This is a genomic window from Amycolatopsis sp. NPDC003731 (genome assembly GCF_053586895.1).
The window spans coordinates 1-89,724 of record NZ_JBSFNC010000019.1 but is presented as its reverse complement, the minus strand read 5'-3'; the positions used below and the strand labels follow the sequence as shown (position 1 = coordinate 89,724).

At 71.9% G+C, this 89,724-nt stretch carries 92 protein-coding genes and 1 pseudogene; 49 read left to right on the top strand and 44 right to left on the bottom strand.

The genetic code is table 11. The annotated features are described in order from the left end of the window. From ACWDN5_RS11165 to ACWDN5_RS11150, 4 genes are all read left to right on the top strand, one after another. A partial coding sequence (locus tag ACWDN5_RS11165) for an ANTAR domain-containing protein (protein WP_449676071.1) occupies positions 1-104 on the top strand: 104 nt, incomplete at its 5' end. 100 nt (positions 105-204) lie between these two features. Next, complete coding sequence (locus ACWDN5_RS11160) at positions 205-792, top strand: TetR/AcrR family transcriptional regulator (protein WP_449676067.1); 588 nt, start codon at positions 205-207, stop codon at positions 790-792. A 138-nt stretch (positions 793-930) separates the two neighbouring features. Beyond that, positions 931-1,698, top strand: a complete 768-nt coding sequence (locus ACWDN5_RS11155) for an SDR family NAD(P)-dependent oxidoreductase (RefSeq protein ID WP_449676066.1) — start codon at positions 931-933, stop codon at positions 1,696-1,698. A gap of 83 nt (positions 1,699-1,781) precedes the next feature. Beyond that, positions 1,782-3,152, top strand: a complete 1,371-nt coding sequence (locus tag ACWDN5_RS11150) for an MFS transporter (RefSeq protein WP_449676065.1) — start codon at positions 1,782-1,784, stop codon at positions 3,150-3,152. A 7-nt stretch (positions 3,153-3,159) separates the two neighbouring features. On the opposite strand, the gene ACWDN5_RS11145 is transcribed toward ACWDN5_RS11150, so the two are convergent. The 3 genes from ACWDN5_RS11145 to ACWDN5_RS11135 are packed head-to-tail and all read right to left on the bottom strand — an operon-like array spanning position 3,160 to position 6,853. Further along, positions 3,160-5,379 (bottom strand): xanthine dehydrogenase family protein molybdopterin-binding subunit, encoded by a 2,220-nt coding sequence (locus tag ACWDN5_RS11145; protein WP_449676064.1) that lies wholly within the window; start codon positions 5,377-5,379, stop codon positions 3,160-3,162. Next, positions 5,376-6,371: an FAD binding domain-containing protein gene (locus ACWDN5_RS11140; protein ID WP_310971845.1), complete on the bottom strand. Its 996-nt coding sequence runs from the start codon at positions 6,369-6,371 to the stop codon at positions 5,376-5,378. The genes ACWDN5_RS11145 and ACWDN5_RS11140 overlap by 4 nt, the downstream gene beginning before the upstream one ends. Then, positions 6,368-6,853: a 2Fe-2S iron-sulfur cluster-binding protein gene (locus ACWDN5_RS11135; RefSeq protein WP_310971846.1), complete on the bottom strand. Its 486-nt coding sequence runs from the start codon at positions 6,851-6,853 to the stop codon at positions 6,368-6,370. Before ACWDN5_RS11135 ends, ACWDN5_RS11140 begins: the two co-directional genes overlap by 4 nt. Positions 6,854-6,955: 102 nt before the next feature. On the opposite strand from ACWDN5_RS11135, the gene ACWDN5_RS11130 reads away from it, so the two are divergent. The 5 genes from ACWDN5_RS11130 to ACWDN5_RS11110 all read left to right on the top strand — a co-directional run bounded on the left by ACWDN5_RS11130 (position 6,956) and on the right by ACWDN5_RS11110 (position 10,078). After that, positions 6,956-7,600, top strand: coding sequence for a TetR family transcriptional regulator (locus ACWDN5_RS11130; RefSeq protein ID WP_449676063.1), 645 nt, complete (start codon positions 6,956-6,958; stop codon positions 7,598-7,600). A gap of 88 nt (positions 7,601-7,688) precedes the next feature. After that, positions 7,689-8,408 (top strand): transglycosylase SLT domain-containing protein, encoded by a 720-nt coding sequence (locus ACWDN5_RS11125; protein WP_449676061.1) that lies wholly within the window; start codon positions 7,689-7,691, stop codon positions 8,406-8,408. Position 8,409: 1 nt separating this feature from the next. After that, entirely contained in the window at positions 8,410-9,417 is a 1,008-nt protein-coding gene (locus ACWDN5_RS11120; RefSeq protein ID WP_449676059.1) for a CHAP domain-containing protein, read from the top strand. Continuing rightward, on the top strand, positions 9,414-9,677 hold the full coding sequence (locus ACWDN5_RS11115) for a YbaB/EbfC family DNA-binding protein (RefSeq protein WP_310971850.1): 264 nt from the start codon (positions 9,414-9,416) through the stop codon (positions 9,675-9,677). Before ACWDN5_RS11120 ends, ACWDN5_RS11115 begins: the two co-directional genes overlap by 4 nt. Then, positions 9,674-10,078, top strand: a complete 405-nt coding sequence (locus tag ACWDN5_RS11110) for a hypothetical protein (protein ID WP_449676058.1) — start codon at positions 9,674-9,676, stop codon at positions 10,076-10,078. The genes ACWDN5_RS11115 and ACWDN5_RS11110 overlap by 4 nt, the downstream gene beginning before the upstream one ends. A gap of 4 nt (positions 10,079-10,082) precedes the next feature. Here ACWDN5_RS11110 and ACWDN5_RS11105 read toward each other — a convergent pair whose 3' ends face one another. Continuing rightward, complete coding sequence (locus ACWDN5_RS11105) at positions 10,083-10,856, bottom strand: ESX secretion-associated protein EspG (protein ID WP_449676057.1); 774 nt, start codon at positions 10,854-10,856, stop codon at positions 10,083-10,085. A gap of 48 nt (positions 10,857-10,904) precedes the next feature. On the opposite strand from ACWDN5_RS11105, the gene ACWDN5_RS11100 reads away from it, so the two are divergent. Beyond that, a complete protein-coding gene (locus tag ACWDN5_RS11100; RefSeq protein ID WP_449676056.1) occupies positions 10,905-11,690 on the top strand; it encodes a helix-turn-helix transcriptional regulator in 786 nt (261 codons plus the stop codon). On the opposite strand, the gene ACWDN5_RS11095 is transcribed toward ACWDN5_RS11100, so the two are convergent. The 8 genes from ACWDN5_RS11095 to ACWDN5_RS11060 all read right to left on the bottom strand — a co-directional run bounded on the left by ACWDN5_RS11095 (position 11,602) and on the right by ACWDN5_RS11060 (position 21,185). Then, positions 11,602-12,195, bottom strand: a complete 594-nt coding sequence (locus ACWDN5_RS11095; protein ID WP_449676055.1) for a hypothetical protein — start codon at positions 12,193-12,195, stop codon at positions 11,602-11,604. The genes ACWDN5_RS11100 and ACWDN5_RS11095 overlap by 89 nt on opposite strands. Further along, positions 12,192-12,884 (bottom strand): hypothetical protein, encoded by a 693-nt coding sequence (locus ACWDN5_RS11090; RefSeq protein ID WP_449676053.1) that lies wholly within the window; start codon positions 12,882-12,884, stop codon positions 12,192-12,194. The genes ACWDN5_RS11095 and ACWDN5_RS11090 overlap by 4 nt, the downstream gene beginning before the upstream one ends. A 689-nt stretch (positions 12,885-13,573) precedes the next feature. Next, entirely contained in the window at positions 13,574-13,861 is a 288-nt protein-coding gene (locus ACWDN5_RS11085) for a type VII secretion target (RefSeq protein ID WP_310971856.1), read from the bottom strand. Continuing rightward, a complete protein-coding gene (locus tag ACWDN5_RS11080) occupies positions 13,858-15,027 on the bottom strand; it encodes a PPE domain-containing protein (protein ID WP_449676052.1) in 1,170 nt (389 codons plus the stop codon). Before ACWDN5_RS11080 ends, ACWDN5_RS11085 begins: the two co-directional genes overlap by 4 nt. Next, complete coding sequence (locus ACWDN5_RS11075; protein WP_310971858.1) at positions 15,020-15,442, bottom strand: hypothetical protein; 423 nt, start codon at positions 15,440-15,442, stop codon at positions 15,020-15,022. Before ACWDN5_RS11075 ends, ACWDN5_RS11080 begins: the two co-directional genes overlap by 8 nt. 464 nt (positions 15,443-15,906) lie before the next feature. After that, a complete protein-coding gene (locus ACWDN5_RS11070; protein WP_449676050.1) occupies positions 15,907-19,008 on the bottom strand; it encodes a tetratricopeptide repeat protein in 3,102 nt (1,033 codons plus the stop codon). Positions 19,009-19,333: 325 nt separating this feature from the next. After that, a complete protein-coding gene (locus ACWDN5_RS11065; RefSeq protein WP_449676048.1) occupies positions 19,334-19,663 on the bottom strand; it encodes a trypco2 family protein in 330 nt (109 codons plus the stop codon). A gap of 541 nt (positions 19,664-20,204) precedes the next feature. After that, positions 20,205-21,185, bottom strand: coding sequence for a LysR family transcriptional regulator (locus tag ACWDN5_RS11060; protein ID WP_449676047.1), 981 nt, complete (start codon positions 21,183-21,185; stop codon positions 20,205-20,207). Between the two features lie 102 nt (positions 21,186-21,287). Here ACWDN5_RS11060 and ACWDN5_RS11055 point away from each other — a divergent pair, with 102 nt between their 5' ends. Further along, positions 21,288-23,057: an FAD-dependent monooxygenase gene (locus ACWDN5_RS11055; protein WP_449676046.1), complete on the top strand. Its 1,770-nt coding sequence runs from the start codon at positions 21,288-21,290 to the stop codon at positions 23,055-23,057. A 13-nt stretch (positions 23,058-23,070) separates the two neighbouring features. Beyond that, entirely contained in the window at positions 23,071-24,975 is a 1,905-nt protein-coding gene (locus ACWDN5_RS11050) for a maleylacetate reductase and hydroxyquinol 1,2-dioxygenase domain-containing protein (RefSeq protein WP_449676044.1), read from the top strand. 3 nt (positions 24,976-24,978) lie between these two features. On the opposite strand, the gene ACWDN5_RS11045 is transcribed toward ACWDN5_RS11050, so the two are convergent. Beyond that, positions 24,979-25,770, bottom strand: coding sequence for an SGNH/GDSL hydrolase family protein (locus ACWDN5_RS11045; RefSeq protein ID WP_449676043.1), 792 nt, complete (start codon positions 25,768-25,770; stop codon positions 24,979-24,981). An 84-nt stretch (positions 25,771-25,854) separates the two neighbouring features. Here ACWDN5_RS11045 and ACWDN5_RS11040 point away from each other — a divergent pair, with 84 nt between their 5' ends. Then, entirely contained in the window at positions 25,855-26,448 is a 594-nt protein-coding gene (locus ACWDN5_RS11040) for a PadR family transcriptional regulator (protein WP_310971863.1), read from the top strand. Between the two features lie 110 nt (positions 26,449-26,558). Then, positions 26,559-27,350: a hypothetical protein gene (locus ACWDN5_RS11035; protein WP_449676042.1), complete on the top strand. Its 792-nt coding sequence runs from the start codon at positions 26,559-26,561 to the stop codon at positions 27,348-27,350. A gap of 15 nt (positions 27,351-27,365) precedes the next feature. Here ACWDN5_RS11035 and ACWDN5_RS11030 read toward each other — a convergent pair whose 3' ends face one another. From ACWDN5_RS11030 to ACWDN5_RS10995, 8 genes are all read right to left on the bottom strand, one after another. Then, complete coding sequence (locus ACWDN5_RS11030) at positions 27,366-30,659, bottom strand: hypothetical protein (protein ID WP_449676040.1); 3,294 nt, start codon at positions 30,657-30,659, stop codon at positions 27,366-27,368. A 51-nt stretch (positions 30,660-30,710) separates the two neighbouring features. Beyond that, positions 30,711-31,043: a cytochrome P450 gene (locus ACWDN5_RS11025; protein WP_449676039.1), complete on the bottom strand. Its 333-nt coding sequence runs from the start codon at positions 31,041-31,043 to the stop codon at positions 30,711-30,713. Further along, positions 30,974-31,912: a cytochrome P450 gene (locus ACWDN5_RS11020; RefSeq protein WP_449676038.1), complete on the bottom strand. Its 939-nt coding sequence runs from the start codon at positions 31,910-31,912 to the stop codon at positions 30,974-30,976. The genes ACWDN5_RS11025 and ACWDN5_RS11020 overlap by 70 nt, the downstream gene beginning before the upstream one ends. Positions 31,913-32,026: 114 nt before the next feature. Further along, the gene (locus tag ACWDN5_RS11015; protein WP_449676069.1) at positions 32,027-32,644 is read right to left on the bottom strand and encodes a serine hydrolase domain-containing protein; all 618 of its coding nucleotides are present in this window, start codon (positions 32,642-32,644) and stop codon (positions 32,027-32,029) included. Continuing rightward, a complete protein-coding gene (locus ACWDN5_RS11010) occupies positions 32,554-33,180 on the bottom strand; it encodes a serine hydrolase domain-containing protein (protein WP_449676037.1) in 627 nt (208 codons plus the stop codon). Before ACWDN5_RS11010 ends, ACWDN5_RS11015 begins: the two co-directional genes overlap by 91 nt. A gap of 66 nt (positions 33,181-33,246) precedes the next feature. Next, on the bottom strand, positions 33,247-33,708 hold the full coding sequence (locus ACWDN5_RS11005; protein ID WP_310971867.1) for a VOC family protein: 462 nt from the start codon (positions 33,706-33,708) through the stop codon (positions 33,247-33,249). Between the two features lie 79 nt (positions 33,709-33,787). Next, positions 33,788-35,455 (bottom strand): MOSC domain-containing protein, encoded by a 1,668-nt coding sequence (locus ACWDN5_RS11000; protein WP_449676036.1) that lies wholly within the window; start codon positions 35,453-35,455, stop codon positions 33,788-33,790. A 24-nt stretch (positions 35,456-35,479) separates the two neighbouring features. Beyond that, positions 35,480-36,004, bottom strand: coding sequence for a CGNR zinc finger domain-containing protein (locus ACWDN5_RS10995; RefSeq protein ID WP_449676035.1), 525 nt, complete (start codon positions 36,002-36,004; stop codon positions 35,480-35,482). A 73-nt stretch (positions 36,005-36,077) separates the two neighbouring features. Between ACWDN5_RS10995 and ACWDN5_RS10990 the strand changes: the two genes are divergently transcribed. The 10 genes from ACWDN5_RS10990 to ACWDN5_RS10945 all read left to right on the top strand — a co-directional run bounded on the left by ACWDN5_RS10990 (position 36,078) and on the right by ACWDN5_RS10945 (position 45,646). Then, entirely contained in the window at positions 36,078-36,953 is an 876-nt protein-coding gene (locus tag ACWDN5_RS10990; protein WP_310971870.1) for a DUF427 domain-containing protein, read from the top strand. A gap of 1 nt (position 36,954) precedes the next feature. Then, positions 36,955-37,668 carry an SDR family oxidoreductase gene (locus ACWDN5_RS10985; protein WP_449676033.1) on the top strand — a complete coding sequence of 238 codons (714 nt, stop codon included), beginning with the start codon at positions 36,955-36,957 and terminating at the stop codon, positions 37,666-37,668. Between the two features lie 147 nt (positions 37,669-37,815). Continuing rightward, on the top strand, positions 37,816-39,135 hold the full coding sequence (locus ACWDN5_RS10980) for an MSMEG_0569 family flavin-dependent oxidoreductase (RefSeq protein WP_449676032.1): 1,320 nt from the start codon (positions 37,816-37,818) through the stop codon (positions 39,133-39,135). Continuing rightward, complete coding sequence (locus tag ACWDN5_RS10975) at positions 39,135-39,971, top strand: amidohydrolase family protein (RefSeq protein ID WP_449676030.1); 837 nt, start codon at positions 39,135-39,137, stop codon at positions 39,969-39,971. The genes ACWDN5_RS10980 and ACWDN5_RS10975 overlap by 1 nt, the downstream gene beginning before the upstream one ends. A 4-nt stretch (positions 39,972-39,975) precedes the next feature. Next, on the top strand, positions 39,976-40,488 hold the full coding sequence (locus tag ACWDN5_RS10970; protein WP_086864132.1) for an MSMEG_0572/Sll0783 family nitrogen starvation response protein: 513 nt from the start codon (positions 39,976-39,978) through the stop codon (positions 40,486-40,488). 9 nt (positions 40,489-40,497) lie between these two features. Further along, the gene (locus ACWDN5_RS10965; protein ID WP_449676029.1) at positions 40,498-41,568 is read left to right on the top strand and encodes an MSMEG_0568 family radical SAM protein; all 1,071 of its coding nucleotides are present in this window, start codon (positions 40,498-40,500) and stop codon (positions 41,566-41,568) included. Position 41,569: 1 nt separating this feature from the next. After that, positions 41,570-42,940, top strand: coding sequence for an MSMEG_0567/sll0787 family protein (locus ACWDN5_RS10960; RefSeq protein ID WP_449676028.1), 1,371 nt, complete (start codon positions 41,570-41,572; stop codon positions 42,938-42,940). After that, positions 42,937-43,785, top strand: coding sequence for a carbon-nitrogen hydrolase family protein (locus ACWDN5_RS10955; RefSeq protein WP_310971876.1), 849 nt, complete (start codon positions 42,937-42,939; stop codon positions 43,783-43,785). Before ACWDN5_RS10960 ends, ACWDN5_RS10955 begins: the two co-directional genes overlap by 4 nt. Then, positions 43,767-44,597 (top strand): carbon-nitrogen hydrolase family protein, encoded by an 831-nt coding sequence (locus ACWDN5_RS10950; RefSeq protein ID WP_449676027.1) that lies wholly within the window; start codon positions 43,767-43,769, stop codon positions 44,595-44,597. The genes ACWDN5_RS10955 and ACWDN5_RS10950 overlap by 19 nt, the downstream gene beginning before the upstream one ends. Further along, on the top strand, positions 44,597-45,646 hold the full coding sequence (locus ACWDN5_RS10945; protein WP_310971878.1) for an MSMEG_0565 family glycosyltransferase: 1,050 nt from the start codon (positions 44,597-44,599) through the stop codon (positions 45,644-45,646). Before ACWDN5_RS10950 ends, ACWDN5_RS10945 begins: the two co-directional genes overlap by 1 nt. 10 nt (positions 45,647-45,656) lie before the next feature. Here the strand turns inward: ACWDN5_RS10945 and ACWDN5_RS10940 are convergent, their stop codons facing one another. After that, complete coding sequence (locus ACWDN5_RS10940) at positions 45,657-46,529, bottom strand: LysR family transcriptional regulator (RefSeq protein ID WP_449676025.1); 873 nt, start codon at positions 46,527-46,529, stop codon at positions 45,657-45,659. 74 nt (positions 46,530-46,603) lie between these two features. On the opposite strand from ACWDN5_RS10940, the gene ACWDN5_RS10935 reads away from it, so the two are divergent. Further along, complete coding sequence (locus tag ACWDN5_RS10935; protein WP_449676024.1) at positions 46,604-47,485, top strand: TIGR03620 family F420-dependent LLM class oxidoreductase; 882 nt, start codon at positions 46,604-46,606, stop codon at positions 47,483-47,485. Positions 47,486-47,661: 176 nt separating this feature from the next. After that, on the top strand, positions 47,662-48,183 hold the full coding sequence (locus ACWDN5_RS10930; RefSeq protein WP_449676023.1) for a zinc-binding dehydrogenase: 522 nt from the start codon (positions 47,662-47,664) through the stop codon (positions 48,181-48,183). Positions 48,184-48,206: 23 nt separating this feature from the next. Here the strand turns inward: ACWDN5_RS10930 and ACWDN5_RS10925 are convergent, their stop codons facing one another. Then, positions 48,207-49,229 carry an SDR family oxidoreductase gene (locus ACWDN5_RS10925; protein ID WP_449676022.1) on the bottom strand — a complete coding sequence of 341 codons (1,023 nt, stop codon included), beginning with the start codon at positions 49,227-49,229 and terminating at the stop codon, positions 48,207-48,209. A 170-nt stretch (positions 49,230-49,399) separates the two neighbouring features. Here ACWDN5_RS10925 and ACWDN5_RS10920 point away from each other — a divergent pair, with 170 nt between their 5' ends. From ACWDN5_RS10920 to ACWDN5_RS10910, 3 genes are all read left to right on the top strand, one after another. Then, positions 49,400-49,942, top strand: coding sequence for a TetR/AcrR family transcriptional regulator (locus tag ACWDN5_RS10920; protein ID WP_449676021.1), 543 nt, complete (start codon positions 49,400-49,402; stop codon positions 49,940-49,942). Between the two features lie 167 nt (positions 49,943-50,109). Then, positions 50,110-51,159, top strand: a complete 1,050-nt coding sequence (locus ACWDN5_RS10915) for an aldo/keto reductase (RefSeq protein ID WP_449676020.1) — start codon at positions 50,110-50,112, stop codon at positions 51,157-51,159. Continuing rightward, complete coding sequence (locus ACWDN5_RS10910; RefSeq protein WP_310971885.1) at positions 51,156-51,875, top strand: DUF998 domain-containing protein; 720 nt, start codon at positions 51,156-51,158, stop codon at positions 51,873-51,875. The genes ACWDN5_RS10915 and ACWDN5_RS10910 overlap by 4 nt, the downstream gene beginning before the upstream one ends. A gap of 60 nt (positions 51,876-51,935) precedes the next feature. Here ACWDN5_RS10910 and ACWDN5_RS10905 read toward each other — a convergent pair whose 3' ends face one another. The 3 genes from ACWDN5_RS10905 to ACWDN5_RS10895 are packed head-to-tail and all read right to left on the bottom strand — an operon-like array spanning position 51,936 to position 54,240. Then, complete coding sequence (locus ACWDN5_RS10905; RefSeq protein ID WP_449676019.1) at positions 51,936-52,412, bottom strand: MarR family winged helix-turn-helix transcriptional regulator; 477 nt, start codon at positions 52,410-52,412, stop codon at positions 51,936-51,938. Positions 52,413-52,453: 41 nt separating this feature from the next. Beyond that, a complete protein-coding gene (locus ACWDN5_RS10900) occupies positions 52,454-53,068 on the bottom strand; it encodes a hypothetical protein (RefSeq protein WP_449676018.1) in 615 nt (204 codons plus the stop codon). Beyond that, the gene (locus tag ACWDN5_RS10895; protein ID WP_449676016.1) at positions 53,065-54,240 is read right to left on the bottom strand and encodes an alpha/beta hydrolase; all 1,176 of its coding nucleotides are present in this window, start codon (positions 54,238-54,240) and stop codon (positions 53,065-53,067) included. The genes ACWDN5_RS10900 and ACWDN5_RS10895 overlap by 4 nt, the downstream gene beginning before the upstream one ends. Before the next feature lie 337 nt (positions 54,241-54,577). Between ACWDN5_RS10895 and ACWDN5_RS10890 the strand changes: the two genes are divergently transcribed. Then, positions 54,578-55,168, top strand: coding sequence for a hypothetical protein (locus ACWDN5_RS10890; protein WP_449676014.1), 591 nt, complete (start codon positions 54,578-54,580; stop codon positions 55,166-55,168). A gap of 30 nt (positions 55,169-55,198) precedes the next feature. Here ACWDN5_RS10890 and ACWDN5_RS10885 read toward each other — a convergent pair whose 3' ends face one another. Next, positions 55,199-56,239: an NAD(P)-dependent alcohol dehydrogenase gene (locus ACWDN5_RS10885; RefSeq protein ID WP_449676013.1), complete on the bottom strand. Its 1,041-nt coding sequence runs from the start codon at positions 56,237-56,239 to the stop codon at positions 55,199-55,201. Between the two features lie 103 nt (positions 56,240-56,342). Between ACWDN5_RS10885 and ACWDN5_RS10880 the strand changes: the two genes are divergently transcribed. Beyond that, positions 56,343-56,930, top strand: coding sequence for a TetR family transcriptional regulator (locus ACWDN5_RS10880; RefSeq protein ID WP_449676011.1), 588 nt, complete (start codon positions 56,343-56,345; stop codon positions 56,928-56,930). A gap of 59 nt (positions 56,931-56,989) precedes the next feature. Here the strand turns inward: ACWDN5_RS10880 and ACWDN5_RS10875 are convergent, their stop codons facing one another. After that, positions 56,990-57,544 (bottom strand): MOSC domain-containing protein, encoded by a 555-nt coding sequence (locus ACWDN5_RS10875; protein ID WP_449676010.1) that lies wholly within the window; start codon positions 57,542-57,544, stop codon positions 56,990-56,992. Beyond that, entirely contained in the window at positions 57,541-58,008 is a 468-nt protein-coding gene (msrB, locus tag ACWDN5_RS10870; protein WP_449676008.1) for a peptide-methionine (R)-S-oxide reductase MsrB, read from the bottom strand. Before msrB ends, ACWDN5_RS10875 begins: the two co-directional genes overlap by 4 nt. Before the next feature lie 229 nt (positions 58,009-58,237). Between msrB and ACWDN5_RS10865 the strand changes: the two are divergent. Further along, positions 58,238-58,351 (top strand): annotated as a pseudogene (locus tag ACWDN5_RS10865) (TetR/AcrR family transcriptional regulator); the annotation flags it as partial. A 23-nt stretch (positions 58,352-58,374) separates the two neighbouring features. On the opposite strand, the gene ACWDN5_RS10860 reads toward ACWDN5_RS10865, so the two are convergent. Next, positions 58,375-58,545, bottom strand: coding sequence for a hypothetical protein (locus tag ACWDN5_RS10860; RefSeq protein ID WP_449676074.1), 171 nt, complete (start codon positions 58,543-58,545; stop codon positions 58,375-58,377). A 92-nt stretch (positions 58,546-58,637) separates the two neighbouring features. Between ACWDN5_RS10860 and ACWDN5_RS10855 the strand changes: the two genes are divergently transcribed. After that, positions 58,638-58,811, top strand: coding sequence for a hypothetical protein (locus ACWDN5_RS10855; RefSeq protein ID WP_449676073.1), 174 nt, complete (start codon positions 58,638-58,640; stop codon positions 58,809-58,811). Between the two features lie 138 nt (positions 58,812-58,949). On the opposite strand, the gene ACWDN5_RS10850 is transcribed toward ACWDN5_RS10855, so the two are convergent. Both ACWDN5_RS10850 and ACWDN5_RS10845 read right to left on the bottom strand, forming a co-directional pair. Beyond that, on the bottom strand, positions 58,950-59,261 hold the full coding sequence (locus ACWDN5_RS10850; protein WP_449676072.1) for a hypothetical protein: 312 nt from the start codon (positions 59,259-59,261) through the stop codon (positions 58,950-58,952). A 21-nt stretch (positions 59,262-59,282) separates the two neighbouring features. After that, positions 59,283-59,975, bottom strand: a complete 693-nt coding sequence (locus ACWDN5_RS10845; RefSeq protein WP_449676007.1) for a class I SAM-dependent methyltransferase — start codon at positions 59,973-59,975, stop codon at positions 59,283-59,285. Between the two features lie 46 nt (positions 59,976-60,021). On the opposite strand from ACWDN5_RS10845, the gene ACWDN5_RS10840 reads away from it, so the two are divergent. From ACWDN5_RS10840 to ACWDN5_RS10825, 4 genes are all read left to right on the top strand, one after another. Further along, the gene (locus ACWDN5_RS10840) at positions 60,022-60,453 is read left to right on the top strand and encodes a MarR family winged helix-turn-helix transcriptional regulator (RefSeq protein WP_310971901.1); all 432 of its coding nucleotides are present in this window, start codon (positions 60,022-60,024) and stop codon (positions 60,451-60,453) included. Positions 60,454-60,682: 229 nt separating this feature from the next. Further along, entirely contained in the window at positions 60,683-62,038 is a 1,356-nt protein-coding gene (locus ACWDN5_RS10835) for a beta-1,3-glucanase family protein (protein WP_449676006.1), read from the top strand. 284 nt (positions 62,039-62,322) lie between these two features. Next, positions 62,323-63,675 (top strand): extracellular catalytic domain type 1 short-chain-length polyhydroxyalkanoate depolymerase, encoded by a 1,353-nt coding sequence (locus tag ACWDN5_RS10830; RefSeq protein WP_449676005.1) that lies wholly within the window; start codon positions 62,323-62,325, stop codon positions 63,673-63,675. 31 nt (positions 63,676-63,706) lie between these two features. After that, positions 63,707-65,077 carry a poly(ethylene terephthalate) hydrolase family protein gene (locus ACWDN5_RS10825; RefSeq protein WP_449676003.1) on the top strand — a complete coding sequence of 457 codons (1,371 nt, stop codon included), beginning with the start codon at positions 63,707-63,709 and terminating at the stop codon, positions 65,075-65,077. Here the strand turns inward: ACWDN5_RS10825 and ACWDN5_RS10820 are convergent. From ACWDN5_RS10820 to ACWDN5_RS10800, 5 genes are all read right to left on the bottom strand, one after another. Further along, a complete protein-coding gene (locus ACWDN5_RS10820) occupies positions 65,011-65,622 on the bottom strand; it encodes a M15 family peptidase (protein WP_310971904.1) in 612 nt (203 codons plus the stop codon). The genes ACWDN5_RS10825 and ACWDN5_RS10820 overlap by 67 nt on opposite strands. Positions 65,623-65,638: 16 nt before the next feature. Further along, positions 65,639-67,879, bottom strand: coding sequence for a glycoside hydrolase domain-containing protein (locus ACWDN5_RS10815; protein ID WP_449676001.1), 2,241 nt, complete (start codon positions 67,877-67,879; stop codon positions 65,639-65,641). 2 nt (positions 67,880-67,881) lie between these two features. Next, on the bottom strand, positions 67,882-68,403 hold the full coding sequence (locus ACWDN5_RS10810; protein WP_310971906.1) for a peptidase inhibitor family I36 protein: 522 nt from the start codon (positions 68,401-68,403) through the stop codon (positions 67,882-67,884). A 62-nt stretch (positions 68,404-68,465) separates the two neighbouring features. Continuing rightward, a complete protein-coding gene (locus tag ACWDN5_RS10805) occupies positions 68,466-68,858 on the bottom strand; it encodes a hypothetical protein (RefSeq protein ID WP_449676000.1) in 393 nt (130 codons plus the stop codon). A gap of 342 nt (positions 68,859-69,200) precedes the next feature. Further along, the gene (locus ACWDN5_RS10800) at positions 69,201-70,190 is read right to left on the bottom strand and encodes a PaaX family transcriptional regulator (RefSeq protein ID WP_449675999.1); all 990 of its coding nucleotides are present in this window, start codon (positions 70,188-70,190) and stop codon (positions 69,201-69,203) included. Positions 70,191-70,433: 243 nt separating this feature from the next. Between ACWDN5_RS10800 and ACWDN5_RS10795 the strand changes: the two genes are divergently transcribed. The 11 genes from ACWDN5_RS10795 (at position 70,434) to ACWDN5_RS10745 (ending at position 82,322) form a co-directional block, all read left to right on the top strand. Next, positions 70,434-71,309, top strand: a complete 876-nt coding sequence (locus ACWDN5_RS10795) for a transporter substrate-binding domain-containing protein (protein ID WP_449675998.1) — start codon at positions 70,434-70,436, stop codon at positions 71,307-71,309. A 5-nt stretch (positions 71,310-71,314) separates the two neighbouring features. Beyond that, entirely contained in the window at positions 71,315-72,181 is an 867-nt protein-coding gene (locus ACWDN5_RS10790) for an amino acid ABC transporter permease (protein WP_310971910.1), read from the top strand. Beyond that, the gene (locus ACWDN5_RS10785) at positions 72,178-72,963 is read left to right on the top strand and encodes an amino acid ABC transporter ATP-binding protein (protein WP_310971911.1); all 786 of its coding nucleotides are present in this window, start codon (positions 72,178-72,180) and stop codon (positions 72,961-72,963) included. The genes ACWDN5_RS10790 and ACWDN5_RS10785 overlap by 4 nt, the downstream gene beginning before the upstream one ends. After that, on the top strand, positions 72,960-74,099 hold the full coding sequence (locus ACWDN5_RS10780; protein WP_449675996.1) for a CapA family protein: 1,140 nt from the start codon (positions 72,960-72,962) through the stop codon (positions 74,097-74,099). The genes ACWDN5_RS10785 and ACWDN5_RS10780 overlap by 4 nt, the downstream gene beginning before the upstream one ends. Further along, positions 74,096-75,334, top strand: a complete 1,239-nt coding sequence (locus tag ACWDN5_RS10775; RefSeq protein ID WP_310971913.1) for a CaiB/BaiF CoA transferase family protein — start codon at positions 74,096-74,098, stop codon at positions 75,332-75,334. Before ACWDN5_RS10780 ends, ACWDN5_RS10775 begins: the two co-directional genes overlap by 4 nt. 5 nt (positions 75,335-75,339) lie before the next feature. Continuing rightward, complete coding sequence (locus ACWDN5_RS10770) at positions 75,340-76,341, top strand: 2-hydroxyacyl-CoA dehydratase (protein WP_449676068.1); 1,002 nt, start codon at positions 75,340-75,342, stop codon at positions 76,339-76,341. Next, on the top strand, positions 76,338-77,561 hold the full coding sequence (locus ACWDN5_RS10765) for a 2-hydroxyacyl-CoA dehydratase (protein WP_449675995.1): 1,224 nt from the start codon (positions 76,338-76,340) through the stop codon (positions 77,559-77,561). Before ACWDN5_RS10770 ends, ACWDN5_RS10765 begins: the two co-directional genes overlap by 4 nt. 60 nt (positions 77,562-77,621) lie before the next feature. Beyond that, positions 77,622-78,494 carry a transporter substrate-binding domain-containing protein gene (locus ACWDN5_RS10760; RefSeq protein ID WP_310971915.1) on the top strand — a complete coding sequence of 291 codons (873 nt, stop codon included), beginning with the start codon at positions 77,622-77,624 and terminating at the stop codon, positions 78,492-78,494. 11 nt (positions 78,495-78,505) lie between these two features. Then, positions 78,506-79,429 (top strand): poly(ethylene terephthalate) hydrolase family protein, encoded by a 924-nt coding sequence (locus tag ACWDN5_RS10755; RefSeq protein ID WP_310971916.1) that lies wholly within the window; start codon positions 78,506-78,508, stop codon positions 79,427-79,429. A gap of 14 nt (positions 79,430-79,443) precedes the next feature. Further along, complete coding sequence (locus ACWDN5_RS10750) at positions 79,444-80,796, top strand: DUF6351 family protein (RefSeq protein WP_449675993.1); 1,353 nt, start codon at positions 79,444-79,446, stop codon at positions 80,794-80,796. Positions 80,797-81,068: 272 nt separating this feature from the next. Beyond that, on the top strand, positions 81,069-82,322 hold the full coding sequence (locus tag ACWDN5_RS10745) for an FAD-dependent oxidoreductase (protein ID WP_449675991.1): 1,254 nt from the start codon (positions 81,069-81,071) through the stop codon (positions 82,320-82,322). Here ACWDN5_RS10745 and ACWDN5_RS10740 read toward each other — a convergent pair. Genes ACWDN5_RS10740 through ACWDN5_RS10715 form a run of 6 tightly spaced genes read right to left on the bottom strand, consistent with a single transcriptional unit; the run spans position 82,312 to position 87,344 of the window. After that, complete coding sequence (locus ACWDN5_RS10740) at positions 82,312-83,058, bottom strand: SDR family NAD(P)-dependent oxidoreductase (RefSeq protein ID WP_310971919.1); 747 nt, start codon at positions 83,056-83,058, stop codon at positions 82,312-82,314. The two genes, ACWDN5_RS10745 and ACWDN5_RS10740, sit on opposite strands and share 11 nt — an antisense overlap. Beyond that, positions 83,055-83,975, bottom strand: a complete 921-nt coding sequence (locus ACWDN5_RS10735; RefSeq protein WP_449675989.1) for a 3-keto-5-aminohexanoate cleavage protein — start codon at positions 83,973-83,975, stop codon at positions 83,055-83,057. Before ACWDN5_RS10735 ends, ACWDN5_RS10740 begins: the two co-directional genes overlap by 4 nt. Then, a complete protein-coding gene (locus ACWDN5_RS10730; protein WP_449675988.1) occupies positions 83,975-84,814 on the bottom strand; it encodes an LLM class flavin-dependent oxidoreductase in 840 nt (279 codons plus the stop codon). Before ACWDN5_RS10730 ends, ACWDN5_RS10735 begins: the two co-directional genes overlap by 1 nt. Beyond that, complete coding sequence (locus ACWDN5_RS10725) at positions 84,811-85,581, bottom strand: HpcH/HpaI aldolase family protein (RefSeq protein ID WP_310971922.1); 771 nt, start codon at positions 85,579-85,581, stop codon at positions 84,811-84,813. The genes ACWDN5_RS10730 and ACWDN5_RS10725 overlap by 4 nt, the downstream gene beginning before the upstream one ends. Then, positions 85,578-86,441, bottom strand: a complete 864-nt coding sequence (locus ACWDN5_RS10720; protein ID WP_449675987.1) for a hypothetical protein — start codon at positions 86,439-86,441, stop codon at positions 85,578-85,580. The genes ACWDN5_RS10725 and ACWDN5_RS10720 overlap by 4 nt, the downstream gene beginning before the upstream one ends. Positions 86,442-86,453: 12 nt before the next feature. After that, the gene (locus ACWDN5_RS10715) at positions 86,454-87,344 is read right to left on the bottom strand and encodes a DUF6282 family protein (protein WP_310971924.1); all 891 of its coding nucleotides are present in this window, start codon (positions 87,342-87,344) and stop codon (positions 86,454-86,456) included. Between the two features lie 149 nt (positions 87,345-87,493). On the opposite strand from ACWDN5_RS10715, the gene ACWDN5_RS10710 reads away from it, so the two are divergent. Next, positions 87,494-88,855 (top strand): MFS transporter, encoded by a 1,362-nt coding sequence (locus ACWDN5_RS10710; protein ID WP_310971925.1) that lies wholly within the window; start codon positions 87,494-87,496, stop codon positions 88,853-88,855. A gap of 107 nt (positions 88,856-88,962) precedes the next feature. Here the strand turns inward: ACWDN5_RS10710 and ACWDN5_RS10705 are convergent. Further along, on the bottom strand, positions 88,963-89,724 hold a 762-nt coding region (locus ACWDN5_RS10705; protein ID WP_449675986.1), incomplete at its 5' end, for an IclR family transcriptional regulator.

The window sequence follows — 89,724 nt, the reverse complement described above, 5'->3', positions numbered from 1 at the left end:
GCCCGGCCGACGCGTTCCGGATGCTCGTCGAGTCCTCCCAGCAAACCAACCTGAAACTCCACCAGGTCGCCGCCTGGCTCGTCGAACACCGTCGCCAGGCATAGGCAGCGGACCCGGCGCTCGAGGATCTAGGCGCCGCGGACGACTTTCCGCGGGGGTGCACTATCTATGTCGTCACACATAACAAGCGGTAGGCTTCGACGTATGGCTCGACGTTCGGACACCAAGCAGCGCATGGTCGCGGCCGCCCGCCAGCTCATCCGCGAACACGGCTACCACTCCATGGCGCTGTCCGACGTGGTCGAGCGCAGTGCCTCGCCGCGTGGGTCGCTTTACTACCACTTCCCCCAGGGAAAAGTGCAGATGGTCGCCGAGGCGGCCGAGGTGCACACCCGCGAGCAGGTCGACCTGATCAACCAGCTCGCCAGGGAAGCCGTCACGGTCGAAGGTCTGGTCCGGGCCTACGTCGATTTGGCCCGCGAAGGCATGTTGGCCGGCGGTTATGGCCGTGGTTGTGCCATCGCCCCGCTGGTGCTCGAGGTCGGAGAAGCGTCCGAAGAATTGGGTGCCGCCGGCCGGCGGGCCTTCTTCCTCATGGTCGAGACGCTGACACTCCAGTGTGTCGTGCTCGGGGCGGACAACGCCGGCGCCCGCGAGCTGGCGCACGCGACCATCGCCGGTGTCCAGGGGGCGATGGTGACCTCGCGCGCGTTGCGCAGCACCGAGCCGTTCGACGCGATCCGAGACGCCCTCGTCGCCCGCGCCCGCAGTCTGGTCGCCGACCGCAGCTGACCTCCAGGTCGGATCCACCAGGTTCCGCGGGCGCCAAATTATGTCGGTCGACATAGATAATGTTAGCCTCCCGGGACGGCATCGGCGCGCTCTCACCGCCTCTGCCGCAGATCACTCAGCGAACCGGGAGATTCCGACATGTCGTCCATCCTCATCACCGGCGCCTCGCAGGGGATCGGCCGTGCCGTGGCACTGGAGCTGGCGAGCCGTGGCCACCGTGTGGTCGGCACCGCGCGCAATCCGGACAGCCTGGCCGACCTGCCCATCGCCGCGCGGCTCCCTCTCGACGTCACTGACGCGGCCGGTGTCGACGCCGCGATCAAGGCCGCGGGCGTGATCGACGTCGTGGTCAACAACGCCGGCGAGACCATGCGCGCCCCGCTGGAGACCGTCCCGGTAGCCGAAGTCGCCAGGCTGTTCGACCTCAACACGCTCGGCGCGCTGCGCGTCGTCCAGGCCGCTCTGCCCGGCATGCGCGAACGGGGCTCCGGCCACCTGGTGTTCATGTCCAGCATCCAGGGCCGGATGGTGCTGCCGGTCATCGGCGCGTACGGCATGAGCAAATGGGCGATGGAGGCCATGGCCGAGGCGCTGGCCATCGAGGCCGGCCACTTCGGCGTGAAGGTCAGCGTGATCCAGCCGGGCGTGGTGACCACCGGCGGCGGCGCGAAGGCCAAGGTCTACCGCACCGACGACGACCCGTACGGTCCGCTGTTCGATCAGCTGGGCACGATCCGGGGCGAGGTCGTGACACCGGAGGAGGTCGCCACGGTGGTGGCCGACACGATCGAGCAGGAGAACCCACCGCTGCGCGTCGCGGCCGGCCCGTCGGCGACCAAGGTCCTGGCCGCCCGCAAGAGCTCGCCGGAAGACGAGATCTTCTTTCCCTACGAGATCAACTGGTGACGGGGACCGGGGAGACCATCGTGGCTGTCGAAGATCACCGGTCATCGCCCGGCGCGCGAGCGCAGGCGGCTGAGGAACGACCGGTGCCGGAAGGCCCGACGTTGGCCCTCACCTGCCTCGCCACGGCGCTGGCCATGGTCATGTTCACCATGCCGATGAGCACCCTGGTCGAGCTGGCGAGCACGCTGGACGCGAACGTCACCGAGCGGACCTGGATACTCGCGGCGGCCAGCGTCGGGCTGGGCGCCGGGTTGCTGGTCGGCGGCGCGCTCGCGGACAGGGTGGGCCGCCGCACCGTGTTCACGACCGGCGCCGCCGTCCAGGCGGTGTTCCTGGCCCTGGGCGCCTCGTGGCCGAGCCCGATCCTGTTCACCGTGGCGCGGGTCGGCCAGGGGCTGGGCGCGGCTGCCCTGATCGCGACCAGCCTGGGGTTGATCGCCCAGGTCACCCCGCAAGCCGGACATCGCCGCACCCGCGCCACCGGGATCTGGGGCGCGAGCCTGGGCTGCGGGATCCTGATCGGACCGTTGCTCACCGCCCTCCTCGGGCCCGCGACCGGCTGGCGCGTCCCGTATGTGGTCGTGGCGGTGCTCAGCCTGGCGCTGATCGCCTTCGCGCGGGTTCTGCCCGCGAACCCGCCGCACTCCTCGGCCTTCCACGGCCGGATCGACTACCTCGCCGCGGCCTGCTTGGTCCTGGGGCCGAGCCTGCTGCTGGCCGGGCTGACCCTCGGCCGGGGCGGCTGGACCCGGCCCGCCGTGCTGGTCCTGCTGGCCGCCGGCCTGCTCGTGCTGGCCGTGTTCGCGATCCACGAGAGGCGAACCGCGTCACCGCTGGTCGACATCCGGCTGTTCGCCAACCCGCGTTTCGTCATCGTCACCGTGGTCGCGTTCGCCACCGGACTCGGCATCATCGCGGTCACCTCCTACACCCCCATCCTCGTCGGCCAGGGCATGCACGGCTCCGCACTGGCCGGCGCCGTCCCGATTCTGGTGTGGTCCGGTGTCAGCGTCATCGTCGCCGTCCTCGCTCGGCACCTGCGCCGGTGGATCAGCGCGGACGCGCAATTGGCGATCGGCTTGGTCGTCACCGGCGCCGGTCTGGCCACCCTCGGGCCCTTGCACGATGGCGACACGGTGGTCCGGCTGCTTCCGGGCTTCGCCATCGCCGGACTCGGCACCGGACTGCTCAACGCCGCCCTGGGCGGGCAAGCGGTGGCCACTGTCCCGGCACACCACGCCGGCATGGGCAGCGGCACCAACAACACCGCGCGCTACCTCGGCTCCGGCCTCGGGGTCGCCATCGTCACCTCCACCGTCGACCCCACCTCCGCGGCCACGCTGCTGAAAACCTGGGAGGTGCCGATCCTCTTCGGCAGCGCGGTTTCCCTGCTGATCGGCATCGCCATCCCGATTTACCTCGTACGGCGGGCGGCAGCACCACCGGGCCACTGAGGGTGCGTCACAGCAGTTTGTCGAGGGTGATGGGGAGGTCGTAGATCCGCTTGCCGGTGGCGTGGTGGACCGCGTTCGCGATGGCGCCCGCGACGCCGGTGATGCCCACCTCGCCCACGCCGATCAGGCCGAGCGGCATCGTCGGGTCCGGGTCGTCGAGGTAGCCGACGTCGATCGGCGGGATGTCGGCGTGCACCGGGACGTGGTACTCGGCGAGGCTGGGGTTCATGATCCGGCCCGTGCGCGGGTCGACCAGGGTCTCCTCGGCCAACGCCATGCCGATGCCCATCACGATCCCGCCGCGCAGCTGGCTGGAGGCGGTCTTCGCGTTGATCACCCGGCCGACGTCGAACACCCCGACCCACCGCGACACCCGCACCTCGCCGGTGTCCGGATCGACGCGCACCTCGCAGAACTGGGCGCCGCAGGCGGCCTTCATCCAGCGCCGCTGGTCGCGCACGAACTTCGCCATGAACTTCAACTGGCCGGCCATCCGGCCGAACCGGGTGTCCGAGCCGACGGCCGCCTCGACCGACGGCACGCCGGCCTCGGCCAGGATCGCCGCCGGGCTCAGCCCGGCCGATCCCGAGCGTTTCGCCAGTGCGGCCAGCTCTCGCTTCAGCTTCTCGCACGCGGCCAGGAGGCTGTTGGCGATGCTCGCCGTCTGCATGGACCCCCCGGCCCCGGGGCTCACCGGCAGCGTGGAATCGCCGTACTCGACCCGGACCGCTTCGAACGGCACCCCGAGTGCGTCGGCGGCGATCTGCGCCTGCGCCGTCGCGCCGCCCATGCCCATTTCCTGGAAGCCGCACCGCACCAGGACGGTGCCGTCGACCGAAAGCCGGACCGTGACGCTCGCGGTGAACTGCCAGGACGGGTGGTACGCCGACGCGACGCCCATGCCGACCAGCCACCGCCCGTCGCGCATCGAGCCCGGTTCGGGTGTCCGGTCGGCCCAGCCGAACCGCTCGGCACCCTGGGCGTAGGCCTCGCGCAGCATCCGGTGCGCGAACTTCTTGCCGTCGATGGGGTTGACCGCCGGTTCGTTGCGCATGCGCAGCTCGATCGGGTCGACGCCGACCCGGTAGGCGAGCTCGTCGATCGACGCCTCCAGGGCGTAGGTGCCGATCGACTCGCCGGGCGCGCGCATCGAGGTGTTCGGGATCAGGTCCAGTTCGACCAGGTTCTGCTGCACCAGGATGTTCTCGGCGGCGTAGAGGTGCTTCGATTGCGACGTCACCTGCTCGGGTCCGCCGCCGACCCGCCCGGTGCGCGTCACACTGGTGTGGATGAGCGCGGTCAGCCTGCCGTCGGTGCCGGCGCCGAGCGCGACCCGCTGCGTGGACGGGGTGCGCCCGCCGACCGTGCGGTAGACGCCTTCCCGGGTGAGCATCAGCCGGACCGGCCGTCCGGTCGCGCGGGCGGCCAGCGCGGCGAGGATCGTGCCGGGCCAGACCATGCCTTTGCCGCCGAAGCCGCCGCCGACGAAGGGGGCGATCACCCGCACGTTCGCGGCCGGGACACCGAACCGCAGGGCCAGGTGCGTGCGGACCCAGTCGATGCTCTGCGTGCCGTCGTGGACGGTCAGCCGGTCGCCGTCCCAGGCCGCGGTGGTCGCGTGCGGCTCGATCGCGTTGTGGTGGTGCGTCGGCGTGGTGAACCGCAGGTCGAGCGACACCGGTGCCGCGGCGAGTGCGGCCTCGGCATCCCCCTTCTTCGCCGCGCCGGACATGATCAGGGTGCTCTTCTGGGGTTTGGCGTTCTTCTCCTCGGCAGCGAAGTCCACAGTGGACGGACGGGTTTCGTAGGTCACGGTGACCAGCCCGGCGGCTTCGCGAGCGGCGTCGAGGGTGTCGGCGACGACGACCGCCACCGGCTGGCCGTCCCAGTGCACCTCGTCGGTGTTGAGGTAGTCGACCGAGGTGCCGGAGGCCAGGGTGCTGAGGTCGAGCGGGCTGACCTTCGGGGCCGGTTTCAGCGGGGGAGCGTTCAGGTGGGTGAGCACGGCGACGACGCCGGGGACGGCCGCCGCGGCCTCGGTCCCGATCGCGGTGATCCGGCCACGGCTGATCGTCGAGTGCACCAGCGCCGCGTGCGCCAGGTCGGGGAGGGGGTATTCGGCCGAAAAGCGGGCGGCGCCGGTGGTCTTGGCCGTGCCGTCGACCCGGTCGATCGGACGGCCGACGACCGGGCCGGCGGTCTCCGTCGCGGGCAGGGTGGTGGTCATGCCGCACTCCCGTCGGTGCGCAGGCGGCGCAGCGTCGCGACGATCGTGCGCTGCGCCAGCTCGATCTTGAAGGTGTTGTCCGGCCGGGCCGCCGCGGGCGCGAGTTCGGCCGCGGCCGCCCGGAGGAAGGACTCTTCGGTCGCCGGTGCGCCGAGGAGGATCCGCTCGGCCTCGTGGGCTCGCCACGGTTTCGCGGAGACGCCGCCCAGGGCCACCCGGACGTCGGTCACGACGCCGTCTTCGACCTCCATCGCCGCCGCGACGGAGACGAGCGCGAAGGCGTAGGACGCGCGGTCGCGCACCTTGCGGTAGCGGGAGTTCGCGGCCACCGGGAGGGCCGGCAGCTCGACGGCGGTGATCAGCTCGTCCGCGGCCAGCGCGGTCTCGACCTGCGGCGTGCTGCCCGGCAGGAGGTGCAGCTCGGTCAGCGGGAGCCGGCGGACACCGCGCGTGCTCTCCACCTCGACCACCGCGTCGAGCGCGGCCAGCGCGACGGCCATGTCGGAGGGGTGGGTGGCGATGCAGTGGTCGCTGACCCCGAGGACGCCGGCGTTGCGGGCGAAGCCGTCGATCGCGGCGCAGCCGCTGCCCGGTGCACGCTTGTTGCACGCGGCCGCGCCGTCGTAGAAGTACAGGCACCGGGTGCGCTGCAGGAGGTTGCCGCCCACGGTCGCCATGTTCCGCAGCTGCGCCGAAGCTCCGTTGAGGACGGCTTGGGCGAGCACCGGGTAGCGGGTCCGGACACTCGCGTGGGCCGCCAGCCTGCTGTTGCGCACGAGCGCGCCGATCCGCAGGCCGCCGCCGGGCAGGTCCTCGATCCCGGTCAGCGGCAACCGGGTGATGTCGACGACCACGTCGGGCTGCTCGATGTCCTCCCGCATCAGGTCGACCAGGTTCGTCCCGCCGCCGAGGAACTTCGCGTTCGGCTCGGTGGCGATCGTGCGGACCGCCGTCTCGACGTCGGGGGCGCTCAGGTAGGTGAACGACCTCATCGCGCGACCTCCTGGATGGCGTCGACGATCCCGTTGTAGGCGCCGCAGCGGCACAGGTTGCCGCTCATGCGCTCCCGGATCTCCGCGCCGGTCAGTTCGGCGGGACCGGCGAGGTGCTCGGTGACCGCGCTCGGCGCGCCCTGCGCGTGCTCGGCCAGCATCCCGATGGCCGAGCAGATCTGGCCGGAGGTGCAGTACCCGCACTGGAAGCCGTCGTTGCGGACGAAGGCTCGCTGCAGCGGGTCGTCGACGCCTTCGATGGTGGTGATTTCGCGGCCGGTGTACTGCACGGCGAGCGCGAGGCAGGAGTTGATCCGCTCGCCGTCGGCGAGCACCGTGCACGCACCGCAGGCGCCCTGGTCGCAGCCCTTCTTCGTGCCGGTCAGCCCCAGCCGCTCGCGCAGTGCGTCGAGCAGGCTGACCTGTGGTGGGAGATCGAGCAGCTCGTCGACCCCGTTGACCCGCAACCGCACCTCGACCACGTGGATCCCCTTCGCTCGTGCCGGTGCCGCCAAGTTAACAGAACGACGTTCTTCTAACAAGAGGACGTCGTTCTGTTAAGTGGACCGTATGATGGCTGAGAAATGTCTCAGTCGATGTTCATGCGGGCCAGGCGGCCGGAGCAGAAGGAGCAGCGGCGCGTGGCCATCCTCGCGGCGGCCCGTGAGCTGGCCCTGGAATCCGGCGTGCGCAACGTGACCCTGGGCAGCGTGGCCACGGCCGTGGGGCTCGCCAAGTCCAACGTCACCCGCTACTTCGGTACCCGCGAGGAGATCTACCTCGAGCTGGCGTCCGCGTGCTGGCGCGACTGGGTGGACGAGGCCGCTCGCCGGCTCGCGGCCGGGGAAGACGTCGTCGACGTGCTGGCCGAGACGCTCGCCGACCGGACGCTGTTCTGCGACCTGTTGGGCCACACCGCGACGTCGCTGGAGCACAACGTCTCGGTGCCGGCCGCCCGCGACTTCAAGCGAGGGGTGCTCGCCGCCGTCGCCGAACTCGGCGCGGCGGTCGCCCAGGCGAGCCCGGACCTGACCGAGGGCGAAGGGTTCGAGCTGGTCGCGGCGGCCAGCGGCTTGGCCGGGATGCTCTACCCGGCCGCGAACCCGCCGCCGACGCTGCTCGAGGTCTACGCCCAGAACCCGGAACTGGCCGTGGCGTGCCTGCCGCTCGCCCCGACGCTGAAGCGTGCCCTCGCCGCCTTGGCCGCCGGATTGCCGTCCTTGCGCTGAAGACCGGGTGAGCCGGGCGTGCACCGGGGTTGTCCCTGCGTGCAGCACGCCTACCGGGACCGTCCGCCGGGCGGGCAAGGTCGGACCCATGACGAAGCTGAGCGCCGAGCAGATCGCCCGGCACGCCTACGCGGCCGGGTTCCGCGGCCAGGGCCTGACCACCGCGGTCGCGGTCGCGCTGGCCGAGTCCGGCGGCCGGACGACCGCGCACAACGCCACCCCGCCGGACGACTCCTACGGCCTCTGGCAGATCAACATGCTGGGCGCGCTCGGTCCCGAACGGCGCCGGCAGTACCACCTGAAGTCCGACGACCAGCTCTTCGACCCGGACACCAACGCGCGGGTCGCGAACCGCATTTCGGGCGACGGCCACGACTTCACGCCCTGGTCGACGTACACGAACGGCGCGTACCGGCACCATCTGACGGCCGCGCGCGAGGCTGCCCGGGACGTCACGAAGCACCACCGGAAAGCCGGCGGTGGCGCGCACCCGGGTGGCGGACCGCTGCGGGTGGACGACGCGGTGCTGCACTCCTACGTCCACCGGACCCGGCACGTCGCCGACGCGCTGGGCACCGCGACCGGGCAGCTGCGCGACGTCCGCGAGATCGCCCGGGACAGCTTCGGGAAGATCGGCGAGGAGTCGGGGTTCGCCGACGCGCTGGCCGGGTTCGGCCTGGCGCTGCAGCGCCAGGTCAAGGGCGTCGGCGCACACGCCGACGGGCTCGCGTCGGCGGCCGGGAAAGCCGCGAAGTCCTACCGCGACCACGAGACGGCGACCGCCGCCGCGCTGACCGGAAAGGACTGACATGGACACCGCCGCGCTCGCGCGGTCCTTCGCGCAGGACCTCATCGCGCACCGCAACAAGCTCGCCGGGAAGGCCGAAGACGCCGTCCGCGCCGAATACGCCCTGCACCAGGTGGCCGCGGTGCTGGACGCCCAGCACGACGCCTACCACAAGGAAAGCACGACGGTCCTCGGCCACTGGCAGGGCCACGGCGCCGATGGCTTCCGGCACAACAGCGCGAAGCTGACGAAAGAACTGAGGGTCACCGGCGCGGCCGGCGCGGCGGCGGAGAAGGTCGTCGCGCACGTGGCGTCCACAGTGGACAGCGCGCACACGGCCGTGCAACGCCTGGTCGACGAGTACACCGCCCGGGCCAAGCAGGTTCTCGACGCCGGTGTCGCGGCCGGGACGCAGGCGGCGCTGATGCGGGCCGTCGGGCACGCCGCCGACCTGGCACCGCGGTACACCCGGCAGTCGGCGTCGACCCTGCGGCACGTCGACGCGGAACTCGAGGCGGCGGCGAAGAAACTGCACGAGCTGCGCACGGACCTGAGCCACGACGGGGTCGTGGACAAGACGGCGAAGGCGACGCACCCGAGCAAGGCCTCCGGGCGGGGCAAGGACATCGTCGACGCCGCCCGGAAAGAGCTCGGCACGCGCGAGAACCCGCCGGGCAGCAACCGGAACCCGTACGGGCCGACCGCCGCGTGGTGCTCGTCGTTCGCGACGGCGATGTGGCGCAAGGCCGGGGTGAAGATCCCGGTCCTGCCCTTCAGCGGCGACGTCTACCACTGGGGCGAACGCAACGGGCACGCCTACGGCAAGCACGCGCTGCACGAAGCGAGGCCGGGGGACGTGCTGATCTTCGGCACCGGCCCGCAGAACACGTCGACGAGCACGCACATCGGCATCGTCGAGAAGGTCGAAGGGAACCAGGTCACGATGATCGAGGGCAACTCCGGGGACGCCGTCCGCCGGAACACGCACCCGCTCTCGGCGTCGACGTTCTACGGAGGGGTCCACCCGTGATCACCGGAAAAGCCGCCGACCGGACGGTCGCCGTGGAGGTCGCGCCCGGTGGGGCGCTGCAGGAGCTGACCCTGGAAGCCGCGGCGCTGCGGCTGGAGCCGGACGAGCTGGCGCGCCGGATCCTGCTGCTGACGGCGGCCGCCTCGGCGCGGGCCACGGCTTCCCTGTGGCACACCCACGACGGTGCCGGGGCCCTCGGCCTGCCCGAGCCGGGGGAAGCCGCGGAAGAGACCACTCCGGACAGCTGGCGGGCCCAGTGACCAGGACGGCGGTGGAGCTGGCCGATGAGGCCTTCGCGGCCCCGGAGCCGGGCTACGGGGCCCGGCTGGCCGCGATCCGCGCTTCGGCGGCGGACGACGGCGTGTCGGTGGTGGTCGACCTGCACGGAGGCCTGGTCGACCTGCGGTTCGACCGGTGGGCCCTGAGCAAGCCCCCGGGGGAGCTGGCCCGGCTGATCCGGTGGCTGGCCGCGGAGGCGGGCGCGGATGCCCTGCGGCAGGGTCGCGAACTGCTCGGCGACCTGGTGCCGGACGGCCCGGACGACACGGACGGCCCGAAGATCGCGGAGCGGCCGGCGAGCGTGACCGACGCCGGGCCGCGGATCCGGCCCCGGCAGGACCCCGAACCCGCCGGCTTCCTGCCCGCGACCTGGGCGACGTGACGGCTCAGCGGACGTCGTCGACCATCCGGGCCAGGCGGTCGGCGAGCCAGGGGCCGTCGGCGGGGGTGAGCGTCACCCACGGCTCGCCGCCCACGTCCTCCGCGGTCACCGCGTACCGGCCGGCCGCCGTGTCGAACCACGCCAGCACCGGGCTGCGGCCCGCGGGGCCGGTCGCCGCCAGCTGGCCGGCCGTGTCCCGCTGCGCCGTCACCAGCGTCGCCAGCGGCCGGACCGCGCGGCCGGTGATCCCGGCCGTGCTCAGCGCCCGCTCGAACGCGTCGTACCCGCTGCGCGCGTAGGCGTCCATCGCCGCCGAGTAAGCGGCCCGGGGGAGGCGCAGCTGGTCGCCGGGGCCCGGCTCGGCGTCGCCGAGCATCCGGGCCACCGCCGGGACCAGGCCGTCCGGGCGCACCGGCTCCAGCACCAGGTCGCGGTCGTCGAGCACGGCGACCACGCCGGCGCCGGTCCGCGCCGCCGCGAGCAGCCGCCACGGCGCTTCCCCCAGCACCAGCCCGTCGATGCTCAGTGACGGCGAACCCAGCAGCACGATCAGGTCCGCCAGGTCGGGGTCGACGTCGTCGCCGTCGGTGAGGCCCGCCTCGGCGAGGCCGGCGAAGACTTCGACGCCCAGGTCGTCGCGCTCGGCGTGCGTCGCGCCGTGCGACGGCACGTCGAACGGGTACGGCGGCGGCCCGCCCGGCCCCAGGTCCTCCCAGAGGAGATCGAATTCCAGATGCGACAGGATCACTCCCGCCGCCGTCGCGGTGCGCCGCGCCATGGTCCCCCTTCCCGTGCCGAGCGGCCCGTGTCGGGCACGATGGTGCCGATGGCCGAGCCGCAGTCGATGGACGTCCCCGCGAGCGGGTACCTCGTCGTCCGCGCGTCCGGGGCGGCGGTCGCGCGCGCCGCGATCCTCGGCGGCCGCGGCGACCCCGAGGACGTCCAGCTGCTGCTGCGCTGTCCCGTCCCGCGGACGGTCGCCGAGTCCTGCGCGAAGCTGACGTTCGCCGACGCGACGCTGCACCTGCAGCCCTCGGGCGTCGTGATGCTGACCGTCGCCGCGGCGAAGCTGTCGATCTCCTTCGCCGAGCTGCGGCCGCTGATGTTCCGGCCGGTCGAGGTGGACGCGCCGCTGCGGTCGCTGTTCGCGAGCGCGGTCGCGCACGTCGTGGCGGCCGGTCCGCGGCTCGACCCGCACGGGCTCGCGCACCACCTGCTCGGGCTGGCCGAACTGGTGCTGCGGAGTGCGCTGCGGGTCGAGCTCGACCGCGTCGACGCGTTGGCGGCCCGGCGGCGCGAAGCCCTGGAGTACATGCGCGCCCACCTCGGCGACCAGTCGCTCAGCGCGGACCGGATCGCCGAAGCGCTGTACATCTCGCGCCGGCGCCTGTACCAGCTGTTCGACGACGGCCAAGGCGTCTCGGAACGGCTCAAGGGCCTGCGGGTCGAGCGCGCGAAGGCGCTGCTGGCCGACCCGGCGAAGGCGGGGCGCGGGATCGCCGAGATCGCGCGGGACTGCGGGTTCACCAGCGCCCCGCACTTCTCGCGGACGTTCCGCCAGTCGACCGGCCGGACCCCGCGCGAGTTCCGGGAGCGGGCGCTGCGGGGGTGAGGTCGACGCCCGCGACGAGCGTCCCGGCCAGACCGGCCACCTCCAGCCAGCCGCGGCCACCGGGGGACTGCAGGGTGAACACGGCCGCGCGCGGCCGGTCCGGGTCGAGCACGACGGCCTGCAGCTGCGCCCCGGCCAGGCCGATCCGCTCGACGATCACCACCGGGTAGCCGCGGCCGGTCCGCGCGGTGCTGACTTCGCGGATGCCGGGGGTGGTGTCCGCGACGAAGTACCCGAGGTCGGCGGCCTCACCGGGGTCGTCGACGGGGACGACGCCGGCGATGAGCAGGGCGGGATCGGCATCGCGGTGTTCGACCAGCGCCAGCAGACCGGCCCCCTGCTCGTGGGCGATCTCGGCGCACTGGACGGCGGCGGCTTCCAGGCCGAGGTCGCGGGCGGCGTCGGGACCGCGCAGCCGGGCCATCAGCGTGTGCAGCTCGGCGGTGGTGCGCTCGACGGAGTCCAGGGTGACCGGGGTGATCCCCGGAACGGCGGGCAGTTTCACCGGCCACCCAGCGCCGCGGCGAACGCGCTGACGGCCCCCGGCGGCGGCGTGACCGGTGCGGCGGGGGTCTTCGCGACGGTGCCGCCGAGCTCGCGCCCGACGGCCGAGAAGGTCTCGAGGTGAGCGGCGATCCCGGCGAAACCGGGAGCTTGCGGCAAGGCGGCGCCGTCGCCGAGGGCCGTCAGCCGCCCGGCGACGCGGGTCGCTTCGGTGTGGTGGGCGCGTTCCAGGTCGCGGGCTTCGGCGAGGACGCGGTCCAGGTCGTCCTGGTGGGCGGCCAGCCGGGCGCGGGCCGCGGCGAGGTCCGGCTGGGCGGCGGGGGAGAACTGCGCTTCGGTTTCGGCTTGTTCGACGTCGTCGCGCGCGGCGGTGACGGCCCGGCGCGCGGCGGTGGCGCGCCGGTCGAGGTCCTCGGCCCGGCGGTGGTTCGCGAGGAGGGTGCCGGCCCAGCCTTCGAGAACCCCGGCGGCGGCCCGGAGGGCCTCGCAAGTGGCGGACAGACCGCCGGCGGCGCGTCCGGCCCGGTCCGCGAGCGCTTGCGCGGACCGCCCGGCCCACTCGGGGATCGTCCCGGGCGAAGGGATTTCCTCGAGCCGGGCCGCAGTGGCGGCGCACCGGCGGGCGGCTTCGGCCACGGCGCCGGGGCTGCCGGGGACCGGGTCGAAGCCGAGGCCGCGGAACTCAGCCATGGGCGCGGGCCGGTTTGCCGGGGGTGGGGTGGTGGGGCTTGGGTGCCGGGCGGGCGGTGGTGGCGGTCGGTTGGCTGGGCTGGGGTGTGGTGGGGGTGCGTTTCGGCTTGCCGGGGGCGGGGTGGTGGGGCTTGGGTGCCGAATGGGTGATGGCGGTGCTCGGTCGGCCGGGCTCGGGGGCGGATGTGGCGGGGGTCCGTTTCGGCTTGCCGGGGGCGAGGTGATGGGGCTTGGGTGCCGGGCGGGCGATGGCGCCGCTCGGTCGGCTGGGCGCGGGTGTGATGGGGGTGCGCTTCGGTTCGCCGGGCGCGGGGTGGTCGGGGTGGTCGGGGTTGGGTGCCGGGCGGGCGATGGTGCCCCTCGGTTGGCTGGGCTCGGGAGTGGGTGCGGGGGTGCGCTGCGATTCGCCGGGCGCGGGGTGGTGGGGCTTGGGTGCCGGGCGGGCGATGGCGCCGCTCGGTTGGCTGGGCCCGGGAGTGGGTGCGGGGGTGCGGGGGTGCGATTCGCCGGGCGCGAGGTGGTGGGGCTTGGGTGCCGGGTGGGTGATGGTGGCGCTCGGTTGGCCGGGCGCGGGTGTGGCGAGGGTGCGCTTCGGTTCGCCGGGGGCCGAGCGGCGACGCTCGGGCGTTGGGGTGGCGAGGGCGCGCTCCCACTCGCCGGAGGCAGGGCGGTCCGGCCCGCGATTCCGGTCAGCCATCGGCCCTGCCCAGCTCGTCGGCCGCGGCGGCGTCCGTCGCGCGGTAGGCGTTCGCGGCCGTCCGGACACCCGCCGCCGCGTCGGCGAAGTCCCTTTCCACCGCCCGTATCCTGCCGGACCACTCGCCCGTCAGCGCGGTGAGTGCCGCCGAGACCGGGGCCGGGCCGAGGTCGTCCGGCACCTCCAGCGAGTGCGCGGCCGAGCGGTACTCGTCCGCCGTGTCCTCCAGGCGCAGCGCCAAGGCGTCGAGGGCGGCCGGGTCGGCGTGGAAGCCGGTCATTCGCCGAATACCGGGGGATACGCCGGCGGGAGGTCGTCGAGCAGGTCGTAGCCCTTCGCGTACTTGTCGCGGTGCTCGGTGTCCTCCTCGCGCCGCGTGCCCTGGCCCGGTGGGTACATCCCGTACCCACCCGCCGTGCCGCGGCCGCTCGTCCCGCCCGGCCCGAAGCCCGGTGTCCCGGCGCCGAACCGTCCCGCGCCGGCTCGGCCGCCTTCGCCGAGCGGCACGGAGCCCGGCGTTCCGGCCACGGGAACGCCCGCGAAGCCGGGACCGTAGCCGGCTGCAGCCGGCGAACCCGGCCCAGCGGCGCCGATGACCCCGTCGAGCGCGCCCGGCAGCCCGGCGCCGGTGAACGTGGGCGGCAGCGCGGAGGCCGTCGACGTCGAGTCGTCCGGTCCGGCGCCCGGCTCGCCGGGGAAGTCCTCGTGCGGCGGGGCCGGATCGCGGGGGACCGGAGGTGCGGGCGGGGTCCGGACCACCGGCGGCCGTGGTCCGGTCCCGGGCCCGGTGGTCACCGGCGGGGCCGTGTCGAACTCCGGGGGCAGGCGGTGGCGGACGTCGTGGCTCGCGCTCTCGTACTGTTCCATCACGCGGACGGCCGCGGCCTTGGCGTCGTCGGCCTCTTTCTTCGTCGGCAGCTTGTCGTCGAGCAGCTGCTCCAGCATGTACGTGCCTTCGGGGCCGTCGAGCCGCTTCACCGCGTACCCCTGCCGGAACCACCGCTCGGCCCAGTAGTGCACCGGCTCGGGCATCCGCTGCCGGGCTTCGCTGACCACCGACGTGTACGTGTCGAGGCCGGACCCGACGCGCTGGGCGTTCTCGCCCACGGTCCTCGCCCAGCCGGTCAGCCGGTTGACCGATTCCGCGGCCGAGTCGGCGGCAGGCCCGCTCCACGACTCCTGCAGCTTCCGGACCAGCACCGACACCTCTTCGGTCGCATTGCGGACGCCGGCGGCCACCTCCTGCCACCAGGCCGCGTGCTGGCCGAGCTTCGCCGGGACGGCCGACTGCACCATGTCCCACAGCTCGCGGTGCTCGTAGCTGTCCCAGTTGATCCGGCCGAACGTGGCTTCGCGGTTGTTGACGGCTTTTTCCCGGCGGACTCGCCGCGCCTTCGCCCGCTGCCGGGCGGTCGGAGCGTGGTGCGTCGAGTGGAACTCAGGCATCGGCGTCCCCCGTCGGCAGGGCCGCGGCGGCCGCTTCGTCGTTGCCCTGGTGCATCGCCACGACCGTGTCGAGCGTCTGCCGCAGCGTCGCGAGCTCGGCCAGGTACGACTGCAGTGCGGCCTGCACCCCGCCGGCCTCGGCCCCGCCGCGCGCCGCGAACGAGCGGCGCATCCAGTGGGCGACCGGTCCCTTGCCGTCGGCCAGGCCGGTGTCGAGGGCACGGGCCGTCTCGAGGTGACGGCTCAACTCGTCGTAGCGCTCGTCGATGGCCCGCTTGACGTCCTCGACCCCGTCGTAGTGGAGTTCGATGCCCGCGGTGGTCACCGGCTCCGCCACGACCAGCTCGTTCGTCTCGTGCCGCTGCTCGGCGCGGAGCTGCCGCCGCGCGTCGGCCTCGTCCCGAACAGTCGCCATGGAGGTCCTCCCTCGCCACCCAGGCGTCCATCCTGGCCAATGGCCGCCGCGTTGAGAAGAGCGACCCACCCGGGTGCACGGGTGGACATGAACACTGCACGGGCGGATACGGAGTCCGGCCAGCCGGAGCGTTCTCGGTTCGGGCCAAGCGGGGGCGCAAAGCCCATGTCGCAGACCTGGGCTTTGCTACCCAGAGTAAGAGCGTTTTGGTGTCCGTCTTGTACGACGGGCCAGTCAGTCACGGATCCGTAACGGTGCGTCACATTGGTGCGCTTGGTACCTTCGGTGGCTGTCGTCGATGCCGCCGCCCCGAACCGCTCCCGAATGCGTCAACTTCACGTGTCACGCCGTAGACCATCTCGCGTCCCGGATTGTCGACGTCGGCGCAGTGTCGCGCACACTCGTCGAGGATCGCCCGGTTCGCGCGGATGTCCGGGGAGGTCCGGCTGCTCGTGGAGCGCCGACTATTCGAGGACTTCCTGCAGCCAGGTCTGTACACGAAGCGACTGTTGGAGGTCTTCCGCATAGTCTGCCGCGGATTGATCGGTGAGCTGCCGGCGAATTTCGATGGCTTCGGTGATTGCGGCCATTGCCTCCTCCTTCCGATTCATTTCTGCCAGTCGCACCGCGAGGCTGTTCAGAGTCCAGGCAAGGTTGGGAAGGTGCATATCGGGCTGCTTCTCAGCCAGCTGTCGGCCGATGTCGACGGTTTCTGTGGTCGCCGCGAGTGCCTTTTGCTTCAAGTCCAGTTCATCTAGCAGGATCGTGAGGTTTCCTAGGTTCACCACAAATTGATGCAGGTATGCATCGGGCTCCTGCTCGGCAAGTTTTCGACTGATTTCGACAGCTTCGGTAAGTGCAACAAGCGCCTCATCTTGGCGCCTCAATCTACCTAGTTGGAATCCGAGGTTGTTGAGGCTCGCAGAGAGAATGGGAAGGTATACTTCGGGCTGTTTTTCGGCCAGACTGCGAAAAGCTTCGACGGCCTCGTCGATCAACGGAAGCGCCTCCTTCCTCTGTCCGAGCTCACTTAACCGGACTGCGAGATTGTTCAGATTCTCGGCGAGATCGGGCAGGTATACATCGGGTCGCCGCTCGGCCAATCGTCGGCGGATGTCGACGGTTTCGACGAGCGCGTCGAGTGCCTCCTTCTCGTATCCTAGTTCATCCAGTTGTCTCGAAAAGTTGTCCAGGCTTACCGCGAGGTCGGGCAGGTACGCATCGGGCCGCTGCTCGGCCAGCTTCCGGCCGAGGTCGACCGACTCGGCGACGGCGCCGAATGCCTCCATCCATCGACCCTGTTCGCGCAAAAAAACCGCGAGATTGTTCAGGCTGCCGACCAGATCGGGGAGGTATCTGTCGGGCTGCCGTTCGGACAGTCGTCGACGGATGTCGACGGTTTCGGTGATCGCAGCAAGTGCCTCCTCCTCGTGATCCAGTCTGGCCAAGCATGTCGCGAGATTACTCAGGCCGCCTGCGAGGTTGCGCAAGTCGGCGGTGTGCCGCCGCTTGGCCAAGCGGCGGTAGATTTTGACAGTTTCGATGATCGCAGTCAGTGCTTCCTCTCGGCGCCCCCTTTCATTCAACTGGACCGCGAGATTGTTCAGGCTCACGGCGAGGGTGGGAAGGTGTGCAGTGCGTCGCCACTTGGTCAACCGTAGGCCAATTTCAACAGCCTCGGTGATCGCAGCCAGTGCCTCCTCTTGGCGTCCGACTTCACCCAGCCAAAAACCTAAGTTGTTCAAATGGTTGGCCAAGGCGGAGTCGGTGGCCGCGCGTCCCCGTAATGTCGTCGATCGGGACCGTGCCAGGATCTCTTGTCCAAGGGTAACTGCTGAATCCCCAAGGACCAGGCTGTGCTCGGGGAAGGCGTCCAACAGACGTTCGAGGTCTGCGAGGCTCGTGTTCGGATTGGCCGCGGTCTGCTCGAGCGCCCGGATCAGTGGAACCGGTTTCTCGACTCGTGTCGCGGTGTCGACGGCCGGTATCAGCAGCGTATTCGGGTGACGGAGGCACAGTTCGGTAACGGCATCACTCACGGTGGTGCGGAACACCGCGTGGGCAGCGGCCCTGGCGCACACGGTCAGCAGCCACTCCGCCTGTGCTTTGTCGACGTGCGAAGCCAGGGCATCGACGACCGATGGTCGAGTACGGTCCAGCAGCAGCCGCCCGATCAGTCGTTCGGCAAGCCGATCGGGGGTCAACCCCCCGAAACCGCTGTCGGCGCTGTCGGGGTAAAGATGGATCAACCACGCCCGTGCGGCTTCGCGTCGCTCCCGTGTCTGGTCGACAAGCGCCGGTACGAGTGCGAGCACACCGCCGATGTCCTCGATATCGCTCGGGTTCAGCAGGACGGTCGCGGCAACCAAGTCACCCAATGTCGCAAGTCCCAGCCCAGGCAGGAGCCCGTAGGCCCTGGCGGTGGTGAGCCAGTAGCCGCGTTCGTGATCGAGCAGCCGATCCTCCGGCCCCCGCGGTGAGCCGGCGTCGTTGGTGGCCTGTTGCGGAGTGTGCGCCGCGTCGAGGAGATCGGCCAATGCGGTCATTTGCACCGCCAGCACGGTGTGGTTCCTGTCTGGCTCCGGAAGCGCGCCGTCGGCAAGCTTTGCTGCCGCTTCCGCCCACAACGTGCGGTCCAGACCGGTGATCATGCTTCCCGCTGCAACGAACGCGGCCACCGCCGCCTGATAGGTTGCGGTCCGCCCTTGCACGTCGTCGTCCAGCGCATCGAGCGATCTGACCCGAGTGAGTTCGGCGAGATCACGCATCGCCTCGCCCAAGGCGGGCAGATTCTGCCACCAGGCGCCGGCAGCCCGGGCCAGCAGCAGGATCTTCACCGGAACCGAACCTTCCCGGCCCGTCACAATCGTCGCCAACGTGGCCAACTGCTCGGTGCGGCTCTCTGCATAGTCGACTACCACCAGCACCGGCACCTGGGTGTCCGCAAACACGCGTAATCGGTCGGCCTCGACGGCACGGTTCAGCCACACCACCGCCCAGCCTTCTGTGGTGAGCTGCTCACCGAAGCGGCGCGCAAGCCGGGTTTTGCCCTGGCCGCCCGGCCCATGCAGCAACCACGCTCCTATCCCGGGGGAATACGCCCACGTGGCCAGGTCCGCCAGAACCGCTCCGCGGCCGCGGAATGGAACCACCGCCCGATGCGGCGAAAGCAGGCCCGCCGGAGACTGCACCGATTCGGCACCAGCCGTGGACAGTGCCTCGGCCAACGGCTGCAATTCGATCGCGTCACACCAGGTCTCAGCCACCTCGTTGTGCGCGTTCACCACCGCTGCAAACTCGGGATCGGACAACAGCAGCGACACCGGCACCGCCGTCAGCGCCGCATGGGCTCGCCCCGCCGGATCGAGCGTGATCACACCAGCCAGCAAGCCGCCACAGAACAGGGCCGCGCCGGACATCCCGCCCCAGGGTGACCGGCCCACCGGGGGGTAGCTGTCCACGTTCATGACGTACTGGCCGCTCACCAAGTGATCGCCCGGATTCAGCGTGCCGGACAACTGCGCCACCTCGATCGCGCGCCCGGCCCGCTGCACCAGATTCGGCACACCCCAACACTCACACGGAAGACCAGGCCGGTGCGTCACCGTCCGGCCCCAGCCCACCCGCGCCGTCTCGACCGGCACCCATTCGGAATCATTCACCACGACCAACGCCGCGTCGTCATCTCCGCCGGGGCGACCGCACCAAGCCACGGTCGCCGTGAAAACACCCGCGCGGCCCGGCCGAAACACGGTCACCGCTGAGTCCGCCGCGGCCACCACGTGCGCCGAGGTCAGCACCAATCGGGGCCCGACCACGTACCCCGACCCCGGGCCGCCTGGTCCGGTAACGGCCGCGACTCGATTCCACTCCACCGCCATCCTCCACCGCTCAACGTCCTCGAGTGCCCGACACATCACCCGGCCCCGCGGCTCGCTCAGAGTCGCCCGCCACCAACAGATCACCACCGCCCGACGATCGTGGCGTCAGCGTCAGCTTCACCTTGTGTATCCGGCCACGGGCGATTCCCGCCTCGAAATCCCCTGATACAACCCATGCCTTGAAGCCTGTCTTCACCTTGGCGTCTTGGCGCAGCTCCACCCCGAACTCCAGCTCGATCGGCCCCACCGCGAACTCCACATCCGCACCCGCTCCTCGCGCCGCGGCCTCCAGCAACTCGTCCCGCACCGATGCCACCGCGTCCGCCAACTCGATATCCATACCTCGCAGTCGCCCGGCATGCGCCGTCCGCTACAACCTGCAGCTCACAGCTCAGGATGCGTGCTATGTGGCCATCAGCTCCACCGCCGGGTCGCGGCCGCGACGAGGGAGTGCACCACGGCCACCGGGTCGTCGCCGGTTTCGGGTGACCGGCGGCCAAGACGGCGTCCACGCCGACGTCAGCGAGGACAAGATGTCGTCCGGCCCGCCGATCCCGGACACAGCGACCTTGACGACGTTCATCGGCATCATGGGCCCCAGCCGGGGAACGTGTCCTTCTCGTGCCCGCCGCTTTTCGGGGTTCTTCGTGGTGATACCGACGACCATGGCTTCCGCTTCGAGCGCTCCGGCGGTTGCGTAGGAGCGAGCCAGCGTCGGGAGGTCGCGGTTCCACGTGCCCGCGGTGACTTTGCGGAGCACCGCCGGCGTGGCCTTCCTCTGACCCGAAAGCGCGGCCGCCGCAGGTTGCCGGCCGGGATGCGATCGACGACCCGGCTCTGTTGGCACACTTCGAATAGATCGACGTGCCCACGACCTCCGGCTAGAGCGCGTCCTGCGGATCGCCGGTGGGCGGCGCCCAGCCGTGCCTGGCGTGCTCCGGGCCCAGCATGTCGGGTTCGGGGGTGGACAGGGCCGTCCGGAGGAAGCGGCGCAGGACCGGCGAGTCCTCGTCGGGGCGCCAGCAGACGGCGGTTTCGACGACGGCGGTGTGCCGGCGCAACGGTCGCGCGATCAAACCCGGCCAGAGCATCGAGCTGTACTGGGCGGGCAGCAGGGTCACGCCGGCGCCGGCCTCCACGAGGGCGAGCGCGTGCATGACCGAGGTCGCATCGCGGCGGGCGTCGGACGAATGCCCGGTGCCGGCCCAGGCGGCGCGGATGTGGGCGGCGAGCCCCGCTGCGGCCTCGGCCGTGACCACCACCCGTTCGCCGCCCAGCTCGGCCAGGTCGATGCGTTCCTGGCCGGCGGCGGGATGCGTCCGGGCCAGTACCGCGACGAGTGGCTCGCGGGCCACCACCGCGACTTCCAGCGCCCGGGCCCGGCTCGCCGCGTGGCGGGTCCGGCCGGGGCCGCCGGGTTCGAGGTGGAGCAGGCCGGCGTGCGCGTCGCGGCGGTGGACCCGCTCGACCACGTCGGAATCGGAGTCTTCGGTGAGGACGAGGTCGACGCCGGGTCCGAGCACGGTGCCGCCGATCAGGTGGGGCAGCAGCCGGGGCGAGACGGTGTGGCCGACGGCGACGGTCAGCCGACCCCGGGTGCCGAGGCCGATGGTGCGCACCATTTCGGTCGTGGTGTGGAGCTCGGAAAGCAGGCGGCGAGCGCGTTCCGCCAGCGCCCGGCCCGCGGCCGTCAGCTCGACTCCGCGGCCGTGGCGGATCAGCAGGGGCACCCCGAGTTCGCGTTCCAGCGTCTGGAGCCGCACGCTCAGCGGAGGCTGGGTCATGTGCAGTGCTGCGGCCGCACGACTGACCGAGCCTTCCTCGGCGACGGCCACGAAGCACTCCAGCGCGCGCAGATCCATATTCTGAGGCTATATCAGCGACGGTGACTTCGTATTGGACGTATGGCCGGCCGGTTCGCATACTCGTTCCACCGGTCGATGCGGACCCAGAGGTGAGGCAGCGTGAGCGACAACCCTGACAACCCCGGCGAAGTCACCACGGACGTCCTGGTCATCGGCAGCGGGCCGGCGGGCGCCTCGGCCGCGCTGTTCCTCGCCACCTACGGCGTGGACCACCTGGTGATCACCAAGTACCGGTGGACGGCCAACACCCCGCGCGCGCACATCACCAACCAGCGCACCGTGGAAATCCTGCGCGACATGGGCATCGAAGCCGACGTCAAGGCGCAGGGCACGCCCGCCGGGCTGATGGGCGACACGGTCTTCTGCACCAGCCTCGCCGGCGACGAGATCGGCCGGGTCCGGACCTGGGGGACGCACCCGGCCCGCAAGGCCGACTACACGCTGGCCAGCCCGTCCGAGAACTGCGACCTCCCGCAGACCCTGCTCGAGCCGATCCTGATCGGGCACGCCGCGGAGCGCGGCAGCCGGATCCGGTTCGACACCGAGTACCTGTCGCTGGAGCAGGACGACGACGGCGTCACCGTCACCGTGCGGGACAGGCTGTCCGGTCAGACCTACCCGATCCGCGCCAAGTACGTGATCGGCGCCGACGGCGGCCGCAGCCAGGTCGCCCGCGACATCGGGCTCCCCTTCGAAGGACAGATGGATCTCGCGGGGAGCATGAACATCGTCTTCCACGCCGACCTGACGAAGTACGTCGAGCACCGGCCGAGCGTGCTGTACTGGGTGCTGCAGCCGGGGTCGGACATCGGCGGCATCGGGATGGGCCTGGTGCGCATGGTCCGGCCGTGGGACGAGTGGCTCGTCGTCTGGGGCTACGACATCAGCCGGCCGCCCCCGCGGGTCGACGACGCCATGGCCACCAAGATCGTGCACGACCTGGTCGGCGACGACACCATCCCGGTCACCATCCGCTCCACCTCGTTGTGGGGCAACAACAAGATGTACGCCACCAGGTACCGGACGGGGCGCGTGTTCTGCGCGGGTGACGCCGTGCACCGGCACCCGCCGTCGAACGGCCTGGGCTCCAACACGTCCATCCAGGACTCCTACAACCTCGCCTGGAAGCTCGCCGCGGTGCTGTCCGGCAAGGCGGGGGAGGGGCTGCTCGACAGCTACGACGCCGAGCGCGCCCCGGTCGGCAAGCAGATCGTGGTGCGGGCCAACAAGTCCATCGAGGAGTTCGGCCCGATCTTCGACGCCCTCGGGTTCACCGCGACCGACGACCCGGCCGAGCAGATCGCGAACATGCGGGCCCGGACCGAGGACACCCCGGAGGCGGCCGCGCAGCGGGCCGCGCTGCGGGAGGCCTTGGAGCTGAAGGACTACGAGTTCAACGCCCACGGTGTCGAACTCGGCCAGCGGTACGTCTCCCGCGCGGTGGTGGGCGACGACACGCCCGAGCCGGAGTTCACCCGCGATCCCGAGCTGTACTACCACCCGACCACCTGGCCGGGGGCGCGCCTGCCGCACTGCTGGCTCGGCCACGGCGGGCACCGGGTCAGCACCCACGACATCGCCGGCAAGGGCCGGTTCGCCGTGCTCACCGGCATCTCCGGGCAGGCCTGGGCGGAGGCCGCCACCGGCGCCGCCCGGTCGCTCGGTGTCGACATCGAGGCGCACGTGATCGGCCCCGGCCGCGAGTACACCGACGTCTACGACGACTGGTCGCGGCTGCGCGAGGTCACCGAATCCGGGTGCGTGCTCGTCCGGCCGGACGCCCACGTCGGCTGGCGGGCCCACGAACTGCCCGCCGATCCGGAAAAAGCGCTCACCGAGGCACTCGCCCGCCTGCTCGACCGCGCCTGAGGAGGCCCGGAGAATGTTCACCTACACGGCTCGGCCCGCACGCATCGTCTTCGGGCCCGGCACCCTCGAGCAGGTCCGTGCCGAGGTCGAACGGCTCGGCCGGTCCCGGGCGATCGTCCTGGCCGGCCCGGACCTGGCGGAACCGGGCGACCGGGTCGAGAAGGTCCTCGGCCCACTCGCCGCGGGCCGCTTCGACGGCGCCGCCATGCACACCCCGGTGGCGGTCACCGAGCAGGCCCTCGCGCTGCTCCGGGAGGCCGGAGCGGACTGCGTGGTGGCGGTCGGCGGCGGTTCGACGACCGGGCTGGCCAAGGCCCTCGCCGTCCGCACCGGGGTCGACCAGGTGATCCTGCCGACCACCTACGCCGGATCGGAGGTCACCCCGGTCCTGGGCGAGACGGCGGACGGGGTCAAAACGACGCGCTCATCGCCGGACATCCTGCCCGAGACCGTGATCTACGATGTCGAGCTTTCCCGGGGACTGCCCGTCCCGATCGCGGTGACCAGTGGCGTGAACGCGCTCGCGCACGCCGTGGAGGCGCTCTACTCGCCCGACGCCAACCCCGTCATCGACGGAATGGCGCTCGACGCCATCGGGCGGCTGGCACGCGGACTCCGCGGGCTCGCCGAAGACAGCGTCGAAGCGCGGACCGAACTGTTGCAGGGCGCCTGGCTCGCCGGAACCTGCCTCGGCGCGGTCGGCATGGGCCTGCACCACAAGCTCTGCCACACCCTCGGCGGCAGCTTCGGCCTTCCCCACGCTCCGACGCACGCCGTCGTGCTCCCGCACGTCATGGCCTACAACGCCGCCGCGGCACCCGAGGCGATGCGCCGCATCGCCGACGCGCTCGGCGCCACCGACGCCCCGGCGGCCGTGTACGACCTGGTCGTCGAGGCCGGCGGGCCGACGTCACTGCGGGACCTCGGCTTGGCCGAGTCGGACCTCGACCGCGCGGCCGGACTCGCCACCGCCGCCCCGTACCCGAATCCCGCCGAGCCGACCCGGGACGGCGTCGCGCGGTTGCTGCGCCGGGCCTGGGCCGGTGAGCGTCCCGAGCCCACCGGCACGTCGGTGCTGGACCGGCTCACCGCCCAGGTCGTGTCGACCTTCGCCGGCACCCCCGATCCGCGGCTGCGCGCGCTGCTGCAGGACCTGGTTCCGCGGTTGCACGCCTTCGCGATCGACAACGACCTGACCCAGGACGAATGGCAGTACGGCATCGAGTTCCTGACCCGCACCGGGCAGCTCTGCGATGCCACCCGGCAGGAGTTCGTGCTGCTGTCGGACACGCTCGGCCTGTCCAGCGTCGTCGACGTCCTCACCAACTCCCGCACCCCCGACACCACCCCGTCCGCGGTGCTCGGTCCCTTCTACGTCGACGGCCCACCCGAACTGGAACAGGGCGCCGACATCGCCGCGGGGATGCCCGGCACCCCGCTGTGGGTGGACGTGCTGATCACCGACACGGACGACGAGCCCGTGGCGGAAGCGGTCGTGGACGTCTGGCAGTCCAATGAGGACGGATTCTACGACGTGCAACTGCCCGACCTCGACGGGCCGGTCCTCCGCGGACGGCTCCGCACCGACCGGGCCGGCCGCCTGCGGTTCTGGTCGATCCTGCCTTCGGACTACCCCATCCCGGCCGACGGCCCGGTCGGCGCGATGCTGGCCGCGACCGAACGGCACCCCTACCGCGCCCCGCACCTGCACTTCATGATCGCGGCCGAGGGCTGCCGGCGCCTGATCACCCAGCTCTTCGTCGCGGGCGGCAAGTACCTCGATTCCGACGCCGTATTCGGCGTCAAGGACGACCTCGTCGTGAACTTCGAACCCCGAACCGGCCCGACGCCCGATGGCCGGGCCGTCGACGGCGAATGGCGCCGGCTCGATTTCACCTTCCAGATCGCTCGCCGGTAAGACTCAACTCCGCGGTGCCTCGATGCGGTGCAGTTGAGGGTGTTTCGCCGTGCGCTGGTCCCCGGAAGACTGGCCGCGCAGACGCCTGCCGAGCCAGGGGCCGAGAAAGGTGGCTGCCCAACGCAGTTCGGCGGTGGCGCGCCCCGGGGTTGACGGTGGGGTGGGCAACGATGGCGCCGGTTCGTTCCAGGAATCGTCGCTGCCCGGCACCCGCAGGGCGTGCGCGACCGCGTCGGCGATCAGCTGGTGCCCCAGGGGACTGCAGTGCAACCGGTCCTCGCTCCAGAACCGGCGGTCGGCGACGGAGGGGTGCCGGGCGATCTCCGCGACGGCGACTCCGTGCCGGGCGGCCGCGGCGCGGATCCGGTCGTTGATGTCGAGGATGCGGGAGCGAACCGGTCGGGCGAGGGGGATGACCCTGGTGATGTCGGGAAAGGTCAGCGTCGCCACGCGGGCTCCGGCGTCGGTGAGCGCGGCGAACATCGCTTCCAGGTGAGCGGCCACCGTGGCGGTCTCGACCCGGAGCCGCAGCAGGTCGTTGACGCCGGCGACGACGGTGGCCAGGTCGGGGCGCAGGGCCAGAGCCGGCTCCAGTTGCTCGGACCGGACTTCGTCCGCGCGGCGGCCACGGACGGCGAGGTTGGCGTACTGGAGATCGGGGTTGTCGGCGGTGAGGCGTTCGGCGAGCCGGTCGGCCCATCCTCGAAGGCCCGCGGTGTCGTCACCGTCGCCGACGCCCTCGGTTTGGCTGTCACCCAAGGCGACGTAGCGCAGGTACGGGCCGCTGACTGTCACACGTCCTCCTAGTCATAATAATGACTAATCATAACCATGGCTATGATGGGCTCGCCCCCATGTCGACGAGGAAGAGAGGCGCCGGTGAGTCTGCGGCATGCTGTGCTCGCGGCGTTGCTGTCCGGCGAGTACAGCGGCTACGAGCTGGCCAAGGCGTTCGACGTGGGCGTCGCCAACTTCTGGTACGCCCGGCCGCAGCAGCTCTACCTGGAGCTGGCCAAGCTCGAGAAGGACGGGTTGATCAGCGGCCGGGAAGTGGTCCAGCGAACCCGGCCCACCAAGCGGCTGTTCCTGGTCACCGACGCCGGCCTCGCCGAGCTGGCGGACTTCGCCGCCGCCGTGGGCAAGCCGTCGTTCATCCGCGACGACCTGCTGGTCAAGGTCCAGGCCGTCGACCACGTCGACGCGGCACCGGTGATCGCGCAACTGGAGCACCGCGCCGCGGCAGCCGCGGCCAAAGTGGAGCTCCTCGACAAGATCCTGCGGCGGTTGCGCGGGGATCTCGACGAGGAAACCTACCTGCGCCACGGATCTCCGATCGGGCCCTACCTGACGTGCTTGCGCGGCCGGCGGTTCGAGCAGGAACACCACGAATGGTCGGCGCGGGCCGCCGCGCTCCTGCGTGATCGGGCGACTCGGAACGACCAACCGGCGCCTGTTTCGGATCCATCCCGGTAGGGCTGTCGACCGGAAGCGCACCGTTGCTCTGGAGCGGGCAGGATGTGGTGCAGGGGAGTCGTGCCTGCCGGACGCGCGATCCCGTTCCCGGCCCGAGGATTGGACGTGAAATGGGACGCTCGTCGGTGTTCACCTTCCAGTACATCGCCATCGACACCGAGGCGGGGGTGACGCCGGAGGAGTTCGAGACCTTCGTGCGCGGCGAAGGCGTTCACCTGCCCTTGTACCCGGGGTGGCGGTGGACTCTGCTGCGCGGGTTGCGCGGAGAGCGGACCGGGCAGTACCTGATGTTGTACGAGATCGACAGCGCCGAGCAGCGCGACCGCTACGTCACGGCCCGGGGCGAGCAGACCGACTCGGCGCGGCAGTTCTGGGCGCGGCACCCGGAGGCGGAGGCGGTGCTGGCGCGGTGGCGGCGGCTGGGCACGTTCGCTGAGCTGCCGACCTTGTTCACCGACTACCGGCTGCTGGCCGACAATCCGCGGAGCACGGTCACGCCCGGCCCCCGCTACCGCGACCGCCCGGGGGAGGAGCCCGTCGCCCGGGTCATCGGGATCCACAACCTGGCGTTGCGCGCCGGGGTGACCGAGGAGGTGTTCGACCGCTTCATCGCCGAGAACCACCACCGGATCGACGACTACCCGGACTGGCGGTTCCACGTGCTCAAGGGCGAGCGGGGCAACCGCCTCGACCAGTACGTGATGATGATGGAGATCGCGAGCCTGGAGGCGCTGGACGTCTTCTACCCCGAGCCCGACATCGCCACCGGCGAGGCCGCGGAGTTCGCGGCCGCCCACCGCGACACCAAGCAGATGTACGAGGAGTGGAAGCAGCTGGCCTCGTTCTCCGGCTCACCGCAGATCTACACGGACTACCTCGCCGTCGCGGAGAACCCGGCGTAATCCCGCACGGGCTCGTCACTCGGGAGCGAGCACGATGTGCGACGCGCGTTCGCGGACGTCGGCGTCAGGGTGATCACGCAGTGCCGATACCCGCTCGCGCCACGGACGTGGCCAGCCGGCGTGCGGGCCGGCTTGGCTCGCGACACTCGCTGCCAGCAACGCCTCCGCCGGGCTCGCCGTCAGGGCTTGCGCGGCGTCGAACAGCTCGGAGCGGCCGGGATCGTGGCCGGCCAGCCAGGCCGCGAGCCGGTCCGCCACTTGCCACGCCGCTGTGGGACGGTCGGCGAGGGCAGCGATCCGGCGGAGGGCCGGCAGCAGGTCGCCGCGGCGGGGTAGGGCGCTGACGGCGAGCAGGAGCGCGTCCGTCCGGTACTCCGCCCGTTCCGCCAGCGTCATCGACAGCTGCTCCGCCGCCGCGCGCATCGCGTCGCCACCGGCGTCCAGGCGGGCGGCGAAACGGACGAGGAACAGGCGAAGCCGTTGCCGCGCCGGCTGGTCCCGCCCGGCGACGGCCACGCCGGCCTGTTCGACGAGTGTCGTGACCACGTCGTGCACCGGTGCCGGGTCACCGGTGACCGCGCACGCGGTGAGCAGCGCGTCGAGCGCGTATCGCCACGTCGCGGTGCTCGTCAGGTCGCCGATCAGGGTGACCACCGCAGCGGGTCCTGCGCGGTCCCAGACGCTCCACGCGGGCCACGCCGCCAAGCCGATCCGCGCGGTGTCCGAGTCGGCGCTTGCCGTCACGGTCCGCACCAGCGCGCCGTACGGCGCGCGGTGGTGCTCGGCGATGGTCAGCGGGTCGGCTTCGGTCACCGCCGTGGCCACCGCGGCCATCGCGGTCGCTTCGGTGAGCCATTGCCACGCGCGTTCGTCGTCGAGCAGCCGGCGCGCGGCCGACACGATGGCGCGGCGGAGATCGCGGTGCAGGTCCGGGTCCGCCCACAGCGCGGCCAGTTCGCCGGCCGCGCCCGGCACGCGGTGCTCGGCGAGCAGCCGGATCGCCTCCTTGCGCGAGGTCACCTTCTTGCCGGCCAGCACCGGCCGGAGCGCGGCCCCCAATTCGGCGGGCGGGACGGTCCGGGCGGCCCGGCCGGCCGCGTACACCGCGACCCGGGCGCGGTCGGTGTCGGCGTGGCCGAGCAACGTGCCCAGTGCCTCGCCGGGCCGATCGACCCAGGCCAGCCCGGCCAGCGCGGCCTCGACCACGGCGACTTCGTCGTCCTGCAGGAACGGCTCCACGTCTTCGATGCGGGCGCCGGGCAGACCGGCCAGCCGCTGCACGGCGGAGACCCGCTCCCAGACCGGCTTGCGGGGCGCGGTGGCGAGGTCGGCCAGCAGTTCGGCGTAGCGGGCGACCTGACGCGGCAGCCAGTGCCACGCCGACCCGCCGAAGGCCGGCACCAGCCGGCCACCGCGGGTGGCGAACCGTCCCCGCGGTGGCCGGTCCAGGACGCGGTCGAGCAGGTCGGTCCGGCGTCCGCCGACCGCGTTCGCCACGGCGGTCACCGTGATCGTGGAGGAGTCGCGCCGCAGCACGGCCTCGACGCGTTCGTCGCGGGTCGCGGGCGGGGCCAGCCACAGCTCGAGGGCCCGGTGGACCGTGTGGTCCTCGGCCGCGCGGGTCGCTTCGCCGAGGACCGCCTGCAGGTCGGCCATCGGCCAGGCCCGCCGGTGCAGTCCCGCGGCCAGCGACAGGACCAGGTCGTAGCGGCCGGCGCGGGCGTCGGCGGCGATGCGCGGCCGCAGCGCCGCCCACACGACGTGCTCGGCGCCGCGGGGCAGGGACTGGTCGAGCCGGTGCAGGGTGAGGGTGTGCGCGTGGCCGCCGGACAGCTCCAAGATCCGCAGGCCGCTTTCGACCAAGCCGGGTTGCCCCGTGAGCGTGCCTTGGCGGACGAGGGTGACGGCTGTGGTGCCGACCGCTTGCCGGGTACCCCACGACGCGTCCCTGGCCTGAACGGCGTCGGTGGCCGGCTTCACCAGGGCGGACGGGTCGGCCGACCGCAGCAGCCAGCCCGGGATGGCGGCGACGGCGGCGAGCGCGGCGTGGCGGACCGGGTCCTGTTCGTTGGGCAGCCGGGGCAACGACGCCAGCAGGCCGGCGACGACGTCCGGGTCCCGGGTCGCGGCCGCCGCGCCGATCAGAAGCGGGTAGCCGAGAGCTCGCTCGGCGGCGGACGGCCGGGCGGTCGCGGCGCGCAGGAGCGGTTCGGCTTCCGGCCACGGCAGCCGGGCGGTCGCCTGCCGGCGCAGGTCGGGGTCGTCGGCCACCGGGCGGGTGGCGAGCAACCGGCGGGCGTGCTCGTGCCGGGACCGCCACGGCAGGACGTCGAGCACCGTCATCGGCAGGCCGGCCTCCTGCAGGTTGCGGTCGCCCAACGCGCCACTCAGGACGGTGGCGCGCCGGCCGGGCGGAAGCGCGCGCACCAACGCCGCCAACCGTGTCGCATCGGTGAGCCAGGTGCGCGCGAGCGAAGTCAGTGATTCGTCCGATGCCCGCCGCAGTGCCCGTTCCGTGCTTCGGCCCGGCTGGAACCCGATGCGCCGCGTGGGATCGGCGAGGATCGCGACGACCCGGTCCGGATCGGCGGCGATCGCCGTGGCCAGCCAGCGGTTCGCGCCGGCCGGGAGCCCGGTCGGCGGTCCCGAGTGCGCGAGCAGGTCGACGAGCTGGGCGGGGTCGTGCCGGACCAGCTGCTTCAGCGCGGGTCCGAAGCGCGCCCAGGTGGCGTTGCGGCCGGCGGCACCGGCCACGGCCAGCCGGCGCCGCAGGTGCGCGAGCACGACGGCGGGGTGCCGGCGGGCCAGCGCGGCGAGGTTGGGCACGGCGAAGTCCAGTTCCGGCAGCAAGGCCGTCACCGTGCCGGCTTCGCAAGCGGGGAGCACGGCGGCCGCCTCGTGGTCACCGAAGCGGGCGCGCACCGAGGGCAGGAGAGCTTCGGCCCAGGTGGTGGCGCCGGTGGCGCGCACGGCGCGGTAGAGGGTGTGCCGCCACGCGAGGGGCGCGGTCGGGAGTGCCGCGGTCAGGACGTCGAGATGGCGGCCGCGGTGGGCGCAGTGGGTCATCGCCAGACCGGCGACCCGGGTGTCGGCCGAGACGAGGATGCGGCGCAGGTGCGTGTCGTCGTCCGCGACGACGGCCATCGTGGCGGCCCAGACCCGGGGAATGCCGGGGACGGCGGCCAGCTCCGCGAGCAGGGCGGCGAGCTCCGGGGTACCGGCCAGCGCGCGTGCGGTGTCGGCGAGGACCCGCCGGCGCGCCGGCGCGGCCAGCGGATCGATCCGGGCGAGAAGGGCGCGCATGTCCATTCCGGCGATTGTTCCCGATCATGAGGCGCGCACCAACGCAATTCCACCCGGTCACCACGTGATCAGCAGCCGCCGGAGTCCCCGGGTCAGGCTCTCGGGCTGCCAGGCCAGCTCGTCGTCCCCCTCGGCCACCCGCAGCCCGGGCATCCTCGTCACCAGGCCGCGCAACGCCACCTGCAGTTCCATCCGGGCCAACGGCGCGCCGAGGCAGAAATGCGGGCCGCGGCCGAAGGACAGGTGGTGAGCCGCTTCGCCGCGAGCCACATCGAACCGGTCCGGGTCCGCGAACACGGCCGGGTCCCGGTTGGCCGCGTTCACGACCGGGAAAACCGTGGTGCCGGCTTCGACGGTCCGGCCGGAGAAGTCCACGGCCTCCCGCGCCATGCGTGGCTGCCCGGCGTGGCCCAGGGCGACCACCCGCAGCATTCCTCCACCGCGTTCGGCACCAGATCCGGCTCCGCCACCAGCCGTTCCCACTGGTCCGGGTGCCGGGACAGCAACAGCACCGACTTGGCCAGCTGCGCCATGGTCGTCTCGTGGCCGGCGCCGATCAGCAGCATCACGGTGATCAGCAGCTCGGCTTCGCTGAGCCGATCGCCGTCCTCGTCGTGCACCTGGGTCAGGCCGGAAAGCAGGTCGTCGCCCGGGTGGTGACGTTTCTGCTCGATCAGCCCGAGCAAGTGCGACGCGGCGACCGCTCCGGTCGCCGCGAATTCCTCCTGGTCGAACGTGGTCGTGATGGACAGGGCTTCGATGAACGCGAGCAGGGGTTCGCGCTCGTCGCGGGCGATGCCGAGCAGTTCGCAGATCACGATGCCGGGCAGCGGTTCGGCCAGCGCGCCGACCAGGTCCGCCGGCGGCCCGGCGGCCAGCATCCGGTCCACCAGCCCGGCCGCGACCTCCTCCACTCTCGGCCGCAGGAGTTCCACGTTGCGGACGGTGAACGCCTTGGCCACCAGGCGACGCAGTCTCGTGTGGTCGGGCGGGTCCATGTTCGGCATCATGTCCGGCGACTGCAGGCCGGGCACGATGGTGGGGGCGTCCGGGGTCGCCAGGGCGGCGCGGCTCATCCGGGGGTCGGACATCGTGCGCTGGACGTCGTCGTAGCGGGTGACCAGCCGGACCCGGTGCCCGCCGGCCAAGCGGACCAGGGGCACCGGGTCGGTGTGCAGCAGCCGGAGCGCCTCGGCGGCCGGATCGGTCGAAGGTGGTTCGTCGAACGGGAACAGTGGTGGCTGACCGTGCGCTGTCATCGGCGCTCTCCCGTTGCCGTGCCGAAGCGACGACGACAGTGTGCGGGCGGTGGAGGGCGCCGGGCAAGGCTTCGCGCCGCGGCATCCCGGTCGGACGACCCGCCGGCCGGCAGCTCAGCCGAACACCGCGCCGATGAGCCCGCCCAACGCCGCGGGGAACACGCCGGCCGGGTCGCTTTCCCCGGTGGTCAGGGTGGCGGTCAGGGTCCTGCTGCCGTCGGGCGTGCCGATCATCAGCGCTCCGTAGCCTCCCGGCGCGCTGCCGTTGTGGTGGACGATGGTGCCGTGGCCGAGGTCCTGCACCCAGATGCCCAGGCCGAGGCCGAGTTTGCCCTGCGGCGTCAGCATTTCGGCCAGCAGCCCGGCGGGCAGGAGACGGCCGCCCAGGAGCGCCGAGATGAAGGTGCCGAGGTCCTCGGCCGTCGAGACGAGGTGGCCGGCGCCGGCCAGCAGCGACGGGTTCTGGCGGCTGACGTCGACCACCTTCCACTCGCCGGCGTCCTGGTAGCGGTAGTAGCCGTGGGCGTGCGGCCCGGGCAGCTGCGGCGACGTCGCCGACACCACGGTGCCCGACAGGCCGAGCGGCCCCAGGATCCGCTGCTGCGCCTGCTCGGCGTAGGAGCGGCCGGTGATCTTCTCGATCAGGAGCAGGGCCACCGTGTAGTTCGTGTTGGAGTAGCTCTGGTCGGTCCCCGGTGCGAACCGCGCCGGCCGGGCCAGCGCGAACCGCACGAGCTCTTCCGGGTGGTAGGTGTGGAACCGGTTGTCCACCACGGTTTGCCGACGGACGGCAGCCCCATCTCGAACGCGCCGTCGGCGCCGAGTTCGCCGGTGTAGTTGTACAGCCCGCTGGTGTGCTGCAGCAGCATCCGCACCGTGATCCGCGCGTCCAGCCCGAGCTCGGGCAGGTGCCCGGCCACCGGGTCGTCCAGCCCGAGCCGGCCCTCGGCCACCAGCTGCAGCACCAGGGTCGCGGTGAAGGTCTTGGTGACGCTGCCCGCCCAGGCCTGCCCGTTCGCCGGCGGCTCGGCGGTGCCGCCCAGCTCGCTGACCCCGGCGCCCCCGGTCCAGTCGCCGTGTTCGTCGTGCACGCGGACCCGCGCCCCGGCGAATCCCGCGTCGACGAACGCCTGGACGGCCTGCTGCAGTTCGGGCCGGGCCTCGACGGCGGCGGTGTCGAGCTTCTGCATCGTGTTCTCCGAAGTGTCGGGCGTCCCGCTGGCGGTGACGCGTCCGGTGGTGGCGAGGGCGATCGATGACCTGATCACGAGAACCACGATCGCCTCCCGCCCTGACACCGGACGGCCACTGCGCTGACACGGACCCTGACCCGCTCAGTCCAGGCAGAACTCGTTGCCTTCGGGGTCGGTCAGCACGATGAACCCGGCACTGAGCGGCGGCGCGGGTTCGCTGCGGCGGACCCGGGCCGCGCCGAGGGCGACCAGCCGTGCGCACTCCGCTTCGAGCGCCGCCATCCGCTCGTCGCCCTGCAGGCCGGGCGCGGCCCGGACGTCGAGGTGGACCCGGTTCTTCGCGGTCTTGCCCTCCGGCACCCGCTGGAAGAACAGGCGCGGCCCCTGCCCGTCGGGGTCTTCGACGGCGGAGCTGCTGGTGCGCTGCTCTTCCGGCACGCCGACCCGCTCGAGGAACTCGTCCCACGCGGCGAAGGGGTCGGCGCCTTCGGGCAGCTCGACGCCGGGTGGTGCGGGGTGGACGTAGCCCAGCACCTCGCGCCAGAACGCCGAAAGCGCTCGCGGGTCGTGGGCGTCGAAGGTGACCTGGACGTGTCGGCTCATCGGGGTGCTCCGTCGGTCGTCGGGCTGAGGGTGCCCACCTTGCCACCGGATGCGGACAGCTGCGGTCCTCGATCGGGTCTCACAGGTCCAGGACGACGTCGTCCTGCGGCTGGGCGCAGCAGACGAGTGCTTCGTCCGGCGCCGGCGGTTCGAGCGGTTCGGTGTCGTAGCGCACCCGGCCCGAAAGCACCGGGGTCACGCAGGTGTGGCAGACGCCGGTGCGGCACGACCAGCGCGTCGGCACGTCGCACGCCTCGGCGAACTCGAGCAGGCTGGGGTAGCGGTCGCTCCACGGCACCGTGAGCCCGCTCCGCGCGAACGTGACCGCGGGGCCCGCTCCGGCCGCGCCGGCCGGAGGATGCGGGGTCTTGCGGACGACGCCGGTGAGGCCCGGGTTGATCGCGGACACGCCGCCGAACAGTTCACTGTGGACACGTGCCGGGTCGAACCCCAGAGAGGTCAGGGATTCCCGCACGGCCGTCATGAAGGCGTCCGGTCCGCACAGGTAGACGGCGCCGTCGACCGGCAGGTCCGACAGCGTCTCGCGGGTCAGCCGGCCGTGTTCCGCGGTGTAGTGGATGCGCTCGTGGCCGTGCGGGAGGCTCGCCAGCAAGGCGTGTGCCTCGGCGGCGAACGCGTGCTCGGCGGCGGTCCGGGTGGTGTGCAGCCACCAGACCTCCCGCGGAGTCCGGTTCGCGGCGAGGGTGTGCAGCATGGCCAGGACCGGGGTCACGCCGATGCCCGCGGAGACGAGGACCACGGGCCGGTCCTCTTCGGCCAGCACGAAGTCGCCGCGCGGGGCCGCGACGGCGACGACGGCGCCGGCGGTCAGCTGTGCGTGGAGGTAGCTGCTGACGACTCCGTCCCGTTTGACGCTGATGCGGTACTCGCGCTCCGATGGCGTCGCCGACAGCGAGTAGCTGCGGACCGGTGCCGGGTCGGCGGCGCCGGGGACGCGCAGGGTGAGGTACTGGCCCGGCTCGGGCCGGGGGAGCGGCGCGCCGTCCTCGGCGGCCAGGTGGAAGGAGACCACCGTCGTGCTCTCGGGCACCACACGGGTGACGCGCAGGGGCCGGAACCCGCTCCAGCCGCGGGGTGCCGGGGGCTCCTCCGCCAGCAGGTCCCGGAACGATCCCTGCCAGCCCGGGCTGAGCGCCGGGACGTCGACGGCCTTGCGCAGCAGGTCCCGGTCGCGGCCGGGCAGGTAGAGCAGGGCGTCGACGGCCGCGACGCTCAGTTCGTGCCGTCCGGTCCGGGTGCGGACGATCTCGTCGCCGGCCTGGACGTGGCCCTCGGTGATGACCCGCAGGTAGAAGCCGGGCCGGTGGTGGGCCACCAGCAGCGAGGGCATCCGCGGCTCGCCGAGGCGCATCCCGACGCGGAAGCACGTGACGCGCGGCTGGGTGACCTCGAACTCGGCCTCGCCGATGCGGTACCGGTCGCCGATGTGCACCTCGTCGTCGGGCAGGCCGTCGACGGTGAAGTTCTCGCCGAACTGGCCGTCCTCGAGGTCGTCGCGGCCGAGGAACCGCCGCCAGTGTTCGTAGGACTGGCGCTGGTAGACGAGCACCGCGCGGTTCTCGCCGCCGTGGCCACCCAGGTCGCCCTGGCCGTCGCCGTCGACGTTGAGCCGGCGGACCATGCGGCGGCCCTCGACGGGGTACTTGAAGATTCCCGTGTGGACGGTCCGCCCCTGCCAGGGCACGTCCTGGGGCAGTCCGACGTTCAGTGACACCAAGCGGGCCATGGTGGTCGTCTCCTTCGGGCGGCTTCAGTCGGCCGAGATCCGCGTGCGCTGGTAGTGCCGCCGCGCCTTCATGCGATTGCCGCACACGGCCATCGAACACCAGCGGGCACTGTTGGGTTTGCTGTGGTCGATCAGGAACAGCCGGCATTCGGGGTTGGCGCACGGGCGCAGCCGGCCGGGGCTCGACTTCGCGAGCGCGTCCCAGGCCAGCACGGCCCGTGCGGCGGCGGACCGGCCGGGCGGGACGTCGAGGACCCACTCGACGCCGTCGTCGCCGAAAGCGGCCCGGTAGCTCGCACCGTCGACGAACCGCGCGGCCGCGGTGGGGGAGGCGTCGCCGCGCACGACGGCCTGCAGCACGGGGCGCACTTCGAGCAGGGCGCGGAGCTCGTCGTCGGTGGCCGGCTGCCCGTGGCCGGCCAGCCACGCCCGGCCCGCCCGCGGGCCGGCGAGGTCGTCCCCGGCCCGGCCGTCCCGGACCGGGGTGGTGTTGAGCAGGTCGAGCAGCAGCGCCTCGTCGGTCGTCGTCAACCTAACCTCCAAACCCATGCTTGACAGGTTACAGCATGCGCTGCTTCCATGTCTAACCATCAAACTGACTTATAAGGGTTAGGAGATGGTCATGGGATTGGCCTGGCAGCAAGGACCACTGGCCACCCGGGCGGTGGGTCACTTCCTGGTCGAGCAGCCACTGCCCGAGCGCCTGCTGTTCGCCGAGCCGCTGCGGCGGCGGATGCGCGTGCGGTTCGGCGGCGACTGGGTGGCCGACAGCGAGGACGTCGTCCTGCTGCACGAACCCGGGCGCTACCCGGTCGCGTACTTCCCGGTCGCCGACGTCCGCGAAGACGTGCTGGCGGCCGAGAACCGGACGACGAACCACCCCGAGCTCGGCCCGGCCGAGTGGTTCACGGTGCGGGCGGGCGGCCAGGCGGCGCCGCACGCGGCCTGGCGGTACCCGGATCTCCCCGGCCACGCGGACGTCCTGCGCGACCGCGTCGCCTTCGCCTGGCGGGCGATGGACGCCTTCTACGAAGAGGACGAGCGGATCGTCGGGCACGCGGCCGACCCGTACCACCGCATCGACATCCGGCGGACCTCCCGGCACCTCGTCGTGCGCGACGGCGACCGAGTCGTCGCCGAGACGAGGCGCCCGGTCGTGCTCTACGAGTCGGGGTTCGCGCCGCGCTGGTACGTGCCGCGCGAGGACATCGACCTGGCGGCGTTGACGCCGGTGCAGGGCGAGACGTTCTGCCCGTACAAGGGACTGGCCGGCTACTTCGACATCGGATCCGGCCGGCGCGCGGCCTGGTCGTACCCCGAGGCGTGGCCCGAGGTCGAGCGCGTGTCCGGGTTCGTGTCGTTCGAGCCCGACGTCGTCGAGGTGACCCTCGACGGCCGCAAGCTCGTCCTCGAACCGGGCCAGACGGTCACCCCGCACGGCATCGACCGTGGGCTCGACCCCGACGAGCTGCGCTCGCGCGTTCCGGAAGGGAACTGAGATGGCTTCGCTGGAAGGCCGCAAAGTCCTCGTCGTCGGCCGCGGCGGCGGCATCGCCCGGGCGGTGACGTCAGCGCTGCGGGTGGCCGGGGCGCAGGTCGTGGCGGCCGGGCGGGACCGAGCGGCACTGGCCGGGGCCTACGCCGACCCGGGCATCGAGACCGCGTACGTCGACCTGGCCGACGAGGCTTCCGTCGCGGCGCTGGCCGAGGAGCTCGGCCGGGTCGACCACGTCGTGTCGACCGCGTCGGCCCGGGCCCGCGGTGCGCTGGCGGAACTCGAGCACGACGTCGTGCTCAGGTCGTTCGACGTGAAGGTGCTGGGCCCGCTGCTGCTGGCGAAACACTTCGCACCACGCCTGCCCGAGGACGGCTCGTTCGTCTTCTTCTCGGGTTCGTCCGCACGGAAGCCCGCCGCGGGCATGCTGGCCGTCGGTGCCACGAACGCGGCGGTGGACGCGCTGGTGCGCGGCCTGGCGGTGGAGCTGGCGCCGCGGCGGGTGAACGCCATCTCCCCGGGCACGATCGACACCGGCGCCTACGACGGTCTCGGCGAGCGGAAGAAGGCGGCGCTGTTCGCGGCCCGCGCGAGCACCAGCCCGGCGCGGCGCATCGGGCGTCCGGAGGAAATCGCCGAAGCGGTCGTGTTCGCGCTGGGAAACGCTTTCCTGACAGGGGTTTCGCTCGCCGTCGACGGCGGGGAGCCCCTGGTCTGAGTTCTCCGGCGAGGCCGGCGACCGGCCACCCCGGGCGGGTGAATGTTAAGCGGCGCCGGGGGAAGTTGTCACGCTGCGGCGGCCTGGAAACACGCCGGTGTTCCGGATGAAACCGTCCGGAAATGGTTCGCCGGTGCACTGATCGGCATGAACTTCCAGCTCGACGGCCTGCACCGGCCGGTGATCGTGGTCGGCGGCGGCCAGGCGGGACTGTCGATGTCCCACTGCCTGACCACCGCCGGGGTCGGGCACGTGGTGCTCGAACGCGAGCGCGCGGGGCACGAATGGCGGACCCGCCGCTGGGACAGTTTCTGCCTGGTCACGCCGAACTGGCAATGCCGGCTGCCCGGATTCCCCTACGCGGGCGATGATCCGGACGGGTTCATGGGCCGGGACGAGATCGTCGCCTACCTCGAGGCGTACGTGAAGGAGTTCGACGTCCCGCTGTGCGAGGGTGTCGAAGCGACGCGGCTGCGGCAGCTGGCCGGTGGCGGGTTCCGGCTCACGACGTCGGCCGGGGAACTGACCGCCGACCACGTGGTGCTGGCCACCGGCCCCTACCAGGTGCCGCTGAAGCCGCGGCCGGCCGAGCGGCTGCCCGAGCACGTCGTCCAGCTGCACTCGGCCGAGTACCGCAACCCCGCGCAGCTGCCGGACGGCGAGGTGCTGGTCGTCGGGACCGGGCAGTCCGGCTGCCAGGTCGCGGAGGACCTGCACCTGGCCGGGCGCCGCGTGCACCTCGCCGTCGGGTCGGCGCCGCGGGTGGCCCGGCGCTACCGCGGCCGGGACGTCGTCGCCTGGCTCGACGACATGGGCTACTACGCCAGGGCCATCGACGAGTTCGCGGACGCGGACGCCGTGCGGTTCCGGGCGAACCACTACGTCACCGGCCGCGACGGCGGGCACGACATCGACCTGCGTGCGTTCGCCACCGAAGGCATGCAGCTCTACGGCAGGCTGCTCGGTGTCCGAAGTGGACAGCTGAGTTTCGCGGACGACCTGCGCCGCAACCTCGACGCCGCGGACGCGGTCTCCGAGGGCATCAAGGATTCGATCGACGCCTTCATCGGGCAACGGGGCATCACGGCGCCGCCGGAAGAGCGCTACCAGCCGGTGTGGGTACCGCCGGAGGGGCCTCGCACCCTCGACGCGGAAGCCCTTTCGGCGGTCGTCTGGTGCACGGGGTTCGGTCGCGACCACCGCTGGATCGACGTCCCGGTGTTCGACGGCAAGGGTTACCCGACACACCACCGCGGTGTCACCAGCTGTCCCGGGCTGTACTTCATCGGCCTGCCGTGGCAGCACACCTGGGGGTCCGGCCGGTTCTGCGGTGTCGCCGCGGACGCGGAGTACCTGACGCGGCGGATCACCGGTGGCGGCCGGGGAGACGTCCGGTGGATCTCGGGCACGCCGGTGAGCACCTACCCGGCCGATGACGACTGGGTCGCTCCGCGGACGGTGGCGTGATGCGGTGGACGAACGACGCCCACCGGCACCTGGGCGTGCTGCCGGCGTACCCGTTCTACGGCGGCCCACCGGTCGCCCCCGCGATCGGCGCCCGCGCGACGATCGGCGAGCTGTTGGCCGATCTGGACCGCGAAGGCACCGAACGCGCGCTGGTGATCCCGAACTACGGTGTCCCCGACCCGGCGATCGCGTTCTCCTTCAACGAACTCTGCGTCGAGGCCGCGGCGAAGGACGATCGGATCAGCGCCGCGCTGTGGGTGTCCCCACGACCCGAAGACGCCGAACGCACCGAAGACGCGTTGAAGCTGGCCGGGGAAAGCGGGGTCCGGGCGCTGAAGCTCAGCTTCTTGCTGGGCGGCCGGGCGTCCGACCCGGCCTGCCGACCGCAGCTGGAGAAGATCTTCGCCACCGCGCGGGAACACGACCTCGTCGTGCACGTCCACACCTCACCGGGTGCCGCCTCCGACATCGACGAGGTCGGCCAGCTCGTCGACGCCTACGCCGACGACGTCAAGCTGCACCTCGTGCACTTCGGCGGCGGGATGAGCGGGCACATCAAGCTCGTCGGCGGCCGGTTCTTCGACTGGATCGCCGCCGGGAAGCGGGTTTACACGGACCTGTCGTGGGCGATCGGTTTCACCCCGCGCTGGCTCGTCGAAGAAATCTCACGCCGGGGTCTCGGCCACGACCGCGTGCTGTTCGCCTCCGACCAGCCGTGGGGCGATCACGAGGGCGAACTCGCCAAGCTGGCCGCCGCGGCCGGCGACGGCGAGCTCGCCGACCTGGTTTTCCGCGGCACGTTCGACGTGCTGTACGGACCGAAGAAAGGGAAATAGACCGATGGCAGAGCTGACCGAGACCGAGAAGACCAGCCTCGACGAGATCCCGCACCCGTCGCTGCCGCAGGGCTCCAGCCTGTACGGCGGGACCAAGGTCTTCCCGGATTACCAAGCCGAACCCGGCCAGAGCTACTTCACGCTCGTGCACGGCATCGCGCACGAGTCGTCGGTGAGCTTCGTGGCGATCCTGCAGGCCACCCGCGCGCTGCGGAAGGGCTTCGAGGCCGCGATCTACTTCTACGGCCCGGGTTCGCTGAACTGCCTGGCCACCCGCGGCTTCCCGACCACCGGGAACGCCGCGTTCCCGGGCGAGCTGAACATCAACGACCAGCTCAAGACGTTCATCTCCGAAGGTGGCAAGGCCTACTGCTGCCGCTTCGGCCTGTCGCTGCACGGTGCCCGCGAGGAGGACCTCATCGAGGGCGTCATCCCGACGCACCCCCTGGACGTGCAGGACGCGCTGATCCACTACGCGCGCAAGGGCGCGATCATCAACTCCACCTACATGTTCTAGGAGCGGCTCGTGCGCGTTGGCATCGAAGAGGACCTGGACACCCGCGCCGACATCGCCGTCCGCGGGGTGCGAGCGGACGCACCCGTACAACGCAGCAAGGGCGCCGGGCCGAGCGACGACGGCCACCTGGTCGTCGACGGTGCCAACGCGACGCTGCCGCTGAACCCGGACAGCCCGTACGAGGTCCGCGACGGCCGGATCCACCGGGGTGCCGTCGACCTCGGCCTGAGCGTGACCCCGGTGGCGCGGCCGCGGTTCTACGATCTGTCCACTTCGGATGGTGTGCCGTACCGGAAGATCGCGCTGCTGCACGGTAAGGACGTCCTGGCGACGACCGTCGTGCAGACGTGCATCCGGTACGCCGAGGACCAGCGGTGCCGGTTCTGCACCATCGAGGAGTCGCTGCGGGCCGGGGCGACCGTGGCCGCCAAGACGCCGCAGCAGCTCGCGGAGGTCGCCGAAGCGGCGGTGCGGCTCGACGGCGTCCGGCAGATGGTGCTGACGACCGGGACGACGGCCGGCCCCGACCGCGGCGCGCGGCACCTCGTCCGGTGCGTCCGGGCGGTGCTCGACGCGGTGCCGGGCCTGCCGATCCAGGTGCAGATCGAGCCACCGGGCGACCTCGGCGTGCTCACCGAGCTCCGCGACGCCGGGGCGACCTCGATCGGCATCCACGTCGAGTCGCTCGACGACGCGGTCCGGCGGCGCTGGATGCCGGGCAAGTCCACCGTGCCGCTCACCGAGTACGAGGCGGCGTGGGCGGAAGCGGTCCGGGTGTTCGGCCGCAACCGCGTCTCGACCTACCTGCTGATCGGGCTCGGGGAGGACCCGGACGACCTGGTCGCCGGGGCCGGGCGGCTGATCGGCCTGGGCGTCTACCCGTTCGTCGTCCCGATGCGGCCGATGCTCGGCACCTTGGCCCGCCGCGACGGCGCCACCGCGCCTTCGCCGTCGCTGGTCGCCGAGGTCACCAGCCGGGTCGCGACGCTGCTGCGGGCCGCCGGGATGGTCGGTGCCGACCAGGGTGCGGGCTGCGCCGCGTGCGGCGCCTGCGGGCTGCTCAGCGCGGTCGGAGGCTGACGTGGACCACGACATCCTCGCGCTGCTCGGCGACGTCCGCAGCGTCGCCGCCCGCCCGGCGTTCCACATCGCCGAAGCCGGGCACGACGGCCTGGCGGCCTACCGCGCGCTGCGTCACGAAGCCTTCGTGGCACGGCAAGGACTGTTCACCGGGCACGACCTCGACGACCACGACCTCGATTCGCGGACCATCGTGCTGCTCGCCCGGGACACCGGGGGAGCCGTGCTCGGCGGGGTCCGGCTCGGCCCAGCCACCGAGGGGCCCGACCTCGGCTGGTGGCGGGGCGGCCGCCTGGTCGTCGCCCCCGGCTCGCCGCCCGGCATCGGCTCGGCGCTGGTCCGCGCGGCCTGCGCGCGAGCCGAGGCCGAAGGCGCGCTGCGGTTCGAGGCCACCGTCCAGACCCGCACCGAAAAGCTGTTCACCCGGCTCGGGTGGCAGCGCGTGCGGCCGGTGACCGTCGCCGGCCGCGACCACGTGCTGATGCGGTGGCCGATCGGCCGGATCGCCGCGCTGGCCCGGGCGACGAAGGCCGCGCTCGGCCCGCTGCTGCGCGGGCTGACCGGCGTGCCCGGCTTCGTCGGCGACGACGGCGTCCCGTTGCCCGGCACCGACGTCGTCGCCGCCTGCGACGCGATCGTCCCGGCCATGGTCGAGCGCGACCCGGAATGGGCGGGCTGGTGCTCGGTGCTGGTCAACCTCAACGACCTGGCGGCGATGGGCGCCGCCCCGACCGGGCTGCTGGACGCGCTCGGCGCCCGCGACGCGTCCTTCGCCGCCCGTGTCCTCAGTGGACTGCGGAAGGCGAGCGAGGCGTACGGCGTGCCGGTGCTCGGCGGGCACACGCAGTTCGGCGTGCCGGCTTCGCTGTCGGTGACGGCGCTGGGCCGGACCGCCGACCCGGTGCCCGGCGGTGGCGGGCGGCCGGGGCAGCGCGTCTGGCTCACCGCCGACCTCGGCGGCGGCTGGCGGCCCGGTTACACCGGGCGGCAGTGGGATTCGACGAGCTTCCGCCGCACACCCGAGCTGCGTGCCCTGCTCGGCTCGGTCGCGGCCGCGAGACCGGCCGCGGCCAAGGACGTCTCGATGGCCGGGATCGCGGGCACCCTCGGCATGCTCGCCGAGGCCTCCGGCTGCGGCGCGGTGCTCGACGTCGAACGCGTGCCGCGGCCGCGCGAAGCGTCCACAGGGGACTGGCTCACCTGCTTCCCGGGCTTCGCGATGCTGACCACCGGTGCCCCGGCACCCGCCGGACCCGCGGTCACCGCGGCCTGCGGCGAACTGGTCGCGGGCGCCGGCGTCACGCTGCGCTGGCCCGACGGCGAACGGACGACCGTCATCGACGGCGGCGTCACCGGATTGGGGAACTCATGACGACACTGAGAATGGCCGCGGCCGCCGCGCCGTTCGACCGCGACCTCGAAGCCGGCTTCGCCCGGATCGAGAAGCTGATCGGCGAGGCGAAAGCCGAAGGCGTCCGGCTGCTGGCCCTGCCCGAGGCCGCGCTCGGCGGCTACCTCGCCAACCTCGACGGCGGGGCCGAGGGGCCGCCCGCGCTCGCCGCCGACGGCGCCGAGATCGCGCGGCTGGCCGCGCTGGCCGGCGACCTCGTGGTCACCGCCGGGTACTGCGAACTCGACGGCGGCCGCCGCTACAACTCCGCGGTGTGCGTCAGCGGCGACGGCGTCCTCGGGCACCACCGCAAGGTCCACCAGCCCCTGGCCGAAAACGCCAGCTACGGCGCGGGGCGGGAGTTCGCCGCGTTCGACACGCCGGTCGGGCGGCTGGGCATGCTCATCTGCTACGACAAGGCGTTCCCCGAGTCCGCGCGGGCGCTGGCGCTGGACGGCGCGGAGATCGTCGTCTGCATGAGCGCCTGGCCCGGCAGCCGGACCAACCCGGCCGCCGACCTCGCCGAAGACCGCTGGAAACGCCGGTTCGACCTGTTCGACCGGGCCCGCGCGCTGGAGAACCAGATCGTCTGGCTCTCGGCCAACCAGTCCGGCGCGTTCGGCGACCTGCGGTTCGTCGCGAGCGCCAAGGTCGTCGACCCGGGCGGCGACGTCCTCGCCGACACCGGCGTCGCCGAGGGCCTGGCGGTCGCCGAACTCGACGTCCGGGCGGCGTTGGAGACCGCGCGGCGGTCGATGGGACACCTGGCCGACAGACGGCCCGAAACCTACGCGTTAGTGTCACGTGGATGGGGCAGATCCGCATAGGCGCCGTGGCCGCGCACTTCGGCCGCGACCTCGCCTTCGACCTCCAGCGCATCACGACGCTGATCGACCACGCGCGCACGTCGGGTGCCGCGCTGCTGGTGCTGCCGGACGCGGCCCTCGGCGGCTACCTCGCCGACCTGCGCCACCCCGACCCGGACGCCCTGCCCCCGGCCCTCGACCCGGACTGCGCGGAGCTGAAGACCATCGCCTCGCTCGCCGCGGAGATGGTCGTCTGCGTGGGCTACTGCGAGGCCGACGGGCCGCGGCGGTACAACTCGGCGGTCTGCGTGACCGGGGACGGCGTGCTCGGCCGGCACCGCAAGGTCCACCAGCCGCCGGGGGAGAGCGTCGCCTACCAGCCGGGTGACCGGTTCGCCGCGTTCGACACCCCGGTGGGGCGGCTGGGCATGCTGATCGACTACGACAAGACCTTCCCCGAGTCGGCCCGCTCCCTCGCCCTCGACGGCGCCGACATCGTCGCCTGCCTGAGCGCGTGGCCGACCAGCATCACCAACCGGGCGCCGCGGATGGCCCAGGACCGCCAGTCCCGGCTGTTCGACCTCTACGACCAGGCCCGGGCGGCGGAGAACCAGGTCGTGCTCGTCTCGTCCAACCAGACCGGCGGAAAAGGCGGGATGCGGTTCCTCGGCCAGGCCAAGGTCGTCGGGCCCGGCGGCGACATCCTGGCCCGTACCTGGTCCAAGGCCGGGATCGCGGTGGCCGAGCTCGACATCGGGCAGGAGATCGCCAACGCCCGCCGGGTGCTGCACCACCTGGGGGAGCGGAAACCGTCGGTGTACCGGGAGGCTTGATGCGCATCGCCCTGCTGAGCTACTCGACCAAGCCCCGTGGCGGGGTGGTGCACACGCTCGCCCTGGCCGAGGCGCTGGCGGAACTCGGCGAGGACGTCACCGTGTGGACGCTCGGCCGCGGCGGCGACGCGGGGTTCTTCCGGCCGGTCGACCCGCGGGTGCGGCCGGCGGTCGTCCCGTTCCCCGACGTCCCGGCCGAGTCCGTCGGCGAGCGGATCCTGCGGTCGATCGCGGTGCTGCGCGCGGCGTTCACCCCGGACGCCTACGACGTCGTGCACGCGCAGGACTGCATCAGCGCGAACGCCGTCGACCGGTGCGTCCGGACGATCCACCACCTCGACACCTTCACCACCCCGGAACTGGCGGCCTGCCACGAACGCGCGATCGTGCGGCCGTACGCCCACCTCTGCGTGTCCGCCTCGGTCGCCGCGGAAGTCCGCGGCGGCTGGGGCATCTCGGCGACGGTGATCCCCAACGGCGTCGACTACGACCGCTTCGCGACCGCCCCGCGCACTTCGGAGCGGGGCCGGTACGTGCTGGCGGTCGGCGGGATCGAGCCGCGGAAGGGCTCGCTGGACCTGCTGGAGGCGTACGCGCTGCTGGCCGAGCCGGACGTCCGGCTGCTCATCGCCGGCGGCGAAACCCTCTTCGACTACCGCGACTACCGCACGCGCTGGGAGAAACGCGCGGCGGAACTCGGCGTCTCGCCGGTCGTGCTCGGCCCGGTCGCGCACGACTCGCTGCCCTCCTTGGTGGCGTCCGCGACGGTGTTCGCCTTCCCGTCCACTAAGGAGGGTTTCGGGCTGGCCGCGATGGAGGCGCTCGCCGCCGGGGTGCCCGTGGTGACGCGCGACCTGCCGGTGCTGCGCGAGGTCTTCGGTGGGGCGGCGAGGTTCGCCGCCGACCCGCCCGGGTTCGCCCGGGAGCTGCGGGCGGCGCTGGGCGGGGTCGATCCGGAGCCGGGGCGGGCGCTGGCGCGGCGGTACACGTGGGCGGCGGCCGCCGAAGCGCACCGGGCGTTCTACCGGAGCCTGCCTCGCTTCGGGTGACCCGGCCCGATCAGCGCGCCGGGTCGTCGCGGAAGGCGGCCACCGCGCATTCGGCGCCGCTGTTCGCCTGGTGCCGGGCCACCACGACGCTGCCGGCGATGGTGATCGGCGGTTCGAGCGGGATCGAGCGGACCCGGGTCGAACGGATCTCGGCGACCTGGTCGGCGGGCAGCACCGTCCAGCTCCGGGGATCCGAGCCGACTTCGACGATCGTGTCCTGGAGCGTGCCGGTCGGCCGGCCCGGCTTCGCGCACAGACCGGTTTCGTGCAGGGCGCGGGCCACGGCGTCGTGGAGCGCCGGGTCGTGCTCGCGGGCGGGCAGGCGCAGCGTGTCGCCGGCCAGCTCGGCCAGGCCCGCGGCGGGGCGGGCCGCGGCCGGGTGGTGCCGGGACACCACCGCGAACAGCCGTTCGGTCCACGCCGGCCGGACCTCGAGCCCGGGCACCGAACGCACGCCCCTGGTCAGCGCCAGGTCGAGGTCACCCTGCCGGAGCGCGTTGAGCCGGGCCTCGACGGGCAGGTCGACCAGCACCACGTCGAACTCCGGCGCCCGCTCGCGGAGGGCGTCGATCCCGCGTTCCAGGCGGGCGGTCAGGCCGGCCGCGGTGCCGATGCGCACGGTCGGCACGGCCTGCTTCGCCGCGAGCTCCACCTGCCCGGCCGCGGCCAGTGTGCGGCGCGCGGCTTCGAGCACCCGCTGCCCGGCGGCGGTGAGCCGGACCCGGCGGGGCGACCGGTCGAGGAGCCGGACCCCGAGTTCGCGTTCCAGCCGGGCGATCTGCTGGCTGACCGCGGGCTGCGCGATGTGCAGCCGCTCGGCGGCCCGGCCGAAGTGCAGCTCGTCGGCGACCGTGACGAAGTAGCGCAGTGCCCGCAGCTCCATGATAAGCGGAGCTTATCGCAGCACGTGGCGGTTGGTGCTGGCACACGGCGCCGTCCGCTGCTGAAGTCGGGATCATGACCATCGAACTGGGCCTCCTCGGCGCCTACCTGACCACTGCCGAGGCGACCGCGGCGGACGCCGTCACGCTGGAGGAAGCCGGATACGGCGCGATCTGGCTGGCCGCGTCACCGCCCGCCGACCTCCGCCAGGCGGAGCGCCTGCTCGACGCCACCAGCCGGGTCGTGGTGGGCACGAGCGTGCTCAACGTGTGGCAGACCGACGCGGGCACCGTCGCGGACGCCTACCACCGGATCGCGGAGAAGCACGCCGGACGGCTTCTCGTCGGCATCGGCGCCGGCCACCGCGAAACCGACGCCGGCTACACGTCCCCGGTGGCGAAGGTCGAGAGCTACCTCGACCGCCTGCACGCGGCCGGTGTCCCCGCCGACCGCGTCCTGCTGGCCGCCCTGGGGCCCCGGATGCTCCGGCTGGCGGCGGAGCGCGCGGCGGGCACCCTCACGCTCCAGGTGACCCCCGAGCACACCCGCCGCGCCCGGGAGGCGCTCGGCCCGGGCAAGCTGGTGATCCCCGGCCACGGCGTGGTGCCGGACACCGACACCGAGCGCGCCCGGGAAACCGGCCGCGCCGGGCTGCGCCCCATCCTCGGCATTTCCAGCTACGCCGCGAACCTCCGCCGGATCGGGTACACCGAGGAGGAACTCACCGACCCCTTCAGCAACCGGCTTCTCGACGCCCTCGTGCTCCACGGCGACGAACCGGCCATCGCGGCGGGCGTCCGAGCGGAGCTGGCGGCCGGAGCGAACCACGTCGGCCTGCACGCGGTGGGCACGGACACGATCGCCTCGCTGCGGTCGATCGCCCACGTCTTCCTCGGCGGGGAAAGGGTTGCCGCTCCGGCACCCGCACCGGTCGGTGACCGGTCCACCGCCCGATAGGCACCCTGAAGCACGGTCACGGCTTCCTCGGTTCCGTCGCACGCGTGCCGCCTCACCGTGCGGGTTCGGTAAGCGGCGCGATCGCCCTCGCCTACGGTGCCGCCGTTGGACAACGCTCAACCCGGTGACGCACACGCAGCTGGGCCGAATACATCGCCGTCGACCCGCGCCACGTCGTGCCGGTCCCCGACGACACCGCCGCGGCCGCGCTCACCGCCGCGACCGGGCACCTCACCGCCTACCTCGCCCTCACCGAACTCGCCGGGTTCCGGCCCGGGCAGTCGGTGCTCGCACCCGGTGTCGGCGGAGGCGTCGGCCAGGGCGGCGTGGACGTCGCCCGCGTGCTCGGTGCCGGCGCGGCGATCACCACCGCCACGAGCACCGCGAAGGCCGAGCGCGGCCGGGCTGCCGGGTTCGAGGTGATCGACCTGTCCACCGAGTCCCTGCGCGACGGCGTCCACCGGCTCATCGACGGAAGGGGCGTCGACATCGTCCTCGACGGGGTCGGCGGCTCCGTTCGCCCTGTCACCCCGGAACGGATCAACGCCGCCAACACCCGCCTGCTCGAACTGGTCGCTCGCAAGGAAGTCACGCCCCTGGTCGACCGGGTGTTCCCGCTGGAGCAGGCCGCGCAGGCGCAACGCCACCTCGCCGAGGACGGCCCGTTCGGGCGCGTCCTGCTGGCCATTTCGCGGTGACCGGCACTTCGGCCCGGTCGCCGTCAGACGGTCGTGCCGCGCAGGGCGAGCAGGCTCTCCGCGGTGTCGGTGATGGTGTCTTCGATCGGCCGCGGTGACCAGCCCAGCTTGTCCTGCGCCTTCTTCGAGGTGGCGTCGAAGTTCTTGCCCAGCTGCGGGCGCAGGATCCGCAGCCCGGGGTTGACGCGCGCGAGGGCGCGCGCGGTCCAGACCGGCAGTTCGCGGGTGGGCACCTTGGACGCGCGGTCGCCCAGGCGGTCGCGCAGGATCGCGGCGATGTCGCGGACCCAGAGGCTGTGGCCGGAGATCGCCAGGAACCGTTCGCCCGCCGCGGCCGGGTGGGTCATCGCGCGCAGGTGCAGGTCGGCGACGTCGCGCACGTCCACGTAGCCCATCGCGAACTTCGGCAGCGCGGGCAGTTCGCCGTCGAGCATCCGCTGGAGCAGGCCGAGTGAGGGAGAGTAGTCGGGGCCGAGGACGGGCCCGAACACGCCCACGGGGTTCACGACCGCCAGTTCCAGGCCGGGGTGTGCGGTGACGAAGTCCCACGCCGCTTTTTCCGCCAGGGTCTTGGACTTCTGGTAGGGCGCGAGGCCACCGTCCACATTGCTCCAGTCGTCCTCGGTGAACACCCGCGACTTTTCCGGGTGTCCCATGCCGACCGCGCCGAACGCCGAGGTCAGCACGACCCGTTTCACCCCGGCCGCGTGTGCTGCCCGCAGCACGCGCAGCACCCCGTCCCGGGCGGGGCCGACCATGTCGTCGTCGTCCTGCGACAGGGTGGTGAGCGTGGGCGAGGCGACGTGGAGGACGTAGTCACACCCCTCGGCGGCCTCGCGCCAGCCGCTGTCCTGCTGCAGGTCTGCCTGCAGGACGGTGAGTTTCGCGTGCTCGGGTGCCCCGCCGGCACGCACCATCTCGCGCACTGCGGGCTCCTTCTTCAGGTCGCGCACCGTGGTGCGGACGGTGTGCCCGCCGGCCAGCAGCGCGAGCACGCAAAAACTGCCGATGTAGCCGGAGCCGCCGGTGACCAGTACTTCAGCCATGGGTTACCTCACGAGGATGAGTGGGAGGGTCGTTGATCCGTCGAACCGCGCGGTGACGCACCGGCCTGCTCGGGTCTGCGAGCTTGGTGTGGCGGGTGACGCTCCGGTACGGTTCTGGAGAGGTCTCCACTTAACGTACTGGAGACCTCTCCGGATAGCAAGGAGGGCAGATGGTCCGCTCGGACGCCCGGGAGAACCGGGCTCGCATCCTGCAGGTCGCCCGCGAGGCGCTCGCCGAGGACGGCGACGTCTCGATGAACCGGATCGCGCAGCGCGCCGGGGTGGGGCCGGGCACCTTGTACCGCAACTTCCCGACCAAGGAGGCCCTCGTCCTGGTCGTTTACCAGCACGAAGTCGACCGCCTGCTGGAGTCGGTGCCGCGGTTGCTGGCGACGGAGTCACCGCTGGAGGCACTGCGGCGCTGGACGCTCGACCTGGTGGCCGCCATGCGGAAGAAGCACGGTCTCGGGGACGCCCTCAGTGCCGACGCTCACCAGGAGATCGCCGAGCAGACCTACGGCCCGGTCATCGCCGCCATCACCCGGCTCCTGGATGCGGGCAAGCGTGACGGAACCATCCGCGCCGACGCCGACCCCCGCGATTTCCTGCAGCTCACCGGCGCCCTCTGGCGGGCCGCCTCGGGGCCCGAAGACCGCTCGGCGTCCATGCTCGCCCTCATTCTCGACGGGCTGAGTGCTCACCGGCACTCCTGATGTGCGCGCGGTCGTCGCGGGCCGCTGGTGGTTCAGGAATGCCGCGCGAGGACCTCGTCGGCCGCGGTGGTCAGGCGGGGTGCCCTCGTTGACTCGCGGACAATCCTCCGCTAGTTTGGGGCACATGCGGAGGATTGTCCGCATGTTTGCCTCCTGGGAGTTCTCCTATGCGCTATGTGAAACTCGGTGCCACCGGCCTCGACGTCTCGCCCATCGCGATCGGCGCGATGACCTACGGCGAGCCCGACCGCGGGCACCCCGTCTGGTCCCTCGGTGAAGAGCAGGCCCGCCCGTTGATCAAGCACGCCCTCGAAGCGGGCATCAACTTCTTCGACACCGCGAACATGTACTCCAACGGCTCCAGCGAGGAGATCCTCGGCCGGGCGCTGAAGGACTTCGCCGACCGCGACGACGTCGTGATCGCCACCAAGCTGCGGCACCCGATGCGCCCCGGCCCGAACGGGAAAGGGTTGTCCCGCAAGGCGATCATGACCGAGATCGACCACTCGCTGCGGCGGCTGGGCACCGACTACGTCGACCTCTACCAGGTCCACCGCAACGACCACGCCACCCCGCTAGAGGAGACCCTCGAAGCCCTCAGCGATCTGGTGAAGGCCGGCAAGGTGCGCTACCTCGGTGCGTCGTCGATGTTCGCGTGGGAGTTCGCCAAGGCCCTGCACCTGCAGAAGCAGCACGGCTGGGCGCGGTTCGTCTCCATGCAGGACCACTACAACCTGCTGGCCCGCGAGGAAGAGCGCGAGATGATTCCGCTGTGCCGGGACGAGGGGGTCGGCACGATCGTCTGGAGCCCCCTGGCGCGCGGCCGGCTGGCCCGCGCCTGGGACGACGCGAAGTCGACTGCGCGCTCGGAGACCGACGGCGCCTACGCCGACACGCTGTACTCACCCGAGCAGGAAGCCTCCAACCGCGCCATCATCAACGCGGTCGGCAAGGTCGCGGCCGACCACGGCGTGAGCCGCGCATCCATCGCGCTGGCCTGGCTGCACCGCCAGCCGGTCGTCACCGCTCCGCTGGTCGGCGCCGGATCAGCCGGGCAGATCGACGACGCCGTCGCCTCGCTGGACGTCGAGCTCACCGACTCGGACGTGCAGGCGCTCACCGCGCCGTACACGCCGCGGTACGACTGGCAGGGGATCTCGGACGAGGCGACCATGGACGCGATCCGTGCCCGTGTCCCGGGGATGGCGCTGAAGTGACGCCGATCGTGCGTTCCGGCGCGGCCGCCCGCGTCGGAGCTGTCCTGCTCCTCGCCGGTCCGCTGGTGTCATGGGCGGCCGAGCTCGTCACGGCGTCGGCCTGGCAGGAGCCGCACTACTCGCCGTTCTACAACTGGGTCAGCCAACTCGGCCTGACCGGCCCGAGCCAGGTCGCGTTCGGGCAGGTCGGGAACTCCCCTCTCGGGGCGGTGATGGACGTCGGCTGGGTGTCCTACGGCATCCTGCTGATCGCCGGCGCGTTGCTCACCTTCGACCTGCGCCGAGGACCGCGGCCGATCTTGATCGTCGTGCCGGCGATCCTGGCCGGGGTCGGCGTCTCTCTCGTCGGCGCCTTCCAGGGGTCCAACGCCAACGTCGCGAACGGCCTGATCGTCTTCCACACCTACGGTGCCCAAGGCGTGATGCTGGCCGGGAACCTCATGGCGATCGCGGTCGGCATCAGCGCCACCCGAATCGGATTGGGCCGTGGCCGCCGCATCGCGAGCATCGCGCTGGGCGTCTTCGGGCTGATCGCGTTCGCGGCCTTCATGGCTGATGTGTTCACCGGCTGGGCGTGGAACATCGGCCTGTTCGAACGCGCCGTGATCTACCCGATCATGATCGGCCACGTCGTCCTCGGCAGCGGCCTCATCGCCGCTCGGACCGTCCGGGCCCGCCGGCCGTGGCTGCGTCAGCCGATCCCCGCCGGCCGGTGACCGCACCCGGGGGCAGGCCGGTCTCCGACGCGGCAGGGCGGCGGCGGCATCGACAACCGGTCAGAACGCGTCGTCGCGGGAGGCGTTGCGGGCGCGCTGGTGCTCGGTGATGTCGATCAGCCGGTGCTTGAACCGTGCGTACTCCTCGTCGCCGAGGCGTTCGGCGTGCCGGTGCTGGATTTCCGCCATGATCGCGTCCGCGGTGCGCATCTGGGCGAGCCCGCGTTCGGTGGGGCAGACGAGCTTCGCCCGGCGGTCGTGCGGGTCGGGGCGCCGCTCGACGTAGCCGAGCGACTCCAGCTCGTCGATGAGGATGCCGATGTTCTGCTTGTGCTGGCCCGAAAGCCTGGACAGGTCGGTCGCTCGCACCCCGTCCGGGTCGAGGTAGGCCAGCACCGCGCCGTGGCGGGGCTTCAGGTCGGCGAAGCCCCGCTCGGCCAGGGTCGAGAACAGCTCGCGCTGCACGGCGAACAGCAGGCGGCCCGCGAGGACGCCCAGGTCGGGATCCGTCGCGTTGCGTTCCGCCCGGGTGACCATCCGCCGCTCCTCATCGCTGCTCGCCGCCGACAGCTTAACGATCAGCTTCGCCGTTCGAGTGCACGTCCCAGGTCCTCCCGCAGGTGGACTTCGATGAACACCCGCAGGTGGCGCTCGTTCGCCAGCTCGTCGAACGCGTCCACCAGGGACTGGTCCGGTGCGCTGGTCAGGTGCACGATGCGCCAGAGGTTGAGCGGGGCGTCCTCCGCGCCGGCGACGGAGTGCTCGACGTGGAACAGGGGTTGCCCGGCGCCGGCGGTGAAGACCCGGCCGTCCGGGGCTTCGAAGCGTTCGGCGCCGATGAAGAACGCGCGGCGGTGCTCGTGGTCGAGGCGCACGTGCTCGATGATCGTCGCGAACCGCGAAGGGGCGGCCCACAGCCGCTGCTCGGACACGCGCGTGAAGTCCTCGAACCGGCCGTGACGCACGCTCGGGAACTTCTCGGCGCTGCCCGCTTTCACGACCGTCGGGATGTACTTGTCCGGCGCCGCGGCCTTGCGGACCTCCATGTCCCACAGCTGCGCGCCGGTGTAGTCGAACGGCGGCCGCACGTCGTAGCGCTCGCGCAGCACGTCGTTGACGGCCACCGGGGGCAGTTCCACCGGCGTCGTGCCCGGCGCCGCCCACGCCTGTTCGAAGATCTCCTCGTGGTTCACGCCTTCTCCGCCGCGGTGACGGTTTCGTGTATCCAGCCGGTGACTTCCCGCCAGACGGGGTGGCCGGGCTGCACGACGTCGAAGTGGGTGCCGCCTTCGACCTCGACGTAGCGAGCGTTGCCGCCCTCGGCGACGACCTTCTCGACGTAGCGGCGGCTCCACCCGGCGGGAACGGCTTCGTCGGCGGTGCCGTGCACGGCGAGGACCGGGACGCCGGCGCCGGCCAGCTCCAAGGGGGACGTCCAGGCGTAGTGCTCCGGGACGGCGGCGAGGTGCCCGCCCACCAGCAGCGGCAGGATCCCGTCGCCGACGGCCTCCGCGACTCCCGCCCACGCTTCGGGCCGGGCGGGCTCGGGTGCGTCCTTCGGTGGTTCGGCGCCGGGGTCGGCGAGGACCTTCCCGAAGCCGTCCGCGTCGGCCGCCCCGAGGTCGAGCGCGCCGGCCAGCTCGACCACGCCGGCCGGCGTGATCTTCGGGTGGGCGCCGGGCGCCTCCGGCGGGAGCGCGCCGCGGTGGGCGGCCCACGTCGCCAGGTGTCCGCCCGCGGAGTGGCCGAGCAGCACGACGCGGCCGGTGTCGAGTGCCGGGTCCATGCCGTCGAGAGCGTCGATCGCGGCGGCGACGTCGAGGAAGGTGCCCGGCCAGCCACCGCCCGGCTCGCCGATCCGGCGGTACTCGACGTTCCACACCGCGTATCCGCGCCCGACGAGGTCGTCGGCGACGCCGGTGATCTGGCGGCGATCCCACATGGCGCTCCAGTAACCGCCGTGGACGAGGGCGACGACGGGGAACGGGCCCTCGCCCTCGGGCAGGTACAGCTCACCGACCTGCGACGGCTCGGGGCCGTAGGCGACGGTGCGGACCTTGCGCGAGCCGTCTTCGGCGTCGTCGTAGCGGACACCGCGCTCGGCGCTCACCAGCGTGTCGATCGTCGTGAAGAAGGCCGCGATGGCGGGCCGGTTGGCGCCTTTGGCCTTCGACTCGTCCCACGCGGCGTCGTCGGTCCATTCGACGAAGTCCAGCCACGTCCGCTCGTCGAGGCGGACCAGCCGGGCGGCGAGGAAGCCGCGCCGGTCCTCCCGGAACGCCGCCACCATCCCGGGGCGCGCGGCCAGCATCGCCTCGGTGTTCTCCGGTGCCACGGTGAAGGTGGTCAGTTCGATGACCGACATCGTCAGCTCCTCAGCCTGCGATCCGTATGTAGTCAAAATACATGATAGTCATAGATCATGACTAAGTGGTGCTGTGACGCGGGACACTCCGACGGGTGCTCGGGAGGCGGAGGACGCGGCACCGGTCGACGTGGCGGGGGAGCGCTGCTTGCTTGCTCGCCGGGTCGGATCGCCGCGTTCGCCTGCCGGAATGCCGCTTTCGGGTGAATGCCATTCGTTGCCTTTGCGCGTCACCGGAAACATCGGTGGCGGACGGTTTCCCTGAAAGTGTGTTGCGTGGCGGGTGGCCGGGTGGTTCCGGGTTGCCCGCTGTCTTGATCGTGCCGACACTCGGTGTATGGAGAACACGGATTCCGAAACCGCCACGCTGCCGGAGTCCGACGTTCGATTCCCGATCGTCCTGCGGGGATACGACCGTCGGCAGGTGGACGAGTACGTGCGGGTCGCCGAGAAGCGGGTGGACCGGCACGAAAAAGCGCGGCGGGTCGCGGAGCGCCGACTGGCCAAAGCGCAGGTGCCGGCGCCCCGTGACCCGGAAGCGGAGGGGGCCGCCGGGCTGGGCAAACGGATCGAAAAGATCCTCCAGGTCGCGAAATCCGAGGCGGCCGAAATCAAGAAACAGGCTCGCGAAGAGAGCGAAAAGCTGCTGACGGCGGCGGAGAAGACGGCGGCCGAGGCGGAAATCGCCCGCGCGGAAACCGAGCGGGCCGCGCAGCGGGACGCGGAACTCATCGTTTCCCGCGCGGAAGAGGAAGCCGCTGCCATCCGGGCCGCCCACGAGGCGGTGCTGACCCAGCTGAGCCAGATCGCCGGCGGCGTCGAGGAGCTGCGGGCCCGGTTCGGCGGCGAGGCCGAGCCGGAGCACCCGGTCGAGCCGGAGATCGCGGATTCCGCACCTTCGTTCATTCCGTCCCCGACGCCGTCCTGACGGAGCCGCTGCCCGCCGGAACCGCGCGGATCAGGCTGCCGACGTCGGCAGATCGGAGAGGTCCAGCACGAAGCGGTAGCGCACATCGTTGCGCCGCAACCGATCGAGGGCTTCGTTCACCTGCGCCGACGGGAGCACCTCGACGTCGGCGGTGACGCCGTGCTCGGCGCAGAAGTCCAGCATGGCGGCGGTCGCGGGGCGGCCGCCGCTGCCGCCCGAGGTCAGCTTCTTGCGGCCTACGAGCAGGTCCATCGTCCGGACGGTGACGGGGCCGAGGTGGCCGAGCTGGCTGAGGGTTCCGTCCAGGGCGACGAGCCCGAGGTACGGACCGAGCTCGTGCGGTACGGAGATGGTGTCGAGCACCACGTCGAACCGGCCCTGGGCGGCGGCCATCCGTTCCGCGTCCGTGGACGCCACGACGTCCCCGGCGCCCAGCCTGCGGGCGTCGGCGGCCTTGTCCGCGGTCCGGCTGATGACCGTCGTCTCCGCGCCGAGCGCGACGGCGAACTTGACCGCGAGGTGCCCGAGCCCGCCGAGGCCGGCGACCGCGACCCGGGTGCCCTTCCCGACTCCGAGACTGCGCAACGGCTCCCACACGGTGATCCCGGCGCAGAGCAGCGGCGCCGCGCCCGCCGGATCGAGCCCGGCGGGCAGGCGGTAGGCGAACCGGTCGCGGACGACGTACTCGCGGGCGTACCCGCCCGAGGTCGTCGAGCCGTCCTGACGGTCGGTGCCGCCGTAGGTCAGGGTGGGGAACTCGCGGCAGAAGTTCTCCTGACCGGCCTCGCACATGACACACCCGCCGCACGAGTCGACGATGTTGCCGACGGCGACCGGGTCGCCGGCGGCGAACGTCCTGACCCCGGACCCCACTTCGGTCACGACTCCCGTGAACTCGTGTCCCGGCACCAGCAGGCCCTCGGAATGAGCGTCGAGGGAGTGGACGTCGGTGTGGCAGACACCGCAGTGGTCGACGCGGACCGCGATGTCGTCCGGGCGCAGGTTCCGCCGTGGCACCCGCACTCGCCGCAGCACCTTGCCGTCGCCGTCCGCGCCCCATGCCGTGGTCATCCGCATGTCTTCTCCATTAGCAAACAGACTGTTCGGTCTATTTCACCGTAGCGACGAGGTCGCGGTAAAGCAAACCAACTGTTCTGTTTGGTAGGGTCGCCCCATGGCCGACCAGCCCACGACCGCCCGTGGCACCGCGACGCGTGACCGCATCCTCGAGGCGGCGACCCGGGAGTTCGCCGAGTACGGGATCGCGGGCGCCCGCATCGACCGCGTCGTGAGCGCGGCCCGGACCAACAAGGCGCAGCTGTACGCGTACTTCGGCAGCAAGGACGGGCTGTTCGACGCGATCTTCTTCGCTTCGCTGGAGCGGATCGTGAACGTCGTCCCGATCGACGCCACCGATCTCGCTGACTGGGCCGTGCGCCTCTACGACGAATACCTGCGCCGCCCCGATCTGATCCGCCTGGCCACGTGGGCCCGCCTGGAGCGGCGGCCGGCCGGTCATCTGGTCGCGGAAGCCGATCGGCTCGATGACGAGAAGCTGCGCGCGATCGCCGCGGCGCAAGCCGGCGGGCTCGTGCGGCCGGGCGACCCGTTCGACGTGATGGCCGTGGTCATCGCCATGTCCATGGCGTGGTCGCCGGTCAGCAACGTCTACGCGGCGACCGCGGACGAGCCCGACGACCGGCACGACGAACGCCGCGCCCTGCTGCGGGACACCGTCCGGCGGGCGGTGATGACCACCTGAGTCCGGCCGCCGTCTTCGTGGTCGCGGCGCTCGACCGCACCCATCGCCGCGGAAGCTGGTCAGGCCACGGGGGAGCGCGCCACGGTGAGGGTTGCGGGGCCGAGCCGCAGGATTCCGTCGTCGAGAGGGACGCAGCGCACGCCGCCGTGCCCGCGGAGGCCGCGGAACGCGCCGGGCGCCAGGACCACGTCCATCCAGGCGCAGGGGTGGGCCGGGCGGTAGGCCTGGAACCGGACTTCGCCCGCTCCGGAGTCGAGGCCGAAGACGGCTCCGCTGCCGCCGCGCGGCGCGGCCAGCTCGTCGACGGGAAACCCGCGCACGACGATGTTGCGGCGCGGCAGGTGCGGGTCCGGCACCGCGGCGAGGCCGAGGTCGTGGGCCAGCGTATCGAGTGATTCGGCGGCGAAGAGGGTGACGGCGGCCCGGCGGTGGGCGGGCTGGTTGAAGTACCGGTCACCGACGAGCCCGAGCCCGGCGCGCACGGTCACCTCGACGGGTTCGGGGTCGGGCCGCGGGCCGTCCGCGGGACGGCCTTCGAAGGCGGGTGCGGAGGAGACCAGCAGCGCGACGATCTCGACCGGGGCCGAGATCGTGTCGCGCGCCGGCGTCGTCACTGACTGTCGGTGTCGCCGGTGAACAGGGTGCGGTAGGCGCCGTAGCCCGCGTCTTCCAGGTCGTCGAGGTGGATGAACCGCAACGACGCGGAGTTGATGCAGTAGCGCATGCCGCCCTTGTCGAGCGGGCCGTCGTCGAAGACGTGGCCGAGGTGGCTGTCCCCGTGCCGGGAGCGGACCTCCGCCCGGATCATCCCGTGGCTGAAGTCTTCCCGCTCGACGACGTTCGCCTTGACGATCGGCTTGGTGAAGCTCGGCCACCCGGACCGGCTGTCGTACTTGTCGACCGAAGCGAACAGCGGCTCGCCGGAGACGACGTCGACGTAGATGCCCGGCTCGTGGTTGTCCCAATACGCGTTCGCGAACGGACGTTCCGTGCCGTCCTGCTGGGTCACGCGGTACTGCTCCGCGTCCAGCCGCGACACGGCTTCCGGGTTCTTGTGGTACTCGGCCTGCTGAGGCACAGCTCTCCCTTTCCCGCCTTTCGGCGCGAAGCCGGGGTACCAGGTGAAACGCACCTGGACGTGCAGGTGTACAGACGTGCGGCGCACCCGCGCTATTCCGCCGGGTGGCGGCCGGCGCCGGGGTTCTTTTTTCGTAAGGAGTGCGCGCGGCACCCTGACCGTCCTTGCGTTCGGGGCTGGACCGCCCTGCCCTCCATTGCACTACAACTTGTAGCGCAATGGAGGCGGTATGCCCGGTCGTCCTCGTGATCCGGAGCTCGAACGGCGGCTCTCGGCGGCGGCGTGGTCGCTGTTGCAGAGCCAGGGTTACGACGCGCTGAAGCTGACCGAGGTCGCGGCGCGGGCCGACGCGCACCGCACCGATGTCTACCGGCGGTGGTCGAGCAAGGCGCAGCTCGTCGTCGACGTGCTGGCCGAGCACCTGCCACAGGTGTCGGATCCCGGCACCGGGTCCCTCCGCTCGGACTTGCTGGCCATCGTCGAGGACTTCGCGGCGTCGTGGTCCTCGTCCTGGATCGACGGGCTCATGGGGCTCATGGCCGATCTGCACCGCGACCCCGACGCCGAGCTCGCGTTCCGGAAGATGGCCGAGGGGCGCGGTGTACCGCTGCGCACCGCCATCGCGGGCGGTGGAGCGCGGCGAGCTCGGCGGACCGCCCGAGCTGTCCCTCGTTGCCGATCTGGTCGAGGGGCCGCTGATGCACCGCCGGATGCTGGGCCGGCAGCCGCGGACGCCGGAGTACCTCGACACGCTCGCCGCGGTGGCCCACGGGGTGCTGACCGGAACCGCGATGGCGCCGTGAGCGGCGAACCGCACGAGCTGTCCGCCGCGGCGCAACTGGCCGCCCTGCGCGCGGGCGACCTGAGCTCCCGCGAGCTGACCGAGCACTACCTCGGCCGCATCGAGAAGCTCGACGGCGAGCTGGGCGCCTTCGCCACCGTCACGCCGCCGCGATCGCCGCCCGGGCCGCGCGCAGCTTCGTCTCGCTGCCGCCCGGCAGGCGCAACCCTCCGCGGCCGCCTTTCGCGGCTCGTTCGGCGTGCCAGGCAGCCCGTTCGCGCATCCGCCCGGGCAGGTCGGTGAGGCTCGCCGGGCGCATCGTCAGCCAGGCGCCGACGACCGACCCGGCGGAGGTACCCACGACGAGGTCGCTCCCGGACACCGTGAACCCCGCCGACCCGAGCTCGTGGAGCAGAGCGGCCTCCCGCGACGCACCGACGGGTCCGCCGCCGCCCGGCACGAGGGCGTTCACCGGCGTGGACCCGGCACGACGTCACGGCCGGGGCAAGTGTGCCGACAGCAGCCAGGCGGGTGCCGACTTGCGGCCGTTGCCCTCGTCTCGGACGTCGCTGCCGGCGAAGTCCGAGAAGTTCGGGAAGTTCGCGGGGACGGCGGCGTGGATGCGGGCCGGCCGGATCTCGTCGATCGCCCAGTGAGCGCCCACCACCTCCCGCAGCTCGTCCGCCGAGACCGGGTTGACCTTGTCCGAGGGCACGGTCGCGCTGTCGAACACCAGCACGAAGTAGGACGCGCCGGGCGCCGCGGCGCGCACGATCGATTGCTGGTACCCCTGGCGTGCCTCGACCGGCATCGAGTGGAACAGCGTGCTGTCGACGATGGTGCCGAAACGACCGTCGTAGCCGGTGAACGTGCTGATGTCCGCGACCGCGAAGCCGGCGGCGGCCAAGCCGCGCCGGGCGGCTTCCGCGCGCGCCAGCTCGATCGCGGTCGGCGACAGGTCCAAGCCGACCGTCGTGAAGCCCTGCTCGGCGAGGTGGAGCGACGTCGCGCCCTCGCCGCAGCCGGCGTCGAGGACTTCACCGTGGAAGGCGCCCGCGTCGATGAGCGCGGCGATCTCGGGCTGCGGCTCGCCGAGGCTCCACGGCGGGCGCAGGCCCGGCCCCATCTCGGGCGCCTGGCGCCGATAGGCGGATTCGAACAGTGCGTCACGCGGTGAGCTCGTCATGCGGCCCAGAGTGTCAACCAGGTTGATATATGTCAACATGGTTGACATGGAAAGCGTCCGCGACGAGCCGCTCGGCTACCTGCTGCACCGGGTGACGTCGGCCTTGCGCGCCGAGGTGGCCGCCACCGTGCTCGAGCCGTCGGAGCTGGCGGCGCCGGAGTACTTCTGCCTGCGGATGCTGTCGCGGTCGCCGAAGTCCAACGCCCAGCTGGCCCGCGAGGCCCAGGTGTCGCCGCAGGCGATGAACAAGGTGGTCCGCGAGCTGCAGGAGCGCGGCCTGGTGACGCGGCCCGCCACGGTGCCGGCCGGGAGGTCGTTGCCCGCCACGCTGACCCGTGCGGGCGCGGCCATGCTGGCACGGCTCGAGCCCGAGGTGGCCGAGGCGGAGGACCGGGTCCTGGCCAACCTCGGCGAGCGGGACCGGCGCGAGCTCCGGCGGCTCCTCGTCGCGGTCGGCGAGGTGGGGCCCCGGCGGTGATCCGTCGGCCGGCTCACCCGGAAGTCAGAGGTCCGCGGGTGGAACCGGTTCCGAGGATCGCCGGGCGGTGCGGATCTGTCAAGGGTTGACAAGCCGGGTGCGGTGGTATGAACCTTCTTGACGATCGTTCCCGCCGGCCCACCAGGGCATCCGCCCGGCGCTCAGGACGAGCCGGACCACGCCGTCTCACCGGCGGCGGGTCCGCCGCTTGGCCAGCCAGGGAGGAACCATGTCCAGAACCATCCTGCCGCGGCGCCGTCGCCACGGCACCCGCTCGGCGATCCTCGCGGCCGCCCTCGCGGTGGCCGCGCTCGGTCTCGCCGTCCCGATGGCGAGTGCCGCCGACACGGTGATTTCCCAGGGGAAGGCCGTCACCGCGTCGTCGGTGGAGAACGCCGGCACCCCCGCGACCGCCGCGGTGGACGGGAACACCGGCACCCGCTGGTCGTCGCAGTTCAGCGATCCACAGTGGATCCGGATCGACCTCGGCGGCGCCGCGACCGTCAGCCAGGTCGTGCTGCGCTGGGAGGCTGCCTACGCGACGGCGTACCAGATCCAGCTGTCCGACAACGGATCCGATTGGTCCACTGTGTACCAGACGACCACGGGAACCGGCGGCACGCAGACCCTGAACGTGACCGGTTCCGGGCGGTACGTGCGGTTGTACGCGACCGCGCGGGCCACCCCTTACGGCGTCTCGCTGTGGGAGTTCCAGGTCATCGGCACCGGCGGCGGGACCACCCAGCCCGGGGCCGGCGTCCCACCCGACTCCTTCTGGGGCGACACCGGCAGCATCCCGGCCGCGCGGAACGTGCTCACGGTCAAGGTGCTCAACCGGACGAACGGCAAGTACCCGGACAGCCAGGTGTACTGGAACTTCGGCGGCCAGACCCACTCGATCGCCGAGCAGCCGTACATCGACATGCCGGCCAACTCGGCCGGGCGGATGTACTTCTACCTGGGCACGCCGAACGGCCAGTACGCCGACTTCATCGAGTTCACGGTCGGCCCGGACGTGTTCAACGGCAACACCACCCGGGTGGACGCGTTCGCGCTGAAGCTGGCCATGCGGCTGCACGCGCACGACGGCTACGACGTCCAGGTCGGCGACGACTACCAGACGTTCCAGGAGGACCGCTCGGCCACGTTCGCCAAGTTCCAGGCCGAGGTGCCGACGGAGTTCAAGGGCCTGGCGACGGTGAACGCGCCGTACCGCATCCCGGCGCCGGGGAGCGCTCCGGACTTCCGCACCGGCGGCAAGTACGCGAACTACTTCACCTCCTACGCCCAGTCGGTGGGGGTCAACGAGCCCACGTCGAACATCACCGGCTGCGCCGGATCGCTGGCCGGCAACCCCGACATGTGCGCGGCGCTGAACCGGCACACGGCCCACCTGCCGCAGTCGCAGTGGCAGGACCCGTCGCGGTATTACCAGGCGGCGCCGGCGAACTACTACGCGAAGTTCTGGCACGACCACGGCATCAACCACCTCGCCTACGGCTTCCCGTACGACGATGTGGCCGCTCAGTCCTCGTTCGTCTCGCACGGGGACCCGCAGTGGCTGGTGGTCGCCGTCGGCTGGTGACCGGGGGAGGCGCCCCGGGTTCGAGCGACCCGGGGCCGCCTCCGCCCGGATGGAGACGACGGGACAACGGCGCTCCACATTTCCGATGAGGTGCGGAGAAGGGCCGTCCCGAAATTTTCGTTGCCGGTATCGACGATTTCTCCGGCGGAAGGCCGGCGGGCGAAATCGTTCGGGACAAGTAACTTTCACCAGCGATCGCATGATCGTTGACCTGTCGGGCGACCACTCTTATCGTGGCATTCCTGTCGGCCGGTGGATCCGGCGACGAGGGCGGAGGAATGTCGATGAAACGGGTGATCCGCGGTTTGCTGGCGGTGGTCCTGCTGGTGCCGCTGACCGTCGTGGCCGCATTCCTGACCGCCGGTTCCGCCGCGGCCGCCACCTTGACCAGGGTCACCGACTTCGGCACCAATCCCACCAACCTCGGCATGTACGTGTACGCGCCCGACTCGCTGGCGGCGAAACCGGCGCTGCTCGTGCTCGTCCACTACTGCGGTGGTTCGGCGGGCGCGATCTTCAACGGCAACGGGCACGACTACGCGACGGCGGCCGACCGGTACGGCTATGTCGTCGTCGTGCCCGAGGCCACCCGGGACGGGCACTGCTTCGACGTCTCCACGAAGGCGGGCCTGACCCGCAACGGCGGCAGCGACTCCACCGGGATCATGTCGATGGTCGCGTGGGCGCGGCAGCACTACAACGTGGACCCGGGCCGCATCGTCGTCAGCGGTTTCTCCTCGGGAGCCATGATGACGAACGTCCTCGCCGCCGAATACCCGGACGTGTTCTCCGCCGGCGCCGCGTTCTCCGGCGTGCCGGCGGGGTGCTTCGCGACCGCGGACGGCTCGTTGTGGAACAGCCAATGCGCCGGCGGGAACGTCGTCAAGTCCGCCCAGCAGTGGGCCGATCAGGCGCACGCCATGTACCCGGGTTACACCGGCGCCTACCCCCGGATGCAGCTGTGGCACGGCGACCAGGACACGACGCTGGCCTACCCGAACTACGGCGAAGAGATCAAGCAGTGGACCGCCCTCCACGGGCTGAACCAGACGCCGTCGGCCACCGACCGGCCGCAGTCGTCCTGGACCCGCAACCGCTACGGCGACACCGGCAGCCACGCTCCCGTGGAAGGCATCGTCGTCTCGGGCACCGGTCACACTCTGCCGCAGGCCGGGATGCTCGCGTACGCGATTTCCTTCCTCGGCCTCGACAACGGCGGCAGCACCGGAACCCGCAGCGGCCCGGTGCGTTCGGTCGCCGCGGGGAGGTGCCTCGACGTGCCGGCCCGGTCGACGACGCAGGGCACCCGGTTGCAGCTGTGGGACTGCAACAGCGGGACGAACCAGACATGGACCGCCACCGCCGCCGCCGAGCTGACGGTCTACTCCGGCGACACGCTGCGCTGCCTCGACGCCGAGGGCGGCGCCACCACCCCGGGCACGGCGGTGATCATCTGGGCGTGCCACGGCGGGGCCAACCAGAAGTGGCGGAGCAACGCCGACGGCACGGTGACCGGGACGCAGTCGGGGCTCTGCCTCGAGGCCGCGGCCGGCTCGACCGCCAACGGGACGGCCGTGCGGCTGGGCACCTGCAGCGGCGGCCAGAACCAGAAGTGGACCGTCCCGGCCGCGCAGTGACCACGGCAGCCCGCGACGAGGAGGACCCCCGATGCGGCCCCATCTCCGGCGACGTGGCGCGGTGCTCCTGGCCGTGCTCGCGATCGTGCTCGGGCTGACGACCGTCGCGCCGGCGTCGGCGGCCGACAACCCGTACCAGCGAGGACCGGATCCCACCCCGGCCGGCGTCGCGGCCGACCACGGCACGTTCGCCACGGCGCAGACGACCGTGCCGAAGGGCAACGGGTTCGGCGGCGGGGTCGTGTACTACCCGGCGGACACGACCGCCGGCACCTTCGGGGCCATCGCGATCGCGCCGGGCTACGGCACGGAATGGCGGTGGTACGCGTGGCTGGGCCCGCGGCTGGCCTCCTTCGGGTTCGTCGTGGTCGGCATCGAGACCAACAGCCTCGACGACTACGCCGACGCCCGGGCGGACCAGCTGCTCGCCGCACTGGACTGGCTGGTGACGAGCAGCCCGGTGCGGGACCGGGTCGACCGGAACCGGCTCGCGGTCGGCGGCCACTCGATGGGCGGCGGCGGTGCACTGGTTGCGGGGACCCGCCGGCCGGCTCTCCTGACCGCCGTCGGAATGGCTCCCTACGTGCCCGGCGGAAACCTGTCCGGCATCAAGATCCCCACCGTGCTGTTCGGCGGTCAGACCGACACGACGGTGACCCCGTCGTACCTGGCGAGCGCCTACGCCACCGTCCCGCCCACCACCCAGCGCGCCTACCCCGAGATCGCCGGCGAGGGCCACGGCTTCCCCGCCGGGGGCGGCGGCGGGAATTCCGGCGCCTTCGCCCGGGTGATGATGGTGTGGTTGAAGGTGTTCATGGACGCCGACACCCGCTACGCGCCGCTCCTGTGCCCGTCGCTGTCCGACATGCGGGGGATCTCCGAGTACCAGGCGAGCTGCCCGCTCGGCCCCTCGGGCGGGACGCCGCCGCCCCCGCAGACGTCCCGGCTGGTCAACGCCAACGCCGGCCGGTGCCTGGACGTACCCGGCCAGTCCCAGGCGAACGGCACGCAGGTGGCGCTGTGGGACTGCAACAGCGGGGCCAACCAGCGGTGGACGCTCACCGACGGCAAGCAACTGCAGGTTTACGGCAGCAAGTGCCTCGGCGCCGACGGCACCTCGCCGGGGGCGACGGCGGTCATCGGCGATTGCACCGGCGGGACGGCCCAGCAGTGGAACGCCGCCGCCGACGGCACGATCACGAACGTCCGAAGCGGACTCTGCCTGGACGCTTCCGGCGCCGGAACGGCCAACGGCACCAAGGTGATCGTGTGGACCTGCAACCACGGCGCCAACCAGCAGTGGACCCGGAACCGACCCGCGGCGGCCAGGAACCGTTACAACGGACGGACTCGGAGCGCGGTTCGCGGCAGCTCGCGGTCCACAGGCCTGACCGCGATGTAGAACAACGCCTCGTCCACGGGGTTGTCGTCCCCGCCCCAGCGTACGACGCCTCCCAAGTCCGCGAGGATCGTGCGAATCGCCACGACCTGCGGCGGGTAGAAGCCGCCGCGGGACCCCGCGGGGTAGTGCCCCGGACGGATCTTGACCGCGGTGCCCGAAGCCAGGTTCGACTCGGGCAGCGCCGGCTTGACCGTGGCCGGAGGACGCCAACCCGCTACGTCACCATCGCGCAATTCGTCCACGTCGCAGTGAAACCGGTGGACGACGTGCGCCAGCACCGCAGCCACGAAGCCGATGCGCAGGGGCACTCCGGACAACGGCGTGCCCGGTACCGGGCGCGTGTGGATGTTTCCGCGGCCGTCGGCGAGTTCCTCCATCTCCCAGCCGTTGTGCGATCGAGCTCCGGTCAGCACGCCGTCCGGGTTCGCTTCCCGGCGCCCGATCGCCTCGTCCGTTCCGGCGCCCGCTGATGTGGGCGGCAGTACCACCGTTGCTCCGGTCACCGCCGCGGCGATGAGGAACGTCCGGCGTCGCAAGGTTGTCACCTGTGCTCCTCCCTGCTCATAGGTGCCGCGAGATGCCGTTGTACTTCTCGAGGATGTGGTACAGCGCCATGCGTTGCCCCGCGTGCTCCTCCGCCTCCGCGCCCCAGCCCTGGTAGCGGCGCAGCACCTCGAAGATCTCCCGCTCGGTGTAGTTCAACGCGACGGGCCGCAGCACCGTTTCGCCTTCCGGCGGGTTCTGGCCGCCCGGCTTGCCGTCCGCGTCCCAGATGTGGATCATCGCCACGGTCCGGAGTGCGTATTCCTCGTCGTTCTTGACCTGTTTCCAAGCCGCGTAGATGTCGTCGTCGTCGGCCGTGTCCCGGATCGTGCCGGACGCCACCCCCTTGGTGATGCAGTGGTTCCACGCCAGGATCGCGGTGGCCCCGAAGATCTGGGCGATGCCCGTCGACGAGTCCCTGGGCGCGTCCGGCGGCGGGGGGACACCCGGCGGACGGTTGTGGTACCCCTCGACCAACGCGTCGACGCCGTCGTCGATCGCGTCCCAGTGCCGCATCTCCCAGTACGCCGACGCCTGGATCAGCGCCTTGCGCATGGTGTACCGGTTCGACAGCTCGGTGATGACGTCGTCGTGGTCAAGCACGGTGGTCTGCAGGCATTTCCAGTGTGCGAACTTCCGCGTGCCGCCGTTGTTCGGGAACCCGATGGACTCCATGTACTTGCCGACGTCGAGTTCCAGCGCCGGATACACCTCCGCCGCCAGGCGGGTGTCCGGCACCACCTTGCGTGGCGGGTCGAACGAGCCCTGTCCGGAGTCACGGCCCGAAGCGATGTCGACGTCGATCTCGATCCGGCCGTCGCCGGTCCCGATCGTGCGCGTCGCGATCTGGTCGTACGCCCAGTCTTCGGGCAGCGGGTAGCCCAGGTTGCCGGAGAACCCCGAGGACATGTCCGACACGAAACTCGCTGTCGAGTGCCCGGCGGCCGCGACCCGCGAGCACACGTTGCGCGGCCCGTAGATCCCCACCAGGTACGGGTTGCCGGCGTCCGCCACGGAATCCACGATGCCCTTGAAGTGCGGCAGGACGTGCGAAGTCACCTCTCCGTCGAGCGCGTCGAAGTCGACCGCGAAGAAGATCCGTGTGCCGTTCTTGAACCCGTGGTCCCGCGCGGCGTTCATCGCGGCGTAGCCCGCGGCCCGGCCGGCCGCGTAGGTGAAGCTCGCCGCGTCCCGCCCGAACGTCTGGTAGATCGGGAAGCACCGCAGGCCGCCGGCCGCGATGGTCTCCAGCTCTCCCTCCTGGATCGGCTTTTCCGGCAACGAGGTCGTGCTCAACGCGGTGAGGTAGCGGCCGACGTATTTGATCCCTTGTTCCTTCAGGGTCGCCGCGCGGGAAGCGGTGATCCGGGTGACGCCGTCGCACGCCTCGCCGGTGCGGGTCTGGTCGCCGTAGGAGACCAGCAGCGATGCCCAGGTGGGGAAGTCACCGGTGCCGGACACCGTCAGCTTCGCGAACGACTGGAACTCCCGGACGGCGGCGCCCACCGAGGAATCGAACGTGCCGGTGAAGTCGACCGGCCGCTTGTTCAGCGCCATCACCGCCGAGAACAGCCACACCCAGATTCCCGTGTCGCCGAGCGAGACCGGGTGCTGCTTCAGACCCGCCTGCGTCCCGGGGCCGAACACCCCGTTGGCGGTCCCGTCGGCCATACCCAGCTCGTACTGGATCGCGAACAGGACGGACTTGGCGACGTCGCGCGAATGGTGGCCGTCGCAGGGGATGACGAAGAAGTCGCGGCGGCCGATGTACCGTCCGTTCAGCCACTGTTGGATCTCGCGGACCGTCGGCGAACCGGAGCCGACGTCGACGTAGGCGTCCATGGTCAGCAGTCCCTTGAACGCCTTCGGTGTCAGGTCGCTGCCGGGGAACACCGTCCCGACGCCCATGTCCTCCTTGAGCTTCGTCACCGCGGCCTGGACGCGTGGACCGTACGCGCCGTTGATCCCGTCGCCGTCGTAGCCCTTGCAGTACAGCGCCGACTGGATGATCCGGCAGAAGTCCGCCGAAGGCATGGTGCCGAAGTTCAGCTTCGGGTACTTCGACGTCAGCGTAGCCAGCGTCGTCGGCCCGAAGCTGTTCGACACGGGTGAGATCCCCAGGTGCCACTGCAGGGCGCGGGTGAGGGCGTACATGACCTCCCACTTGGTGAGGCCGTCCTCCTCGACCGTCATCCCGATGCGGCTGCTGTAGACGTCGTTGACGAACCGCTGCGCCCGTCTGACCATCTCGTCGGCCATCGTCACCCGACCTGGATTTCGTCGGCCTTGTCGTTCCAGCCGAAGCTGCGGAAGTCGGAGTAGATGCCGTTCGCGGCCAGGTACGCGTGCTGGTCCGGCAGCGCGGTGACGTAGTTGACCAGGGTGGCGCCGCTCTGCGGCCGGTGCAGCGCGGCGCTGCTGGCCTGGTCGCGGAAGCCCCAGTCCGCCAGCTTCTTCGTCCCCGACGCGTTCCACTGCAGGCGGCGGCCGGTGTGGTCGATGTTCTCCCAGAGGCACACCCAGGTGTACTTGCAGTCCTCGGCTGCGGCGATGCCGAACTCGCCCGAGGTGGCCGCGAAGTCCTGCGGGGTCCGGAAGCAGCGGACGTCGCCCACCGCGAACTCGGCACAGACCTGGGCGTCCTTCCAGCCTTTGCCGAGGTCGATGGTCGTGCCACCGTAGGAGGCCTGGATCCCCACCGGTGCCGCGCTCGCGGGCACCTGGGCGATCGAGAACGTTCCGATCATCGTCGCGGCCAGGACCGCGGCTTTCACACTGCGCATGGGGTTCCCCTCGTGTTCGCGTGCTCGGTGTTCGGCTGTCGTCGGTGCCCGCGGTACCGCGGTCAGGGGTGGACGTACCCTTCACAGGCCAGGTGGGCCGTGTCGGTTTCGTCCTTGAAGCAGAGGTCGACGTAGATGGGGCCGCCGGGGATGTCGACGGGCACGTTGATGGTGTCGGTGGACACGTCGTTGCAGTGCAAGCTAGTGCTCCGCGCCGGCCATCGCTTCCAGTTGGCGTCGTAGGCGTAGGCGTAGAGACGGCGGCAGTAGCTGGCCTTGAACGAGTAGTCGACGTCGACGGATCGCTGGTGCCAGCGCAGCGTGCCGAGCGCGTAGGTCGCGCCGTAGCGGAGGATCGGGTCGATCGGGCTGGACGGGTCGGCAGTGGCCGTGGCGGGTGCGGCGGTGGCGACCGGCGCTCCGACCAGGGCGAGCCCGGCCACGACCGCGGCCACCGTCAGTCGACCGAGTGAACTTCTGGCAGTAGCTTGACCCTGACGCCCGACTGTGGTTCTGGTCATCGTGAACTCCCCCTGTCGTTGATCCGGTTCGCGGTGATCCAGAGCGTGGCAGTGTTCACTGCAGTCACGCTGCAGTCTCACGGAACGTGGTCTTCCGGACGTGCCGGCGTACGACACCCACGTGCTCGGCCGGCCAGAGGGAGGCCTGGTCCGCACCTCGTCGCGGGTGCTGGAATTCCGGATGTCGGCCGTGGGCTTGGACTGCACGGCCGTCGCACGGTGACCTGGCCGGGTATCGACGTCCTGGCCGGGACGCCCGGCCTGAGAACCGCCGCCTTACCGGTGGCGCGCGTCGTCCAGGCGGCGGGCTTCGGCGGCCTGCTCGAACGGGGTGTCGCCCGCCGGGTGGCGGTCGCCCAGGTCGGCGAACAGCGCCGCCACCTTCACCGAGTCGTGGTGGGTGGCCAGCTCGGCCAGTTCGGGGTCGGTGGCGGCCAGCACCTGCCGGAAGCGCAGCTCGGCCAGGGGGCCGAGGCGGTCGTAGATCTGCAGGAACACCTTCTGGGCCCGGTCGCGCGCCCAGTCGGCGGGGAGCAGCTCGGCCGGGAGGTCCGGGTCGGTCTCCGGGAACCGGCGCCAGTCCACGCGCAGCTCGGTGCGGGTGCGCAACGCCTGCGCGGGGCTGATCAGGCCCGCGTCCAGACCCGTCAGCACCTCTTCGTAGCGTTCGACGAACTGCTCGTACTCCCGGGCCAGCGGCTCGAGGTCGAACGCGGTGACCGCCGCGGCCGGGCCGGGGACCTCGGTGGCGCGGAAGACCGTCGCGGTGCGGAGGTCCAGTTCGCGGAGCGCGGTGAGCGCGGGATCGGCCAGGTCGTGCGGGCTGATCCAGACGCCGTCGTACAGCGCCGCGAACCGCAGGACCCGCAAGCGCGACCGCAACGCCGTGCGCAGCCCGCGATCCTGTTCCGGCACGGAGAAGGTGACCACCGTCCACCGGCCGTCCCATTCGGGGGCGGTCGTGCCGAAGGTCAGCATCCGCTGGGTGCGCTCGATGATGACCTCGGACGTCCGTGCGGGGATGCCGTAGGCCGTCGTCCGGCCGCTGCGCGACACCGTGAGCAGGCCGCGGGCGGCCAGCCGGCGGATCGCGGCCCGCGCGCTCGCCGGGCTGATGTCGAACTCGCCGAGCAGCTGCACCAGGGCGGCCGACGGGATGTGCTCGTCGCGCCAGTACCAGAAGTCGCCGAGCAGGGACGTCAGGAGCAGCTGGGGCTCGGCTCCCTGCTGGGAGCGGGGCAGCGGCCCCGAGGGCGTCGCTGTCATCGCGCGCCTGCCTCTTCCACGGTCGGTCCCGGCGGCCGGTCCGCCGCGGGTGTCCATGGTGGCAGTGCGGCGCGGGCGGCGGAACCGAGGGGTTGAATCACGCGACACATCATGCGACGATCGGCGCCCAGATAGCAACCAATTGATCCTCCGGGTTCCCGCGCCGCCCGCTCGGACGGCCTTCCTCAGGAAGAAAACGACATGGGTTCCTCTCTTCGTCAATGGCGTCGAAGCTCGCTCGCCGTGGCCGCCGCCGGGCTCGTCCTGGCCGGGTGCACGGTCGACGACGGCGCGGCCACGGCGCCCACGGCCGCCGCCCTGACCACGGACCAGGCGCTGCACGACCAGCTGCCGCAGGCGGTCAAGGACTCGGGGGTGCTCCGGTTCGCCGGCGACTCCCACCCGCCGTACCGGACCGTCGGCCCGGACGGGAAGACCGTCACCGGCATCGACCACGACTTCCAGCAGGCGCTCGGCCAGCTCCTGGGCGTGCGCACGGAAACCACCATCGTCAGCGGGCTCCCGGCCGCGCTGCAGGGCATGCTCAGCGGCCGCTACGAAGCCTTCAACGGGCCGGTCAAGGCCACCGCCGAACGCGAGAAGCAGTTCGACACCGTCACGTGGATGACCACCCGGACCTCCTACGTGATCCCGCAGGGCTCCGCCGCCGGTGTCAAGCAGACCGCCGACCTGTGCGGGAAGCGCGTCGCGGTCGTCACCGCGAGCGTCGTGGAGGACCAGCTCGCCAAGCTGTCCAAGTTCTGCGAAGGCGCGAAGAAGCCGGCCGTGCAGGTGGTCGGGCTGGACGACACCAACGCGACCCTGCTGGCCGCGAAGTCCGGCCGGGCCGACGCGGCCGGGATGACCCAGGCGGCCGCGATCGACGTGACCACCCAGCAGAAGGGCCAGTACGAGTACGTGACGCAGACCGAGGAGCAGGGCGCCACGAAGGACAACCTCGCGCTGTACACCCCGAAGGCCGGCAAGCTCGGGCCGGTGCTGCAGAAGGCCTTCGAGGAGCTGTTCCGCAACGGCACCTACACGCGGATCATGCACCAGTGGGGCCTCGACGACGTCACGGTCCCGCAGCCGATCTTCGACGCGGCGTCGGCGAAATGACCACCATGTCCACGGTGGAGGAGACGGCGACCGCGCCCGACGACGTCGCCGAGGCCCGCGGCCGGTTCCGCCCGCTGCGCTGGCTGTTCGTGCTCGTGCTGGTCGTGGTGCTCGCCCAGCTGGCCGTCTTCCTGGTCGGCAACTCCCGGTTCCAGTGGGACGTCGTCGCGAAGTACCTCTTCGAGAAGAGCGTGCTGGCGGGCCTGGGCACCACGGTGCTGCTCGCGGTCGCGGCGATGGTGCTGGGGTCGCTGGTCGGCGGGGTGGTCGCGGCGATGCAGCTGAGCGGGTTCGGGCCCGCCCGGTGGGTGGCGACGCTGTGGGTGGGCCTCTTCCGCGGCATCCCGCCCCTGGTGCAGCTGATCTTCTGGTTCAACCTCGCCTACCTGCTGCCGAAGCTCTCGATCGGCATCCCGTTCGGCCCGGTGTTCGGGACGTGGGACGCCAACAGCGTGATCACGCCGCTGACGGCCGCGGTGATCGGCCTGTCGCTGGTCGAATCCGCGTACCTGGCGGAGATCTTCCGCGCCGGGGTGTCCTCGGTGGACCCCGGCCAGCGCGACGCGGCCCGCGCGATGGGGTACCCGCCGGCCCAGACGCTGCTGCGGATCGTGCTCCCGCAGGCGATGCGCGTGATCATCCCGCCCGCGGGCAGCCAGTTCATCAACGTGCTCAAGGGCACCGCGCTCGTGTCGGTCATCGCGATGTCGGATCTGCTGCACTCGGTCCAGGTCATCTACAACCGCACCTACGAGATCGTGCCGATGCTGCTGGTGGCCTGCTTCTGGTACCTGGTCGTGGTCACCCTCCTGACGGCCGGGCAGCGCCGCCTGGAACGCCGGTTCTCCCGCGGCCACCGGGACGTCCGATGACCGCGCCGGTGCTGCGGATCAGCGACGTCCGCAAGGAGTTCGGGCCGGTGCACGCGCTCGACGGCGTCCACCTCGACGTGCACGAAGGCGAGGTGGTCGTCGTCATCGGGCCGTCCGGGTCCGGGAAGTCGACGCTCGTCCGCTGCGCCCACCAGCTGGAGCCCATCGACGGCGGGGCGATGTACCTCGACGGCGAACTGCTGGGGCACCGGCGGTCGCCGGCCGGGCTGCGGCCGCTGACCGAGCGGCGGATCGCCGCCCAGCGCCGCCGGATGAGCATGGTCTTCCAGCAGTTCAACCTCTTCCCGCAGTTCACCGTGCTGCGCAACGTGACCGACGCGGCGATCCGCGTCCACGGCCGCGATCGGTCCACTGTGGAGCGGGAGGCCCGGGAGCTGCTGGAGCGCATCGGCCTGGCCGGGCGCGAGGACCACTACCCGCGGCAGCTTTCGGGCGGGCAGCAGCAGCGCGTCGCCATCGCCCGCGCGGTGCTGGTCCGGCCGCGGATCATGCTGTTCGACGAACCGACCAGCGCCCTCGACCCCGAACTGGTCGACGAAGTCCTCGCCGTGCTGCGGAGCCTCGCCGCGGCGGGGACCACGATGGTCGTCGTCACCCACGAGATGACCTTCGCGCGCGAGGTCGCCGACCGGTGCGTCTTCATGGAAGCGGGCCGGATCGTCGAGGAGGGCCCGCCGGGCGAGCTGTTCGCGCGGCCCCGGACCGAGCGGCTGCGTGCCTTCCTGTCCCGCCATCTGTCCGAAACGGAAGGTGTCTCGTGATCACTGTCGGCGCCGTCGGCGACCTCATCCTGGACGAGCCCGATCCGGAGTTCTTCCTCGCCCCGGCCGCGCCGGTGCTGCAGGGGATGGACCTGGCCATCGGCCACGTCGAGGTCCCGCACTCCACCACCGCGGTCCAGCAGAGCACCGACGTGCCCGCGCCGCCCGCGGACCCGGCGGCGCTGAAAGCGGTGGCCGGGGCCGGGTTCGCGGTCGTCACGCTGGCGGGCAACCACGTCCTCGACGCCGGGGCCGGGGGACTGGCCGACACCATCGCCTACTCCCGTGCGGCGGGGATGGAGACGGCCGGTGCCGGTCCGGACCTCGCCCAGGCTCGGCGTCCGGCGATCGTCGAACGCGGCGGCCTGCGGATCGGCGTGCTGTCGTACAACTGCGTCGGCCCGCGGGAATCCTGGGCCGGCTCCCGCAAGCCCGGCTGCGCGTACGTGCACGTGCTCACCCACTACGAGCTGGACCACGCCAGCCCGGGCGGGCCGCCGAAGATCTACACCTTCGCCGACCCGGACAGCCTGGACGCGATGGCCGGCGACGTCCGCCGCCTGCGGGCCGAGGCCGACGTCGTGCTCGTCTCGCTGCACAAGGGCGTCGGGCACACCCCGGTCGAGGTCGCGATGTACGAGCGCCCGGTCGCCCACGCGGCGGTCGACGCCGGCGCCGACGCCGTGTTCTCCCACCACCCGCACATCATGCGCGGCATCGAAGTCCACCGGGGACGGCCGATCTTCCACGGGCTCGGCAACTTCGCCACCGTCACCCACGCCCTGACACCGGGAGCCGGGGTCGGCGCCGACGAGCTGCGCGCGTGGGCCGAACGGCGCACGAAGCTCTACGGCTTCGCGCCCGACCCGGACATGCCGTTCTTCCCGTTCCACCCGGAAAGCCGCAACACCGCCATCGCCTTCTGCCGCTTCGACGAGACCGGGCTGCGCGAAGCCGGGTTCGTGCCGTGCTGGATCGACGACCAGGGACGTCCGGTGCCGGTCGGCGGCACGCCGCAAGGCGAGGCCGTCACCAAGTACGTCGAGGACATCACCCGCGGGGCCCGGCTGGGCGCCCGGTTCACCACGCGCGGCAGCGAAGTGCTCGTCGATCTCACCGAGGGGGTCCCTTCATGACCGACCAGCCACTGGCCGGCCGCACCGTCATCGACCTGACCACCGCGCTCGCCGGGCCGTACGCGACCCTGCTGCTCGCCGGGCTCGGCGCGACCGTGATCAAGGTCGAAAACCCCGCCACCGGCGGGGACTCTTCCCGCAACAACGCGCCCTACGTCGGCCGCGACGGGCTCAACCTCGCCCGGCGGCACGACGACGACCTGTCGGTGTCGATGCTGCTGCGCGGCCGCAACAAGCTCAGCGTCACCCTGGACCTGAAGAACCCCCGGTCGCGGGCGGTGTTCACCGACCTCGTCCGCGACGCCGACGTGCTGGTCGAGAACTACAGCCCGGGGGTCACCGACCGGCTGGGCATTTCCTACGACCACGTCAAGGAGATCAACCCGCGGCTCGTCTACACCTCGATCAGCGGGTTCGGGGCCCAGGGCGGCCCGGGTTCGGGCAAGGCGATGGATTCGATCATCCAGGCGCTCAGCGGGGTGATGCTGACCGCGGGGGAGCCCGACGAGGGCCCGGTGCGGTTCGGCCTCCCGATCGGCGACCTCCTCGCGCCGCTGTTCGCCGTGGTCGGCACGGTGTCGGCGCTGCTGCAGGCCGAGCACACCGGCGAGGGGCAACATGTCGACGTGTCGATGCTCGGCGCGCTGACCTCGCTGGTCGCCTGCGAGCCGTTCGACGCCTTCGACGCGGTCGGCCTGCCGCAGCGCACGGGCGCGATGGTGCCGCGGCTGGCGCCGTTCGGGATCCTGCCGGCTCTGGACGGTCACCTCGCGCTGTGCGCCCCGACCGACGCCTTCGCCCACGGCGTGCTGCGCGCGATCGGCCGGCCGGAGCTGGCCGAGGACGACCGGTACCGCACCCGGGACCAGCGTGTCCGCGCGGCCGACGAACTGCACGAACTCATCCGCGAATGGTGCCGCGTCCGGCCCCTCGCCGAGATCCTCTCGGCCTTCACCGCCGAAGGCGTGCCCGCGGCCGAGGTCCGCGAACCACGCGAAGCCGTGCGGGATCCGCTGGTCCTGGCGCGCGAAGAGGTCGTGCCGCTGCGGCACCCGCGTCACGGGGACGTCGCCGACCTGGCCGGGACCGGGGTGCCGATCCGGTTCTCCGCGGCCCGTGTCTCCCTGGACCGGCCGGCGCCCGGCCTGGGGGAGCACAACGAGCACGTCTACCGCGAGCTGCTCGGCTACACCGAGGAGCAGCTGGCGGACCTGGTCGCGGAGGCGGTCATTTGAGCACCGTGGGGTACGTCGGTGCCGACGTCCCGGTCGAGCTGATCACCGCGGCGGGCCTGCGTCCGCTGCGGCTGACCGGGAAGCCCGGCCAGGACAGCACCCTCGGCGACCGCTACCTCGGGCGCGGCGTCGACCCGGTCGCCCGGTCGGTCCTGACGCGGATCCTCACCGACGGCTACGGCCCGCTCGAAGCCATCGTCGTCTCCCGCGACTGCGAAGCGTCGCTGCGCCTGTTCTACGCGCTGCGGGAGCTGCACCGGATCGAGCCGGCGCTGGGGCTGCCGCCGGTGCGCCTGGTGGACGTGCTGCACCTGCCGCACCACACGACCACCCGGTACGTCCACGCGAAGATCGCCCGGCTGCGGGCCTGGCTCGGCCGCTGGCGGCCGATCGGCGACGACGACCTCGCCGAGGCGATCACCGCGCACGACAGCCTCCGGCGGTCGCTGGGCCGGCTCGCCGCCCTGCGCCGGGCGAACCGGCTCAGCGGCACGCGGTTCCTCGAAACCGTCGCCGCGACCACCGCGGTGCCGGTCACCGACGCCATCGCGCTGGTCGATCGAGTACTGGCCGAGCCGCGCGAGGTCGACGGGGTGCGGCTGTTCCTCACCGGGAGTTCCCACGACGGCACGGAGGTGTACGAAACGTTGGAGCGCAACGGCTTCCTCGTCGCCGGGGAGGACCACGACTGGGGCGAGCTGCTCTTCGCGCGCACCTGCGCGGCGCCGACGGAACTCGCGCTGGCCGAGCGTTACCAGTACAACGGCCCGTCGGCACCCCGCGCCTCGATCCGGCAGCGTGCGGCGCACACGGCCGCGGCTGCCCGCGCCTGCGGTGCCGAGGTCCTGTTCTCCTACGTGCGGGTGCACGACGACGCGCCGCCGTGGGACTTCCCGGAGCAGCGGGCCGCGACCGGACTGCCGGCGATCCTGGCCGAGCGTCAGCCGTACGGCGAGCTGACCGCGGAAGCGCTGGCCGCCCTGGCGCCGGCGGGAGCGGCGGCATGACCGCACGGCTGGCGTCGGCGACCACGGCGACCGCCTACCAGCGCGAGTGGTTCGCCCGGGTGCGTGCAGAGGGCGGCCCGCTGGCGCTGGTCAACGCGGACGCACCCCAGGAGATCTTCCGGGCGATGGACATCCCGTACGTCGTCAACCAGTGGTGGGCTTCGATCGTCGCCGCGAAACGGCAGACGCAGCGCTACCTCGGCCTGCTGCGCGAGCGCGGCTACCCCGACTACATCGAGCAGTACAGCGCCACCTCGCTGGCGTCGGCGTTCGAAGACGACCCCGGTCAGGCGCCCTGGGGTGGCCTGCCGACGCCGTCGATCGTGCTCGGCGAGACCACCGGCGACGCGTCCCGCAAGATCTTCGACGTCTGGGACTCCCGTCCCGGCGTCACGTACTACCCGCTGGAAAGCGCGGCGGAGAACGCGGTCCCGGAGCGGTGGTGGGAGCTGATGCCGCACCGCTGGGAAGAGGCGATCGGTAGTGACCGCCTCGACCTGCTGACCGGCGAGCTGACCGGGCTCATCCGGTTCCTCGAGCAGACCACCGGCCGGGTGTTCTCCGAGACCCGGTTCCGCGAGGTCCTGGACCTGGTCAACGAGCAGCAGGAGTGGAACCGCCGCACCCGCGACCTGATCGCCGCCGCCCGGCCGTGCCCGATCGCCGTCACCGACGGCATCCCCAGCGTCATGGTGCCCCAGTGGCACCGCGGCACCGAGTGGGCGCGCGATGCGGCGCGGGCGTTCCACGACGAGGTCCGCGACCGGATCGACGCCGGTGTCGCGGTGTGCCCGGACGAGCGGTTGCGGCTGATGTGGATCGGCCGCGGGCTGTGGTTCGACCTCGACTTCTACCGCCGGTTCCAGGAGTCGCACGGCGCGGTCTTCGTGTGGTCGATGTACCTGGCCATCGCCGCCGACGGCTACCTGCGCTACGGCGACGACCCGCTGCGGGCGCTGGCCGCCCGCTTCGCCGCGTTCAGCGATCAGCTCTACACCCCGCCGTGGTCGGCGGAGTGGTACGTCAAGGAAGCGCGCCACCACGGCGTCGACGGCGTGGTGCACCTCGTCTCCGACGACGCGCGCGGCAGCTACTTCACCACCCGCGCCCTGCGCGCGGCGGGCATCCCCGTGCTGGAACTGCCCGCGGACAACGTCGACGCCCGTACCGGGGACGACCTGACCGCGCGGATGACCGCGTGGCTCGACGACCTGACCTGACCGTCCGGAAGGAGAAATGTGCGATCTCCACTTCGCCGACGAAGCCGAAGTGCGATCCTCGTGACCGCTGCCCTCGGGCTGGCCGTCGCCGGGTGCACGGTCGGCACCGATTCCCCGGGCCTGGCCACCGGAACGAACCTCCCGGTGGTGCAGTCCCTGCACGACGCGCTGCCGCAGGCGATCAAGGACGCCGGCGAGCTCCGGTTCGCCGGCGACTCCCACCCGCCCTACCGCACGGTCGCGCCGGACGGCACGGTCACCGGGATCGACGCCGACTTCCAGGCCGCGATCGGCCAGGTCCTCGGCGTCCGCACCCGGACCGTCGTCGTCGCCGGGCTCCCGGCCGCGCTCCAGGGCATGCAGGCCGGCCGGTACGACGCGTTCAACGGCCCGGTCAAGGCGACCGCCGAGCGCGAGAAGCAGTTCGACACGATCACCTGGATGACCACCCGCACCGCCTACGTGTACCCCACCGATTCGACGGCCGGGATCGCGCGGGTCGAAGACCTGTGCGGCAAGCGCATCGCGGTGGTGACCGCGAGCGTCGTCGAAGACCAGCTGAACAAATTGTCCCGGTTCTGCACGGACACCAAACGGAAGCCGACGCAGACCGTCGGCCTCGACGACACGAACGCGACGCTGCTGGCCACCCGTTCGGGCCGCGCGGACGCCGCGGGGATGACCGAGGCCGCGGCGATCGACGTCACGCAGCGGCAGGGCGGGAACAAGTACGTCACGCAGACCGAAGCGCAGGGGGCGGTCAAGGACGACCTGGCGTTGTACACCCCCAAGGCGTCCGGACTCGGCCCGGTGCTGCAGAAGGTGTTCGAAGAGCTCTTCGCGGACGGCACGTACGTCGGGATCATGTCCCGCTGGGGGCTCAACCAGGTCTCGGTGCCGAAGCCGGTCTTCAACGCGGCCACCCCACGGTGAGAGGACTTCCGATGGCATTGCTCAAACCGGCCCTCGTCGCCGCGGCGACGGCGCTGCTCGCGGTGACCGCGGCGATCGTCGTCCCCGGTTCCCCCGAGGCCGGGGTCGCGGCTCCGCCCGCGCCACCCGCGTCCGCGGTGTTCCACCCCGTCGTCCGCGAAGCCGCGGCCCGGACCGGGGACTACGCCGCCGAGTACACCGTCTACCGGCCCGCGGACCTGGACCGGGTGCACGGCCGCCTGCCGGTGGTCGTCTTCGGCAACGGTGCGTGCCGGCACACGAGCAACGACGAGCTGCTGACCCTCGAGACGCTGCTCGCCGCGCACGGGTTCGTCGTCGTGGCCGTCGGCGGGTTCGACGAGCCCGCCCTGACCGAGAACGGCAGCCCGGACCCGAAGGTGATCACCGACGCGATCACCTGGGCCGAACGGGAGAACGGCCGCCGGGGCAGCGCCCTGCGCGACCGGCTCGACCCGCGGCGCGTCGGCGTCACGGGCCATTCGTGCGGCGGCATCGAAGCGCTGGTCGCCGGCGCGGACCCGCGGGTGAAGTCGGTGCTGTCGCTGGACAGCGGCTTCTTCGCCGACGGCACGCTCGGCTACGGCCGCGAGCACCTCCGGAACCTGCACACGCCCACGATGTTCGTCGACGGCGGCCCGGACGACGTCGCCTACGCCAACAGCGGCGAGAACTACGACCTGGTCACCGTGCCCGCCGTCCGCGCCACCAACCCGGCCGCCGGCCACACCGGGTTCGTCTACGGTCAGCGCACCGGCAACCCGGACCCGAGCGTCCGCGAAGAGGCCGTTCGCGTGTTCGTCAACTGGTTCGACTTCACCCTCGGCGGCAACCGCGACGCACGCGGCTACTTCCTCGGTGCCGGCTGTGGTCTGTGCGCCACCCCCGGCTGGACCGTCACCGCCAAGAACTTCTGACAGGAGCGCTCATCATGAGGCCCAGACTCACTTTCCTGGCCGCGGTGACGGTGGTCGCCGCCGGACTGCCGGCCACCGCACACGCGGCGGAACCCTGCGTCGGCACGGCGACCTGCGTCGGCGGGCAGCTGGCCGACGGGACGCCGTACAGCTTCGCGAAGCCCGCCCGGTGGAACGGGACCGTGCTGGTGGACATGGACTTCGCCGCGGGCGGGCTGACGAGCGCGCTCACCGCGAGCCTCGTCGAGCGCGGCTACGCGGTGGGCGGCACCACCCGCACGGTGACCGGCTGGAACATCGCGCAGGCCATCGACAACCAGGCGGAAGCCCTGGGACGCTTCGAAAAGGCGTTCGGGCACCCGCGGTACGCGATCGCCGAAGGCCGCTCGATGGGCGGGATGGTCGCCGCCGGCGTCGCGCAGGTGCACCCCGGCCGGTTCGACGCGGCGATCCCGATGTGCGGCGGTCTCGGCGGTGCGGTGGGGCAGTGGAACCAGAAGCTGGACACCCTCTTCACGCTCAAGACGCTGCTGTTCCCCGAACTCCCGGTGACCGGCATCCCCGCCGACGTCCCGGGCACGCAGCAGCGGTGGATTTCGGCGGTGACGTCGGCGCAGGCGACCCCGGCGGGCCAGGCCCGGATCGCGCTCGCGGCGGCGATCGGCCAGCTGCCGGGCTGGGGCCTGGCCGCCGACGGCTCGCCGACGCCGGTCCCGGCCGGCCACGACGTCGACGGTGTCGAGCAGGGGATGTTCCTCGCCCTCGCCGGCGGTCCGCTGCCGTACGTCGGGCAGGCGGTCAGCAGCAGGCGGGCGATCGAGCAGCTGGCGGGCGGGAACCCGTCGTGGAACACCGGTGTCGACTACGCGCACCAGCTCACGATGGCCGAACCGAGCCAGCGGAACGCCGTGCGGCGCCTGTACCAGCGCGCGGGCCTCGACCTGCGCGCCGACCTCGGCCGGCTCGCCGCCGCACCCCGCGTGTCCGCCGACCCGACCGCCGTCCGCTACCTGGAGCGGGGCATCGTGTTCACCGGCGACCTCCGGATCCCGGTGCTCACGGTCAACGGCACGGGCGACCAGATCTCGACGGTCGCCCAGCAGCAGTCCTACGGCGCCTTGGCCGCCCGCGCGGGCAAGGCGGCCCTGCTCCGCCAGACCTCCGTGCAGACGGCGGGGCACTGCACGTACACGACCGGCGAACAGCAGGCGGCCATCGACCGCATGCTGACCCGCCTGCGAACGGGCCACTGGCCCGACACCGCACCGGCGGCGATGAACCGCGCGGCGGCGGCCGCGGACGGCGTGCCGGGCCGGTACCTGCCGTACGCACCGCCGCGGTTCAATCGGGCGTACCCGGCGAGGTGAACGGGGCGAAGCGGTCTGCCCGGGCGGAGGGCTCGGCGTAGGCGAGCACCGCCTGCTCGGTGCGGCTGGTGTTGCCGATGAAGATAACCGGCACCGGCCGGTCATCGGCTCGGCCCAGTGGCCGTGGAAGGCTTCGAACTCATCGTCGGTCACCGCAACAGTCCCCGCTCGGAACGTTCGTGCGGCAAAGCTGCCCCGAAGACTCTCGTCCGCGCCACCGCCGGCCCCACCAGGTGTAGAGGTGGTGGGGGGCGGGAACGGGGGAGTGCACTGTGGAACGGACGACGTGTTGCGTCGTGGGGGGTGGCCCGGCGGGCATGGTGCTCGGGCTGCTGCTGGCCAGGGCCGGGGTCGAGGTCACGGTACTGGAGAAGCACGAGGACTTCCTGCACGACTTCCGCGGCGACACCGTGCACCCGGCGACCCTCCAGCTGCTGGACGACCTGGGGCTGGGGGAGCGGTTCGCGCGGTTGCCCCAGACGCGGATCACCGACGTGGTCCTGCCCGACGGCGCCGGCGGCGTCCGGCGGATCGGGGATTTCGGGGCGTTGCGCCGGTGGGGCGTGCGGCACCCGTACGTCGCCATCGTTCCCCAATGGGACCTGCTGAACCTGCTGGCCGATGCCGCACGGGAGGAACCGGGGTTCCGGCTCGTCATGGGGACCGCGGTGACGTCGCTGATCCACGAGGACGGCCGGGTCGCCGGGGTCCGTTACCGCACCAGCGAGGCGGTCGACGGCGAGCTCCGGGCGGACCTCACGGTGGCCTGCAACGGCCGGAATTCGGCCCTGCCGGCGGCGGCCGGGCTGGGCGTGACCGAGTTCGCCGTCCCGTTCGACACCTGGTGGTTCCGGCTCTCGCGGCGTGACGGCGAACAGGTCGGCGAGCTGACCCGGCGGCCGGGGCGGGGACGGTTCGCGATCGTCATCCCGCGGGAGGGCTACTTCCAGATCGGGTACGTCGCCCGCAAGGGCACCGACGGCCGGTTGCGGGCCCGTGGCATCGACGCGTTCCGGCGGGACGTCGCCGAACTCCTCCCGGAGTACGCCGACCGGGTCGGCGAGCTGGTCTCGATGGACGACGTCAAGCTGCTGGATGTCCGGCTCACCCGGCTGCGCCGGTGGCACGTCGAGGGCTTGCTGTGCATCGGGGACGCCGCGCACGCCATGTCGCCGGTCGGGGGCGTGGGCATCAACCTCGCGGTCCAGGACGCCGTCGCGACGGCGACCCTGCTGGCCGGGCGGCTCCGGCGGGGTGGGGTGCGCGGGGCCGACCTCGCCCGGGTCCGGCGGCGCCGGTTGCCGTCGCTGCTGCTGGTGCAGGCCTTGCAGCGGATCATGCACGCCGACCTCGCCGGCCCCCTCCGGTCCGGGAGGCAGGCGGGGCCGGCGGGCCGGCTCATGGCCGCGGCGCAGTGGGTTCCGGGCCTGCGGACGCTGGCGGTGTACCTCGTCGGCGTGGGACTGCGCCCCGAGCGAGCTCTCGGTGGCCGCGCACCGGTGTGCGGCGGACCGGTCAGGCCGTGAAGCCGCCGTCCACCGGGAGGACCACTCCGCTCAGGTGGCCGGCCCGGTCGCTCAGCAGGAACGCGGCCGCCGAGCCCACTTCCGCGCCCGTGCCGGCTTTGCGCAACGGCGTCGCCGCGATGCGGGCTTCCACACCGCCCGGGATCGTGCGGCGCAGCTCGTCCAGCATCGGGGTCTCCGTCGGGCCCGGGGCGAGCGCGTTGACCCGGATGCCCAGTGGCCCGAAGTCGTGGGCGGCCGTGCGGGTCAGGCCGATCACCGCGTGCTTCGTCGCCTGGTAGGCGCCCATGCCGGGACTTCCCCGCAGGCCGCCGATGCTGCTCACGTTCACGATCGAGCCCGAGCCCCGGCCTTCCATCGCCGCGACCTCCGCACGCAGGCACAGCCACGTGCCCTTCACGTTCACCGCCATGATCCGGTCGAAGTCCGCTTCGGACACCCGGTCGAGCCGCCCGCCGCCGCCCATGGCCGCGTTGTTGAACGCGCCGTCGAGCCGGCCGAAGCGCGCGACCGTCGCCGACACGAACGCGGCCACGTCGGCGGCCGAAGAAACATCGCCCGTCGTGTAGGCGACGTCGTGGCCGTCGAGTTCGGCGGCCAGTTTCGCCAGCGGCTCTTCGTGCCGGGCCACCAGCATCACCGAAGCACCGTCCGCGGCGAACACGCGCGCCGCGTCCGCCCCGATGCCCGAACTGGCCCCGACGACCAGGATCACCTTGTCCGTCAGCAGGCTCATGCGTTCCCTCCACGGAGTGCCAGCAGCGCGCGGGCGTCGGCGGGTGTGGCGACGGTTTTGCCGAGGTCCTCCACCACCGCCCGGATCTTGCGGACCTGCTGGGCGTTGCTTTCCGCGAGCTGTCCCTTGCCGATCCACAGGCTGTCCTCCAGCCCGACTCGCACGTGCCCGCCGAGCCACGCGCTGTGCGTGCTGAAGCTCATCTGGTCGCGGCCGGCGGCGAACGCCGAAAACGCGTAGTCGTCGCCGAAGAGCTTGTCCGCGATCCGCACCATGTGCTCGAGGTTCGCGTGGTCGGCGCCGATCCCGCCGAGGACCCCGAACACGCCCTGGATCAGCAACGGCGGTTTCGCCAGGCCGAGTTCGGCGAAGTACGCCAGCGAGTACAGGTGCCCGATGTCGTAGCACTCGTACTCGAACCGGGTCCCGGACTCGCCGAGCGTCCGCAGCGTGTGCTCGATCTTGTCGAAGGTGTTCACGAACGGCTTCAAGTACGTGTCGAGCACGTACGGCCTTTCCCACTCGTGCTTCCACTCGGTCACCTTGCCGGCGATCCCGGAGTAGACGAAGTTCATCGACCCCATGTTCATCGACGCCAGCTCGGGCCGCAGCCGGTAGGCGGCCGCGAGCCGTTCGTCCATCGTCATCGAGGACGCGCCGCCGGTGGTGATGTTGATGACGGCATCGGATTCCGCGGTGATCCGCCCGACGATCTTTTCGAACACGCCGGGATCGGGCGTCGGCCGGCCGTCCGGTTCGCGGGCGTGCAGGTGGACGATCGCCGAGCCCGCGTCGATGGCCTCCAGCGCGGCGTCGGCGACCTCGTCGGCGGACAGGGGCAGGTGCGGGCTCTGCGACGGGATGTTCACCGATCCCGTGATCGCGGTGGTGATGATGACCTTTTCGGCCGGGCGCATCAGTTCTCCTGTTCGGCGAGGGCGCGGTAGGCGTCGAGTTTCGCGTCGTCGAGCGGGCCGACCAGCGTCAGCGCGACCTGGGTGGCGCCCGCGTCGTACTGCGCTCGCGCCGCTTCCCGGACTTGCGAAGGCGTGCCGCAGGCGACGAGCGCGTCGACCAGCCGGTCGGACCCCGGTGGCGCGAGGTCGGCATCGGTGAAGCCGAGCCGCTGCAGCTTCGCGAGCTGGTGGGGAAGCGTCAGGTAGTAGGCGAGCCGGCCCCGGGCTACCTCGCGGGCGGCGGCGCGCGACCGGCCGACCACCGCCCACTGGACGACCGACAGGAAGAGGTCGCCGACCGTCTCGCGCGCCCAGCGGGTGTGCTCCGGCGTGACGAGGAAGGTGATCAGCCCGTCGGTCCGCTCGGCCGCGAGCCGCGTGATCCCTTCCGAGTACGCGCCGAGCACCTTCGGCACCCCGGCGGCCACCTGGTCGACGCCGTCGAGGTACTCCCGCAGGAACGGCAGCGGTCCGACCCCGCGTTCGCGGACCGCTCCGCTCACTCCGAGACCCAGCACGTACCGCCCGGGGTGGCCGGCGGCGAGGTCCCGCGCGGCCGAGCCCGCCGATTTCGGTACGCGCTCCAGCGCCCGCGCGACGCCGTTGCCGACGACCAGCCGCTCGGTGGCCGAAAGGACCAGCGCCGCCGTCGTGAACGCTTCGCGGCCGTTCACCTCGGGAATCCAGACCATCCGGTGGCCGCACTCCTCGAGCGCCCGCACGAACCGCACGACCCCGTCGTGATCGAGGTCGTCGAGCTCGGCGATCGACAACGCCGTGCGCGGCAGCGAAAGCGTCATGAAGTCGCTTCCCGGAAGGCCGTGACCAGGCTGCGAGCGGCCTCGGCCAGCATCGTCGTGTCGTTGCCGAGCAGGACGAAGTCGCAGCCGTCGCGCACCGCCCGCGCGGCCTTCTCCGGCACGCCGCCGAACGCGAGCCCGCACTTCTTGCCGGCGTCGTGCGCGGCCGCGATCGCCGAGGCGATCAGGTCGAGCACGTCCGGCGACGCGGGCGTCGAACCCATCGACATCGACAGGTCCGCCGCCCCGACGAACACCGCGTCCACCGTGTCCAGCGCGAGCATCTCCGGCGCGGCCTTGATGGCCTCGACGCTTTCCAGCTGCGGGATGCACAGGACGTCGTCGTTGCCTTCCGCGAGGTACTCCGCGTTCGGGCGCAAGCCCCACGATCCCGCCCGGCTGGTGCCGCCGGCGCCGCGGACGCCGTGGGGCGGGAACCGGCACGCCCGCCCGACGGCCGCGGCCTCTTCGACGGTGTCCACATGGGGCACGAGGATGCCCCGCGCGCCCGCGTCGAGGATCTTCTGGATCGTCGACGGCGTCTTGTCCGGCACCCGCACCAGCGGCGTCATGCCGAGCGCCGCCGCGGTGTTGATCAGCCGGTACGCCGTCACCAGGTCCAGCGGCGCGTGTTCCAGGTCGATGACGACGAAGTCGAACCCGGCGAACGCCATGATCTCGGCCGGCTCGGTCGAGGCGATCTTCAGCCAGGTGCCCACGGGGGTGTGCGAGCGGGTGAACAGCCCGCCTCCGGTGCGCGCGCTCACGGCATCGGGTAGTCGTCGGCGTTGAGGACCCAGCCGGGTTTCTCCGAGAAGTCCACCCGCGGCGGGCTGAAGATGTCGATCAGCTGGTTCACGCCCGGGTCGCTCGCCGCGGAGGTGTGCACGGTCGGCGGCGGGATGATCGTGACCGACGGGCTGCCGATCCGGACGTGCTCGTCCTCGCGCCAGGTGGTGCTGTCGGGCAGCCACGGCGTGCGGATGTGGTGCACGTATTCCCCTTGCACCGCCAGGGAAAGCTGCTCGAAGTCGTCGTGGTGGTGCGGCGAGAGCTTGCGCGGGTCGCGCGGGCCGTCCTGCAGCGGCAGGAAGTTCACCATGAACGACCGGGTGCGGAAGATCCGGCCGAACCGCTTCGGGTCGTCCGGCACCTCCGACAGCGGGTAGAAGCGGACGCGCTCTTCGGCGGGCGCCGGCCAGCGCTCCAGCAAGGCGACACGTGGGTGGTCCTCGGCGTAGGCCGCCGCGTTGGCGACGCGCTCCCGCCACGCGGGTTCGGTCGCCTCGACCAGCCGGACCAGCGGCCCGTCGCCGTGCACGCTGATCCGCGACGCGCCGGGCGGGACCACGACGAGCCCGGGGGAGTCCACTTTGGTCTCGCCATCGGCGGTGAGCACGGTGAACGCGGGGGAGGCGCCGGTGACGACGATCGCCAGCTCGCCCTCGAGGGTGCCGTTGTCGAGGTCGTCGCCGTCGCGGGCGTCGGTGTGGATCAGGATGACGTTCTGCGCCCGCACGACCGGGGTTTCCCCCAGGTCGAGGTACTGCGCGGCCGCGATCGCGGCACCGCTCTCGGGCCGGGCCGCGGTGGCCAGACCCGAGCGGGGATCGTCCTTTTCGTACACGAGCGGGTCCTTTCAGGCGTCGAGGTTCAGCAGGTACGCCGGGTTGTCCCGGACCATCCGCCGCAGGTCCTTCTCCGGCAGCCCGAGGTCGAGCAGCGCTTCGCCCACCCGCAGCCAGGCGTCCACCGGTTTCGGGTTCGCCTTCTGGCCGAAGTCCGAGGCCAGCACGGTGTGCTCCGGGCCGAGCGTCTCGATCCAGGTCAGCAGGTTCTTCGGGTCCCACTTCTGGGTGCCTTCGGGGTCGTACATGCCGACCTCGTGCTCGACGAACGCGCCGAGCTCGATCAGCTCGCGGCACAGGGCCGGGTCGGCGCCGATGACGAAGTCCGGGTGGCTGACGGCCATCCGCTTCAGGCCGCGCTCGTGTGCCTCCTCGAACAGCGTCTTGATGTACTCGGGGTACATGTGCCCGCCGTTGAGGACGGCCTGCTGCTCCTTGATCTCGTCGAGGATCTCGATCGCCTCGGGCTTGAGGGCACCTTCGCCGTCGACGATGTCGATGCGCTCCAGCGTCAGCGGGACGGTGGTGGTCGGGAAGGCGCCGTCCTCGGGGTGGCAGTCGAGGTGCCGGCCGGAGGAGATGGTCGGGAACCAGACCACCTTGCCGCCCATGCGCAGCGTCATGCGCACGGCGTGGACGTTGAGCCCGCCGACGGTGCTGTTGAGCGCGATGCCGCCGAAGACCTGCGCCTCGACGTCGGCGAGCCGCCCCTGCATCGCGAGGACGTCCATCTGGGTGTTGTGGTGGTGGGACTTGGCGACCATGGCGCGCATCCCGATCCGGGCGCCGTCCCGCGCGGCCTCGACGTGGTCGAACCGCCGGGGGAACGGGCTGGGACCGGAGTGGACGTGCATGTCGACCAGGCCGTCCAGGACGGAGGCGATGGCGGGGCGCGGGCTCATGAGCGGCCTTCCGTTCGCATTATGAAGTCAAAGTTCACTATAAGACCGCCTGTCAACCCTGTGACCGCCCTTGTGTATCGAACGGCGCATATTTAGAGTGGCTGGCGTTCACTTTGTGAACACTCGGTTCGGAGCAACGGAGGACGCCGATGTCCACACCGCCCAGCACCGCGGGAACGGCCGCCCGTCCCGGTACCCCGCACGGCCCGGACGCGACCAAGGTGCGTGCCGCGATCCGCGGCGGGACGCTCGCCTACTTCGTCGACCAGTTCGACATCTACCTGCCGATCGTCGTGCTGGCCCCGGCGGCGGCGTACTTCCAGGCGGCGAACCTCGGTGCGAGCACGACCGCGCTGCTGGCGTCCCTGGTGTTCGCGTCGACGCTGATCGGCCGCCCGCTCGGCGCGATCATCTTCGGTCACTTCGCCGACACGGTCGGGCGCAAGCGGACGACGCTGGTCGCGGTCGGCGGGTTCGGCACCATCACGCTGCTGACCGCGTGCCTGCCCGGGCACGAGACGATCGGGATGTGGTCGGTCGGCACCCTCATCGCCCTGCGGTTCGTCGACGGGATCTTCCTCGGCGGCGAGTACACGACGGCGGTGCCGCTGGCGATGGAGTGGAGCCCGAAGCACAAGCGCGGCCTCTACGCCTCGATCATCACGTCGACCTCGCCCGCCGCGTACGCGGTGATCGCCGCGATCACGCTGCTGATGCTGCAGCTGCTGCCGTCCGCCGGCCTGCACAGCGCGTACGTCCAGTGGGGCTGGCGGATCCCGTTCTTCGTCGGCGCGGCGCTGGCGGCCGTGCTGTTCCGCTACTACCTCAAGCAGGTCCACGAGCCGCCGGCCGAGCTGACCGGCGAGAAGCACAAGCTGCCGTTCGTCCGGCTGCTGAAGAAGTACCCCCGGGCGCTGGGCCAGGTGTTCATCCTGATGACCGGCACGTGGCTCGCGACCAACATGGAAGCCGCCGTGACGCCGGCGCAGCTGAAGGCCCACCTGGACCTGTCGAGCAAGGAGGTCACCATGACCATGCTCGTCATCAACGCGGCCGCCGCGCTGTCCTACCCGGTGTTCGGGGTGCTGTCCCAGCGCATCGGCCGGCGGCGGTTCTACATCGGCTACGGCCTGTCGATGGTCGTGGTCGGCGCGGGTTCCTACACGCTGCTGATGGCCTCGAACGGCGGCTTCGGCGCGGCGCTCGGCTTCGGCGTGCTCATCGGGGTGTTCACCGTCGGCACGTTCGGCCCGATCGCGGCGTACCTGACCGAGCGGTTCCCGGCGAGCATCCGCTCGACCGGCTACGGCGTGGGCTACAGCCTCGCGCTGATCGCCCCGGCGTTCTACCAGTTCTACCTGCAGCGGTTCGACGGGGTCATGCCCGCGCACCTGGCTCCCGGTGTCCTGCTCGTGCTGGCCGGCCTGCTGATCAGCCTCGGCGGCTTCCTCGGCCCGGAGACCAAGGACGTCGACATGTCCGACGACAGCACGATCCCCGCACTGTCCTGAGTGGAGGGAGGCGGTCGAGGCTCGCGCAGGCGGGCCCCGGGCGACCGGGCCGGGTTCCGCCGGGTGCTGCGAATGACTCATTCGGGACCTCGGGCGTCCCGAATGAGTCATTCGCGACGTTCGAACCCGCTGCCCTGCACCGCCCGCCGGCCGTCGTCGGGGCGGTAGTGCCCGCCCAGCTCGTGGGTGAGCTCGCGCGCGGTGTCGACCACGACCCGCAGCTCGGGCGTGTCGTCGCCCATCGACAGGGTGTTGTCCGGGCCCACGATCGCGATCGTGGCGCAGATGCCGTACTCGTCGAAGACCGGCGCGGCCACCGCGACGATGCCGGGCGTGCTCATCGCGGAGCAGTGGCCGGCCGCGCGCACGCGTTCGACGTCCGCGCGCAGCTCGTCGCGCGCCGGGCCGGACAGGGTGCCGATCAGGCGTTCCATCGACAGCTGGTCGGCGTGGTAGGCGAGGAACACCTTGCTCTGCGCGGTGTCCAGCGGCAGGTGGCTGCCGACCCGCACGGACACGATGACGATGGTCGAGGCGTTCTCCTCGACCCGTGAGACCACCGGGCCGGTGAGGCCCCAGAGGCTGAGCACGACGCTGGTCTGCGTCGCGCGCGAGAGCGCCTGCATGTGCCGTGGCGCGAGGTTGACGACCCGGCGGTGCCCGATCGCGAACGCGCCGAGCTGCAGCAGCAGCCCGCCGGGCACGTACCCGCCGTCGGCGCTGCGTTCCAGCAGGCCGGCCGCGACGAGCGAGGTGCAGTACCGGTACGCCGTGGTGCGGTTGAGGCCCAGCCGTTCGGCGACCTCCCCGGCGGTCAGTTCGGGGGTCGCCGGGTCGAACAGCGAGAGGATCTGGCTGACCCGGCTCAC

Bases quoted from the DNA above. Each gene is read 5' to 3' on its own strand.
- ACWDN5_RS11060 (WP_449676047.1), bottom strand. From the start codon at position 21,185: ATGGATCTGCGCGCGCTGGAGTGCTTCGTGGCCGTCGCCGAGGAAGGC.
- ACWDN5_RS10750 (WP_449675993.1), top strand. From the start codon at position 79,444: ATGAGGCCCAGACTCACTTTCCTGGCCGCGGTGACGGTGGTCGCCGCC.
- ACWDN5_RS11120 (WP_449676059.1), top strand. From the start codon at position 8,410: ATGGACACCGCCGCGCTCGCGCGGTCCTTCGCGCAGGACCTCATCGCG.
- ACWDN5_RS10950 (WP_449676027.1), top strand. From the start codon at position 43,767: ATGGGGCAGATCCGCATAGGCGCCGTGGCCGCGCACTTCGGCCGCGAC.
- ACWDN5_RS11065 (WP_449676048.1), bottom strand. From the start codon at position 19,663: ATGGATATCGAGTTGGCGGACGCGGTGGCATCGGTGCGGGACGAGTTG.
- ACWDN5_RS10885 (WP_449676013.1), bottom strand. From the start codon at position 56,239: ATGACCACGGCATGGGGCGCGGACGGCGACGGCAAGGTGCTGCGGCGA.
- ACWDN5_RS10710 (WP_310971925.1), top strand. From the start codon at position 87,494: ATGTCCACACCGCCCAGCACCGCGGGAACGGCCGCCCGTCCCGGTACC.
- ACWDN5_RS10810 (WP_310971906.1), bottom strand. From the start codon at position 68,403: ATGCGCAGTGTGAAAGCCGCGGTCCTGGCCGCGACGATGATCGGAACG.
- ACWDN5_RS10985 (WP_449676033.1), top strand. From the start codon at position 36,955: ATGGCTTCGCTGGAAGGCCGCAAAGTCCTCGTCGTCGGCCGCGGCGGC.
- ACWDN5_RS10845 (WP_449676007.1), bottom strand. From the start codon at position 59,975: ATGACGAGCTCACCGCGTGACGCACTGTTCGAATCCGCCTATCGGCGC.
- ACWDN5_RS10955 (WP_310971876.1), top strand. From the start codon at position 42,937: ATGACGACACTGAGAATGGCCGCGGCCGCCGCGCCGTTCGACCGCGAC.
- ACWDN5_RS11125 (WP_449676061.1), top strand. From the start codon at position 7,689: ATGACGAAGCTGAGCGCCGAGCAGATCGCCCGGCACGCCTACGCGGCC.
- ACWDN5_RS11030 (WP_449676040.1), bottom strand. From the start codon at position 30,659: ATGGACATGCGCGCCCTTCTCGCCCGGATCGATCCGCTGGCCGCGCCG.
- ACWDN5_RS11035 (WP_449676042.1), top strand. From the start codon at position 26,559: ATGGGACGCTCGTCGGTGTTCACCTTCCAGTACATCGCCATCGACACC.
- ACWDN5_RS11080 (WP_449676052.1), bottom strand. From the start codon at position 15,027: ATGCCTGAGTTCCACTCGACGCACCACGCTCCGACCGCCCGGCAGCGG.
- ACWDN5_RS11050 (WP_449676044.1), top strand. From the start codon at position 23,071: ATGTTCACCTACACGGCTCGGCCCGCACGCATCGTCTTCGGGCCCGGC.
- ACWDN5_RS10800 (WP_449675999.1), bottom strand. From the start codon at position 70,190: ATGACAGCGACGCCCTCGGGGCCGCTGCCCCGCTCCCAGCAGGGAGCC.
- ACWDN5_RS10935 (WP_449676024.1), top strand. From the start codon at position 46,604: ATGACCATCGAACTGGGCCTCCTCGGCGCCTACCTGACCACTGCCGAG.
- ACWDN5_RS10945 (WP_310971878.1), top strand. From the start codon at position 44,597: ATGCGCATCGCCCTGCTGAGCTACTCGACCAAGCCCCGTGGCGGGGTG.
- ACWDN5_RS11085 (WP_310971856.1), bottom strand. From the start codon at position 13,861: ATGACCGGCTTCCACGCCGACCCGGCCGCCCTCGACGCCTTGGCGCTG.
- ACWDN5_RS10735 (WP_449675989.1), bottom strand. From the start codon at position 83,975: ATGCGCCCGGCCGAAAAGGTCATCATCACCACCGCGATCACGGGATCG.
- ACWDN5_RS11005 (WP_310971867.1), bottom strand. From the start codon at position 33,708: ATGAGCCGACACGTCCAGGTCACCTTCGACGCCCACGACCCGCGAGCG.
- ACWDN5_RS10785 (WP_310971911.1), top strand. From the start codon at position 72,178: ATGACCGCGCCGGTGCTGCGGATCAGCGACGTCCGCAAGGAGTTCGGG.
- ACWDN5_RS10890 (WP_449676014.1), top strand. From the start codon at position 54,578: ATGGAGAACACGGATTCCGAAACCGCCACGCTGCCGGAGTCCGACGTT.
- ACWDN5_RS11025 (WP_449676039.1), bottom strand. From the start codon at position 31,043: ATGGCGCGGGAGGCCGTGGACTTCTCCGGCCGGACCGTCGAAGCCGGC.
- ACWDN5_RS11090 (WP_449676053.1), bottom strand. From the start codon at position 12,884: ATGGCTGAGTTCCGCGGCCTCGGCTTCGACCCGGTCCCCGGCAGCCCC.
- ACWDN5_RS10880 (WP_449676011.1), top strand. From the start codon at position 56,343: ATGGCCGACCAGCCCACGACCGCCCGTGGCACCGCGACGCGTGACCGC.
- ACWDN5_RS10895 (WP_449676016.1), bottom strand. From the start codon at position 54,240: ATGTCGGTCATCGAACTGACCACCTTCACCGTGGCACCGGAGAACACC.
- ACWDN5_RS10765 (WP_449675995.1), top strand. From the start codon at position 76,338: ATGACCGCACGGCTGGCGTCGGCGACCACGGCGACCGCCTACCAGCGC.
- ACWDN5_RS10905 (WP_449676019.1), bottom strand. From the start codon at position 52,412: ATGGTCACCCGGGCGGAACGCAACGCGACGGATCCCGACCTGGGCGTC.
- ACWDN5_RS10915 (WP_449676020.1), top strand. From the start codon at position 50,110: ATGCGCTATGTGAAACTCGGTGCCACCGGCCTCGACGTCTCGCCCATC.
- ACWDN5_RS11100 (WP_449676056.1), top strand. From the start codon at position 10,905: ATGGCCGAGCCGCAGTCGATGGACGTCCCCGCGAGCGGGTACCTCGTC.
- ACWDN5_RS10980 (WP_449676032.1), top strand. From the start codon at position 37,816: ATGAACTTCCAGCTCGACGGCCTGCACCGGCCGGTGATCGTGGTCGGC.
- ACWDN5_RS11145 (WP_449676064.1), bottom strand. From the start codon at position 5,379: ATGACCACCACCCTGCCCGCGACGGAGACCGCCGGCCCGGTCGTCGGC.
- ACWDN5_RS10975 (WP_449676030.1), top strand. From the start codon at position 39,135: ATGCGGTGGACGAACGACGCCCACCGGCACCTGGGCGTGCTGCCGGCG.
- ACWDN5_RS10790 (WP_310971910.1), top strand. From the start codon at position 71,315: ATGTCCACGGTGGAGGAGACGGCGACCGCGCCCGACGACGTCGCCGAG.
- ACWDN5_RS10995 (WP_449676035.1), bottom strand. From the start codon at position 36,004: ATGGGTTTGGAGGTTAGGTTGACGACGACCGACGAGGCGCTGCTGCTC.
- ACWDN5_RS11075 (WP_310971858.1), bottom strand. From the start codon at position 15,442: ATGGCGACTGTTCGGGACGAGGCCGACGCGCGGCGGCAGCTCCGCGCC.
- ACWDN5_RS10970 (WP_086864132.1), top strand. From the start codon at position 39,976: ATGGCAGAGCTGACCGAGACCGAGAAGACCAGCCTCGACGAGATCCCG.
- ACWDN5_RS11160 (WP_449676067.1), top strand. From the start codon at position 205: ATGGCTCGACGTTCGGACACCAAGCAGCGCATGGTCGCGGCCGCCCGC.
- ACWDN5_RS10715 (WP_310971924.1), bottom strand. From the start codon at position 87,344: ATGAGCCCGCGCCCCGCCATCGCCTCCGTCCTGGACGGCCTGGTCGAC.
- ACWDN5_RS10730 (WP_449675988.1), bottom strand. From the start codon at position 84,814: ATGACGCTTTCGCTGCCGCGCACGGCGTTGTCGATCGCCGAGCTCGAC.
- ACWDN5_RS10920 (WP_449676021.1), top strand. From the start codon at position 49,400: ATGGTCCGCTCGGACGCCCGGGAGAACCGGGCTCGCATCCTGCAGGTC.
- ACWDN5_RS10815 (WP_449676001.1), bottom strand. From the start codon at position 67,879: ATGGCCGACGAGATGGTCAGACGGGCGCAGCGGTTCGTCAACGACGTC.
- ACWDN5_RS10840 (WP_310971901.1), top strand. From the start codon at position 60,022: ATGGAAAGCGTCCGCGACGAGCCGCTCGGCTACCTGCTGCACCGGGTG.
- ACWDN5_RS10860 (WP_449676074.1), bottom strand. From the start codon at position 58,545: ATGAGCCCCATGAGCCCGTCGATCCAGGACGAGGACCACGACGCCGCG.
- ACWDN5_RS10830 (WP_449676005.1), top strand. From the start codon at position 62,323: ATGAAACGGGTGATCCGCGGTTTGCTGGCGGTGGTCCTGCTGGTGCCG.
- ACWDN5_RS11020 (WP_449676038.1), bottom strand. From the start codon at position 31,912: ATGACAGCGCACGGTCAGCCACCACTGTTCCCGTTCGACGAACCACCT.
- ACWDN5_RS10825 (WP_449676003.1), top strand. From the start codon at position 63,707: ATGCGGCCCCATCTCCGGCGACGTGGCGCGGTGCTCCTGGCCGTGCTC.
- ACWDN5_RS10940 (WP_449676025.1), bottom strand. From the start codon at position 46,529: ATGGAGCTGCGGGCACTGCGCTACTTCGTCACGGTCGCCGACGAGCTG.
- ACWDN5_RS11140 (WP_310971845.1), bottom strand. From the start codon at position 6,371: ATGAGGTCGTTCACCTACCTGAGCGCCCCCGACGTCGAGACGGCGGTC.
- ACWDN5_RS10775 (WP_310971913.1), top strand. From the start codon at position 74,096: ATGACCGACCAGCCACTGGCCGGCCGCACCGTCATCGACCTGACCACC.
- ACWDN5_RS10835 (WP_449676006.1), top strand. From the start codon at position 60,683: ATGTCCAGAACCATCCTGCCGCGGCGCCGTCGCCACGGCACCCGCTCG.
- ACWDN5_RS11130 (WP_449676063.1), top strand. From the start codon at position 6,956: ATGTCTCAGTCGATGTTCATGCGGGCCAGGCGGCCGGAGCAGAAGGAG.
- ACWDN5_RS10755 (WP_310971916.1), top strand. From the start codon at position 78,506: ATGGCATTGCTCAAACCGGCCCTCGTCGCCGCGGCGACGGCGCTGCTC.
- ACWDN5_RS10925 (WP_449676022.1), bottom strand. From the start codon at position 49,229: ATGGCTGAAGTACTGGTCACCGGCGGCTCCGGCTACATCGGCAGTTTT.
- ACWDN5_RS11000 (WP_449676036.1), bottom strand. From the start codon at position 35,455: ATGGCCCGCTTGGTGTCACTGAACGTCGGACTGCCCCAGGACGTGCCC.
- ACWDN5_RS11105 (WP_449676057.1), bottom strand. From the start codon at position 10,856: ATGGCGCGGCGCACCGCGACGGCGGCGGGAGTGATCCTGTCGCATCTG.
- ACWDN5_RS11155 (WP_449676066.1), top strand. From the start codon at position 931: ATGTCGTCCATCCTCATCACCGGCGCCTCGCAGGGGATCGGCCGTGCC.
- ACWDN5_RS10990 (WP_310971870.1), top strand. From the start codon at position 36,078: ATGGGATTGGCCTGGCAGCAAGGACCACTGGCCACCCGGGCGGTGGGT.
- ACWDN5_RS10740 (WP_310971919.1), bottom strand. From the start codon at position 83,058: ATGAGCCTGCTGACGGACAAGGTGATCCTGGTCGTCGGGGCCAGTTCG.